Source organism: Polynucleobacter duraquae (assembly GCF_000973625.1).
Lineage (GTDB): Bacteria > Pseudomonadota > Gammaproteobacteria > Burkholderiales > Burkholderiaceae > Polynucleobacter > Polynucleobacter duraquae.
The window spans coordinates 1434448-1549790 of the sequence record NZ_CP007501.1 but is presented as its reverse complement, the minus strand read 5'-3'; the positions used below and the strand labels follow the sequence as shown (position 1 = coordinate 1549790).

The following is a 115343-nucleotide window of genomic DNA, read 5'->3' as shown; positions in this document are numbered from 1 at the left end:
TGGCGGTATTTTGGTGCGCACTCGTGTTTCAGAGATTCGTGAGATGGGGCGCGCAACACAAGGCGTTACTTTGATCAACGTGGATGAAGGTACCCGTTTGTCTGGCTTGCAGCGGATTGCTGAAAGCGATTCTGATGATGAGAGCGATCTTGAAGATGGTGAAGACGGCGATCCAGCGCTTGATTCCAATCCTGATGAAGCTGGTGATGCCTAATTGGCATTCATTAAAGGTTAATTAGCTCATCATGACGTTTGACCGCCGCATTTTCAATTTCGCTGCGGGGCCGGCTACCTTGCCTGAAGAGGTATTGAAGCAGGCTGCTGCAGAGATGTTGAATTGGCAAGGCTTGGGTGCAAGCGTCATGGAAGTGAGTCATCGAGGCAAAGAGTTCATGGCCTTGTATGAGGAAGTATTGCAAGACTTACGCACCCTCATGGAAATCCCGGATTCCTATGAAATATTGATGCTTCAAGGTGGTGGATTAGGTCAGAATGCTGCCATTCCCATGAACCTGATGCCCTTAGCCAAAAATGGCCCAAAGGCAGATTTTTTAGTAACTGGCGTTTGGTCGGAAAAGTCGTATAAAGAAGCGGAGAAGTATGGTGTTGCTCATTTAGCAGCCTCTTCTGCGGCTGAAAAATTCAATACGATTCCTGCGAGATCTACTTGGCAACTATCAGATGATGCTGCTTACGTTCATTACTGTGCGAACGAAACCATTGGTGGCGTAGAGTTTCCAGATGTACCTGATGTCAATGGCAAGCTTTTGGTTGCCGATATTTCTAGCAATATCCTTTCCAGAGAAATCGACATCACAAAATGTGGGGTTTGGTTTGGCGGCGCACAAAAAAACATTGGCCCATCTGGCGTAACGATTGTGATCGTTCGCAAAGACTTGATGGGACACAGTATGAAAATTACGCCATCGATTTGGGATTGGTCTAAACAAGCAGCAACTGACTCCATGTTAAATACGCCGCCCACTTTCTCGATTTATATGGCGGGACTAGGCTTTAAGTGGTTACTCAAGCAGGGCGGTGTAAAAGCGATTGAGAAACGCAATCTAGAAAAAGCAGATTTGCTATATAACTTCTTGGATCAGAGTAGTTTGTATGAGAATCGCGTTACCAAAGAATATCGCTCCAGAATGAACGTCACCTTTTTCCTAAAGAATGAAAATTTAAATGCCCAGTTTCTTGAGCAATCTAATGCAGCAGGCTTGGTTGCCTTGCGTGGCCATAAGGCGGCAGGCGGTATGCGCGCGAGTATTTACAACGCAATGCCATTAGAAGGCGTCAAGGCCTTAGTGGAATTTATGCGTGACTTTGAAAGGCGTGCTTAATGAGCTCCAAAGACCAAAGTACAGAAGAACAGCGCCTAGCGCCCATCCGCGACAAGATTGATGCACTAGATGCGCAGATTTTAGATTTGTTGTCACAGCGTGCAAAAGCTGCCCAAGAGGTTGGCCATATTAAAGGTGGATTTTCATCGCCAGTATTTAGGCCGGAGCGTGAGCGTCAAGTTGTTGCGCGCATACAGGAGCTTAGTAAGGGCCCGTTATTGCCTGATGGTATTGCTGCCATTTGGCGTGAGGTAATGTCGGCTTGCCGTGCCTTAGAGGCTCGTCAGACCATTGCCTATCTTGGACCAGTAGGAACATTTTCAGAGCAAGCAGCCCAAACCTATTTTGGCCACTCGATTGCGGGTCTTCCTTGTAATAGTTTGGATGAAGTATTTAAAGCGGTAGAGAAGGGCGCGGCGCAGTTTGGTGTTGTGCCTGTAGAAAATTCCAGTGAAGGTGCGATTTCAAGAACCTTAGATTTGCTTCTAGATTCTCCGATGCGAATTAGTGGTGAAGTGGTACTGCCTATTCGCCACCATCTTTTAACGAAGAGCGGTAGCTTAGATGGCGTAACTACGGTTTGTGCTCACGCCCAAGCGTTGGCGCAATGTCAGCAATGGTTGAGTTTGCATGCACCCCACTTAAAGCGTCAGGCAGTGAGTAGTAATGCAGAGGCTGCTCGTCTGGCTGCCAACGATCCTACTTTGGCGGCGATTGCTGGTGATCCTGCACAAGAAGCTTATGGATTGCAGGCGGTCGCTGCACAGATTCAAGATGATCCGCATAACCGTACACGTTTTGTCGTGGTCGGTACTTACGAATGTCAGCCTACCGGCAAAGATCAAACCTCTCTAGTGCTATCGGTGGATAACCAGCCAGGTGCTGTGCATCGTTTATTGGAGCCCTTGGCTAAACATGGTGTTTCCATGAATCGCTTTGAGTCTCGCCCTGCTCGCAAAGGAACTTGGGAGTACCACTTTTATATCGATGTATCGGGACACGCTGAAGATGCAAAAGTAGCTAAAGCTTTGGAAGAGTTAAAAACTACAGCTGCTTTTTATAAAAACCTTGGCTCATATCCTCATTCAGCATGACATCAAAATCTAATATTGGCTTAAAGCATATCCATGCGATAGCCCCCTATGTCGGCGGGCGACCTATCAGTGAGGTTGCACGTGAGTACGGCCTTGATGAAAATAAGATCGTGAAACTCGCATCCAATGAGAACCCATTGGGTATGCCAAAGTCCGCGCAAGATGCGATGCTCAAGGCTGCGAGTGACTTAGGTCGCTATCCAGATTCGAATGGCTTTGAATTAAAGAATGTTTTATCAGCGCGCTTAGGTGTCCCAGCGGATTGGATTACCTTGGGCAATGGCAGTAACGACATTTTGGAATTAGCTGCACGCGCAGTAGCTCAAGCTGGCGATGAGGTGATTTTCTCTAAACACGCCTTTGCGGTTTATCCATTAGCGACACAAGCTGTTGGTGCTAAGGCGATTGAAGTGGCTGCAACTGCAATGTATGGCCATGACCTGCCTGCCATGTTGCAAGCAGTTAAAGCCTCAGGTGATAAAGCGAAGTTAGTGTTTGTGGCCAACCCGAATAATCCGACCGGTAGCTACTTAACTGCTAAAGAGATCGAAGATTTCTTAATGGCTGTACCCACTCATGTGGTGGTCGTATTGGATGAGGCTTATAACGAGTACCTTAACCCAGAGCAGCGCTATGACGCTATTGCATGGGTGAAGCGTTTCCCCAATATGATTTTGTCTCGTAGCTTCTCAAAGGCTTACGGCTTAGCAGGTCTTCGTATTGGCTATGGGGTAGCGCAGCCTGCTTTGACTGATTTGCTCAACCGCATTCGTCAGCCATTTAATGTGAATAGTCTTGCACAAGCCGCGGCGATCGCAGCGTTCCAAGATTCTGCTTTCTTGCAGCAGGGCTTTGAATTGAATCGCGCGGGTTTAGTTCAGCTAACGCAAGCATTTGATGCGCTTGGCTTAACTTACCTTCCGTCGGCTGGCAACTTTGTATTGGTGAGAGTGGGTGAGGATGATGGCGCAGGCGCTCGCATTAATTTAGAGCTACTCAAGCGCGGCATTATTGTTCGTCCTGTTGGCAACTACGGCTTGCCACAATGGTTGCGTATTTCCATCGGCTTGCCCCAAGAGAATGCAGTCTTTATTGACGCCCTTAAAGATATCTTGGCGCAGCAGTAATTCAAGGTCTATTAGATAAATTTCATAAGACAATGGCCATCATTAATCCATCCAGTAATTACGGAACCGTCGCGATTGTTGGTGTTGGTTTAATTGGTGCCTCCTTGGGTCTAGCATTAAAAAAAGCGGGAGTGGTCAATGAGGTCTTGGGTGTTGGCCGTAGCGCTCCTAATCTAGATCAAGCTCTTAAGATCGGTGCTATAGATGCTGTAGTTGACCTAGCTAAGGCGGCTCAGCAAGCTGATGTGATTGTATTGTGCATGCCAGTGGCGCAGATGCGCGCAGCCTTTGAAGCCATCGAACCTCATCTTGAGCCCAGAACAATGATTACCGATGCGGGCAGCACTAAGGGTGACGTGATTTTGGCTGCTAAAGAAGTCTTGGGTAAAAAAGCTTGTCAGTTTGTGCCGGCGCATCCGATTGCAGGTGGTGCGCAACATGGTGCAAGTGCAGCAAAAGCGGATTTATTTGAAGGCAAGCAAACCATCCTGTGTCCGCTACAAGAAAACTCCCCGCAAGATATAGATTTAATCGAAGGCTTTTGGCAGTCAGCTGGCTCCGTTGTTAAAAAGATTTCCTGTGTCCAGCATGATGCGATTTATGCGGCAGTCTCTCATCTGCCACACCTCTTGTCTTACGCATTAATGGCCAGTGTTGTGAACTCAGAAGATGCCGACCAAAAGCTCAGTCATGTGGGCGCAGGCTTCAAAGATTTCACCCGCATCGCTGCCTCGAGTCCCGAGATGTGGCGAGATATTTGTTTGGGTAATCGAACGGCAGTTCTTAAAGAGCTTGATCAATATTTGCTCATCGTGAACCACATGCGTAAATTGATTGCTGAGAATGATGGTTCTGGCTTGGAGAAGTTGTTCAACAAGGCTAGCAAAGCACGCCAAGATTTGGATGGGCTTTGATGAGTGGCTTACCGAATATCAAAATTGGACCATTCAAGCGAGCACAAGGCTCAATTGTCTTGCCTGGATCAAAAAGTATTTCAAATCGCGCCTTGTTACTAGCCGCCCTATCTTCAGGCACAACAACCCTTAAAAATCTTCTAGATGCTGACGATACCCAGGTGATGCGTAATGCGCTTCGCCAGCTGGGTTTATCGGTGATTGATCTAGCTGACAATGTCTGCGTGGTTGAAGGTTGTGGTGGTAAGTTCCCAGTGCAAAACGCAGATCTCTTTATGGGTAATGCTGGTACGGCAATTCGTCCGCTAACAGCAGCTCTAGCAATGCAAGGTGGTAACTACCGTCTATCTGGTGTGCCCCGTATGCACGAAAGACCTATTCGAGATTTAGTAGATGGTCTGCGCCAAGTGGGCGCAAAGATTGATTACGAATTACAAGAAGGTTATCCGCCAATTAAAATTCTTGCTGCGGATATTGCAATTCAAGATGTGGTGAGGGTACGCGGCGATGTCTCTAGCCAATTCCTGACTGCCTTGTTGATGGCCCTGCCTTTAGTTGCAAAAGAGCCTGTCAAGATTGAAGTTATCGGCGAATTGATTTCTCGTCCTTATATCGATATCACGCTTAAGCTGATGGCGCGCTTTGGCGTCAAAGTAGCTTGCCCTGATGCGCAGTCGTTTGTGATTCCTGCTAAGACTTCTGATGCGGTATACCAAAGTCCTGGAGCGCTTTCTGTGGAGGGTGATGCATCTTCTGCTTCTTACTTCTTGGCGCTTGGCGCGATTGGTGGTGGACCAGTGCGTGTATTAGGTGTTGGAAGCGAAAGTATCCAGGGTGATGTGGCTTTTGCTGATGCGCTCGCTTTAATGGGTGCGAAGATTTCATCGGGCGAAGATTGGATTGAAGTTGCTGGCGTTCGGAATGCCAACGGCAAGCTCAATGGCATCACGATCGATTGCACGGAGATTCCGGATGCGGCGATGACTTTGGCTGCTGCGGCTTTATTTGCTGAGGGTCCCACTCGCTTAAACAATATTGCGAGCTGGCGCGTGAAGGAAACTGATCGTATTGCGGCCATGGCTAAGGAATTAAAGAAGGTGGGCGCTATTGTCGAGGAGGGCGCCGATTACATCGTGGTGCAAGCCCCCAAATCATTCGCCGACTGGAAATTTCCTGCTCAGGGTATCGATACTTATGACGACCATCGCATGGCAATGTGTTTCTCATTAGCTGCTTTTGGCCCCAATGCTCTCCAGATCAATGACCCTAATTGCGTTGCCAAAACCTTCCCTACTTACTTTGCTGAATTTGCAAAGATCGTTTCCTAAAAGTCCTTTTTAATGAATTTGCCGCCAGTCATCGCCATTGATGGACCTACAGCCTCTGGCAAAGGGACTGTCGCCTCCTTAGTGGCTAAAAAGTTAGGCTTTCATTATCTGGATAGTGGGGCGCTATATCGACTGGTTGCCTTGGGTAGTCAAAAAGCGTCCATTGAGCCTCAAAATGGCCCAGAACTGGGTATTTTGGCTAAAAAACTAGTGATTTCGTTCAAAAATGGCCAAATTTTGCTCAATTCGGAAGATGTGACAGATGCTATTCGTACCGAAAGCATTGGTTTGCGCGCGTCCGCAATAGCAGTACATCCAGAGGTTAGGCAGGCTTTAGTGGGTGTTCAGCATGGTTTTAGGGTGGCTCCAGGCTTGGTTGCTGATGGTCGCGATATGGCAAGCGTGATTTTCCCGGATGCTGTTCTGAAGATTTTCCTCACGGCAACAGCTGAGGCTAGAGCAGAACGTCGGTATAAGCAATTGATAGCTAAGGGAATTTCTGCTAAACTAGAGCACTTGCTGCATGATTTACAAGAGCGCGATGCCAGAGACAGTAGTCGAGGTACAGCCCCTTTGTTAGTCGCAGACGGCGCCGAAGTGCTAGAAACATCGGAATTATCGATAGATCAAGCAGTTAAGACGGTTTTAGATTGGTATCAATCAAAAGTTGCTTAATTTTTGGTGGGCAGTTAACAGAAGTGGAAGTAGAAGTAGAAGTTGTTTTGGCGTCTTAAGAAACTCTACAACGCGATTATCTAATTTAGCGTGTTTCTTGGGGCTTTTTTAACCTAACCCGTCAGGCCTTCTGGCGGCACAAAGTGAATATATAAATGTCTGAATCATTTGCAGAACTATTTGAAGAATCATTAACCCGATCGAATATGAAGACCGGCCAAGTTATTTCGGCTGAAGTACTTCGCATCGACCATAACTTCGTCGTTGTTAACGCTGGATTGAAATCCGAAGCGTTTATTCCTGTTGAAGAATTCCATAACGACGCTGGCGAGATTGAAGTAGCTCCTGGCGATTTCGTTTCTGTTGCTATTGACGCTCTTGAGAATGGCTATGGCGACACAATCCTCTCCCGTGACAAAGCAAAACGCTTGGCATCATGGATGAATTTGGAAAAAGCGCTTGAGCAAGCTGAGATCGTTACTGGTACTGTTACCGGTAAGGTTAAAGGCGGCTTGACTGTCATGGTTAACGGTATCCGCGCATTCTTGCCTGGATCACTCGTTGATACACGCCCAATCAAGGACACCAGCCCTTACGAAGGTAAGACGATGGAGTTTAAGGTTATCAAGCTTGACCGCAAGCGTAACAACGTAGTGTTGTCACGTCGCGCAGTTGTTGAAGCTAGTCAAGGTGAAGAGCGCGCGAAGTTGATGTCTAACCTCAAAGAAGGTAGCGTTGTTCAAGGTATCGTTAAAAATATTACTGACTACGGCGCGTTCGTGGACCTCGGTGGTATTGATGGCCTCTTGCACATTACCGATTTGGCATGGCGTCGTGTGCGTCACCCAAGCGAGATGTTGACTGTTGGTCAAGAAGTGACCGCGAAGATTTTGAAGTTCGATCAAGAGAAAAACCGTGTTTCACTCGGCGTGAAACAACTTGGCGATGATCCATGGGTTGGTATCGCTCGTCGTTACCCACCAAACACCCGTTTATTCGGTAAGGTAACCAACCTGACTGACTACGGCGCGTTCGTAGAAATCGAATCTGGTATCGAAGGTTTGGTACACGTTTCTGAAATGGACTGGACTAACAAGAACGTTGCTCCAAGCAAAGCTACTGCATTAGGAACCGAAGTGGAAGTGATGGTTCTGGATATTGATGAAGACAAGCGTCGTATTAGCTTGGGCATCAAGCAGTGCAAAGCAAATCCATGGGAAGAGTTCTCACGTGGCCAACAAAAAGGCGACAAGTTGACTGGCGCAATCAAGTCTATTACTGACTTTGGTGTATTCATTGGCTTGCCTGGCGGTATTGACGGTTTGGTTCACCTCTCAGACATTTCTTGGAATGAGCCAGGAGAAGAAACTGTTAAGAAATACAAAAAAGGCGATGAAGTTGAAGCTACTGTATTGGCTATTGATGTTGAGAAAGAGCGCATCTCTCTTGGTATTAAGCAGTTGTCTGGTGACCCATTCAACAACTACACATCCGTAAGCGACAAGGGTAGCCTTGTAACTGGTACTGTGAAGGCTGTTGATGCTAAGGGTGCAACTATTCACTTGGCTGATGAAGTTGAAGCTTACTTACGTGCCTCTGAGATCTCAACAGACCGCGTTGAAGATGCACGCAATGTATTGAAAGAAGGCGATAGCGTAACTGCAATGATCATCAATATTGATCGCAAGTCACGTGTAATCAATCTTTCAATCAAAGCAAAAGACAGCTCTGACCAACAAGATGCTATTAGCAAGCTCCAAGGTGATGCGCAGTCTGGCACAACCAATTTGGGCGCTTTGTTAAAAGCAAAAATGGACAATCAAGGCTAAATCAATATCGCCGCTTTCCGGTAGGAGAGCGGCGGTTTTTTATTGATAGATATGTCAGATCAAGAGCAACAAGCAATTACCCGTTCCGAGCTCGTGGAGAGTTTGGCGGAGCAGTTTCCCCAGCTACTACCAAGAGACGTAGAGTTGGCAGTAAAAACTTTGCTAGACACAATGACTCACGCTTTGGCTGAAGGTAAGCGGATTGAGTTGCGCGGTGTTGGTAGTTTCGTTTTGCATCACCGTCCTGCACGTACAGGTCGTAACCCAAAATCTGGTGAGAAGGTGTTGATCCCAGAAAAGCGTGTGCCCCATTTCAAGCCGGGTAAAGAATTACGTGAACGTGTTGATTACAATCCTCTGAAGCAGGTGAGCCCTAAAGAGGGTTCTGGTGCCTAGTCACATAGCGCATATCCAGTGGTCCATTCGGACCATTTTTTTATTTAAGTTCTGCATAGCATGATTCAGATTGCTACCTCCTGGCTACTGTTAATACCAGTCATGTTTGGGATTGGCTGGTTGGCTAGTCGCTGGGATTTGCGCCTTGAAAATCGCATGGATGAGCGTGAGCGTATGCGTCAGCAGCGTTCAACCTTTAAAGGCTTAAGCCTCTTATTAAATGAGCAGCCTGATCAGGCAATTGAAACCTTGGTGAAGATCGCTCAGCTTGATCCTGAAACAATCGATCTTCACTTTGCTTTAGGTAATTTATTCCGTCGCCGTGGCGAAACTGAGCGTGCAATTCGAGTGCATCAACACCTAGCTAATCGCGATGACTTAAAGCCACGCGATCGAGACCACGCTGCCTATGAATTAGGCCGTGATTTTTTACGTGCTGGTCTGTTAGATCGCGCTGAAGCATCATTAAATCGTGTGGGTGAAGGCAAGTTTGCTGCCCCTGCAAAAGAGAGTCTGCTCGAGATGTATCAAATTGAGCGGGACTGGAAAAAAGCCATCATTGCTGCTAGTGAGCTCGAGGCCTTACAAGGAAAATCACATCACACCGAGATTGCACAGTTTCATTGTGAGCTGGGTCAAGAAGCATTGCGTCGCAAAGATTTACCAGAGGTTGAGCAATCTATTCAATTGGCATTACAAGCGGTCCCGCATCATGCACGTGCACTCATTTTGCAAGGTGACTATTTGATAGCCATGGATCGCCCAGCTCAGGCAATCGATGTATGGGCTGTAATTGCGAAGACTCACCCTGCTTACATGCATTTGCTTGCGGATCGCTGGATGGCCGCGCATACAGCGCTTGATAAGGCTGATTTAGGTTTGGGCGCGCTTTGCGAGTTGCTGCAAACCCAAGCCTCTGGTGAGTTGCTCGACATTGTGCAAAAACATATGACCCAAATTCGTGGGGCACAAGCTACTGAGGTGATGCTAGTTGAGGTGATGCAGCATTCACCAAGTTTGAGCGCCCTTTCAAAATTGGCGCAAACACGTTTGGCATTAGCTGAGAGTAATGGCACCCCAGAGCGAGTTTCTGATTTACAGGCAACATTGAGTTTATTGAAGCAGCGTACGACCAGTTTGGCTCGCTATACCTGTGGTAACTGTGGTTTCCGTGCGCGTCGTTTTTACTGGCAGTGCCCAGGCTGTAATCATTGGGAGGCATACTCACCAAGACGCAGTGAGGGAGCTGTTCCTAGCGGCCCTTCGATGTAATCTGAGTGGCAATTACTAATTAAATATTGAATTATTTGGAGCTATCTTGAAAGTCACCATCATTGGCAGCGGTTACGTTGGTCTTGTTACTGGCGCTTGCTTAGCAGAGCAGGGTAATAACGTTTTTTGCGTAGACGTAGATTCCAAGAAGATTGAGATTCTCAATTCTGGCGGCGTCCCTATTTACGAGCCAGGCTTAAAAGAGATGATTGAGCGCAACCGCGCGGCGGGCCGCCTGCAATTCTCTACTGATATTGCCGCCTCGGTTGCCCATGGTGACATTCAATTTATTGCAGTTGGCACTCCGCCAGATGAAGATGGTTCTGCTGATTTGCAATACGTTGTAGCAGCCGCTCGCAACATTGGTCGTCATATGAGCACTCCTAAAGTGATCGTCGACAAGTCGACTGTGCCAGTAGGTACGGCAGATAAAGTTTTAGCAGCGATTACCGAGGAGCTCAATAACAGAGGGCTCTCACCAGAGCTTTGTTCAGTAGTTTCTAATCCAGAGTTCCTCAAAGAGGGCGCTGCAGTAGAGGACTTCATGCGCCCGGATCGCATTGTGATCGGTACGCAAAATACCCCAGCAGGTTTGCGTGCTAAAGAGCAAATGCGCAAACTCTATGCCCCATTTAATCGCCACCATGAGCGCACCTATTACATGGATGTAAAGAGTGCTGAGCTCACTAAATATGCAGCTAATGCGATGTTGGCAACTCGCATCTCTTTTATGAACGAGTTAGCCAATCTGGCTGACTTAGTTGGCGCCGATATTGAAGCAGTTCGCCAAGGCATTGGTTCAGACTCCCGCATTGGTTATGGCTTTTTATATTCCGGTACTGGCTATGGCGGCTCCTGCTTTCCAAAAGACGTTTCTGCCTTATCAAAGACTGCTATTGAGCATGGACGTGATCTAAAGATTCTAGATGCTGTTGAAGCAGTAAACGAAGCTCAAAAGTACATTCTCGTAGAGAAGATTGAAAAACGATTTGGTGCTGACCTTAAGGGTAAGAAGTTTGCGATGTGGGGTTTAGCATTTAAACCAAATACCGACGATATGCGCGAAGCCCCTAGTCGAGTCATCATCCAGGAGTTAGTTAAACGCGGCGCCCAAATAGTGGCCCATGACCCCGTAGCGATGCCGGAAACTCGGCATTGCCTTGAGGTGGACTTTAAAGGTAATCCAGAAGGTCTTAAACAGGTCACTTTGGTGGATGATCCGATGGTTGCTACCCAAGGGGCTGACGCTCTCGTGATCGTGACTGAGTGGAAAGCCTTCCGAAGCCCTGACTTTGACCTGCTCAAAGCCAAACTGAAGAACCCCATCATCTTTGATGGCCGTAATCTGTATGAGCCACAAGCTATGCAAGAATTAGGTATTGAGTACCAAGGTATTGGTCGTCATAATTAATAGTAAGTACAGAAATCCATAAGAGAGATTAGAGAGATTAGTTACATCGTGGAAAAAGCTAACCGAGAACAATTTTCTAAAGCCCGCTTATTGGTAGTGGGTGACGTCATGCTTGATCGCTATTGGTTTGGTGATACGAATCGGATCTCTCCTGAGGCGCCAGTACCCGTTGTTCAAGTAGGTAAGATTGATGAGCGTTTAGGTGGCGCTGCCAACGTGGCTCGTAACGTTGCAGCTCTTGGTGCTAAGACAACGATCTTGGGTGTAATTGGCGATGATGAGCCAGGACGACACGTTACAGATCTTTTGAAATCCAGTGGCGTTGATAGTCAATTAGAAGTTGACGGCAAAGTGCCAACAACTGTGAAGTTACGAGTTATCGCAAGACAGCAGCAGTTGATACGTTTGGACTTTGAAGAGGCTCCTAGTGAGTCAGCGCTCGCTCATAAGTTAGAGCGCTATGAAAAGCTTGTAGGCGATGCTGATGTGGTGATTTTGTCTGACTACGGTAAAGGCGCCTTAGGTCAGGTCGCCTTGATGATTGAACAGGCGCGCGCTCAAAAGAAAATGATTCTCGTTGACCCTAAAGGTGACGATTACGCTAAATATCGTGGCGCCACAGTACTTACTCCAAACCGTAGCGAGCTCCGCCAAGTCGTGGGTAAGTGGACTAGCGAAGAAGACTTGACCAAGAGAGCGCAAGATCTTAGAAAGTCATTGAACCTAGAAGCCTTATTGCTGACCCGCTCAGAAGAGGGTATGAGCTTATTCACTGAGACGGGCGTTAGCCACGTTAAGGCGCAAGCACGTGAAGTATTTGATGTATCGGGCGCTGGTGATACGGTCATTGGCACTCTCGCAGTGGCAATGGCGGCAGGTTGGCCACTCGAAAGAGCGATGGCTTTAGCTAATCGGGCTGGTGGTATTGTGGTTGGTAAGTTGGGTACAGCTACCGTTACTTCTGAGGAATTGCAATGACCATTATCGTGACCGGCGCGGCTGGCTTTATTGGCGCCAATATTGTTCAGGCGCTCAATACCCGTGGCGAGAAAAATATTATTGCGGTCGATGATTTACGTCCCGCTGATAAGTACCGCAATTTAGCGGATCTAGACATCATTGATTTCCTTGATAAAGACGAGTTTCTGCAGGCATTTAGAAGTGGTCGATTTGGCAAGGTAAGGGCGGTGTTCCATGAAGGAGCTTGTTCCGATACGATGGAAACCGATGGCATCTTCATGATGGCAAATAATTTCCGTTACACCATGGATTTGCTCGATATCTGTACAGAGCAAAAAGTGCAATTACTCTATGCCTCTTCAGCTGCAACCTATGGTGGCTCTGATGTATTTATAGAGAGTCGCGAGCATGAGAAGCCATTGAATATTTATGGCTACTCCAAGTTCCTATTTGATCAAGTAATGCGTAAGCGCTTTGCTGAAAAAGCCCATGCTGCACAAGTGGTTGGCTTCCGTTACTTCAATGTCTACGGTCCACGTGAATCGCACAAAGGTCGTATGGCTTCAGTGGCATTCCACCAATATCACCAATACAAGGCTAATGGCAAGGTAAAGCTTTTTGGTGAATATGGTGGTTATGCTGCTGGTGAACAAAGTCGTGACTTTGTATCAGTAGAAGATGTAGTGAAGGTAAATCTCTATTTCTTAGATCATCCAGAAATCAGTGGCATCTTTAATCTCGGTAGTGGCCGTGCACAACCATTTAATGATGTTGCTCATGCGGTAGCCAATGCGATGCGCAAAATCGATAACGCCAATCCTGCTAGCTTAGAAGAGTTGGTCAAAGAAAGGGCAATTGAGTACATCCCATTCCCAGATGCGCTCAAAGGTAAGTACCAGTGCTTTACGCAAGCGGATTTAACCAAACTGCGTGCTGCAGGATATTCAGAACCCTTCCTCAATGTGGAGCAGGGTGTCGGTCGCTATGTTGAGTGGCTTGAGGCCAACTCAGGCTTTTTGGCGAGCCCCCTTTAGGTCAAGCGCCAACCCTCTTGTGAGTTAGTAACTCTGAAGGCTTAAGAGAGCCTCTACTTGGGAGACTCTCACCTTATTTTAGGCTAATATATTGCTTATAAAAACTAGGAGTTTTCTATGCGTAAGCACTCGCTAATTCAATCACTATTGTTATGCTGCAGCATAACAGTGCTGTCTAATTTTTCATTTGCTGTCCCCAATAAAGATGAAGTAGATATTGAGAATGTGAAGGCTCCACCTAGAGATGTGAAGGATATTTTGCAGATATTGAGTCAGACTCGACAGGATCAGGCCCTAATAGAAAAGGCAAAAAAAGTACTTACTAAACCTCTGCCATCGACAAATGACCCTCGCGACCTAAATAATTACTACTATCAGCGCGCTGTTGCTGAAAATACGCTGGAAAACTCCAAAGAAGCTTTAGAGAATTTTAAAAAAGCTGCAATTGACCATCCCAGCTTCGATATTGCAATGCAGTTAGATGAAAGAATGCAGTATGCCCAGCAGGAGGCACTAAGGGGCCACCTAATTCTTGCTAAAAAAATAGCTGAAGAAACAAAAGCAATGATTCCTAATAATCTTGGCGGTTGGAAGATTAGTACTGGGCAAAATATTGTCAATATATGTTTGCGAATGGGAGATTTTGAATGTGCCAATAAAGCCTTGGCCACCCTTGAAAATGACTACTCTAATCTAATTAGCGTAGCTAGAAATCCAAACTTTATATATAAAACTAACTGGCAATTGGGTTATGAGCGGGCTCGTGGCAGAGTATTTATGTCGGAAGGTAAATTTATTGAAGCCGAGAGGAGCTTTAGAACTGCTCTGAGCTTAAATAAAACTATTCTTGACAACGTCAAAGATAGTAATAAAGATGCCTTGGATAATGAGGTCAGAGTATTGCAGGATATTTCAAGTACGCCCAGATATGCCTATGGGCAAAGAGTTGGTTTATATAACCAACTAGCAAATGCTTTTCTAGGTCAGCGACGTTTAATTGATGCTGAATATTGGGCGAGAGAGTCGGTTGTACTGGCGATTAATCGCGAGGGGGTGAATTCTGCTAGCACTTGTTTTGCATTATTAACCTTGTCAAAAATTATTAGCGAGCAAGGGCGTCAGGCTGAGGCAGTAATGTTATCTCAGGCAGCTCTCAAGGTTGCAATGCAATCAACAAATTATTCTGCATCTCCATTAATTGCGGCAGCAAGAAAAGCCTTAGGTACATCATTGGCTGCGGATGGTAAATATGTACAGGCAGATAAAATATTCAATGAAATGTTGGATGGTATTAAGAGCGATCCTGAGCTTGCCTCCAGTTATCAATCTGGCGATCTCGATTGGGCTATTGCTTTAGTTAAAACAGGTAAAGCATCCCAGGCTGTGGCCATGACTACAGATATGCTTTCTAGGGCGGGCGCTCGAATGGAAAAGAGCTCCCCACGTCTTGCCGCAATCAGAGCATTTAATGCATCTGCGCTTCAAGTGTCAGGACAAGGTTCTCAAGCACTATCTGAGTTCAAGCAATCTATTCCGATTCTGGTTGATCAGGCGCGAAATGATTCGGAAAACTCCACCGCAACAATACGGCAAACCCAAAGAATGATCTTTGTTTTAGAGGAGTATTTGGCCTCTTTAGCCCAGCAAGCAAAAACAGATTCATCTGGAGCGGCGGCGGCTGAAGCCTTCCAAATTGCCGATCTTGCTCGTGGGAGCGGTGTACAGCGTGCCCTTACTTCAAGTGCAGCTCGTGCGACTATTTCCGATCCGCAATTAGCATCTTTAGCGCGCCGTGAACAAGATTTGCAACAACGTATCAATACTTTGACGGAACTTTTGACTGGATTATTATCTGCCCCGACTGCGCAACAACTCCCTGCTGCTCAAGCCAAGATTCGTACTGACATCGCTACCTTTAAATCCCAGCGTGAGGATCTGAAAAAAGAGATTGAGAAAAAGTTTCCGGACTATGCTGAACTTGTTGAGCCAAAACCGGCCTCTGTAGAACGAACTCAAAAAGCGTTAAAGCCTGATGAAGTTTTGGTCTCATGGTATTTCACAGATAGCGTGGGTTATGTTTGGGCAATTAGCAAAGATAAACCTGTACAGTTTTTTCAGCTTGCTGTTGGTCGTGCCCAAATTGCAAAAGAGGTAGCGCAACTACGTAAGTCTTTAGATCCAGGCGTTGCTACGATCGACGAGATTCCGCCGTTCGATGTGGCGTTAGCAAATCAACTTTATCAACAAGTTCTTGCCCCAGTGCAGAGTGCATTTATTGGTAAAAAGGTGATGTTGACCGTACCGCATGCAGAGCTTGGCCAACTACCCTTATCCTTATTAGTTACCAAGCCAACATCTCAACCTGCCAAAGGTGGTGCCACACCATTTAGTGGATATAAAACTGTTCCTTGGCTAACACGGGACATTGCCGTTGCGCAGGTCCCCTCTGTTACTGCTTTAACAGCCTTACGTGCATTACCAGCCGGTAATCCAAATCGCAAAAACTTTATTGGTTTTGGTGATCCTTACTTTAGTAGTGAACAAGAAAAGTCTGCGCAAAAACAAGTAAAGGCTACTCAACTTGCGACTAGAGGTATTCCACTGTCATTGCGTAGTGCGCCTAAGACCTCTGGGGTAAGTTCTGCGGAGCTGGCCTTGCTTCCTCGCTTACCAGATACCAGTCTTGAGCTTGAAGAGATTGGTAAGGCGATTGGTGCTGGAGATGGCGATATCTTCTTGCATCGTCAAGCTTCTGTGAAGCAAGTCATGTCTACTGATCTCTCTGATCGCAAGGTAGTCATGTTTGCTACTCATGGTTTAGTTCCGGGAGAGCTCAATGGCCTTACTCAGCCCGCATTGGCACTATCTTCCCCGGATGTGACAGGCGATAAAGATGACGGACTTCTGACTATGGATAAGGTACTCACCTTAAAGCTCGATGCTGATTGGGTAGTGCTATCTGCATGTAACACTGCTGCTGGAGAGGGTGCTGGTTCTGAAGCAGTCTCAGGCTTGGGTAGAGCCTTCTTTTTTGCTGGTGCTAAAGCACTCTTAGTATCTAACTGGCCGGTTGATTCTGCGGCGTCTAGAACCATGATGACTGATCTATTTAAAAGCCAGCAAAAAGCTCAAGGTACCAGCAAGGCTGAGTTATTACGTCAGGCCATGCTAAATCAAGTAGATCAAGGCGGTATGAAAGAAGGTAATACGATGAAATACTCCTATGCGCACCCCTTGTTTTGGGCTCCTTTTGTAGTGGTTGGCGATTGATTTAATATCTATCAAATCACTTTTAACTAATTTTCTTATTTTGGAATGATGATGAAGCTTACTCAAATCTTATTTTTAACTAGTCTCATGACCGCAACTTCATGGGTCAGTGCGGCACCTTTAATTAGCGCCAAAGAAGCTGCTTTGCCAGCGGCATCTGGAGCATTAGCTACCCGTGGGATTTCACGGGGTCCATCGGTGAAGCTAGTTTCCCCAGAAGCTGACACTCCAGTCAGCTCTCCGCTTGACTTTAAGGTTAACTTTGAAGCTCGCGGAGAAGGAAAGATTGATCCATCTTCAATCAAGGTTGTTTATATGAAATCCCCCTTTGTGGATTTAACACCCAGATTAAAAAATTCTATTAGCGCATCTGGTATTGATTTTTCAAAAGCAGATGTACCTTCCGGCTCTCACACAATCCGCGTAACGGCAAAAGATACTGATGGTCGAGAAACAAATACCGTTTTCACTCTAGTCGTTAAATGATGAATTGCCCATACTGCCTCTCTGAAGTTTCTGAAGAGGCATCAGTCTGCAAGATTTGTACGCGGGATCTCTATTTATTCAAGCCCATGATGGCCAAGGTAGCAGAGCTCGAAAAGCGCCTTGAAGAGATTCCGAATCAAGATGCCTATGAGCATCGCATTGCAGAATTGCAATTATTGTTAGATGAACAAGTTCAAAAGCAGGTTGAGCCAAGAGGCCTTGCTTTATCCATGCTGGATATTGTTATATACATCGGCATTCCTCTTGCGCTCTTATTAGCTGCGCATGGCTTAATCTCGATTGTTTACGATACTAAGCCGCTCTACTTAAGGCTGATCTCTATGATCCTACCTTTACCTTTCGGGTACTTCCTATTTAAAAGTACTACTCGCAAATTATTTCCTTGGTTTATGGGCGTCGTTTTTTTAGCCATTGCTTCTGTTATTGGCATGAGCTGGATGACTTCCTTAGTGGATGGTTCTCCAATTTGGCCTCAAAATACATTTGAATGGCGGGAAGTTCTGGAATATTCCGCAAGTATCGCCTTTAGTTTCCTAACTGGGATGCTTCTCGGTGGGGTAGCCTATGCGAGCAAACAAAGGCATTTACGAAAAGCAGCGATCAACCCCTTTCTTAAGGCGGTTGTTGCCGGCTTGGGGGAGGGGCGAATCTCGCCAACAAGCCTTCATGGCCTCATGAAGAAGTTGCAAGAATACGGCGGTACTATTGTGGCACTTGGAACTACTGCGGTATCTATTTACACCGGTTTAAAAGGTATTATTGGCTGAGTAGGTTTCTCCTGATTTAGATGTCGTCTGCATAATTTCGTCAACATTCGTAATTTTCATTCGTTGTAATTGATCCACTTGCGCTTTGTGTGAGTGGATTTTTTATTAACTGATGGAGATTAGATGAATCAATTATTAAAGTCTTTAGTATTTTCAGTATTTATAGCTACCTTAGGTTTGGCTGCCGCCTCGCCCATCAATGTCAATACTGCTACTCAGTCTGAGCTCGAGAGTATTAAGGGGATTGGCCCCTCTAAAGCGAAGACAATTATTTCCGAGCGCTTGGACGGTGGACACTTTCAAGATGCCAATGACCTGCAAAAGCGTGTTCGTGGAATTGGTATTAAATCTGTGGAAAAGATGGTGGATAACGGCTTAACTATTGAGGCACCGAGTTCTTTTCGTGAACCGCATGGCCGTACCAATAAAGAGGGCTCCAAGACTGGCAGACGTGGCTCACGCGGTCAAAGTGGTGCGCGCAATCATTCGGATCGTTCGGAACCAAGTCGCCGAAATTAAACCGTTTTACGTCTAGCCTAGCTTATGGCTAAAATGGTTTCATGAACACACCTTCTTACTTAACTATTTCACAGACCGTGGGTAATACGCCCTTGGTTCGTTTGCAACGCATCCCCGGCGCTGAAAATGATTCCAAAAATAATCTGATCTTAGGAAAGTTAGAGGGCAATAATCCAGCGGGGTCGGTAAAAGACCGACCTGCGCTGTCGATGATTCTGCGCGCACAAGAGCGTGGAGAAATTAAACCTGGCGACACCCTGATTGAAGCTACTAGCGGTAATACTGGTATTGCTTTGGCAATGACTGCCGCAATGTTGGGTTACAAGATGGTTTTGGTGATGCCTGAAAATCAAAGTATTGAACGCCGTCAAAGTATGGCTGCTTACGGTGCAGAACTCATTTTGACAGCAGCTTCTGGCGGCATGGAATTTGCGCGTGATTATGCATTGCAGTTGCAGAAAGAGGGTCGCGGTAGATTGTTAGACCAATTTGCGAATCCGGATAATCCACGTGCTCATATCGAGACCACTGGCCCAGAAATCTGGCGCGATACCGATGGTCAAGTGACGCACTTTGTCTCATCAATGGGTACTACTGGAACCATTACCGGAGTCTCTACTTATTTAAAAACCATGAACCCCAATGTTCAGATTATTGGCGCGCAACCAGAGGAAGGTTCGCAGATTCCAGGTATTCGTAAATGGGCTCCTGAATATCTGCCTAAGATTTATCAGGGTGATAAGGTTGATCGTATTGAGTATGTGAGCCAAGCAGATGCGGAAGAAATGGCTCGCCGACTTGCGGCTGAAGAGGGTATCTTCTGTGGCATCTCAGCTGGTGGAGCTTTAGTAGTTGCCTTGCGAATTGCTCGCCAGGTAGAAAACGCTACGATTGTCTTTATCGTTTGCGACCGTGGTGATCGCTATCTATCTACTGGTGTCTTTCCGGCGTAAGGCATTCAAGCTTCAGCATTAAGTCTGCTTAGGCTTTTTCTTATTGGGACTCTTCTTGGATTTGGCTTTAGTGGATTCGTTTGCCTTTGTTTTAGGCTTGCTGACCGGCACTACGCTTTGATTCTTGTACCCTAGGGCCTCTGCAAATTCTGCAACACTTTGTGCATAAAAGTAACTGCGGTTGTATTGCACAATTGTCAGAAAGTTATTTAAGCCAACTACATAGCGCACTTGATCATTACCATCTTGATCGGGATAGGGAAGGTCAACAATGAGCGCTTTGCTTTGCGGCTCAACGCCACCCAGCTGAAGATCACCTTGCTCTTTATTTAGGATTCCTTTGGTGATGAGTTCTTCAATAGTGTATTTGAGCTGAGGCTCACCATCAGCTAGTGCTATTGCTTCGCTGATCGCCGCTTCTTGTATGGGGAAGTAAATCGGCATCCCTGGCTGCCAGCCATGCTTTCTCATAAAGTTGGCAACGCTGGCAATGGCATCTTTGGGGCTTTGCTTAAGGTCAATCCGACCGTCTCCATCACCATCCACTGCAAAGTTACGGATGCTGCCAGGCATAAATTGCGGTAAGCCAATAGCTCCTGCATAGGAACTATTTTGACTGAGACAGTTATTAAAGCGAGATGGGCTCAATCCTTGATTGCTATTGTTTGCTGGTAAGCTGCCGCCACCCTCAGTCCAGCACATGAGTATGAGTTCTTGAAGCTGATCTTTGAAGAGCTGCTCTCTACTCGCTTTATTGGGGGTATCTGGATAGCTGAAGGCTAGCGTAGAAAGTACATCCTTTACTCGAAAATTTCCAGTTTGACGACCATAAATGGTTTCAATGCCAATAATCGACACAATGACTTCTGCTGGGACACCAGACTCTTGTTCAACTTTACTGAGGAATGCTTGGTTTTGCTCCCAAAAAGCCTTGCCAGCCTTCAGGCGAACTGGCTCAATAAAGCGCTTGCGATAGGCCACCCAATTCTTTTTAAAGCTGCCCGATGGGGGTAGTACCAATTTGCGAATAGAGGGAATCGTTTTAGCATCTGAGAAGCCTGATTCAAGGCTTGATTGAGGGATTCCCTGAGTTTGAGCAATTTGAGTCAAGAGCTGGTTGAGACTTTGGCTAAAACGGACTTCTGTTGCAACATCTTCAGACTGGTTTACGATAGTCTCTGCAGGGCTAACTTGCTGAACACGGGTACTGGAGCAGGCGCCAAGTAGCAGTGCTACTAGTAGTGTTGAAGCAAGATGGGAGACGCGAAAATTCATGGATATGAGGATGGGTTTTTGAAAAGTTGGTGGGTTTAATTAGATTATAAAAAACTACAGTTTTGCTATTGAGGATTTCTAGTAATGACAACAGGATACATAACTCATCCAGATTTTCTAAAACATGAGATGGGTAGCCATCATCCTGAGTGCCCGGAGCGGATTCAGGCAATCAATGATCAGTTAATTCGTAGTGGCATCGATCGCTTTCTGCAGCATCTCGATGCCCCCTTAGCAACTGAAGAGCAGCTAGAGTTAGTTCATAGCCCAGACCACATTGCCTTTGTTAAAGAGCGCTCACCAGCGAGTGGTTACTTCATGCTCGATGGTGACACCATCATGAACCCCCACACTTGGAGCGCTGCGCTACGTGCAGCTGGTGCTGCCATTGCGGGTGTTGATGCGGTCATGAAGGGTGAGGTTGAAAATGTATTTTGTGCGGTTCGCCCGCCTGGGCATCATGCAGAGCCAACTCGCTCAATGGGATTTTGTGTTTTTGACAACGTTGCCGTAGCAGCGCGATATGCGATGGAAGCATACGGTATCGAACGGGTGGCCATCATTGATTTTGATGTTCATCATGGTAATGGGACCGAGGCGGCATTTTTTAATGATCCCAATGTGCTCATGTGTAGTTTCTTCCAGCATCCGTTTTATCCATATAGCGGCTTAGATAGAGCAAGTAATATGGTGAATGTACCGCTTCCAGCCTCTACGCGTGGTGATGTAGTGCGCTCAATAGTGGAAGAACAATGGCTACCACGCCTACGGGATTTTGAGCCTGAACTGATCATCATTTCTGCAGGTTTTGATGCTCATCGTGAAGATGACTTGGGTCAGATGGGTTTAGTGGAAGATGACTATGCTTGGATTACTAAGCAGTTGAAAGGCGTTGCTAACCAATATGCTCAGGGTCGTATCGTCAGCTGTCTGGAGGGTGGTTACAACCTTTCTGCTTTGGGTCGTAGCGTGGTGGCGCACGTCAAAGCACTTGCTGATATTTAATTGAAGTCAGATTCCAGAAATTTAGAAACGAGAAGATCAATATCTAAGGAGCGCATGGCTAATATTTTTGAGCAGGGCTTAGAGCGTAATCCTGCAAACTTTACTCCGATTACTCCTTTATTATTTCTGGAGCGATCCGCCCAAGTCTACCCTGATCGTTTGGCGGTGATTCATGGCAAGCTTCGTCAAACTTGGGCTCAAACTTATGAGCGTTGCTGTCGCTTAGCAAGCGCCTTGCAAAAGCAGGGCATTGGCTTAGGTGACACGGTAGCCGTAATGTTGCCCAATACGCCACCAATGGTTGAGGCACATTTTGGAATTCCGATGTCTGGTGCGGTATTGAATGCGTTAAATACACGCCTTGATCCCGAGTCAATCGCTTTTATGCTCAATCATGGCGAAGCAAAAGTCGTGATCGTAGATCCTGAGTTTTCGGGGGTGATGAAAAAAGCCCTTGAGATAGCCAGGAAAGAAAGTGGTCGTGAGTTTTTGGTGATTGATGTCGAGGAAACAGAGTTTGATGTTCCTGGTGAAAAGCTCGGGAAACTCACTTATGAAAAATTCCTGTCTGACGGCGACCCTCAATTCGACTGGCAAGTACCTGCAGATGAGTGGCAAGCCATTTGTTTAAATTACACCTCAGGCACTACCGGCAACCCAAAGGGGGTGGTGTATCACCATCGCGGCGCAGCGATCAATGCCATCTCGAATATTTTGGACTGGGATATCAGCAAGCACCCCACCTATCTGTGGACCCTCCCGATGTTCCATTGCAATGGCTGGTGCTTTCCATGGACGGTCGCTGCACGCGCTGGCATTAATGTTTGCCTCCGTCGCGTAGATGCACAGCATATTTTTGCCGCCATTAAAGATCATGGCGTCACCCATTACTGCGCCGCTCCGATTGTGCATAACCTTCTAGTCAACGCCCCTGACGAATTAAAACAAGGGGTGTCTGCAGGTGTAAAAGGCTTAATCGCAGGCGCCGCACCTCCTGCATCCATCATTGAAGGGATGGAAAAGCTAGGGTTTGATTTAACCCATGTCTATGGATTAACGGAGACCTACGGACCAGCAGCGGTATGCGTCAAACAAGATGAGTGGAATGATCTTGATATTGGAGAGAGGGCTCGCCTCAATGCTCGCCAAGGTGTTCGCTACCACCTGCAGCAGGCGATAGCTGTTCTTGATCCTGAAACTCTTGAGCCAGTCCCTCCCGATGGCGAAACGATGGGCGAGATTATGTTCAAGGGTAATATCGCCATGAAGGGGTATCTTAAAAATGAGAAGGCAAGCAAAGAGGCTTTTGAGGGCGGCTGGTTTCATTCTGGTGACTTAGCGGTGATGAACCCCGATGGCTATGTGAAGATGAAGGACCGTAGTAAAGACATCATCATCTCTGGTGGCGAAAATATTTCCTCTGTGGAGGTTGAAGATGTCCTTTATCGCCACCCAGCTGTCATGGCTGCTGCAGTAGTTGCGAAGCCAGACCCCAAGTGGGGGGAAACTCCTTGTGCCTTCCTAGAAATTAAGCCGGGAATGGAAGTTACGCCAGCTGACATCATTGCCCATTGCAAGCAGCATTTAGCTGGTTTTAAGGTGCCAAAAGCCATCGTGTTCTGCGAGTTGCCCAAGACCTCTACTGGCAAGATTCAGAAGTTTGAACTTCGCAAGCAGGCTGGCTCGGCTTCAGCCATTGATGTCTAACACCAGCCCCGGCCGGGCGGATAAAATAGAGCAGTTACTCAAAAATAGAGATCAAGCATGAAAATCTTAGTGGCAGTAAAGCGTGTTGTTGATTACAACGTCAAAATTCGGGTGAAATCAGATAACTCCGGTGTGGATCTGGCAAACGTCAAAATGAGTATGAATCCATTTGATGAGATTGCAGTAGAAGAAGCGGTTCGATTAAAAGAGGCTGGTGTTGCTACTGAGATAGTAGTGGTTTCTGCTGGCGCCACTCAATGTCAAGAAACTTTGCGTACTGCCTTAGCAATTGGCGCAGATCGCGCGATCTTGGTAGAGACCGATACTGAATTACAACCCCTAGCTGTGGCAAAAATTCTCAAAGCGCTTTCTGAGAAAGAGCAGGCTCAGATCATTATTTTGGGTAAGCAGGCAATCGATGACGACAGTAATCAGACGGGACAGATGCTAGCTAGCTTAATGGATATTCCTCAAGCAACTTTTGCTTCCAAAGTGGTAGTTACCGATGGTAAAGCGAACGTGACTCGTGAGGTGGATGGCGGCTTGGAAACCATTGCGATTACCTTGCCCGCAGTCATCACTACTGACTTGCGTTTGAATGAGCCGCGCTATGTGACTTTACCAAATATCATGAAAGCCAAAAAGAAGACCTTGGAAATCATGAAGCCGGAAGAACTGGGTGTTGATATTGCTCCACGCCTCAAAACCCTCAAAGTAGAAGAGCCACCAAAGCGCTCTGCCGGTGTAATGGTGGCTGATGTAGCGGCGTTAGTAGATAAACTTAAAAATGAAGCGAAGGTAATTTAAATGGCCGCACTCGTTATTGCTGAACACGATAATCAATCCTTAAAGGCTGCAACGCTCAACGCCGTTGCAGCTGCTTTGCTGTGTTCCCCTGAGGTGGATGTTTTGGTTGCCGGTAATCAGACGGATGTTGCTGCCGCCGCTGCAGCGAAAATTACTGGTGTACGTAAGGTGATTCAAATTGACGCACCTGCATTGGTAGATCAATTAGCTGAGCCTTTGGCTGCGCAAATTTTATCAATTGCAAGTACTTATAGCCACATCCTGGCACCAGCAACTGCCAACGGTAAGAATGTCTTGCCACGCGTTGCTGCCAAACTAGATGTAGCGCAATTATCTGATGTCACTAAGGTTGTCTCACCGGATACCTTTGAGCGTCCTATCTATGCGGGTAATGCGATTGCTACTGTGCAATCAGCTGATCCAGTAAAAGTGATTACCGTTCGTACAACCGGCTTTGATCCGGTCGCTGCCAGTGGTGGTTCTGCCGCCATTGAAAAAGCAACGTTAGCCGACAGTAAAGTTCAATCCTCTTTTGTGGGTCGTGAGCTGACTAAATCTGATCGTCCTGAGCTCACTGCTGCCAAGATTATTGTTTCTGGTGGTCGTGGTTTGGGTTCTGGTGAAAAGTATCAAGAGATTGTTGTGCCTTTGGCTGACAAGCTCGGTGCTGCACTTGGTGCATCACGAGCTGCAGTAGATGCAGGTTATGTTCCAAATGATTACCAGGTAGGTCAGACCGGCAAGATTGTTGCCCCGCAGCTATATGTTGCCGTTGGCATCTCTGGTGCTATCCAGCATTTAGCGGGTATGAAGGACTCTAAGGTGATCGTCGCGATTAATAAAGATCCTGAGGCGCCAATCTTTAGTGTTGCTGATTATGGTTTAGTTGCCGATCTGAATACTGCCGTTCCAGAATTAACTAACTTACTTGGTTAAGGCATTTAAGAGATCTCTTTAACTTTCTTTACCTCCGATCTATAGGAACATCTATGCCGTATGTAGCCCCAGTAAAAGACATGCTATTTGTGATGAACGAATTAGCAGGGCTAACTGAAGTTGTTTCTTATCCTTCTTATGCTGAGGCGGGTGCCGATGTAGATTTAGCCCCTGCGATTTTGGAAGAGTCTGCCAAATTTAATCAAGATGTTGTAGCACCTCTCAATTGGCCGAGCGATCAAAAACCTAGCTCACTAAAGGCTGGTGTCGTCACTACTTCTCCTGGCTTTAAAGAGGCTTTTGAGCAATTTGCTGCAGCAGGTTGGCAGGGTGTTGTGCACCCCGTAGAGTTTGGTGGTCAAGGTTTGCCAAAACTCATTGCTACAGCATGTTTTGAGATGGTCCACTCGGCAAGCCTGTCTTTTGCTTTATGCCCGATGCTGACGGATGGTGCGATTGAGGCTTTATTGACTGCAGCGAGTCCTGAGTTGCAAGAGCGCTATGTGCCTAAGATGATCTCTGGAGACTGGACTGGATCCATGTGCCTCACTGAGCCCCAAGCAGGCTCAGACCTATCCATGGTGCGTTCTCGCGCCGTTCCTGAGGCAGATGGCATATACAAAATTTTTGGCACCAAGATTTATATCACCTACGGTGAGCACGACATGGCGAAAAATATTGTCCATCTTGTACTAGCTAGAACTGCGGATGCACCAGAAGGTGTGAAGGGCATTTCCTTATTTGTAGTGCCGAAGTTTTTGGTAAACACCGATGGTTCGCTAGGTGAGCGTAATGATGTGCATTGCGTCTCAATTGAGCACAAGCTGGGCATTAAGGCCAGCCCAACTGCAGTCTTACAGTTTGGCGATCATGGTGGCGCTACCGGCTACTTGGTTGGCGAGGAAAATCGTGGCCTGGAATACATGTTCGTCATGATGAATGCAGCTCGCTTTGCGGTGGGTATGCAGGGTATTTCAGTTGCAGAGCGTGCATATCAAAAAGCAGTGCAATATGCCAAAGACCGAGTTCAGAGTCGTGATCTAGAGGGTTCTCTAGGTCCTGTAGCAATTATTCATCAGCCTGATGTGAAGCGGATGTTGATGACTATGCGCGGCTACATTGAAGCTTCTAGAGCCTTAGCGTATTACGCGGCAGCTGCTTACGATGCACAGCATGCCTCGCCTGATGAAGAAGCGCGTAAGCAGAATCAATCCGTATATGAATTCTTGGTACCGATTGTGAAAGGCTTTTCAACTGAAATGTCGATCGACGTTGCGAGTTTGGGTATTCAAGTACACGGTGGTATGGGCTTTATTGAGGAGACAGGCGCAGCGCAACACTATCGTGATGCTCGCATTCTGACCATCTATGAGGGCACTACGGCAATTCAGGCGAATGATTTGATTGGCAGAAAGACAGTGCGTGATGGTGGCGCAACTGCGAAGCTGTTCTCGACCAGAATCCAACAAACTGAAAAAGACTTAGCAAGTAGCGGCAGCGCAGATGCAAAAGCAGTATTGAAGCAGTTAACACCAGCGCGTGAAGCGTTTGAAGCTTCAGTAGCTTACATTGTGGCAAATGCAAAAACAGATATCAAGGCAGTGTATGCCGGGAGTTTTGCTTACTTGCGTTTATGTGGTCTAGTATTGGGCGCGTGGCAAATGGCACGTGCTTTACTGGCTGCACAAGAGTTGCGTGCAGGAGACCCAAATTTCTATGACGCCAAGATTGCTACGGCACGCTTCTTTGCGGAAAATCTATTGCCGCAATCTCAAGCTCTCGCAACTTCAATCTTAGAGAGCGGTCAATCTACTAATGCACTGACAACGGAGCAGTTTTAAGATTTAAATAACTGATGCTGTCTATCACAAGTTATCGACCAAAAAAGCTATCCGCATTACTGAGATAGCTTTCTTGCTTCTTGAAGTTGGGAGATGAAAAATTGTTCGAATGCAATTGCTAAGAAGGTCATCATTACACCAGCACCAAGGACCAAAGAAAAAATCACGGTCAGCACAACTGGCCATCCAGACTGAGTAGCTTTACTAGACTCAAGGCCTGGATTAAATTGGGCATCCCACTTTTCATCGGCACGTAAGCCATAAGTGATGGTGGTTAACCAACTAGCTTCAAGGGTGATGAAGCCGAAGGTGATGAGTACCCAACCCGGTGCAGAATGAAAGTGCGTATCTTTGAGAATCAACCAACCAGCGATTCCGCCGATAAAAGAAAATAATTGTGCCCAGCCCCAAAAGGATTTCAATCCTTGTAAATAAAAACAGTTCAAGCCAGTTCCGGGAAAAAATAATCCAAGTGAGCAGAATAGGAGTTTGTATTTTTTCATTCAGACTTTCAGTGATAGGCTAATGCAATAGTGAGCCATTTTTTATTTGGATGAATTGCTTTTTTGCATAAAACTTAAGACTTCTCGATCTGCACCAATCATGAGTAGTTGATCGCCATTGCGCACAATCGAGCGGTAATCATTTAATTCATAGAGGAAATCATTTTCTAATTCCATGCGTTGGGGTGCGCAGGCCATTTTTGTACTGGCGATTTGATCTAGCGTAAAGCCCCTGGCATCTTCGGTGATGCGTGCAGTAAAGCGATTGCACCCAGTTGATCCACTCACACGCTCACCATTGGCATCAAAAATGATTTGGATAGGGTTGCTATTGTCACCTTGGGGAATTTGTCGGGCACGCACCTCCCCTTTGCTGTTCGGTGCGAGATTCCATCGAACAAGCTCCCATTTGGTGTTGCGAAACTCACTGCTCGGAGGGCTAGTTTTGGCGGAGCAGGGTGGAATGACATTGGCGCAGGCCGTCAAAAAACCCAAACCACAGCAAGAAAGAATGAGAAAAAAGCGCTCTATAGGGCCTTTGGATGGTCTAAAAGTGGCTATTTTCATGACAAAATTTCTGTAAGCTATTGTTTTTTATAATAATTTTATGTTTCACCGGATACCATTCTACTGTTGAAGCCAAAGAGGCGTTCGCTTAAATAGGTGGATCAAGTAGGGGTTTTCGTCTAGAATATGAGGCTTTCCGCTATACCGTGCATTTGTTTCGATAATTTGCGCTTTAGTTGGAGCCCAAGATTTTGTAGTAATTTCATTGGGTTGTAATCAACCTGTTTTCATTTTAGATTTTAAGGAATAAGTATGGTCGTCATTCGACTGGCACGCGGCGGTTCAAAGAAGCGCCCTTTTTATAGCATCGTGGCTACAGACAAGCGCAATCGTCGCGACTCGAACTTTATCGAGCGTATTGGTTACTTCAATCCACAGGCAGCGGCGACAGAGCAAGCAATGCGTATTGCTCAAGATCGTCTGACCTATTGGACTGGTGTTGGCGCGCAGATTTCTCCAACTGTAGTTCGTTTAATCAAAAACAATCCTGCGGTTTAAAGCCTTCAAATCCAAAGACCTTCTCATCTCGATAAAGTCTTTGGTAGCAGAATTTACTAGTAGTGTCATTTGGGGAGTGGAGGTGATTTCAATATGAATACACCTTCCCTAAATGATTTGATCGAGCTCGGTGCAGTTCAAGACGCTCAAGGCTTACAGGGCCAGATTAAGGTTCGCCCTCATTCTTCCGATCCGGTAGCCCTCTTATCTAGCAAAGAACTTTGGTTATCTCTCATTCCTCGTCGGAGTGCTGGTGTTGCTGTTTCTCATGAGCAGGCTTCATTAAAGCTTTACAAGGTGAAGCAGGCCAAGATGCATAGCGGTACGGTAGTGATTGCCTTGGATGGTATTTCTGATCGCGATCATGCCGAAGCCTTAAAAGGTGCTCGCATCTTAGTTGCGCGTGAGGTGTTTCCCAAGACGGATGACGATAGTTACTACTGGGTTGACCTGATCGGTTGTAAGGCAATCAATCTCCAGGGAGAGAGTCTGGGTGAGGTGATTGAAGTTAACGATAACGGCGCTCATGGAATCATTTCTCTTGGCGATGCAAAAACCAAAACAGTAAAACAGTTAGTGCCTTTTGTAAAAGAAGCAGTGCAAAATGTTGACTTGCCTAATAGGCTGATTACCTTAGACTGGCAACCCGACTGGTAATCAGAAAAGTCATTGATCTCTAATATGCGCTTTGATGTAGTCACCTTATTCCCTGAAATGTTCTCTGCTTTAACGCAGTGGGGTATTACTGGGCGTGCCTACGAACAAGGTCTTGCCAATATCAATCTTTGGAATCCTCGGGATTACTGCTCTGATCCCCGTAAGACTGTGGATGATCGAGCATATGGTGGTGGCCCTGGCATGGTCATGATGGCAAAACCTTTGGAAGATACCTTATTTGCTATTAAGGCAGCTCATCAATCTCAAAATGTTGCTTCTGGTCCAATTTGCCTCCTCGCCCCTCAAGGAGAGATCTTTTCTCAGAAGATAGCGAAAGATATCCTCAATTACGGTAATTTAACCTTTATTTGTGGTCGTTATGAGGCTGTTGACCAGCGTTTTATTGATCGCAACGTTGATTTACAGCTTTCGATGGGTGATTTTGTGGTTTCTGGTGGTGAATTGCCTGCCATGACCATGATGGATGCGGTTATTCGCCTCATTCCAGGCGCCTTAGGCGATGGGGATTCTGCCATTCAGGATAGTTTCATGAATGGTCTTTTGGACTATCCGCACTACACCCGCCCTGAAATATATGAAAATTTATCCGTTCCGGACGTGCTTTTAGGCGGACATCACGCTAAAATAGCGGATTGGCGTCGGCAAAAGTCTTTAGAGCTGACGCTAAGGCTCAGACCTGATTTAATTAAGTCGGCAAGAGCTAATGGGTTGCTAAGTAAAGAAGATGAGCAATTTCTTCGAACGCTATAAGTAATTATGCTTTTGAATGAAGTGTTTGTGTTTTGATTTAGTGAAATGGTTTTAACTGCATCCTCTGTCTGGTCCGTTGATGAAAATCTCGGGATTAAACGCTGACAAGATGTTTAAGGATTAATAATGAATTTGATCGAAAAAATTGAGCAAGAAGAAATTGCTCGCTTAAGTGCTAACAAAGTGCTTCCTGCTTTCGCTCCTGGTGATACAGTAGTTGTTGGTGTAAACGTAGTTGAGGGTACACGTAAGCGTACCCAGGCCTTTGAAGGCGTTGTGATTGCTAAGCGCAATCGCGGACTGAATTCTAGCTTCATCGTTCGCAAGATTTCATCTGGCGAAGGTGTAGAGCGTACGTTCCAAACTTACTCACCGTTGATCGCTAGCATTGAAGTGAAGCGTCGAGGTGATGTACGTCGCGCGAAGTTGTACTACTTGCGTGATCGTTCAGGTAAGTCTGCACGTATTAAAGAAAAGCTTCCTGCTCGCAAAGTCAAGGCAGTTGCTGAGACAGCAGCGGAATAAGGTCTGCTTTAATCCAAAAGAAGGCGGCCTAGGCTGCCTTTTTTATTGCCCTAAAATAAAAGCAGATGCCAAAGAATTTCAAACCCCAAGAGCCAAAATTGAGTAATGCTACGCCATTGAATTTTGATGCGCGGGCGATTCCAGTTCATGAGGTTTGTTCGGATCAGCCCAAAGTGACTGCTCATCATTTGGACCCATCCAGCCTAAAGCAACGCTTTCTGAATCCTCCTGTTTGGCGGCCAGAGATTACTGATGAGAGCCGGCACATCATCGCCGCGGATATTATTTCCAAGCGGCAGGCTGCTGGAAAAGTGACCCGGGCGGCTGTATTAATACCCTTGCTCCTGAAGAGTGATGGACTGTCTGTGTTGCTAACCCAAAGAACCGACCATTTGCACGACCATGCCGGTCAGATCAGCTTCCCAGGTGGACGAATGGATCCGAGTGATTTCGATCCCAATCACACCGCTTTGCGAGAAAGTGAAGAGGAAATCGGTTTGAATCCGCAGGGGGTCGAGATCATTGGTCATTTACCTCAATATTTAACGGTTTCGGGATATAGTGTGACGCCGGTTGTAGGCTTGGTAAAACCTCAGGCAGAATATGCATTAGACGTATTTGAAGTGGCGGATGTTTTTGAAGTGCCTTTACATTTTTTAATGGATCCTGCAAATCATCAAGTGCGGGTCTGGGAGAGTGATCAGGGTAGTCGTCGGTTTTATTCAATGCCCTATGAAAATCGTTTTATCTGGGGCGCTACTGCTGGAATGTTGCGTAACCTTTATCATTTATTAAAAGTATGACTTTCTTTTCTATTCTCTTCGCACTCATTGCTGAGCAATATCGCCCAGTAACGTCAAATCATTGGATCGCGCGCATGAGTGCTCGCTGGCTTGATTGGGTTGCTGGAGAATTCGGCGGCAAGACTGAACAAGGTGCAAGTCCTGTAGGTGCGCGCATGGCCTGTTTGGTCGCGTTCATTCTGCCCACATTCCTAGTCTTCGTGCTGTATGTCGTCTTTATGGTGACCTTCCCAATTCTGGGATTCCTATGGAACGTATTGATCGCCTATCTATTTTTTGGTTTCCGCCAATTTAGCCACTCTTTCACACTAGTGCATGAGGCCATTGCAAACCATGATTTGCCTGCAGCTCGTTTGGCACTGGCGCAGTGGTATGGCCCTGAATTAGATGCTTCCAATCTCACTGAGACTGAAGTGATTTCACTTGCATTAGAGCGTGCCATCATCGGTTCTCACCATCATGTATTTGGTGTGCTGTTCTGGTTCTTAATGCCGATGGGTCCTGCAGGCGTAGTGTTGTATCGCTTGGCGGATACTGCTGCTCAGCGCTGGTCAGAAAAAGGCGACTTTAATTTAAGTGAATCAGCACGCCATTTCTTCTACGTATTAGATTGGGTGCCTGCACGCATCACTGCAATGGGCTTTGCGATTGTGGGTAACTTTGAAGGCGCTGTCTATGCATGGCGTCACCTAACTGGTAAATGGTCTGATTCTCTGTCAGCTGTGATCTTGGCATCCGGAAGTGGTGCCTTAGGTGTTCGCTTGGGCGAGCCTATGAGTGAGCCTGATAGCGATGAAGCTTTGCGTATGGCTGAAGCTGGAGAGCCTGTTTTTTACGAAGTGGGTCTGGAGCCAAACGAGCGCACCATGCGTTCCGCCGTAGGCTTAGTGTGGCGTTTAGTTATCGCTTGGATGGCTTTATTGCTAATGCTGACCATCGCTCTTTGGCTTGGCTGATTCCCTGAATCTGCGTATCGGCAGTTTTTGAGTCTGAACGCAATTGCCTAAAGAGCGCTAATCTTTCTGGCGCAATTTCATTTTTGTCGACAGCTTCTCGTATTGCGCAATCTGGCTCTGATTGGTGCGCACAGTTATGAAAGCGACACTTGCCTAGTAGCTCATGAAACTCCCTAAAAGCATGCTCTAGCTCGCTAACCGACATGTGTGCCAAGCCAAACTCCTGAAAGCCTGGGGAATCGATTAAAGCACCCAATTTGCCTTTAGCATCTCGCCCCCAAGCCTCTGGTAGCTCAAAGTAGCGGCAAGCGGTTGTGGTGTGTTTACCAGTATCTAGGCGTACTGAGTACTCTTGAGTAATCGCTGCTGCATTAGGAACCCAGGCATTGAGTAGGCTAGATTTGCCCATGCCAGATTGACCTACGAACACAGATACTTTGCCGCAAATGGCAGGGCGCAATGCTTCGATAGAGGCTTGATCAAATTTGGCTGATACCTCAGTAACGGGATAGCCCATACGAGCATAAGGTGCAATAATCTTGCGAGCATGCTCCAAGTTATCCTTGAGATCGCACTTGTTCAGCAAGATATGCAAACCAATTTGATTTGTCTCTGCGGCAACAACCGCTCTTCCCAAAAGATCGGGAGAGAAGGCTGGTTGCGTAGCTAGTACGACTAATATTTGATCGACATTGGAAGCAATGAGTTTGCTTTTAAAAGCATCAGATCGATAGAGTAAATTTTCTCGTGGTTCGATGCGAATAATTCGGGCTTGATCAACCGAAGTCATTTCCAACAACATACGGTCACCCACAGCGCCAATATGCTGCTTTGCTGGAGTGCTGACTTGAATTAAATCACCGGCAGGAGATTCATTTCCGTGCTCATCTTTCAGTAAACGCTGCGCTAAATAATGCCTTCCATAAGAGGCAGTCAGTAGCGCATGAAATTGTTCCATTAATTAAACAATTCCTAACTACTTAGTTAAAGCGCTTGAGATTGGCAATGCGTAATGGAGCTGGTGGATGCGAACTATAAAAAGCGGTATAGATCGGATCTGGCGTTAGGGTTGACGCATTGTCTTGATAGAGCTTCACTAAGGCAGAAATTAAGTCACTCGCAGAAGATTTATCTGCAGCAAAACCATCCGCCTCATATTCATGTTTGCGTGATGCCAAGCTAGACAGCGGCGTCAGGAAGAAGCTAAATACTGGTGCAACAAGCATGAAGAGTGCTAAAGCCAAACCACCGTTATAGCCATTCAGATTAGGCATTACACCCAGATCGGTATAGAACCACGGCTGGGTGCTAATCCACCCCAAGAGTGCAAATGTCAAAAAGCTGATAGCAAAGGAAACTAGCAAACGCTTGCGGATATGGTTGCACTTGTAGTGACCAAGCTCATGAGCCAAAACTGCCTCTACTTCGCCGGGGTTGAGCTTCTCAATCAAGGTATCAAAAAAGACAATACGCTTCGCTTTGCCCATGCCCGCAAAAAATGCATTACCGTGCGCACTGCGCTTGCTACCATCCATGACGAACAGACCTTGGCTAGCAAAATCACAGCGGCTTAATAGGGCTTCGATTTGCGTCTTCAGTGGCCCCTCTTCTAGCGCTTGAAACTTATTAAAGATCGGTGCGATGAAGGTCGGAAATATCCACTGCATTAATAGACTAAATACAGTGAGTACACCCCAAGCCCACAGCCACCAAAAGTCACCTGCTTGAGCCATCAGACTGAGAATGACCCAGAGAAGTGGAACGCCAATTGCGCCACCAACACCTAAGCCCTTGAACATATCGCTAAAAAAGAGTTTGCCGTTCATGCGATTAAAACCAAAGCGCTCTTCTAAGTAAAACTGTTTGTACCAAGAGAAAGGCAGATCCAGAATTCCGGAGATCAAGACAATGGATATTAGCAAGGCCATTTGCTGAGCAATGCCTTCGCCTAATAGCTGCAGAAGTGATAGATTTAAAATCTGCAATCCACCCAAGAGCGTGAAGCCGATCAAGATAATTGCACTGACGCCATTCTCTAAAATACCTAGGCGCAATTTGGCAATCGTATAGTCGGCAGCCTTTTGATGTTCGGCCAAAGAGATCTGAGATGCAAACTCAGCAGGCACCACATCGCGGTTGATAGCGACGTGCCGAATTTGGCGTTGGGATAACCAGTGGCGTAAACCAAAGCTGGCGATGAAGGCGATTAGAAAAACAATTGTGAATGTCATGAGATGATTATAGATATGAGTGAAAAAACAAGTACACCGCCGCCAAAGGCTGCGCCAGCCAATGAGCACCTAATTTGGGTGGATATGGAGATGTCTGGTCTAGATCCTGAAAAAGAGCGCATTTTGGAAATTGCTGTGATCGTGACCGATGCGCATCTGAATACCATTGCCACTGCTCCTGTTTGGGTGATCCGCCAGGAGGATGCCTTACTAGATGCGATGGATGCCTGGAATAAGGGCACTCACGGCCGCTCTGGCCTAATTGACAAGGTCAAGGCCTCAACAACGGATGAGGCTACTGCTGAAGCTGAATGTATTGCCTTTTTGAAAAAATATATTAAGCCCGGTATTGCGCCAATGTGTGGCAATACGATTGGTCAGGATAGACGCTTTATGGCGAAGTACATGCCAAAGCTAGAGACCTTCTTTCATTATCGAAATATTGACGTTTCAACACTCAAAGAGCTCTGCAAGCGTTGGCATCCTGAATTGGTGAAGGGTTTCACTAAAAAGCAGGCGCATACCGCCTTGGCTGATATTGAGGAGTCTATTGAAGAGCTTAAGTACTATCGGGAAAAGTTTATCGTGCCTTTGCCAGAGTAATTTTGCATTCAATATTGAGTGATGAAAAAAGGGTCTAGCGATAGACCCTTTTGTTTCCCCCAAAATGATTGGCAGCTTATTTCTTGATTGCGCTCTTGGGTCTAAAAGCTTTCACGATGGTTTCATCGGTCTCGATATAAGGGCCACCGATCAGGTCGATACAGTATGGGACGGCAGCAAAGATACCCGGAGCAACTGATTTACCCTCGGCATCCTTTAAACCTTCAAGGGTTTCTTTGATGGATTTGGGTTGACCCGGCAGGTTAATGACTAGGGCAGTGTGCCCCTCAATTTCTCGAAGAACGGCAGTTTGACGAGACAAAATAGCAGTCGGTACAAAGCGCAGGCTAATTTGGCGCATTTGCTCGCCAAATCCGGGCATTTCCCGGGTTCCAGCATCAATTGTGGCCTCAGGGGTGACGTCTCTTCGGGAGGGGCCTGTGCCGCCTGTAGTGAGGACTAAATCGCATCCAAGATCATCGGTCAGCTCTACGATCGTTTCGGTAATAACCTCCTGCTCATCCGCAATGAGGCGTTCATGAAAGACGCAGGGGGTAATGATGGCCGTTTGTAGCCACAATTGGAGGGCAGGGATGCCCTCATCGGTATAAATGCCCTTGCTCGCTCTATCGGATATCGAAATTAAGCCAATTTTAATTTCGTTAGGGGAGGATCTTTTCCAAGCTTCGGTATGCTTCATGTTTCTATTCTAGCTATTATTAGGGCATGTTTACACACTCATCAAATCAGTTTCAAGAAATCATCGATTTCATGCTCACAGAAGCCAAGAGACGGGGCGCCTCGGATGCTGTTTCCGAGGTTTCTGAAGGCCAAGGTCTCTCGGTTACCGTTCGCAAAGGCGAGGTCGAGACGATTGAGCAAAGCTTGGACAAGCAGGTTGGCGTAACAGTATTTTTAGGTCATCGTCGAGGCAATGCCAGTACTAGTGATTTCTCCAAGGATTCTTTAAAGGCGACCGTCGAGGCTGCGTACCATATTGCCCAACATACAGCCGAAGACCTGTGCGCTGGTCCCGCTGAAAAAGAGCTGCTCGAAAAACATCCACTGGATCTAGATTTATTTCATCCGTGGGATTTAGATTCGGCAACAGCAATCGATATTGCGCGTACTGCAGAAGGCGCCGCCTTTGCTGTTAGTAAGCAAATTCAAAATAGCGACGGCGCTTCGGTATCTGCGCATCATGCGCATTTTATGATGGGAACTAGTCATGGGTTTATGGGTGGCTACCCATTCTCACGCCACTATATTTCTTGTGCACCTATCGCAAATGAGGGCGGTAAAAAGTCACTAATGCAGCGAGATGATTGGTATTCCAGCTCGCGTATTCCAGGGGAGTTGGCCGATCCGGCTGCCATTGGTAAATACGCAGCAGAGCGTGCACTTTCACGTCTAAAGGCAAGATCGCTCAGTACTCGCCGTTGCCCAGTCATTTTCGAAGCCCCCTTGGCTGCTGGCCTATTGGGCGGATTAGTGCAAGCGGTATCTGGCGGTGCTCTCTATCGTCGGTCTAGTTTTCTATTGGATAGTTTAGGTAAACAAGTATTACCAAAGCATGTCAGCCTTTTTGAAAATCCTCACCTTAAGGCAATGACAGGAAGCGTCCCTTTTGATGAAGAAGGTGTGAAGACTTCGGCGAGAACCGTGGTTGATAAAGGGATTTTGCAAGGTTATTTCTTATCCACTTATTCCGCCAGAAAACTCGGAATGAAGACCACTGGTAATGCAGGAGGTTCTCATCATCTGACATTGCAGAGCCGCAAGACGCCAAAGGGAGGATTGCCAGCGCTCTTACAGGCGATGGGTACGGGTTTACTAGTTACCGAGCTTATGGGGCAGGGCGTGAACTACGTCACTGGTGATTATTCTCGTGGTGCCTTTGGTTACTGGGTAGAGAATGGCGAGATTCAATATCCGGTTGAGGGTATTACGATTGCCAGTAACCTGCGAGATATGTTGATGGATATTCAGATGATTGGTAGTGACACACTGATTCGGGGTACCAAAGAAACAGGTTCCATCTTAATTGGGTCAATGACTATTGGTGGTAAGTAAAGTAAATCAACATCATAAAAATACAGAGAACATCAATAAGAAAAAACTATTTTGGAGGAGAAGACAATGCAAAGACGTTCCTTTTTAAAGAAAGCCACTATCGGTGCGGGTGCAGCAGCATTAGCTGCGCCAACGATTGCGCAGAGTTTGCCAACGCTTAATTGGCGTTTGGTCTCTAGCTTTCCTAAATCTTTAGATACTTTATTTGGTACCCCAGAACTATTTGCCAGCGCTTTGCGCAAAGCAACAGATGGTAAGTTCAATGTCAAAGTATTTGCTGCTGGTGAAGTGGTTCCAGCGCTACAGGTATTGGATGCGGTTCAAAACGGTACGGTGGAGTGTGGCCATACCGCCAGCTATTACTACCTAGGCAAGAACAGCGCATTTATTTTTGATACGGCGGCACCTTTTGGTATGACGGCACGCCAGCAAACTGCTTGGATGTTGCATGGCAATGGCATGAAGCTGATGCGTGAGCTCTACGCCAGCTACAACATTGTTAATTTCTTAGGCGGACAAACTGGTACCCAGATGGGCGGTTGGTTTCGTAAAGAAATTAAATCTCCGGAAGATCTAAAAGGACTTAAATTTCGTATCGCTGGTTTTGCAGGGCAAGCGCTTGCAAAGTTAGGTGTAGTGCCACAACAGTTACCTGCTGGTGAAATTTACTCAGCACTAGAAAAAGGCACGATTGATGCCGCTGAATTTGTTGGCCCTTATGATGATGAGAAATTAGGTTTAGCTAAGGTTGCGAAAAATTATTACTACCCTGCATTTTGGGAGGGTGCGGCTGGACTCTCATTCTTGGTGAATAAGAAGCAGTGGGATTCATTGCCACCCTCATACCAAGCGGCATGGGAAGCCGCTTGCTTTGAGGCGCATGTGGATATGTGCGCTAAGTACGATGCCTTAAATCCACCAGCGCTACAGCGCTTAGTTCAAGGTGGTGCGGTATTGCGTAAGTTCAATACCTCTGTCATGGATGCCTGCTTTAAGGCAAGCCAAGAAACCTATGCAGAAGAGTCTGCTAAGAATCCCCAATTCAAGAAGATTTTCGAGGACTATCGCGTTTTCAGAAACATGGAAGCGCAGTGGTTTAACTTAGCAGAGCAAGCATTCTCTCAATATAGCTTTGCTAAGAAGCTGTAAGACCCAAGTTATAAGCGCAAAACTTTAGCTGTAGTTATAGAAAAACCACCCTCGGGTGGTTTTTCTTATAAGGTAAATGAAAGTATTTTTTACTACTTCTTAAATACCTGTTTTCCATTAACCCAGGTTTCATTCACTTCAATATCTCTAATTTTGTAGGCATCCGTTTTCATTGGATTCTGATTCACGATAGCGAAGTCAGCGTATTTGCCTTCCTGAATCGATCCAATTTTGTCATCCATCTTTAACTGATAGGCGGCATCAATCGTGATGGCTTTTAGCGAATTATTGATGGAAATCTTCTGACTTGGATTTAGCACTTTTTGGGGTGTGACTTGCCATAAGCGAGCAGCACCTTCGGAGGCGTACTTAAGCGGATGAATTGGTGAGACAGGAGAGTCACTATGGTATGCAAAATGCATACCCTTTTTAATCAAGCTCGCGCTAGGGTCAATTCGATCAGCTCTTTCTGGCCCAATGAGATGATTATGAAACGCTTCACCCCAATAGTCGGTGTGCCCAATAGTAAAGCCAGGAACAACTCCAAGCTTTGCCGCTTTAGCAATCTGCGTTTCAGTTGCTACAGTGAAGTGCTCAATTCTTAATCTTGTTTTAGCATCGCTTGGTTTTGTAACTAACCTCGCAAAAACATTCAAAGTTTGCTCAATTGATCTATCACCATTTGAGTGAACGGAAAGTTGCCAACCCTCATCAAATCTGGGTTTAGCAAGATCATAAAGTTCTTGCTCAGTGAAGTTGAGGGTGCCCGTATTGCTTGTACCTGCTGGATAGTCGTACGGCTTAATCATTGCACCAGTAAGGCCTTGATTGGAGCCATCAGCCACAATTTTGACGCCGATTAATTTAAAGGTGTCATCACCTTGCCCTGGTTTGTACTTATTGTTTGTAGTTGGATATGCATTTGAATACATATAACCTCTCACCCGAACTGGAAGCTTGCCACTTTGGGTCATGGCATTAAACAGGGCATATTCCTTATCAACCCCAAGGTACCCGCCAACCGTAATTTCTGCTGAAGTGGTGACGCCCTTGCTAACGAGCCTTTGGCCAACCTTGGCCACCGCCTGTTCGACCACCTCTTGTGTGGGCTGAGGCATCTTATCGAGGAATAAATAAAAAGCAGGTGATTCATAAACCACACCAGTTAAACGCCCCTTGCTATCTCTAAGTAACTTACCACCCTTGGGATCGGGGCTGGAATCAGTTAATCCTGCCATTTCTAGGGCCTTGTGATTTACGTAAGCAATATGCATACTTTGATTCATAACAAAGATAGGCTTAGTGGTGGATACCTTATCTAGTATGTCCGCGGTTAATTCAGACATAAATGGTTCTGTTCTGGATGGGTCAACGCCAAAGGCATTAATCCATTCACCATCTTTAAAGTTTTTACTATATGCAGTGAGCTTCGCCACCAAACTATCTAATGTGTCATGGGGCATTGTGAAGTTGGAGAGATTGAGGAAGATCTCTTCTGAAAATGCGGTGCCTATGATGTGTACATGTGGTTCAACTAAACCTGGCATCAAAGTTTGCCCATTCAAGTTAATCAACTTTGTACTTTGCCCTTGTAAGGCCTTAAGCTTAGTCAGAGAGCCAACCTTGATGATTTTTCCACCTTGAACCGCTACAGCCTCTGCAGTAGCTTGTGATTTATTCATCGTGACAATATCGCCACCATAAAAAATCATGTCTGCCTCGCTTTTTGCAAAAACAAACGCGCATTGGACTATCAATATGGCAGAAAGTAATTTTGATGAAAATTTCATGGACACTTCCTTTTAGAAACTGATTTAAAGACAGGTAACAGCTTGGGTGGTATCTTTATCTACGCTCAAGCGTAATAAAATTAAATGTAATTTCACCTTCAGATGCTGGAGTGCGTTCCACCTCTTTCCAATCGGATGGATTGGGAACTTCAAAGAAAGTATCGCCACCCTCTACATCGATATCAATTTCGGTTATGAAAAGGCGATCTGCTTTGGAAAAGGCTTGAGTAAAGAGCTGCTCTCCACCAATCACAAAGACCCGCGGGAATTCATTCAAGGTTGCAAGTGCTTCATCAAGTGAGTTGACTACTTCCGCACCAGCCAACTTGAGATCAGCATTACGACTGACCACGATATTGCGACGTCCCGGAAGAGGGCGACCAATAGACTCCCAAGTCTTGCGACCCATGATGACAGGGTGACCCATTGTTACTTTTTTGAAGAACTGCAGATCAGCAGAAATCTTCCAAGGCATTTGATTGTCTTTACCAATCACGTAATTACGTGAGCGGGCAACAATCATGGAAATGGCAGGGTTTTTAGCTACGGTCATGAGGATCTAATTTCTTAAACAGCTACAGGGGCCTTAATGGCAGGATGGGATTCATAGCCGGCGATTTCAAAATCTTCGAATTCGTAATCAAAGATAGAGTCAGGCTTACGCAAAATATTGAGCTTAGGGAGCGGGAAGAAGTCTCTCGAGAGTTGAAGATCAACTTGTTCCAAATGATTGCTATAAAGATGACAGTCACCACCAGTCCACACAAAGTCACCAACTTCTAAATTGCACTGCTGCGCCATCATGTGGGTCAGTAGGGCATAGCTAGCAATATTAAAGGGTACACCCAAGAAGATATCCGCACTACGTTGATAGAGTTGGCAAGATAGCTTGCCATCAGCAACGTAAAACTGAAAGAAAGCGTGGCAAGGTGCCAAAGCCATGCGAGGAATATCAGCCACGTTCCAAGCAGAAACAATCATGCGACGAGAGTCTGGATTCTTTTTCAGAGTTTCTACCACTTCAGCGATCTGGTCAATATGCCCACCATTCGGTGCTGGCCATGAGCGCCACTGATAGCCGTAAATCGGGCCAAGGTCACCATCTGGAGCTGCCCATTCATTCCAAATGGAAACACCACGCTCTTTAAGCCAGTTGTTATCCGTACTGCCTTTGAGAAACCAGAGTAATTCCAGAATAATGGACTTCAGATGCAACTTCTTCGTCGTCACCATCGGAAAGCCTTCAGCCAGATTAAAGCGCATCTGATGACCAAAGATGGAGATCGTGCCGGTACCGGTTCTATCGGATTTTTGGACGCCCTTTTCTAGGACTTCCTTCATGAGATTGTGATATTGACGCATAGGTTTATTCAGTCAAATAATTCAGTGATGTTAAGAGCTTACTCGAATGTCGATGGGCTTACCCCAAGCGCCTTATGAAGCCTTGGGGATGTGGTGGTGTATTGGAGTTGAATCTGCTTTTCTGGGGCCAGATAGGCGGCTGCTGCAAAGGCCGCCAATGCTGCTTCATGAAAGCCTGACAAAATCAGTTTTTTCTTGCCTGGGTAGATATTAATATCCCCAACAGCGTATATGCCGGGAGTGCTAGTCTGAAAGCAGGCAGTATCCACAGCAATTTGCTTACGGTCGATATCTAAGCCCCAGTCGGCGATAGGGCCTAATTTAGGGGAAAGACCATAAAACAGTAAGAGTGCATCTAATGCAATTATCTGAATCTCGCCATCAATATTAGTGACGGCAATTTCAGTAAGTTTGTCATTAGACGATTCAATGCCCGTAATTTGTCCAATGATGAGTTGCATCTTGCCGGCAGCACAAAGAGCTCGCATCTTAGCAACTGACTGAGGGGCTGCTTTAAATTCATCTCGGCGATGTATGAGTGTCACACTGGCAGCTTGATCGGCAAAATGCAATGCCCAATCCAGTGCGGAATCTCCGCCACCACAAATCACTATGCGCTTGCCTATAAATTGCTCAGGATTTCTGACGTGATAGAAAACTTGTTTATCGACAAAAGCTTCAATGCCATCTAGGTTGAGCGTGCGCGGTTGAAATGCACCAACACCTGCAGCTATAAAAATCGCTCTACTCAAAAATTGCTGATCTTGTGATGTGCAAATCAGAAAACGACCATCAGCCTGTTTCTCAAGGGTAGAGACCTCTTGATTTAAGTGAAACTGTGGTTTGAATGGCTCAATTTGTTTGAGTAGATTACTAACTAGCTCACGACCAGTGCAAACCGGAATTGCTGGGATGTCATAGATGGGTTTATCTGGGTAGAGCTCGATACATTGACCTCCCACTTCAGGTAGGGAGTCAATGACATGCGCTTTAATTTCTAAGAGACCAAGCTCAAAGACTTGGAAGAGTCCCACCGGACCGGCGCCAATAATGACTGCATCGGTTTCAATGGGAGGGTGCAATTTACTTTACCAGCTGATCAATTTTATTTTTAACTTCTTTCCACTCATCCGCGTCTGGAAGGGCTGCTTTGGATTTGGTGATAGATGTCCATCCTGGAGAAAGATCTGCATTTAATTTAATGAAAGATTGTTGATCTCCTGGTACATCATCTTCAGCATAAATCGCATTGACTGGACACTCTGGTACGCAGACAGCGCAATCGATACATTCATCTGGATCGATCACTAAAAAGTTAGGACCTTCGCGAAAACAATCGACTGGGCAGACATCAACGCAATCAGTGTATTTGCAGCGGATACAGGCTTCGGTAACAACGTAAGTCATGATGGTTTTTAGGTAAGAGTCCGGGTGAATGGACTGCCAAGTTATAAAAATTCATTTTAGCTGAAATGGCCTATATTTTAAGCAAACCTCATTTTTTCCATTAGGCTAACCCTCTTTAGTTAATTTTTGAGGGTTCGATATATTCTATGATTTCTATAAATCATAAAAAAAGCGTTTCTTCATGAAAATATTAATTGTTGGTGCTGGGGGTATTGGTGGCTTTTTTGGTGCCAAACTTCACCAGTCGGGCGCGGATGTTACCTATCTACTGCGAGAGCAGCGCCAACAGCTTATTCAGAAACAAGGTTTGACGGTAGAGACCCCGAGGGGGAGCTTTACTATCCGCCCAAAAACAGTTCTAGCTAAGCAATTAGAGCCTATTTATGATCTGATTATTTTGGCTTGCAAAGCCTTTGATTTAAAGGATGCAACTGATGCAATCAGCAAAGCAAGCTCTAAAGGGGTCATACTCCCTTTTTTAAATGGTTTTACCCATCTTGATACCTTAGATCGCCAATTTGGCAGGGAGCGGGTCATGGGCGGTGTTGCCCACATTGCCGCCACCATTTCCGAATCAGGCGCTATCAAACAATTAACGGAATTAAATTCACTAACGGTTGGCCCCAGAACACCGGGGCAAGAAGCATTGTGTCAGGCATTGTTTGCCTTATGCAAAAAGGCAGATTTTGATTCTTTTTATAAGGAAAATATTGAGCAAGCCCTATGGGACAAATGGACTTTCCTAGCAGCGCTCGCAGGCATGACAACAATCTGTCGTGGTTCGATTGGAGATATTGCAGCAACTCATTACGGTAAGGATCTCAGCGGGAAAATGTTTGCTGAATGCTGCGCCATCGCTGCAAGCCAAGGGCGACCAATTGATGGGTCTACGCAATCAAGCTCTAAAGATATTCTCGTTAAGGAGGGGTCGCCTTTCACGGCTTCAATGTTGAGGGACTTGCTTGCAGGCAAGAGGGATGAGCACGAGCATATCTTGGGCGATCTGATTAGTTTTGCTAATTTGAGCTCAATAGACTGCCCTCTATTAAAAATTGCTTATACCCATATGGCGGTGGAGGGCAAAGGAAGGATTTGAGCAGGGGATTTCCCTATGGCTTTACTTTTTCATAGAGAAGCCGAATTGATTACACTTCAAGAATCGTCATTAATTAAATCCACTAAGAAAGAACGGACCATGGAAGAGTATCGGCTGAAGATCGATAAAACAGAAAAACCATTATTGATCATTGATTACACCTTTGGGGGAGACCGCAATCTGGAATTAATGAAATCAACAAACTTACCTACTGCCTTGCAAAATGCCAAGGTAAAGACTGAGTTTGATTTGGCTTACGCGTGGAGCGATTTTGCACGCAAGTATCTGGAGAAAACAAAAGAGATTGCAGCAACCCCTATTTGCTGGCAAGGTCACTATGATCAGCTTGGTAGGGTGATGCTTGAAATGATGCGCTTAAGTAGGGATAGACAAGAAATGGTCAATCAAGAGGGCGTTTACGACATTATTCCCAATCTAGAGGAAATCCCTTTTGTGAGCAAGCCCTCTCGCCTAGAAGATAAGATGTTTTGCCGTATCTGGCTTTCTTTAATTCGTCATCCTGCCTTTATTGAAATGGAGTTAGATGAGGAGGAGTTGGCATCATTCAACTACTGGCAAGGTTTATTTACGGTTGCTTTGGGTAAGACGAATAGTGAGCTACTAAATCAGATGACTTGAAGCAGTTGTAGTGGGATAAAAAAAGCGCTCCGTTAAGAGCGCTTTTTCTTCTAGCAAAACTACCCAGTCTTATTAACCTCCGTAGAGGAACTTCGGTAGCCACAATGTCATGCCTGGCCAAACATACATAAAGGCCATGCATGCAATCACGATAAACATGTAAGGCATCATGCCTGCGAAAATCTGGTTGAGCGTGACGCCTGGTGGCGAAACTCCCTTGAGATAGAAGGCAGACATCGCAACGGGTGGTGACAAGAAGGCCGCTTGCAAATTCACAAAGACCAAGGTACCCCACAAGAGTGGATCGATGTTGAAGTGAGCCAACAAAGGCAAGAAGATCGGCACGAAAATCACAATAATTTCTGTCCACTCTAGAGGCCATCCTAGGAAGAAGATGATCGCTTGAGAGAGCAGCATAAATTGGATTGGCGTTAGATCAAGCATCAGCACCCATTTCTCAATGAGTGTTTGACCGCCCAAAATAGTAAATACAGCAGAGAAGAGCGCTGAGCCTACGAACAGCCAGCACACCATCGATGTTGTTTTAGCTGTCAAGAAAACTGCTTGCTTGGTGCGCTCAAAGTTTAAGGTGCCAGCTTGAAATGCCAGTACGAAAGCACCTAATGCACCTACTGCAGCAGATTCAGTGGCGGTAGTAATGCCTAATAGGATGACAGCCAGTACTAAGAGCGTCAGAACGCCTAATGGCATCACAGATTCAATCAGTAGCTTGAGAATCTCAAATTGCTCCTCATCTAACTTAATGTAGTAATAAATGAGTAATAGGCCGAAGAGGATACAGGTCAAGCCAAAATACAGCTCGAAGTTCTCTGGCGGCCCTACAGCTGCCTCTGGAGCGGCATCTGCCGATGGAGCATCTCCAGCAGCAGCATCTAAGGCAACCAATGGAGCATCTACTTCGGGCTCTTTAGATTTGATGTTATTGGAGGTGGCATCAAGAGATACTAGGCCTTCTTCAACCGGTTCCGCAACGCTTGTTGCAGCTTGAGCAAGCTCAGTCACCACTGGAACATTCAGCGCATCTCTTTCATTTTGCTGATGAATGATGACATACCACCATACTCCCCACATGGTGACTGCAACCAAGGCTAATGGGGTAAGCGCTGCGAGCACATTTTTGAAAATTTTTGCAAAAGAGAGTCTTGTGTCAGCCGGTGCATTCATCAATTTAGCTGGAGAGAACAGCGCCTTAAATGAGGCAACCAGCATATTGTGGGCATAGTTATCACGCAGAAAACGAATCGTCGGCGGAATTGGAACGACGAGTTGTTCTGGTGGTAGCTTAGGCGCAACTTTGGGATTGATTAAGGCCCAACCAATGATGTAAACCAAATACAAAAAGGCAAGGAAAAATCCTGGCACCATGGCAGCAGCATAGAGTTTGACAACAGATTGACCAGCAACTGCTGCATACACAATAATCATGACCGAAGGCGGAATCAAAATACCTAAGGTGCCACCAGCTGTAATAACACCAGCCGCTAGTCGCGTATCGTAACCAGCATTTAGCATCGGTTTCATGGCAATCACACCCATGAGAACAACAACAGCACCAACAAGGCCGCTTGCAATGCCCCAAAAGGTACAAACAATGAGAGTGGCTACAGCCAAAGAAGCTGGCAGTCGACGGAATGCTAGCTGGATGCTGTAGAACATCTTGTCTACCAGCGCCCCTCGTTCCATCACATATCCCATTAATACAAAGAGCGGAATAGATAAGAGGACATCATTCGTCATACCTCCGAAAGTTCTTTGTACCATCAGAGTAAATACTTTATTTGCAGTCCAGCTTTGCGCCGGATCGTAAAAAGCTGCAAAACCAAACATCATGCCCAGACCCATTAGGGTAAAGGCGGTTGGGAAGCCCAGCATGATTACAACAATAATCAAGCTGAGCATAACTAAGCCAAGAATCGGATCACTCATGATTTATCTCTTTAGTTTGACCAATGCGATGATGAGCTGCTTCATCGATGGATTTAGCATTTTTAATTGCTTGTTGACGGGCCTCTTCATCAACGTGAGTAGAAGCAGCCAATTGCTGTTCAACTACGTCGATTTCTGCGGCATCTTTTAAGCGTGCTGGCCATTCGCCGGATTTAATACAAATAATGCAACGCATAATCTCAACAAAACCTTGCAGCAGTACAAATGCTCCTGCAACTGGAATGATGGTCTTAAAAGGGTAGAGTGGGGGACCATTTGCAATTTGGGTGGTGTGCTCACCAATGCGCCAAGATTCTGCGGCATAGGTATAGCCGGCATAAACCAAAGCAGTAATTCCGGGTAGGAAAAAAGCGATGTACAAAATCAAATCTAGAGTTGCCTGTGTTCGGGGCTTCATCGATCCATAAAGGAAGTCACCACGAACGTGTCCATTTTGTGCCAATGTATAGGCGCCGCACAACATAAACATAGTCCCGTAGGCCATGACAGATAACTCGCCAATCCATGCTGATGGGGAATTAAATGCATAGCGTCTGACAACATCCGTAAAGACCATGAGCATCAAAAGGACGACTAGCCAAGCAGCAGCTTTGCCAACGAAGGTGCTGATCTCGTCGACTCTCAGCATGAATTTATCCATAAACTACTCTCCTAAAACAACAATCTATTTCTTTGGGCAGATGTAAAAAACCGGACGGGGGTACCGTCCGGTTGAGATACACGTAAAACAGGATTATAAAGGCAAATTTGCCTTATTAGCCCTTGAAGTAATGGTCGTAAGCAATCTTCATATCGACGTTGGTGAGCAAATCCCAGCGAACTGCGCGTTGGGCAAAGGCTTTTTGTGAATCCAGCACCTTTTTGAACATTGGGAGTTCAGAGGCTTTCTTCGCAATAATCTTATCCCAAGCGTTCAATTGGGCCACCAGAATAGACTTCGGTGTAGCGTAGAACTTAACCTTGTCTTTGGTTTGTAGTTCAACAAAGTCTTTGGAGTAGCGATCGATTGCTTTCCATGACATATCTGCAGAAGCTGCTTGGGTTCCGTATGACAGGATAGCCTGAAGATCTGCAGGTAAGGAGTTGAATTTCTTCTTATTGAAGATAATTTCAAATTGCTCTGAGCTCTGATGGAAGCTTTGAAGCATATTGACTTTAGATACGTCAGGGAATCCAAGGAGACGATCTGAAGAGGCATTATTAAATTCAGCAGCATCTAAAACACCGCGGTCCATTGCTGGAATGATTTCGCCGCCAGGTAGAGCCTGAACTGATGCGCCCATATCTGTAAAGATCTCAATAGAGAGACCAACGGTACGATATTTCAAGCCTTTTAAGTCATCTGCTTTTGCAATTGGCTTCTTAAACCAACCTAATGGCTGGGTTGGCATTGGGCCATATGGGAAGGAGACCACATCGAGTTTGAGGTCGTTGTAGATTTCATTCAAGAGTTGCTGACCACCACCATATTGGTTCCAAGATAGGAGTGTGTTGGCATCCATACCGAAGGCTGGGCCTGATCCCCACAGAGCTAAGGCTGGGCTTTTGCCGTACCAGTAAGCCAAAACGCCGTGGCCACCGTCTAAAGTACCGCTGGATACAGCGTCTAACATATCAAAAGCTTTAACTACTGAGCCAGCTGGCAACACCTCAATCTTCAGTCGACCACCTGACATGGCATTTACTTTGGTTGCGTAATCGTTGGCGTACTCGTGGAAAATATCTTTGGCGGGCCAAGTGGACTGAAAGCGCAGGTTCACAGTTTGCGCACTTGAAATCATTGGGAAACCCATTGCAGCTGCACCGGCAGTTCCTACAGCAGCGCTCTTAAGAAACTTACGGCGTGGGCTAGTGTTATTAGTTTCTGACATCTAAATCTCCTGTGGTCGTTATTATGAAAGCACTTCTTAACCGCACAATCTTAAACAAAGTTTCTTCAAATTGGTGCGAGTGAGATTGGGGGTTTCCCCTTAATATTGAGGAAATGAGTTAAAAATCTATAGATATTAGGACGATATTTATGTTGCATTGCATTAAATTTCGTCCTATGCCTCAATATTAAACTGACTAAATTTCATTAAACTGAATAAATATGCATGGGATTGCGTAAGTAGCCAGATAAAAGGATATCAATGAGCAATAAACCGAAGATTTTAGTAAGTAGAGCAATCTTTCCTGATCAACTGGCGCAGCTGGAGAAATCTTTTGAGGTTCGGTTCAATCAGGCTGATCAAGTTCTGACACCAGTAGAGTTACAAAAAGAGCTATCCAGTGTAGTTGGGGCCTTAGTTACTGGTAGCGAGCGCATAGATGCAAGCGCTTTACTCAACGTGAAGGATCTAAAAATAGTCGCCAATATTGCGGTTGGCTACAACAATTTTGATGTCCCTGCGATGAGTGCAGCAGCTGTGATGGCCACGAATACTCCGGATGTATTAACCGATACCACCGCTGATTTTGGTTTTGCTCTGTTAATGGCAACTGCAAGGCGTATTTCAGAATCTGAGCATTGGATCAGAAATGGTCAGTGGGATAAATGGTCTATTGTTCATAACCCGCTTGGTATGGATTTGCATCACAGCACCATTGGCATTATTGGCATGGGTCGTATTGGCCAAGGCATTGCAAAGCGCGCACTCGGTTTTGGCATGAAAGTGATTTATCACAATCGAAGCCGTTTATCTGAGGCGAATGAAAAAGCGTGTGGAGCGAGTTATGTCTCCAAAGAAGAGCTACTTCGAACCGCGGATCATGTTGTACTTGTTCTGCCTTACACGCCTCAAAATCATCATACGATTGGCGCATCAGAAATTGCCCTGATGAAACCCACCGCTACTCTAATCAATATTGCCCGTGGCGGTATTGTGGATGATGCGGCTTTAGCAAAAGCGTTACAAAGCGGCAAGATTTTTGCAGCGGGCTTAGATGTTTTTGAAGGCGAGCCTCAAGTGCATCCAGAGTTGCTCAAGTGCAACAATATTGTGTTGGCTCCGCACATTGCTAGTGCTACAGAAAAAACGCGTAGAGCGATGGTGGATCTCGCAGTGGAGAATTTGCGAGCTGCGCTTGATGGGAAGAAACCACCAAGCTTAATTAATACAGAGGTATTTAAAGCCTAGCTGAAAACTTAATCTGCTTCAATTTCTTCTGGGAGCTCGCGAAGAGCAAGTTCAATTCCACCAAATTTACCTGCGACCCAGTTGTAGACCTTGCAAGCAATCCACAGTAAAGCAAAACCAAGTAGGGCATTCAGAATCAATGCAGAGAGAACGGTAAACCCAGGAATGGCACCGTCACGAATGAAGGCTACAAACAAGGCTAACAACACAATCGGTACAGAGAAGCAGAGATAAACCAAAACCAGGGTTTTGGCGGTATGCATTGGATCTACGAAGGCAATTTCTTTTTTGGTGAGTTTCATGAGGTGCAATCTTAAAGCAGTCCGTCGAAAAGCGCCACATCTACCCAGTCACCAGCCGCTACATTTCCTTGGTTATGAGGCAGAATGACAAAACAATTTGCCTCGCTCATCGAGCGCAAAATTCCAGCACCTTGGCTACCGGTGAGTTTGACTGTTGGCTTTCCGTCTGGGTCGCGGCCCACAATGGCACGTTGAAATTCTGTCCTACCTGGTTTTTTCCGGATCGGTGCCTCGGCAATAGCTTGAGTCAATAGCTGCTCAGTCTGGCTTGCGCCATTCAGTTGCAACAAAGCCGAGCGAACAAATTGATAGAAGGTCACCATCACTGCAACGGGATTGCCGGGCAGACCAAAGAAGAGGGTTTTGCGGCTTGACCCATTCACTGGCTTGAGCATTCCAAAGGCCATAGGGCGACCTGGGCGCATAGCGATTTTCCAAAAGCCCACATCGCCTAACTCTTGCATGATTTGCTTAGTAAAGTCTGCTTCACCAACAGAGACTCCGCCAGATGAAATCAGGACATCTGCTTTTGAAGCGGCAGCCACAAAAGCGGCCTTAAGTGAGGCGGGATCATCGCGGACAATCCCACAATCAATGATCTCTATATTAAGTCGATTGAGTAGACCTGTCAGGCTGTAGCGGTTGCTGTCATAAATGCTACCCACATCAAGAGGTTGTCCAAGGGGACGCAACTCATCTCCAGAGGAAAGAATAGCTACCTTGAGCTTGCGATGCACCTTCAGACTAGCAATCCCTAAGGATGCAGCTAGACCAAGGTCCGACGGTCTCAGTAGGCGACCAGATGCAATCGCGGCCTTACCACTTTGTAAATCTTCGCCACGTAGGCGGCGATTCTCTCCACGCTTCACTTGGTTTTGTTTAAAACTGACGGTTGACTCACTTGCGGATTCTGTAAATTCTTGAGGAATGACGGTATCGCAGCCATTGGGCATGAGCGCGCCAGTCGTGATCTTGAGGCATTCACCTTGGCCAACAAGACCCCCATAAGGTTTGCCAGCAAAGGCCGTGCCAATAATCTTCAGGCTGACTATCGCTTCGTTGTTTCCTAGGCAATCGCCATGAAAGGCAAAGCCATCCATGGCGGAGTTATCAGCAGCAGGGACATTAATCGGGGAAAGCAAATCTTCCGCCAAAATGCGATTAATCGCTTGATCCAAATTGACTAATTCAATATCACTCACATTGTTCAGCTTGCGAGACTCTAAAAGTAATTCATTGACTAGGCCTGAGATAGCCTTGCGTGCTTCATCTACATGGAGTGAGGCAGTTAAAAGAATAGGGCTGTTTGGAGAGTGCTTGATTGAATCGGTCATGACGATACTTTTTCTAAGGCGGCTAATTCTTCTGGCGTGTTCACATTAGCAAATGCTTGAGGGTTTTCAAACACTACAGTGCGAGAACGTAACTCTTTAAACCAGCGGTCAATTTTTAAATCCCCTTTACTTAAAAAGCTATCTAAAGAATCTTGTAAATCACTTTTCATTAAACAGAAAACCGGTTGCGACCAAATCTTGCCGTCATCTTCTTTTGAGGAAGCGAAGACGAGCTCCAAATCATTGTCCTTAAGTTCGGCTGCCATTTTTTGAGCAAGGTCAGTTGGCAATAAAGGAGAGTCGCAAGGCGATGTCAGCAAGTAAGGTGTTTTGCAATGCTTCAGTCCAACTGAGAAGCCGGCCAATGGACCAGAAAAATCTGGAGTTTCATCCATGAGCACGGGATAGCCATAGTGGGAATACTTCGTAATGCTGCGGTTAGCATTAATCAAAATGGTGCTGACTTGAGGTTTGAGTCGGCTGATGGCAGATTCAATGAGAGGCTTGCCATGAAAAGGAATTAAGCCCTTATCAATGCCACCCATTCTTTGGGCGCGGCCCCCTGCCAAAATGAGTCCAGTGATGTGTTCTGAGGTAATCATTAGCCGCCGATGTAAGACATCTCTACTTTTCGAGTGTTTACTGCTGCTGTATTTGATCCTCGAATTTCTGAGTAATGATCATTGCGCCCAGACCACGTAGACATAATGGCGTTAGCAATTTCTAAATCACTTCTGCCAGAACGCAAGAGCGTTTTGAAATCAAAACCTTCATTTGCGAATAAGCAGAGATAGAGCTGACCATCTGTAGAGATGCGCGCACGCGTGCATTCGTGACAAAAAGTTTGTGTGACGCTCGAAATAAAACCAATTTCACCGGAGCCATCAAGGTAGCGCCAGCGCTGAGCCACTTCACCAGGGTAATTAGCCTCAATTGGTTCTATCGGAAAAACAGCATGAATGCGATTGGCAACTTCTTGTGAGGGAAGTACTTGAGACATATCCCAGCCGTTAGAGCTACCTACATCCATAAATTCAATAAAGCGCAGTGTTACACCGCTACCTTTGAAATGCTTGGCCATGCCAATAATTTCTTGGTCGTTCGTTCCCTTCTTCACCACCATATTGACTTTGAGATTGGTAAAGCCCGCCTCTTGAGCTGCTGCAATTCCATCAAGTACATCCGTGACTGGAAAGTCGACATCATTCATTTTTTTGAAGATGTCATCATTCAAACCATCAAGGCTAATAGTAAGGCGATGCAAGCCTACCGCTTTTAATGCAGCTGCTTTCTTGCGCAAAATACTGCCATTAGTAGTTAAGGTGAGATCAAGTGGTTGATCTGCTGCAGTGCGAATCTTGGCTAACATCTCAATTAGTACTTCGAGATTTTTGCGCAGTAAAGGTTCACCGCCAGTAAGGCGAATTTTTTCTACACCCAGTGATGCAAATATAGTTGTTAAACGAGTGATCTCTTCAAAGCTGAGCAATTCATTATGAGAGAGATAGGGATAGTCTTTGTCGAAGATTTCCTTAGGCATGCAATAAGTGCAGCGGAAATTACAGCGATCAGTGACCGAGATGCGTAAATCTCGTAGCGGGCGTCCGCGGGTATCTTTGGTTGAGGTACTCGCAGCCAAGAGCTGTCCTGGTATGGACGGCGTAAGGCCTTTACCTTCATCTAAACGTATGGGGATTACTTTTTCAACCATGCGTAATTATGGCTGTGAAACCGTGTTTCTGCCAAACTGCCAAATATCTTTGTGGGATAAATAGCAGTCTGGAGAAATTAGATTAAACCGTTTTTTCTTGGCCGCCGGTTTCAACTAAAACCATCGGACCATTTTGCAAACTAACAGGTGCTTTTGGAGTTCTACCAGTTGGCAAAATTTCTGGTTCGGCTTTGATTTGCGATTGCGCTTCTTGGTGCTTGCCAGAATCTGTTGCTACCCAGACCATTCCGGCAGACTGAACTACGCTATGCAATGGAGTCTCTTCAAGTGCCTGAAAGGCAACCTTAGGCAGTTCAGGCATTGGCTTTGCGATCACTTCAATTGCTGGTGCCGGCTTAGCTACCGCCTGTGGGACGAGTGTTGCAGCAGTGCTATCAGTGCGATTACTTTGACGTGGCGCACGTTGCTCTCTCGGCTCTCTTAGCGCGCGTGGTGCACGCTCCTTTACTTCGTTAGAGCTTACAGGTGCAATCGTATTTCCAAAGCTTTGGGCAATATTCTGAATCGGCATTGAAGCAGATGCTCCCGCCATTCCTACTGGTGGGCCTGAGAATGAAGTTGCTACTGCAACAACAGAGGCAATTGCTGCATCACCAGTGGACTCAGTGCGCTCGCCACGTTGACCACGACCACGACCACGACGGTTACGACCACGACCACGACGCTCTTCCCCATCTGCGCTAGGAGCCGTATCGGTTCCAGGAGCAGCTTCAGTAGCTGGAGTTACCGCAGCTTGATTTTCTGGTTTTGGATTGTTCTGGTTACGGTTATTGCCATTGCCATTACGGTTACGACCATCTTGACGACCTCTACCTGAACCTGCCTCGCGTGGTGCATTTGCACCTTCAGCACTTACTGCACCTTCAGCGGGACGCTCAGCACGATCGTTACGCTCGCCACGACGACCGCGATTGCGATTATTGCCATTGCGATTGTTTTGATTGCGACCACGAGGTGCACTAGGAGCAGGCTGTGCTTCTGGTTTAGGTGCTGAGGAGAATAGGTTCTTAATGAATCCGAAGAATCCACCAGTGCTAGCAGTTTCTGCAACTGCTTTTTCGGTACGTGCAGGACGTGGCTGGCTAACTGGCGCTGGTGCATTAGGCGTAATACCTTTGACAGCAGCTTCAGGACGAACTTTAAGGTCTGCATCTTTGCGACTGACAGCAGTATCCGTTTCGAGTTCACGCGCAGCTTCTTCAGCCATCACGTAGCTAGCCTTTTGATCGTCAAGACGTGGATCATCATGACGTAAACGCTCAAGCTTGTAATGAGGTGTTTCTAAATGCTTGTTTGGAACCATCAAGACGTTCACTTTAAAGCGTGACTCGATCTTGATGACTTCAGCGCGCTTCTCATTCAGCAAGAATGCAGCCACTTCGACTGGAACTTGCGTATGAATAGCGGCAGTATTTTCTTTCATTGCTTCTTCTTGGATGATGCGCAAGACTTGCAATGCAGAAGATTCAGTGTCGCGGATATGGCCTGTGCCGTTACAACGTGGGCAGGTTACATGGCTACCTTCAGAGAGAGCAGGGCGCAAACGCTGACGGGACATTTCCATTAAGCCAAACTTGGAGATCTTGCCCATCTGAACGCGAGCACGGTCATGACGCAGAGCGTCGCGTAAGCGATTCTCCACATCCTTCTGCGCCTTACTTGATTCCATATCAATGAAGTCGATCACGATCAAACCACCCAAGTCACGTAAACGTGCTTGACGAGCGATTTCATCGGCAGCCTCTAAATTGGTACGGGTTGCAGTCTCTTCAATATCAGAGCCGCGGGTTGCGCGTGCGGAGTTGACGTCCACTGAAACCAAGGCTTCAGTATGGTCAATCACAATTGCGCCGCCTGAAGGCAATGGCACGGTACGTGAGTACGCAGTTTCAATCTGATGCTCAATTTGGAAACGAGAGAACAATGGAACATCGTCCTGATAACGCTTTACTCTGGGCAAGTTATCCGGCATCACTACCGACATAAATGCCGCAGCTTGTTCGTAGATGTCATCGGTATCGATGAGAATCTCGCCAATATCGGGTTGGAAGTAATCGCGAATCGCACGAATCACTAAGCTCGATTCGAGGTAAATCAATAGTGGTGCTGAATTGCCTTTAGCGGCTTCATCAATTGCTGTCCACAACTGCATAAGGTAACTTAAATCCCATTGCAATTCAGTTGCGTCGCGGCCAATACCGGCTGTACGAGCAATGATACTCATGCCATCGGGTACTTCTAATTGAGACATCGCCTCACGGAGTTCTTGACGGTCTTCGCCTTCAATACGACGAGAAACACCGCCTCCACGTGGGTTGTTTGGCATTAATACTAAATAGCGACCTGCTAAGGAAACGAAAGAGGTCAGGGCGGCACCTTTTTGGCCACGCTCTTCTTTTTCTACCTGAACAATAATTTCTTGGCCTTCACGTAAGGCATCTTTAATAGAGGCATTACGGACATCAACACCCTCTTTAAAGTAGGTGCGCGCCACTTCTTTAAATGGCAAGAAGCCATGGCGTTCTTCACCGTAATTTACAAAGCAAGCTTCGAGCGAAGGCTCAATGCGAGTAATAACACCTTTGTAAATATTGCCTTTACGTTGTTCACGACCGGCAGCTTCGATATCGATATCGATGAGTTTTTGACCATCGACGATGGCAACCCGCAACTCTTCTTGTTGAGTTGCATTAAATAACATGCGTTTCATAACACTCTCCTATTGGGAGTGCGTCGCTGCGCGCTGCGTTAGGGACAAGTTAGATACCGCTTGGGGCAGAGCCCATTGGCGGCTTTGGAGTGTGGATCAAACTAATCCAGGCATTTACTGCCCGGTACACCAGGTTCAATGTTGTTAAACCGGTGCCACACTTGACGATCGCCGCAGAGACCTCCTTTAGGTCATCAATGCAGGCGCGCGCCTGAAAACTGTCTTCTAATCGCGGGTCGCGGCATACGGCACACCAACCCTGCGCCTCATTACAACGGGGGAGGGGCAACCCCGGGAGTCTATTAAGGGCGACTCCAAGCTCCACGATTCAAACCTAAACCAGGTCATTCTCGGGCCAATAAATTGGCTAGAGCGTTGATTATACGGCACAAGTTGAACGACAATGGGGTATTGTTAAGTCCCTTGTCGACCCTCGTCGGGGTGGCAAGAGAGATAAATCATGAAATCCGAACCCATTTCCAAGCCCTTGCAGGTCAAAACCAGTGCTCCAGCCGCCGTTCATTTTCAGACCATTGGTCCAGAAGAGGCTGGTCAGCGGCTGGATAACTACCTTCTACGTTGGGCAAAAGGGGTTCCTAAAAGCCACGTTTATCGGATTATTCGCTCTGGCGAGGTCCGGGTAAATAAGAAAAGGGCTGAACCAACTACGCGTCTGATCGAGGGGGATGTGGTTAGAGTCCCGCCTGTTCGTATTGCCGAACCTGCCCAAATGGCAGCAGTCAATACCGCCCAAACCAAGTCTCGGGCGCAGGGGTATTCCGACAAAATGCCGATTTTGTTTGAAGATGAGGCGCTATTAATTGTAAATAAACCCGCAGGTTTGGCAGTGCATGGGGGTTCAGGAATCGCGCTTGGCGTAATTGAAACCCTGCGTATTACCCGCCCTGAGCTCAAATTCTTAGAATTGGTTCACCGTTTGGATCGAGACACATCCGGCGTGTTGCTCTTAGCCAAAAAGCGCAGCGCTTTGGTAGAACTGCATCGCCAGATTCGCGAAGGGCAAACCGACAAACGCTACTATTTATTAGCCCATGGCGAAATTGCTCAGGGCGCAGGCACGATGCAACTGAAGTTTGCATTACACAAATACCTATTAGCCAATGGCGAGCGTCGCGTTCGTGTTGACCCAGATGGTCTGCCAAGTCATACCGCTTTGCGGGTCACGAAAGTGATGAAACGTGGGGAGGTGGCGATCACTCTGGCTGAGGCCCAACTCAAAACTGGGCGTACTCATCAAATCCGCGTACACCTTCAAAAATTAGGCCACTCGATTTTGGGTGACGATAAATACGGCTTTGAAGACCAAGACAAGATTCTGAAATCCAAACGCCTGTATTTGCATGCCCACTTAGCAGGCTTTACTCATCCCCGTACTGGCGAGAAAATGCGTATCGAGTCCCCATTACCCTCTGAATTTGCAGCAATGATGAAAACTTTTGAAGTGCCCACTCATGTCTGAAGAACAAAAAACCGATAGACGCTACGACCTCATCATCTGGGATTGGGATGGAACTATTATGGATTCCACGCCGACAATCGTGGACTGTATTCAGCAAGCTTGCCGTGATTTGGGTTTTAAAGAGCCTGACGATACTTTGGCTAGCTCGGTCATCGGTTTAGGTATTCAGGATTCACTGAGAAGAGCGGTGCCTTGGATTGAGCCGGCGCATTTCCCTAAGTTAACGGAGCGCTTTCGTTACCACTACCTGGCTAAAGATCACGAACTCGATTTATTCCCAGGTATTCGTGAATTGCTACACAGCTTACGTGAGGATGGTTATCTCTTAGGTGTTGCTACTGGCAAATCTCGCGTTGGATTAGATCGATCTTTAAAACATCATCAGCTAGAGCAGATGTTCCATGAAACTCGAACTGCGGATGAATCTTTCTCCAAGCCCCACCCTGGAATGCTCTTAGAGCTTTCAGACGTGATGCAAGTACCGATGCGCCGCATGCTGATGATTGGGGATACAACCCATGATTTAGATATGGCAGCTAATGCAGGAGTAGATGCAGTAGCGGTGACGTATGGCGCCCATCCTCCGAGCACTTTAAAAGAAGCACCCTCACTAACGCATGTAGACGATGTCTCGCAGTTGGCAACTTGGCTCAGTCAGAATCTCACTGTTAAAAACTAGTTAGTAAAAAGGATTAAAAAGATGGATCAAAATCAATCTGAGAACGCGAATCAAAATTGGGAGCGTCAAGCGCTTGAGCATTTACTTCTAGAGAATTTAAAAGAGACTCGCAAGGCACGTCGTTGGAGAGCCGTGTTTCGTATCCTCACCCTTCTTGTCTTTGTTGGCGTAATACTGGCGGTATTTGATTTTCATCTGCCAGGGCGTGGCATGGGAACGGAGAAGCACACGGCCTTAGTTACGCTAGAAGGAGAGATTTCCTCGAGCTCGATGGCCAATGCTTTGGATATTAATTCATCACTGACTGCCGCATTTGAAAATGAAAATAGTGCGGGCGTGGTCTTGCGCATCAATAGTCCCGGTGGTTCTCCGGTTCAGGCCGGCATGATCAATGATGAGATTCATCGCTTACGCAAACTCTATCCAAGCAAGCCGTTTTATGTCGTAGTGGAAGACATCTGCGCTTCAGGCGGTTACTACGTCGCGGTTGCTGGTGATCAAATTTTGGTGGATAAGGCCAGCTTAGTGGGGTCTATTGGCGTGATCATGGAAGGCTTTGGTTTTACTGGTCTGATGGATAAGTTAGGTGTGACTCGTCGCATGATTACCGCTGGCTCCAATAAGGGCATGATGGATCCGTTCTCCAAAGAAAATCCACAGCAAGTAGAAATGATTAAAACCATGATCGATGAGATTCATCAACAATTTATTGCGGTAGTGAAAGCAGGTCGTGGCGATCGCCTAAAAGAAACTTCAGATATGTTTTCTGGCCGAGTTTGGAATGGCGAGCAAGCAATCAAAAATGGCTTAGTTGATGGCTATGGAACAGTAGAAACTGTAGCGCGTGATACTTTTAAGGCGCCAGATATTCTGGACTACACCATGAAAGAGAATTTCGCAGAACGCGTTGCTAAACGTTTCGGTGCCGAAGTGGGTGCCGCAGCAGGTAAGGCCTTAGTCAAGACACCCGATCTAAAGTAAAAAACGATAGATCAATACAGTAACAAACAAAACACCTAGGCCAGCAATAGAAATACTGCTGGCCTATTTTGTAATAAGGCGCAGGCTGTTTCGTTTGGAAAGCGTTTACGCCAGTCAGTAATCGAGAGCGTAGTAATGGTTTCACTTGGCAGACTAAGATCCATTCCAATGCAAAGCATCGATTGCGGAGACAGCGTATTAAGACAAGCCATCAGCATTGCAGTATTGCGATACGGTGTTTCAATCCAAATTTGCGTCTGCTGTAATTTCCTAGATTCCACTTCCAGTTGTTTGAGTCGTGCGATACGGTCCTGAGCATCATGCGGAACATACCCCTGAAATGCAAAGCGTTGACCATTTAAACCGCTGGCCATCAGACCCAGCAAAATAGAGCTTGGACCAACCAAAGGCTTCACTTTGGCGCCCAGCTTATGCGCTGCCAGTACAAGCTCTGCACCAGGGTCTGCAACTCCGGGAACACCAGCCTCTGACATCAGACCCATGTCTTTTCCAGCAATGAGGGGCTTGAGTAAATCCATTGGTTTGACAGCATCAGCATACTTAGCATTGCGTGCAACACCACGCCATTCGCTCATCTGCATTTCTTGAATAGTGCAAGCTAAGGGTGAAACACTATCGACCGCTTTTAAAAAAGCACGGGCAGTTTTTGCATCCTCCACAATCCAGTGAACGAGCTTGGCAGTTTGGGTAATAGTTTCGTTTGGTAAAACCCAAGGTAATTGCTCTACACGTGCATCGTCACCCAAGGTATTGGGAATCAAAAAGAGAGTGCCTAGTGTTGAACTCATGATTTAATTCTGTTTCATTCAGTTAATTGATATTTTGTTTGGAATGAGAAAGCCAGCATCACGCAAGAGACCGCTCAACGTAATTAAAGGCAGACCTATCAATGCGGTGGGATCATCGCTCTTGATGGATTCCAGGAGTGAAATTCCTAAGCCTTCAGACTTGGCGCTTCCAGCGCAGTCGTAAGGTTCTTCGGCATGGAGATATGCCTCTAGAACGTCATCAGCAAGTTTGCGAAAGGTAACTTCCGTAGGAATATTGATGGTTGTTTCCTCACTGCCATGCATGAGGCATAGTGCTGTTTGAAAAGTTACCGTAGCTCCTCGCATGAGTTGTAGTTGTGCCATGGCGCGCTCAAAGTTTCCAGGCTTACCAATGGCAGCTCCACACAGGTCGGCCACTTGATCTGAACCAATGACCCAAGCCGCAGGGTGATCTTTCGCAACTGCAGAAGCTTTTGCTTTGGCTAAGCGCAAAGCTAAGGCCAGAGTGTTTTCACCCGGGAGAGGAGTTTCATCCACCTTTGGTGAGATCACATCAAAAGGGATACGCAGGCGCTCTAAGAGCTCACGACGATAGATTGAGGTGGATGCCAGAATTAGTTTTTTTGCAGAATTACTCATCACTACTTGTACTTTCGCTAAAGCCTTCATTTAGACTGATGTCATGAATCGTAATCAAGTTTTACCTCAAGTTGAGCTGTCAGCCGATCCCAAGGCTTTGAGCCGGATCGATTTTTGTGCCCCACAGTCCTATCAAGGCACTGGATTTCTGGAGATTTCAGCCCTGCCCAGGGTGGCTGAGGAAGCTTCTAGCATTGAGCCAGGGGATGCATTTGATTGGGAGGTCAAGACCCATTTTGCGAATTCTCCGGGCTCTGAGCCCCAGCAAATACTGGAATTGGCCGTAAAAGGCCGTATCCATCTGGTTTGTCAGAGCTGTTTGCAGGATTTCGGTCTAGATTTGACTCAAGATAGTCGGTTTGTTCTGGTAGCCACCGAGGAGGAGGCGGATGCCTTCCCAATGGAGGATGATCAGCTGGAGCCATTGGTAGCAAGTCAGCACTTTGATCTCCTAGGGCTAATTGAGGATGAGATCCTCCTGTCCATGCCCTTAATTCCAAAGCATCCAGAGGGCGCATGCCAGCCGCATGCCTCCTCATTTGGTGAGGTGGGTGAAGCGCAAGATGCCTCTGAAAAGCCCCAGAATCCCTTTAACATATTGAAAAATATGAAGAAAAACTAATTTAGTCCCACCCGCTTAGAGCAGTTTTTCAGATCTGCTTTATCAATTTATCAAGCATTTAGCTCAATTTACATGCTAGAATGTCGCCTTGCTTAGGAGTTCAATATGGCCGTCCAACAGAATAAAAAATCCCCATCCAAACGTGGCATGCACCGTGCGCACGACTTTTTGACCGCACCTGCTACGGCTGTTGAAGCCACAACTGGTGAGGCGCATTTACGCCACCACATTTCACCAAACGGTTACTACCGTGGTCGTAAAGTGGTTAAAACCAAAAACGACTAATTACTTAGTCTAAAAGATAGAAGCGGCTCCAATAAAAGCCGCTTTTTTCTTTGAAAAAAACCACTTGCAGCAATACTTGATTTTATGAGTGTCACACTTGCCATCGATGCCATGGGCGGAGATCATGGGCCAGTTGTTACCGTCCCCGCTTGTTGTGATTTTCTAGAAAAACATGCTGATGTGAAGATTGCCTTGGTTGGTAATCCGGAAGTCCTCAAGCAAGCCTTGAGTCAATTTCCAAATGCCCCAATGGAGCGCATTCAAATTATTTCCGCTAGTGAAGTCGTCTTGATGGATGACCCCATTGAGGTGGCGTTGCGTCGTAAAAAAGATTCTTCCATGCGAGTTGCCATCGAGCAAGTTAGAGAAGGCTTGGCTGACGCAATCATTTCCTCTGGCAATACTGGCGCTTTAATGGCCATCTCCCGCTACATTCTCAAAACCTTGGATGGTGTTGACCGTCCTGCGATTGCTACTGCGATTCCCAATGAAAAAGGGCGCGGCACCACCATGTTGGATCTTGGTGCAAATGCAGATTGTGAGCCTATGCATTTGGTGCAATTTGCTCAAATGGCTAACGTGATGGTTCAAGTGGTCGATGGCACACAAAATCCTTCCATCGGTCTCCTAAATATTGGTGAAGAAGTAATTAAAGGTAATGAGGTAGTGAAGCAGACCAGCGAGTTACTGCGTCAAACAAACCTCAACTTTTATGGCAATGTAGAAGGAAATGATATTTTCAAAGGTACTACGGATATCGTGGTGTGCGATGGTTTTGTTGGCAACGTTGTTCTCAAGGCAAGCGAAGGCTTGGCGAAGATGATGAGTGGCTTAATAAAAGAAGAATTTAATCGCTCATGGCTGACTAAGCTCATGGCGATCTGTGCCATGGTGCCTTTATTGCGTGTTCGTAAGCGTGTGGATCATCGTCGCTATAACGGGGCAGTATTATTAGGTTTACGCGGTTGTGTAATTAAGAGTCACGGTTCAGCCGATCGTTTTGCATTTGGTTTTGCGCTCGAGCGCGCATACGAGGCAGGAAAAAATCGCATGGTGGAACGTATCGCTCAAGCTTTTGCGGCGGAGACAAAATAATCATGAGCATTTATTCACGGATAGCCGGAACTGGAAGTTATCTTCCAGAGCAGCGTTTGAGCAATCAAGATCTCGTTGAGCGTTTAGCCAAGATTGGTCTTGAAACCAGCGATGAATGGATTGTGACTAGAAGTGGAATTTCTGCTCGTCACTTTGCTGCAGAAAATCAACTCACGAGTGACTTGGCAGTCAAGGCAGCCCAAGCGGCACTAGAGGCAGCCGGCTGCACCTCTGAAGATCTTGACTTGATCATTCTGGCTACCTCCACACCAGATCACTTGGGTGGCTTCCCAAGCACAGCCTGCGTAGTGCAAGACAAGCTTGGCGCTCATACCAATTGCGCGGCATTTGATGTTCAAGCGGTATGTGCTGGTTTTACTTATGCACTTGCCATTGCAGATGCATTTATTCGGACGGATACCTACAAAAAAGTATTAGTCCTCGGTGCAGAAACTTTCTCCCGCATTTTGGATTTTCAAGATCGCACGACTTCGGTTTTGTTTGGTGATGGTGCTGGCGCAGTTGTATTAGAAGCTTCTTCCGAGCCAGGCATTTTGGCAACAGCCTTACATGCGGACGGTAGTCAGCGCGATATTCTTTGTGTGCCAGGGCGCGCTAAGCAGGGTGGCGTTGAGGGAACTGCGTATTTAACAATGGATGGCCCTGCAGTGTTTAAGTTGGCTGTCAAAGTACTTGAGCAAGTTGCCCATGAGGCTTTAGAAAAAGCCAATCTCAAGCCAGAGCAAATCGATTGGTTGGTGCCACACCAAGCCAATATTCGCATCATGGAGAGTACGGCTCGCAAGATGGGTATGTCGATGGACAATGTCATTGTGACTGTTCATGAACATGGCAATACTTCTGCTGCATCTATACCGCTCGCCTTGGATGTTGGCGTTCGCTCGGGTCAAATTCAACGTGGCCAACATCTTTTGCTAGAGGGTGTTGGCGGTGGCTTTGCTTGGGGCGCAGCAGTCATTAAGTACTAAAGCAAAGTACTAAAGCTAAAAATATATTCACAACGATTATTCAGCGATTATTCCTATGACATTTGCATTTGTATTTCCTGGCCAAGGTTCCCAATCTGTTGGGATGCTCAACACTATTGCTGATCGCCCTGAAGTCCGTGCGACTCTGCAAGAAGCCTCAGAGGCCTTAGGTGAGGACGTTGCCAAACTCATTGCCGAAGGCCCCGCAGAAGCATTGTCTTTGACAACCAATACACAGCCCGTGATGCTGACTGCAGCGATTGCTTTTTACCGTGCCTGGTTAGCCTCTGGCGGTGCCGTTCCCAAGATGATGGCTGGCCATAGCCTGGGCGAATACTCCGCCTTAGTTGCTGCAGGCGTAATCGCTTTTAAGGATGCCGTGCCCTTGGTACGTTTTCGTGCTGAGGCGATGCAGACAGCAGTGCCAGTAGGTACTGGCGGTATGGCCGCAATCTTAGGTTTAGATGATGCAATAGTGAAGACGGTTTGTGCCCAAGCTGCTACAGCCTCTGGTGGTATTGTGGAGGCCGTGAACTTCAATGCACCAGGGCAAGTGGTCATTGCTGGTGGTAGTGATGCGGTCACCAAAGCCTGTGAATTGCTGAAAGCAGCTGGCGCAAAGCGCGCTCTGCCATTGCCAGTGTCAGCGCCATTTCATTCATCATTATTACAACCTGCTTCTGAAAAACTCAAAGACTACTTGGCTGATATTGAATTTAAAGTCCCGACTATCTCTGTAGTTAATAACGTGGATGTCAATGTACTGAATGATCCAGCAGCCATTAAGGATGCCTTAGTGCGTCAAGCTGCCAAGCCAGTGCGCTGGCAAGAGACTATTAATGCGATGGCGCAGCAGGGCATCACTCAAGTAGTGGAATGCGGCCCTGGCAAGGTATTGGCTGGGCTGACAAAGCGAATCAATGAAAACGTTGTTGGACTGCCTATTTTTGATGAGGTCAGTCTCAATGAAGCTTTGGCTGCCGTAAAGTAAAAATACGAACTAGCAGCAGAAGAAACACGAAATAAAGAACGGAAGACAATTATGAATCTCGACTTAAGCGGACAAATTGCATTAGTGACCGGCGCATCGCGCGGTATTGGCCAGGCCATTGCGGATGAGTTAGTGAAATGTGGTGCCAAGGTCATTGGCACTGCAACTTCTGAGGACGGCGCCAAAGCAATCAACGCCCGTTTACAAGCGAGCGGTGGCCGTGGCGAGGTACTGAATGTGACTGATCCAAAAGCTTGCGAGGTCATTATCGATTTGATCGTCAAAGATTTTGGCGGTATCAATATTTTGGTGAATAACGCTGGCATTACTCGCGATAACCTAGCAATGCGCATGAAAACAGATGAGTGGACCGATGTGATCGACACTAATCTAAGTGCCGTTTTCCGTTTATCTCAGGCGGTAATGCGCCCGATGATGAAAGCCCGCGCTGGCCGCATTATTAATATCACTTCGATTGTTGGTCATATGGGTAACCCTGGGCAGGCGAATTACGCTGCTGCTAAATCCGGTGTTTCAGGTATGACACGAGCTTTGGCTCGCGAAATTGGCAGCCGCAACATCACTGTGAATTGCGTAGCGCCTGGCTTTATCGATACAGATATGACCCGTGCTTTGAGTGAAGAGCAGCAAAATGCCCTAAAAGCGAACATTCCTTTGGCGCGTCTGGGTAGTCCAGAGGATGTAGCCCAGGCAGTGGCATTTTTAGCCTCTCCAGCGGCTGGATACATCACAGGAAACACGCTGCATGTGAATGGCGGCCTCTATTTAGCCTAATAAGAAAGCAGGAATTGGTCATTTTTTGGCGGATTTACTAATTTAGCCTGCCAAGCTGATAAAATCCTTTTCATCGTTTTTTTACAACCCTTGGGGGAATTAATGGATAACATCGAACAACGCGTTAAGAAGATCGTCGCTGAGCAATTGGGCGTCGCAGAAGCAGAGATCAAGAATGAATCTTCTTTTGTGAATGACTTAGGCGCAGACTCTCTTGACACTGTTGAATTGGTAATGGCTTTGGAAGATGAATTCGGGATTGAAATTCCTGATGAAGAAGCTGAAAAAATTACTACTGTTCAGCTCGCTATCGATTTTGCTCAGTCAAAAGCTCAGGGTTAATCCCCTAGCTAGTTAAAAGCTATTACTGTGTCAGCATCAAACGGCCGCCGCCGGGTTGTTATTACCGGCTTAGGCCTGATTTCACCAGTTGGTAACTCGGTTGATGTAGCTTGGTCTAATTTGCTCGCGGGCAGATCAGGCATTACTACCATCACCAAGTTTGACCACACTCCGCTGAGTGTGCATTTTGCTGGCGAGGTGAAAGACTTCAATGTCGAAGAATATGTTTCTGCCAAAGAGGCGCGCCATATGGATACCTTTATCCATTACGGCATCGCTGCTGGTACGCAAGCAATTCGCGATAGCGGTTTACAAATAACTGAAGAGAACGCGGAGCGCGTGGGCGTCATGGTCGGCTCAGGCATTGGTGGTTTGCCGATGATTGAAGAGACTGGCGCTGAATTGTTAGCTCGTGGTCCTCGTCGCATTTCCCCATTCTTCGTTCCAGGCTCAATCATCAATATGATTTCTGGTCATCTCAGCATCTTGTTTGGCCTTAAGGGTCCAAACGTGGCTGCGGTGACAGCTTGCACTACCGGCTTGCACAGCATTGGCTTGGCAGCACGCTTAATTCAGTACGGCGATGCCGATGTGATGGTTGCTGGTGGAGCTGAATCTACTATCTCTGCATTGGGTGTTGGCGGCTTTGCTTCAGCTCGTGCACTATCCACCCGCAACGATGATCCTGCAACCGCTTCACGCCCATGGGATAAAGACCGTGATGGTTTCGTATTGGGTGAGGGTGCAGGTGTTGTGGTGCTAGAAGAGTATGAGCACGCCAAAGCGCGTGGTGCAAAAATCTACTGTGAGCTCTTAGGTTTTGGTATGAGTGGTGATGCGTATCACATGACTGCCCCAAATATGGATGGCCCACGTCGCTGTATGGTCAATGCCATGCGCGATGCCGGTTTGAATCCAGATCAAATTCAATATATCAATGCACACGGCACTTCTACACCTTTAGGTGATAAGAATGAAACCGGCGCAATCAAGGCTGCCCTTGGCGATCACGCTAAGAAGACTTTGATTAACTCCACCAAATCAATGACTGGTCATCTTTTAGGCGGTGCTGGTGGCTTAGAGTCTGTCTTTACTATTCTGGCGCTACATAACCAGAAGTCTCCACCAACAATCAATATCTTCAATCAGGATCCAGAGTGTGATTTGGACTACTGCGCCAATACTGCTCGGGATGTGAAGATTGACCATGCCGTGAAAAACAACTTTGGCTTTGGGGGTACTAACGGTACCTTGATTTTTGGCAAACTGACCTAATATCCTTATTAGGTAGTTCCCTTCTCTTATTTCTTCAATTATTGGTTTTTACCAAGCAGGTCTATAGCACTATGAAAAAGTATTTAATTGCGCTCTTAGCTATCTTTAGCTTGGGGCAAATTGCGCTCATCCCCCAGGCCCACGCCCAAAGCCCGCGTGTTTCTATTCCTGACTTTGCCGACTTAGTCGAGCGAGCTAGTCCTGCTGTGGTGAATATCCGAACTACTGAAAAAGTAATGCAGCAGCAAGCTCAAGGCGGCATTCCCGGGATGCCTGAGGATCAGGCAGAGTTCTTCCGTCGTTTCTTTGGTGTGCCTATCCCGGGATTGCCTGGCGGACCCAAACAAGCGCAACCTAATTCTGGCAAGCCTCAAGAGGCCGATCGCGGTGTTGGCTCTGGCTTCATTATCGAATCCAATGGCTTAATTTTGACCAATGCCCACGTTGTCGAGGGTGCAAATACTATTTACGTCACCTTAACGGACAAGCGTGAGTACAAAGCCAAGTTATTGGGTATGGATAAGCGAACCGATATGGCGGTTGTCAAAATCGATGCGCGTGATTTACCTAAGTTGCCACTAGGCGACTCTTCTCGAGTCAGAGTGGGTGAGTGGGTATTGGCCATTGGCTCCCCGTTTGGTCTAGAGAACACCGTCACTGCTGGCATTGTGTCTGCTAAGAGTCGTGATACTGGTGACTACTTGCCATTCATTCAGACGGACGTAGCAGTGAATCCCGGTAACTCTGGCGGCCCTTTATTGAATACTGCCGGACAAGTGATTGGCATTAATTCGCAAATCTTTAGTCGCTCTGGCGGATATATGGGTATTTCTTTTGCCATTCCGATAGATGAGGCGATGCGTGTTGCAGAGCAACTACGTACCAATGGAAAAATGACTCGTGGCCGTATTGGTGTTGCTTTGGGTGAGATGACCAAAGAGATTGCAGAAAGTCTAGGTCTAGGTAAACCGCGTGGAGCCTATGTTCGCAATGTCGAGCCAGGTGGTCCAGCGGCAGCGGGCGGCATTGAGTCTGGAGACGTGATTCTGAGCTTTAATGGCCGTGATATTGGCAAATCTACTGATCTACCAAGGGCTGTCGGTGAAACTAAGCCAGGAACTAGCGCTAACGTACAGGTGTGGCGTAAGGGCTCCACTAAGGATTTGATGGTTTCTGTAGTGGACACCGAAGCAGGTCAAGCTGCTGTGAAGAAGTCGGATAACTCAGGTTCATCTGGTGCAAATGCCAATTCTCTTGGGGTGGCAGTTTCTGAACCCTCAGATAGTAAGAAAAAGGAGCTTAATATCCGCGGAGGTGTTGAGGTTACCGGTTTAGGGGATGGCCCCTTAGCGCGCTCAGGAGTGCGTCCTGGGGACGTTATCATCCGAATTGCTGATGCCGATGTCACTGGGGTGAAGCAGTTTGAGGGTCTTGTTAAGGGTTTGGACTCCAACAAGTCGGTTCCGGTTTTTGTTCGTCGGGCTGATAGCACTCTGATTATTCCTGTAAAGCCAAAATAAGCCAAAACCCTGTTTTTTGGGTGTAATAAGGGGGTTTGGCGCTAATTTGGCGCCACCCATTACAATTGCCTTAAGACGACTTTTTGCAGCGCATCATCGTGGTGCGTTCTGACAAGGCGTTTTTTGAAGACTACACAAGACGCTATGGATTTAATCCGAAATTTTTCTATCATCGCCCATATCGATCACGGCAAATCAACGCTGGCTGATCGCATTATTCAACTCTGTGGCGGTCTGTCTGATCGTGAAATGGAAGCCCAAGTTTTGGACTCGATGGATATCGAGCGTGAGCGTGGGATCACGATTAAAGCGCAAACAGCGGCGCTGTCTTATAAATCCAAAGACGGTAAAACTTACAACATCAATTTGATTGATACCCCAGGGCACGTCGACTTCTCCTATGAGGTTAGCCGCTCCTTGTCAGCATGCGAGGGTGCATTACTAGTGGTGGATGCCAGTCAAGGCGTTGAAGCCCAAACGGTTGCTAACTGCTACATGGCGCTGGAGTTGGGTGTGGAAGTTGTGCCAGTGCTTAATAAGATTGATTTGCCACAGGCGGATCCTGAGCGCGCTAAACAAGAGATTGAAGATGTCATTGGTATCGATGCATCGGAAGCGGTGACCTGCTCGGCTAAAACGGGATTAGGTGTACAGGATGTCATTGAAGAAATGATTGCTCGCGTACCTCCGCCAAAAGGCAACGCAGCAGATCCTTTGCAGGCCTTGATTATCGATTCTTGGTTTGATAACTATGTTGGTGTGGTGATGTTGGTGCGTGTCGTTAACGGTACCCTAAAGCCAAAAGAAAAAATTACCTTGATGTCCAACGGCTCTAGTCATTTAGTTGAGCATGTTGGCGTCTTTTGTCCAAAGTCTGTAGATCGCCCAGAGTTGTCTGCCGGTCAGGTGGGCTTTGTGATTGCTGGTATTAAAGAGTTAAAAGCTGCCAAGGTGGGTGATACGGTTACGCATACCCCAGGGCAGCAAGGCCGCATTCCTGCAACAGCACCACTTCCCGGTTTTAAAGAGGTGAAGCCTCAGGTTTTTGCTGGGCTTTACCCAGTAGAGTCAAGTGAATATGATCAACTGCGAGAGTCCTTAGAGAAGTTGCAGTTAAATGACGCCTCACTCTTGTATGAGCCAGAGGTATCGCAGGCTCTTGGTTTTGGATTTCGTTGCGGATTTTTGGGCTTGCTCCATATGGAGATCGTGCAAGAGCGCTTAGAGCGTCAGTACGGCATGAATCTCATTACTACCGCACCGACGGTGGTATATCAAGTAGAGCAATCCGATGGAAGCATCTTGTCGGTTGATAATCCATCAAAGATGCCCGAGGCTAGCAAGATCAATACGATTCTTGAGCCGATTGTGACAGTCAATCTGTATATGCCGCAAGAGTATGTGGGCGCGATTATTACTCTGTGCGTTGGTAAGCGCGGTATTCAGATGGATATGAATTATCTCGGTCGTCAAGTGAAGCTCACTTATGAGTTACCGATGGCGGAAATTGTTTTGGATTTCTTTGACAAAATGAAATCCATCTCTCGTGGCTATGCATCCATGGACTACGAGTTCAAGGAATATCGTCCAGCTGATGTGGTTAAGGTTGACATCCTCATTAACAGTGAGCGAGTTGATGCCCTATCGGTGATCGTCCACCGTAGTAACAGTCAACATCGTGGTCGCGAAGTGGTTGCTAAGATGCGCGGGATTATTCCGCGTCAAATGTTTGATGTGGCTATTCAGGCGGCAATTGGTAGCAACATCGTTGCCCGTGAAAACGTCAAGGCCTTACGCAAGAACGTATTGGCCAAATGCTATGGCGGTGATATCTCGCGTAAGCGGAAATTACTAGAGAAGCAAAAAGAAGGTAAGAAACGTATGAAGCAGGTGGGTAATGTGGAAATTCCACAAGAAGCCTTCTTGGCCATTTTGCAGGTGGACGACTAATGAACTTTGCCCTCATCCTTTTTATCTTGGTAGTAGTCTCCGGTATAGCTTGGATTGCCGATCGTTATTACTTTGCTCCACAAAGACGTAAGGCTGGTATCGATCGCATGCCATTGTGGTTGGAATATACGGCTGGTTTCTTCCCAGTAATTTGTGCAGTGTTTGTATTGCGCTCATTTATTGTGGAGCCATTCAAAATCCCATCAGGCTCCATGATCCCGACTTTGCAAATTGGCGACTTTATTCTAGTGAATAAATTTACTTACGGTATTCGTTTGCCAGTGATTAATCAGAAGGTCATCGATTTAGGCTCTCCAAAGCGTGGTGATGTTGTGGTGTTTCGCTATCCCCGAGATGAATCTATTGACTACATCAAGCGTGTCGTGGCTTTGCCAGGTGACACTATTACTTATCAAGACAAGCGTATAACGGTAAATGGTCAGCCATTGCAATACAGCGGCGGTGAGAATTACCTAGACCCAGAAAACATGCGTTACGCCAAGCGGTTTGCAGAATCTTTCCCTGCAGACCTAGGCGGTAATAAGCATGAGATTTTGAATGACCCTGATCGCCCTGCCGGCATGTTCCCTGCAGAGCGTTTTCCTGGATTTGAAAACTGCCAATATATCAATGCTGGTCTCACTTGCAAAGTGCCTGCGGGGCATTACTTTGCAATGGGCGATAACCGCGATAATAGTGCTGACTCTCGTTACTGGGGATTTGTGCCAGATAAGAATATTGTTGGTAGAGCATTCTTTGTTTGGTTGAATCTCGGAAATCTCGGTCGTATTGGCGGCTTCGAATAAGATCATGAACGCCCGCGCCGTCATCGAAACTGCTCCGCTGCAAGCGCAATTAGGTTATACGTTTAAAAAACTAGAGCTGCTCAATCAAGCCTTAACGCATCGTAGTCATAGCAAGAAAAATAATGAGCGCCTAGAGTTTTTAGGTGATTCGATTCTCAATTGCGTTGTCGCAGAAATGCTTTATGAGCGCTATTCAGATTTGGATGAGGGCGATCTTTCTCGCGTACGGGCTAACTTAGTCAAGCAACAAGCGCTCTATGAGATTGCTCAAACGCTATCGTTATCAGACTATCTGCGCTTAGGCGAGGGAGAGTTAAAGAGCGGTGGTTTCCGTCGCCCGTCTATTCTGGCTGATACTCTTGAAGCGGTGACTGGTGCCATATTTCTAGATGGTGGGTTTGATGCTGCTAAGACCTGTTTGCGTAAACTCTATTCCATCATTCTGGCCAACGTTGACCCTAAGACCCTAGGTAAAGACGATAAGACTTTATTGCAGGAATGTTTGCAAAGCTATCAGTTACCACTGCCTACCTATAACGTCACTGGTACTAGTGGTGCAGCCCACAATCAGCAGTTTGAAGTGGAATGTTTGATACCTAATCTCAAAGTTATCGTGAAGGGTGAGGGTGCCTCTCGACGTGCAGCAGAGCAAGCTGCAGCAAAGCTAGCTCTCATCTCAGCGCTAAAGGCTTTGCCACAAGTACTAGGGAAACCTAAAAAGACTCGGTCAGCTAAAAAGAAGGACGGCCAAAAAAGTGGTGACTGAAGAGCAGTTAAATCTTAAGCTGAAGGGCTAATCGTGTTCAGATGCGGCACTATCGCCATTGTTGGCCGTCCTAATATGGGCAAATCGACCCTCTTAAATGCTTTGGTAGGTCAGAAGATCAGTATTACCTCCCGTAAGGCGCAAACTACGCGTCACCGTATTTTAGGTATCCAAAATCGCGAAGAGGCGCAATTCATTTTTATTGATACACCGGGCTTTCAGACTCGTTTAATTAATACATTAAATAAGGCATTGAATCGCACGGTAACTACGGCTTTGCAGGATGTGAATGTGGCTTGCTTTGTAGTTGAGGCTGGTTACTTTGGCGAGGATGATAAAAAGGTTTTGAAATTACTACCAGATGATTTACCAGTTGTCTTGGTATTAAACAAATTGGATTTATTTAATAGCCGCTTCCAGACTCCCTCGGAGCGTGATCAGGCTCTACTGAATTTCATGAAAGAAATGAGCCAACCTTGGTGTGAATTAGGTGGTCATGAGGACCAGAAGTGTGAATTCGCTGAAATCGTACCGATGAGCGCTAAGAGTCCTGGGGATATTGAAAGATTATTAGACGTACTTGAAGGCTATTTACCTGAAGCGCCGGCAGTCTACGATGGCGATACTATTACCGATCGAAGTGAGCGGTTCTTGGCTGCTGAGATTCTGCGGGAGAAGGTTTTCCGCTTCACTGGTGAAGAGTTGCCTTACACCAGTACAGTAGTCATTGATCAGTTCAAGATGGACGGCAAGATGCGCCGTATTGCAGCAACGATTTTGGTTGATCGTGATAGCCACAAGGCAATGATTATTGGTGCCAAGGGTGAGCGATTGAAGAAGATCTCCACCGACGCTCGTATTGATATGGAAAAGCTCTTTGACGGCAAAGTTTTTTTAGAGACTTGGGTTAAGGTCAAGCGTGGTTGGGCAGATGATCGTGCTGAATTACGGGCGCAGGGACTAGAGTAATTATTCATGGCCTCCATTCGTGTTGCTGACGAACCTGCTTTTGTATTGCACAGCATTCCTTATAAGGAAACTAGCTTAATTCTGGATGTCTTTACACGGCAATATGGCCGTATGGCACTGATTGCTAAAGGCGCTAAGCGGCCACATTCGGTATTGCGTCCAGTCTTACAGCGTTTTCAACCCCTATTGGTTTCTTGGAGCGGCAAGTCTGAGCTGCGTACTTTAACGAAGTCAGAGTGGGTTGGTGGAACACCCTCTTTAGTGGGTGATGCATTACTCTGTGGCTTCTATCTCAATGAGTTGCTAGTCAAGTTTCTAGCTCGTGAAGACGACTATGAAAAACTCTACGACCATTACACCGATACGATCTCTGCCTTATCTAATCTTGAGTTTCAATCTAAGGGTTTAGAGGAAATTTTGCGCCCCTTTGAGTTAACACTCTTGCAAGAGACCGGATATGCAGCAGCATTGGATTACTGCGTTGAAACCCACAGCGCTCCAGTCTCACAAGAACAGTACGTCTATCAGCCGGAGCGTGGTGTCAGGCCTTTACAAGTGGATGATCCAGGCCATTGGCCAGTCTTGAGCGGTAAATCCCTTCTAGCCATCGCAGCAGGTGACTTTTCTGATCAAGAAACGCTTTCTGAGAGTAAGCAGTTAATGCGCTTCTTATTGGGCCTGCACCTTCAAGATCAAGTGCTCACTACCCGTCAGATTTTGATTGATCTCAAGAAAATCTAGTAATCTACAAGCATGAGCAATCCCAATATCCTTGAGCTTGGCATCAATATCGATCACGTCGCTACCCTGCGTAATGCGCGCGGCACGATCTATCCTGACCCATTAAAAGCTGCTCGCTTGGCTGAAGAAGCTGGCGCTGATTTAATTACCTTACATTTACGTGAGGATCGTCGCCATATTAAAGATGCAGATTTGATGGCGCTACGCCCTTTGATTCAGACCCGTATGAACCTAGAGTGCGCCGTTACTCCCGAGATGATTAACATCGCCTGTCGGGTTCAGCCGCATGATGTTTGCCTTGTTCCTGAAAAGCGTGAAGAGGTTACTACTGAAGGTGGCTTAGATGTCGTAGGTCATTTTGAAGCAGTCAAAGCTGCCACTACACAACTAAAAGCTGTTGGCATACGGGTTTCACTTTTTATTGATCCTGAAGAGCGGCAAATTCAAGCTGCTAAAGATGTAGGTGCCACAGTAGTTGAATTGCATACTGGTCGTTACGCAGATCTGGCTGGTGATCAACAGAAGCAAGAGCTCGAGCGCATCAGAAAAGCAGCTCAGTTTGGAAAAAGCATTGGCTTGCGCGTCAATGCAGGCCATGGTTTACATGAGGGCAACGTGATGCCGGTTGCCGCCATTACTGAGCTATCCGAGCTCAATATCGGGCATGCCATTGTTGCTGAAGCGCTCTTTAAGGGCTGGCAAAAAGCAATTACGGACATGAAGGCTCTGATGGTTCAGGGCAGGGCAATCGCTTAAATATTAATCATCAAATGATCATTGGCATAGGCACAGACATTTTGCAAATCGAGCGACTTCAAGCTGCTTACGATCGCACCAATGGCCGCCTTGCTGAAAAAATCTTGGGTCCAGATGAGATGATGGTTTTTAAACATCGCTTAGCCAGAAATCACAAGAGAGGTATTGCTTTCTTGGCAACGCGCTTTGCTGCAAAAGAGGCATTCTCCAAAGCTATTGGTTTAGGTATGAGAATGCCGATGACTTGGCGTTCCCTTCAAACGCTAAACGAGCCTAGCGGTAAACCAGTGACATCGTATTTGGGCGCATTGGCGCAATTTATGCAGGATAAAAACTGGGAAGCTCAGGTCACTGTTAGTGATGAACAAGACATGGCAATAGCCCATGTCATCGTAGTTCAAAAATAATATAACTCTCAAGAGTCTATCAAACAAAAAAATTTCGAGGAATACATGAATAAGTCGACCATGAAGCCAGGCCCAGTTACTTTAGATGTTGTTGGTCTCGAGTTAAGTGCTGAGGATTGTCGTCGCATCTTGCATCCCCTCACTGGCGGCGTGATTTTGTTTGGCAGAAACTTTGCCAATCGCCAGCAGCTCACAAAGCTCACTTCAGAAATTAAAAAACTCCGTTCCGATGTATTGATTTCGATTGATCATGAGGGTGGACGGGTGCAGCGTTGCAGAACGAATGGCTTCACCCATTTGCCTGCCATGCGCAAGCTTGGTGAACTTTGGGGATTAAAAAATAAATCAACTCAGAAACCAAAACATAGCGCTGAATCAGCTGCTGTCGCCATGGCAGCAGCAACTGCCTGTGGTTATATCTTAGCTGCCGAGTTAAGAGCTTGCGGTGTAGACTTTAGTTTTACTCCTGTTCTGGATTTGGACTTTGGTCGCAGCGGTGTAATCGGCGATCGTGCATTTAGTCGTGATCCACAAATCACGTTTGCGTTGGCTAAGAGTTTGAACGAAGGCTTACGACTTGCGGGTATGGCCAACTGCGGAAAGCATTTTCCAGGCCATGGCTGGGCAGAGGCCGATTCTCATGTGGCCATTCCAGTAGATGAGCGCCCATTACAGAAAATTCTGAATGACGATGCTAAGCCTTACGAGTGGTTGGATTTGAGTTTGACTGCGGTGATGCCGGCTCACGTGATTTACCCACAAGTAGATAAAAACCCAGCGGGATTTTCTAAGGTTTGGCTGCATTCTATTTTGCGTCAAGAGTTGGGATTTCAAGGTGTGATTTTTAGCGATGACCTTTCTATGGAGGGCGCCAGTGTTGCTGGCTCTGTCGTGAAGGGTGCTGATATGGCGCTGGAGGCAGGATGCGATGCAGTGTTGATTTGTAATCGCCCTGATCTTGCAGATCAATTGCTGAGTCAGCTAAAAGTTTCCAAAACAAAACAAGCTGAATCCGCAACTCGATTAAATCGCTTGATGCCGACTGTCACAGCTCCTGCTTGGGATGAATTACAAGGCGAAGCGCAATACCAACATGCCAAAGGCTTGCTTCAGCAGTTAAAGCTCATTGCCTAGACAATAAAAAAGCCCGGCGTACCGGGCTTTTCCTTATCGAGCGATCTAATTAGTTAGCGCGGCTACGATATTCACCGGTACGAGTGTCGATCTCGATCTTATCGCCAGTATTGCAGAACAGTGGTACTTGTAATTCATAGCCAGTGGCTAATTTTGCAGTCTTCAATACCTTGCCTGAACTAGTGTCGCCTTTAACCGCTGGCTCTGTGTAAATGATTTCACGAACCAAAGAGTTTGGCATGGCTACTGAGAGCGCTTTACCTTCGTAGAACACGACTTCGCAAGGCATGCTTTCTTCTAGGTAATGCAATGCATCACCCATGAATTCGGCTTCCACTTCATATTGGTTGTACTCGGTATCCATAAATACATACATTGGATCTGCGAAGTAAGAGTAGGTGCAATCTTTCTTGTCCAAAATCACCACATCAAACTTGTCATCTGCTTTGAATACGCCTTCGTTAGGCGCACCAGTTAACAAGTTCTTGAATTTCATTTTTACAACAGAGGAGTTGCGGCCTGAGCGGCTGTATTCTGCTTTTAAAACGACCATGGCATCAGTGCCAATCATGACTACGTTACCAACGCGGAGTTCTTGTGCTGTTTTCATCTTGCTATTCCTGGGTGCAGAGCTATTTTTCTGCGGTTTTTGTCAAAAACAAGATTGTAACCGCCCGCAGGCCTATTTTGCCCAAGATCAAGCTACAAAGCTCATTAGGCGGGCAGCTAGGCCACCATCGACTTGCTTTTTTAATAAATCTGCTCGCCAAGCCTTGGAATGGGTGTTCCAGTCATCAATGGAGTGATGCCACTTGCTAGGTATTGCCCAAGTCATTGCGGCAATGACGGCATGTTTAAGCTCTTGTGATGCATCTTCAAGGTAGAGATCTAAAAATGCAGCCAACTTGGTTTCATGCGCGCGATCTTCTTGTGGGTAAATATGCCAGATGAAAGGTTTGCCCGCCAATTGCGCTCTGACAAAAGAATCCTCACCTCGAACAATATTGAAGTTGCATTGAGAGAGCATCCAATCGTATTCATCCTGAGATACAAAAGGAATTGAGATGAGCTGAATCGAGTTGGGTAGTACAAGCGCTTTGGTAGGATGGCCAGAGCTGAACTGCAATTGCTCAAGCTGACCATGCGTCAGGACGATGTCAAAGTTCTCATCTAATGTTGCTAGATCCTCTAACCATTTCAGGAGTGGTACACCTGGGTAGCAAAAAACACTGATACGTTTTGCATGAGGTCGCAAGAGCTTCCAGCTTGCCCTGAGACTCTCAGGAACTAATTGCTCAGTTAATGATGACTCTTGAGGAATTGGATCTATCAAAATGCCACCGGCATTAGTCTGGAATCCAGGAAAGAAAAAATATTTCGGAATACCGTGCGCCTGCGGGGATGCTTTCTGATGAAAGTCCACAATCCAGGGCTCTGCAGTTAAGTACTCCAAATTGATGATGATGGGTTTTTTTGGGGCAATTAGCAGGCCTGCAAGGTAGCGATCGGGAAGCTCGCATCCAAATGCCTCAATCACGACATCGGGGGATTCAACTGGATGGCGGCTATTGTTGTGACTAGCTTCCCAGGGTTGGATGTCGATACGACGCTGGATTTCTGGGTCAACCCCAGAAGCGAGTAAATTAAGGGTTGGCAGATCATCACAGAAAATGCGCACGTCTTGGCCATGAAGACTTGTTAAGCTTCTTGCTAGGCGCCAGCAAACACCGGCATCACCATAGTTGTCTACGATTTGACAGAAAATATCCCAACGCATGAGCAATTCGCTTTTTGAAACCCTTCAGCAGGATGTTAAACGGCTACCCGGATTGCCGGGGGTATATCGCTTCTTTGATGAGGCGGGGCATATTCTGTATGTCGGAAAAGCGCGCAACCTCAAAAAGCGGGTATCTAGTTACTTCCAGCGAACTCTGCTTTCACCACGGATAGAGCTGATGGTGGGAAAAATTGCCCGCTATGAAACTACAGTAACACGCTCAGAAACAGAAGCTTTAATTCTAGAGAATAATTTAATTAAGGAGTTAGCTCCTCCATTCAATATTCTCTTCCGAGATGATAAGTCCTATCCTTATGTGATGTTGACGGGACACCAGTTTCCACGTCTAGCCTCTTATCGAGGAAAAACAGATAAGCGCAATCACTACTTTGGACCATTCCCGAATTCATGGGCAGTACGTAATAGCGTGCAGATTTTGCAAAAAGTTTTTCGTCTGCGGACTTGCGAAGACTCAGTGTTCAAAAACCGTAGCCGTCCTTGTTTGCTGCATCAAATTCATCGCTGTAGTGCACCTTGTGTTGGTCGTCTGAGCGCAGATCAATATGGTCAGGACGTAGCTCAGGCAACTCGTTTTTTGGAGGGTGATCATGGTCGCGTGCTTTCTGAGCTTGAAAAAAAGATGCATGCCTATAGCGATGCTATGGAATTTGAAATGGCTGCGGTACTAAGAGATCGTATTGCAGATCTTTCTAGCGTCTTACAGCAGCAGTCGATGGATACCGTTGCTGATGGTGAGGGTGATGTTGACGTCATCGCTGTAGCTCAAATGGAAGGCGTGGTTTGTGTCAATTTAGCAATGATTCGGGGCGGACGCCATTTAGGTGATCGAGCCTATTTCCCTAAAGGCTTGCGTTCAAGTTCTGGAGAGTTGCCACCACCCGCAGAAATTTTAGAAGCCTTTATTGCGCAGCATTACCTAGAGGAGAAGTCAGGTGATGGCGAGGCGACTACCAATTTAATTCCACCGGTGTTGATTCTGAATCATCCTTTAAGAAAGTTGGTTGATGATATTGCGGCGCCGGAAGAAAGTGCTGAGGATATTTCCGAGCAATCAGCCCCAGAAGGCTTGCATGACTTACTCAATGCGCAAGCCGGTAAGCGCATTACTTTCCTGCATCAGCCACAAGGCCAGAGACGACATTGGCTGGCGATGGCTGAAGGTAATGCCAAGATTGCAATTGCAAAGCGTTTGGTCGAGACTGGTGGACAACTAGCAAGAGCGCGAGCGCTAGCTGATGTTTTGGCTTTGGAATTGGAAAGTCTCGAGCAGTTACGTATTGAGTGTTTTGACATTAGCCATACTTCTGGTGAGGCTACACAAGCTTCTTGTGTGGTGTATTCCAAAAATGCGATGCAGTCTAGTGAATACCGTCGTTTTAATATCAATGACATTACACCGGGTGATGACTACGCTGCAATGCGTCAGGTCCTACAACGCCGTTATGCAAACTTCCAAGAGCTCCCGGTTGAGAAGATGCCACAAGTGATTTTGATTGACGGTGGCAAAGGTCAGGTTGAGATGGCAAGACAAGTTCTTTCTGAATTTGGTATGGACATCAGCTTGATTGTTGGGGTTGCTAAAGGGGAGGGGCGCAAGGTAGGTCTCGAGACGCTTATTTTTGCGGATGGACGTAAATCGCTTGAACTCGGTATTGATAGCGCAGCTTTGTTATTAGTTGCGCAAATCCGAGATGAGGCACATCGCTTTGCCATTACGGGCATGCGTGCTAAACGAGCAAAAGCCAGAACAGTTTCTCAACTAGAAGAGATTGAGGGGATTGGAGCAAAACGCCGTCAAAAATTACTAGCCCGTTTTGGAGGTTTGCGTGGCGTTTCTAATGCCACTATCGAAGAACTCTCCAGCGTAGAGGGGATATCCACTGCATTAGCAGAGCTAATTTATAGACAACTCCATTGATTACCCAGTAAGCCCACATTAGTTTATGCTTGAATAATGCCGTTTAATTTACCTATTGCCCTGACCTGGTTGCGTGTTGCCGCAATTCCGCTTGTCGTTGCAGTGTTCTATTTACCTAATAGCTGGCTTACTCCCTTTGATAAGAATCTCACAGCTACAGTGATTTTTATCTTTGCTGCTGTGACTGATTGGTTAGATGGCTTCTTAGCTCGCAAAATGAAACAAGAGTCAGCATTTGGTCAATTCTTAGACCCGGTAGCAGACAAGTTGATTGTTGCCGCTGCATTGTTGGTTCTCCTGAACATGGACCGCGTTCAGGTTTGGGTTGCCCTCATCATCATTGGACGTGAAATTACCATCTCCGCATTAAGGGAGTGGATGGCGCTCTTAGGCGCTGGGAAAAGCGTTGCTGTGCATATGGTCGGCAAGCTAAAGACTACGGCTCAACTTGTAGCAATTCCATTTTTATTGTTAAACGACACCATATTTGGTTGGCTTAATTGCGCACAAGTTGGTACTTGGTTGATTTGGATTGCATCCTTTTTGACGCTTTGGTCCATGTTTTATTACATGAAAAAGGCTTTGCCTCAGATAGTTGAGAAAGCTAAGTAATATCCACAAACCCATTGCTGATAAGGGTCTAGTCAAAACATCAGCCCCGCTAATGGACGACCTTCCTAATGAATAATGCGTTCTCTCAAATTGTTTGCTAAACTGTTGCCCTGTTATGCGGGAATAGCTCAGCTGGTAGAGCGATACCTTGCCAAGGTATAGGTCGGGAGTTCGAACCTCCTTTCCCGCTCCAAGTTCGATGGGAAGCCCTAAAAAAGCTTCCCATTTTTGATTCAAGCATATGGCGCGTTGGCCGAGTGGTTAGGCAGGAGCCTGCAAAGCTTCGTACGGGGGTTCGATTCCCTCACGCGCCTCCAGAATTTGAGTTGACGAATCAATCGTGTAGCCTAAGATACTTACAAATGTTGTAAGCTCTTATGCGTTAATCACTTTGGGCTATCAAGGTAAACAATGACATTTCAAACTCTAAAATTTAGTACGCTTTGCTTAGTCTTATCCACTCTGCTGGGTGGATGCGCATCTTCTGGCGACTCTCCAACAGGTACGCCTAGTGAAGTTCAAGAAATTCAGTCTCAGCTTTTGGGTGATATGCCATTGCCTGCAGCATCAAAAATTGTGGGCTCTGATTCACTGATTATTGGTCGCGGCGATAACTGGGTAGGACGCGTAGTTTTATCTGGTGTGCAAACCCCAACGGATATTTACGCATTCTTCCAAGCTGAATACCCTAGAGCAGGTTGGACTACTGTGAGTGCAGTGAAATCAAAAACCAGTATTTTGGTTTTTACCAAAGGTGATCGCACCTCAACAGTAGAGCTAAATGAAGGTCCATTTACTGGCCCAAAGACAATCATCACTATCACTGCATCACCAAAGAACGCAAACGTAGTTGCGCCAACTAAGAAATAAAAATAGTTATATCGCCTAGCAATAGAAAAAGGCCTCTAAACGAGGCCTTTTGCTTAACGGGGCGGGGCTTATAGTCCGCCAGCCCTAATGAGGCCAACAGCATGACCTTCAACCGCAAAGTTCGGTTGACGTCTATCTACTAAAATATTTTTGAAGTCTGGGTTTTCAGCTTGCAATTCAATTACCATGCCATCCGCAGTTTTCTTTTGGTTCCAACGTTTTACTGTGACTTCATCATCTAAACGCGCAACCACAATATCGCCGTTACGAACCTCTGAAGTTTTCCGTACTGCAAGATAGTCGCCATCCAGAATGCCAGCATCGCGCATACTCATACCAACCACCTTCAGTAAGTAATCAGCACCTTTGCTAAACAAGCTTGGATCAATTGGTATTTGTTTTTCAATGTGCTCAACAGCCATGATGGGAGAACCTGCGGCAACACGACCAATAAGTGGCAATGTGAGTTGCTGAAGAGCGCCAGAGGGCAACGACATCTGACGATATTTATTAGGATTGTGCGTTTGATTAAATCGTTGTGGAATACGAATGCCGCGGGATGTTCCCGGTGTCAGTTCGATATATCCTTTTTTTGCTAAGGCGCGTAAGTGCTCTTCAGCAGCGTTGGCAGAAGCAAAACCGAGTTGCATTGCAATTTCAGCGCGAGTAGGGGGAGAGCCGCTTTCATCAATGGCCTTGGTAATTAATTCCAAAATCTCACTTTGACGTGAGGTGAGTTTGGGGAGGGCAGTCAGCTCCTCTGGAAAATCAACTGTATTTATGTCCATACTGGGATTGTATACAGCACTTTTTGAATATTCAAGCAATTTGAGGGCGGATAATGGAGGAATGAGCTCAAAATCTAATATTTCTGCAAATACACCCCATATTCTGATTTTAGGTATGGGCGGCACCATTGCAGGTCTCGCCCCCAATCCTGAAGACAGTCCCCTTCAATATGAAGCTGGTTTAGTCGGGGTTGACGCCCTAGTGGCTCAGATTCAGTCGGTGGTCCCTGTGGGGGTCAATCTGGTTTCACGTCAGTTGGCGAATATTAATAGTCGCAATCTGACCGAGGCTCACCTGACTAATCTAGGACTTGCTGTAAAGGAGGCCCTATTAGATGCTGCTGTAAAGGGAATTGTGATTACCCACGGCACTGATACGATTGAAGAAACAGGCTTATTTTTGCAGGCAACGTGTGGCAAGTTAGCGCATACTCAGTCTAAGAGGGTTATTTTGACTGGAGCCATGCTCCCGAGTAATGTACCTGGAGCTGATGGACCCTCAAATCTATTGGATGCCTTGCGCTGGGCTTCCACACCTATTGATAACTGTCCTGGTGGCGTTTATGCGGTGATGGATGGGCGTGGATGTATGGCAATGGATTTAGCTAAGCGCCACGCTACGGCTTTGAATGCACCATTACAAAATGCCCCATCGAGTTCGGTAGGCCTGATTAATCCATCTTGGTTATCTGGCGTGAAGGCCGTGCAGGCAACCTGGAATGAAGATTTGCCTATTCCGCAGGAGGGCGAGTGGCCTTGGGTGGAGATTCTGACTAGTCATGCGGGTGCTCGTCCTGAAACCGTTGCGCATTGGCTTAGTAGTGCCGTCCAAGGCTTTGTTCTTGCTGGTTCGGGGCACGGTGGCTTTCATGATGGCTGGATCGAGCCTTTGGACCGGGCGATGCTTCAGGGCATTGCATTGGCGAGGACGACGAGAACAGGTGCCGGGGCTACTTTGCGAAACATTCCTGAGTTAGATAAGCTTGGATGCTGTGCCTCCGGGTCTCTGACTGCGCCTAGAGCCAGAATTGCACTTCAATTAGCGTTAAATGCTGCAAAGCAGGCAAATAAAGCCGGTAAACCCCTGACTTGGCAGGATTTTTTTGCTAGAATGGCGGACTTACCAGAAATTAAGTAAGTATTTAAAAGCTGTAAATATGTGTAGTTAGTTTTACCTACAATTTGTTACTACCTTGTCACACTGGCGCTAACTTTAAAACCATCGGAAGTTAGCAAGATGCTCAGGTGACTTTATCCTTAAGGAGTGTTAGATGCGTCATTATGAAATCGTCTTTATCGTCCATCCGGACCAAAGCGAGCAAGTGCCTGCGATGATTGATCGCTATAAAGCGACATTAGCTGCTGCTGGCGGCAAAATTCACCGCATGGAAGATTGGGGTCGTCGTCAGATGGCTTACATGATCGACAAACTTGCTAAAGCCCATTACGTTTGTATGAATATTGAGTGCGACCAGAAAACTCTGGACGAGCTCGAGCATGCATTCAAATTTAACGATGCTGTTTTGCGTCACCTCATCATCAAGACAAAGAAAGCTGAAACAGAGCCTTCCATCATGATGAAAGAAGTGCAACGTGAAGAAGCGCGCAAATCAGCTCAATCCGACGCTCCTGTAGCAGCGGTTTAAGTTAGAAATTTGAAGAGGAATACACAGACTAGAAAACGTATCAGAGTGACGGAGTGGCGTTGAATCATTTCACCCTAACTGCATTCTTGGTATCTAAAGACGCGATTCGATTTACACCAGCAGGAATACCGGTGATGCATTGCCAGCTAGAACATAGCGGCGAAGTAAACGAGGTAGGAGTGGCTAGGAAAATTCAGATGAGTGTTGAAGCCATAGCAATTGGTCCGATACAAAAGGGCTTAGAGCAAATGGATTTAGGGGCCAAGGCAGTGTTTGAAGGATTCTTAGCACCCAAGACTCTACGTAATCAAAGACTGGTTTTCCATATCACCAATATTCAATTGAAAAATTAAAAAGGAAATCATCATGGCGTTTGGAAAGAAACCCGATTTCAAAAAGAAACCAGCCCAGAACCCATTGTTCAAGCGTAAGCGTTATTGCCGTTTCACTGTTGCTGGCGTAGAGCAGATTGACTACAAAGATGTAGACACGTTGAAGGACTTCATTGGCGAGAACGCCAAGATCACTCCTGCACGTTTGACAGGCACAAAAGCTAAATATCAGCGTCAGTTAGACACTGCTATCAAGCGTGCTCGTTACTTGGCTTTGTTGCCATTCTCCGATCAACACAAGAAATAATTGGGAGCCCTCAATGCAAATCATTCTTTTAGAAAAAGTAATTAACCTGGGCAACCTCGGTGACATCGTTCGTGTTAAAGACGGTTACGCTCGCAATTTCCTAATCCCGCAACGCAAAGCTCGTCGTGCCACTGAAACAGCTATCGCTGACTTCGCAGTACGTCGCGCTGAGTTGGAAAAATTGGCTGCTGAGAAGTTGGCTGCTGCGCAAGCGGTTGGCACAAAGCTCAAGGACTTGGTTCTCGAAATCGGTCAAAAAGCGGGTGTTGACGGTCGTTTGTTTGGTTCTGTAACCAATCATGACATCGCTGATGCTTTGAAAGCCAAAGGCTTTGTAATTGAAAAAGCTTCTGTACGTATGCCTACTGGCCCGTTGAAGATGGTTGGTGATCACCCTGTAGCGGTAGCTGTTCATACCGATGTAGTGGCTGACATCACTATCCGTGTAGTTGGTGAGCAAGCGTAAGTTTTAGATCTGTAATCTAGCCTCATGGCTGAATCCCGCTCACGCTCCCTTATGTCAAATCCTGGCATGATGGGTTCTGGGGATCCAGCCCTGCAGGCTTTAAAAGTACCGCCGCATTCTGTAGAAGCCGAGCAATCTTTGCTCGGCGGTCTACTGATCGACAACACAGCCTGGGATCGCCTGGGCGGGGTGTTAACTGATAAAGATTTCTATCGTCCTGAACATGCTCTGATCTATAAGGTCATTCAGCGTTTAGTTGGCGACAATCATCCTGCTGATGTCATTACTGTTCATGAGGCTGTTAAGTCTGAGCAGGGTGGTGACTTAGTTGGTATTGATTACCTCAATTCATTAGCGCAGAGCACACCCAGTGCAGCGAACATCAAAGGCTATGCCGACATTGTTCGTGATCGCAGCATTTTGCGTCGCCTAATTGAGGTATCTGACAACATCGTTAACTCTGCATTTGTTCCCGAGGGTCGCTCTGTCAGAACGCTCTTAGATGAAGCAGAGTCACGCATTCTGCAAATTGGTGAAGAGGGTAGTCGTAAAGCCGATTACCTCGAGATTGAACCACTACTTAAAACCGTTGTTGCGCGTATTGATGAGTTATATAACCGTCAAGGTGGTAGCGACATCACTGGTATTGCAACTGGATTTATTGATTTAGATAAGCAAACTAGTGGTCTGCAAAAAGGCGACTTAGTGATTGTTGCTGGTAGACCGTCCATGGGTAAAGCGCAACCACTGGATGCCAAAGTAAAAACGGTTGATGGCTGGAAGTTGATGGGCGATTTACGTTTTGGCGATCGCCTTGCCTCTGTAGATGGTCAGCACTCCATGGTGACTGGCATCTATCCGCAAGGCATTAAACAGATTTACAGAGTCACTTTCTCAGATGGTCGTGAAGCTGAGTGCTGCGATGAGCATCTTTGGCGCGTCATGTATCGCGATTGGGATGCGCCCAAAGTCATTAATACTGCACGTTTAATAGAAATGCTTTCTTGCGTTCGATATAAGAACCGTCTGTGGATAGATCCCGTTTCAGGTGATTTTGGTCATTCAAATATATTACCAATCAACCCATGGGTTTTGGGTGCATTACTCGGTGATGGGACTTTGGCTTTATCTCACGGTTCTGTGATGTTCTCGACTAAGTCTCCCGAGCTTATTGAGCGCATGAATGCTCTTGCTGGCTATGAGATGGAACTGGTTCATGCCAACGCGTATGACTGGAGATTGGTTTCTAAAGCTAGAATTGCTGCTAATGGCCAACGTCAGTCTGTGCCAACAAATTATTTCCGCTCTGCTCTACAAGATCTCGGTGTTTTGGGTTGTAGAAGTTTTGATAAATACATTCCCGCCACCTATCTTGAAGCCAACAAGAATTCCCGTCTCGCGCTATTTCAGGGCTTGATGGACACCGATGGCTGGATTGAGAAGTGGGGCTCCATTCGTTTTTGTACTGCAAGTAAGCAATTGTCAGAAGATGTAGCTTCTTTGGCTAGATCATTAGGCGGCTTTTGCTCAATTGCACAAAAACAGTCAAGCTACACTTACAAAGGCGAGAAGAAGCAGGGTCGTTTAGCTTACGTTTTGAATATGAGCTTTGCTCCTGGCTTCCAGGCATTTACCTTGCCTGAAAAGAAGGAAAGACTCAGAACAAGCTGGGATCGCCAACGCAGAGTGTCATTTAAAAGTATTGAGCCATCTAGAGTGACTGAGGCTCAATGCATCTCAGTTAGCCATCCAGATAGAACCTATGTAACCAATGATTATGTGGTGACCCACAATACTGCATTTGCGCTCAATATCGCCGAGAACGTAGCTCTAGCCGAAGGCTTGCCCGTCGTCGTGTTCTCCATGGAGATGTCCGGTGAGCAATTGGCATCTCGTTTATTAGGTTCGGTAGGTCGCGTGGACCAAAGTCGTATGCGTACCGGTAAGCTGCAAGATGACGAGTGGCCGCGTGTTACTGATGCCATTGCCCGCTTGAGTAATACCCAAATTTTGATTGATGAGACTGGTGCTCTTTCCAGTCTAGAGTTGCGTGCACGCGCACGTCGTATCGCGCGTAACTTTGGCGGAACACTTGGCCTGGTTGTGATTGATTACTTGCAGTTGATGAGCGGCTCTGGTTCTGAGAACCGTGCAACAGAGATTTCTGAGATCTCGCGCTCCCTTAAATCACTTGCAAAAGAGTTGCAGTGCCCAGTAGTTGCCTTGTCACAGTTAAACCGTGGCCTTGAGCAGCGCCCTAACAAGCGCCCAATCATGTCTGATTTGCGTGAGTCGGGCGCGATCGAGCAAGACGCTGACTTAATTATGTTCATCTATCGTGATGAGGTATATCACCCAGATACAACCCAAGACAAAGGCATGGCGGAGATCATTATTGGTAAGCAACGTAACGGACCAATTGGTACTGTGCGTTTAAGCTGGCAAGGTCCGTATACCAAGTTTGATAACTTGGCGATGGGATCAGTTGGATACTCCTCTGGTGGGTATGAGCCGTTCTAATTCAAATAAAGAAGTAAAAGCTTTAATAGTTAAGGCGTCAATCTTCTAGCTTCAGTAAATCTGGCTGCCCAGTAGGGTGTAGTGATGTATTCCAAGCGCACAGTTCCACCAGCGCTTGGCGCGTGCACAAATCTGCCTTGCCCTACATAGATGCCTGCATGTGAATACTTTGCACCAGTAGTGTTGAAGAAAACAAGGTCACCAGGTGCAGGTGGGCCACTATCCACACTTTGGCCTCGACTACTCATCTCCTGAATAGTCCTGGGTAACTTGATATTTGCAGACTTGTTATAGACATAAGTAATTAAGCCACTGCAATCAAACCCCCCGTTGGGATTATTGCCACCATAGCGATAGGGCACGCCAACCAAACCTACTGCTGCAATGGAGATGTCTTCTGTACCTACACTCGTGTCTTGTTTGAACTGACTAACCTTGGCCGTACTATTTTTTGAGCCAAAGCTGCTGCAACCTGTCAGCAAGAGGAGGATGCAAATAAAAATGCCGCACCCCATCAGAGTGCGGCATGAAAAAGTTTGCTTAGAGTGCGTCAGCAGCATGATCTGCAAGACGGGAACGCTCACCACGAGCCAGGGTCACATGTCCACCATGACGCCAGCCTTTGAAGCGATCCACCACATAAGTTAGGCCTGAAGAGCCTTCGGTTAAGTAAGGTGTATCGATCTGCGCAATATTACCTAAACAAATAATCTTGGTTCCAGGACCCGCGCGAGTAACCAAGGTTTTCATTTGTTTTGGAGTTAAATTCTGCGCTTCATCAATAATCACAAACTTACTCACAAAAGTTCTGCCGCGCATGAAGTTCATGCTCTTCACCTTAATTCGTGAACGAATCAGCTCCTGTGTAGCAGCACGACCCCATTCACCAGCGCTGCCCTCTTCATTACGTTGTAGCACCTCAAGGTTGTCATCAAACGCACCCATCCAAGGTTGCATCTTTTCCTCTTCAGTGCCTGGCAAAAAGCCAATATCTTCACCTACAGGAACAGTAGCTCGAGTGATGATGATCTCGTTATAACGCTTACTATCCAACACTTGCTCAAGGCCGGCTGCTAATGCCAGCAAAGTTTTACCAGTACCGGCTTGCCCCAGCAATGTAATGAAATCCACATCCGGGTTCATGAGTAGATTCATGGCAAAATTCTGCTCGCGATTGCGTGCTGTCACGCTCCATACATTATTTTTCTGATGAGAGAAGTCTCTCAAGGTTTGGAGGAGAGCAGTCTTGCCGTTGATCTCTTTAACTTGAGCATAGAACGGGGTGGATCCATCAGGATTTTCTTGATAGACAAACTGATTCACCAGCATGCTTAGAACTGAAGGGCCAGTTACACGATAAAACATTGTTCCAGATTTACCGTCAGCCCAGCTCTCCATATCTTTGCCATGCTTTGGCCAAAAATCTGCGGGTAGTGACATAACTCCGGAATACATTAAGTCGCGATCTTCTAAGACCTGGTCGTTGAAGTAATCTTCAGCAGGCAAACCAAGAGCGCGCGCTTTAATGCGCATATTGATATCTTTGGATACCAGAACAACTTCTTGGCCCTTACGTGTCTTTTGTAGTTCACTCACCACTGCCAAGATGAGGTTATCGCCCTTACCTTCAGGCAAGCCCTCCGGTAGTGCTTGAGTAGTCAGCTTTGTCTGAAAAAAGAGTCGACCAGATACATCTTGATTGCCAAGCTTACTCAGGGGGATACCATCGTCCAATGTACCGCTAGTGCCAGCCACTAATTGATCTAAGGAACGACTGACTGTACGAGCGTTACGAGCAACCTCCGTCATGCCCTTCTTATGGTTGTCCAGCTCCTCAAGAGTAGTCATCGGCAAGAAGAGATCATGCTCGGAGAAACGAAACAGAGAGCTTGGGTCATGCATTAATACATTGGTATCGAGTACAAATAGACTCGGAGGACCTGTACGAATAATGCGTTTTGGTTTTTCTGGAACATTCACTACCTTGTTATCACTGCGCGTACTACGTATAACTACAGGGTTGTGATCACTTTTGATTTTCTCAAGCGCTATTTCAGCAGCAGAAAGATCTTCCTCTGCATCTGTTGTCCAGTCTGGAACATGGCTATCCATCACAACAGTTTTTGCTGGCGCAGGACGTTTCTTTAAATTCGGGGTGTCCTTGCTACTAATTTTTACTTGGCTAGCAATTTGAGTTGGGATTGGGGGCAATGGCATGCAGACTCTCCTAAAAGAAAAAACCGTCAAGCGGATTGCAATGACGGTTTAGAACGAAACTGGGTGTAGAACGATCTGCAAAACTGCGGGGGTTGTTTACCGAGCCTGCGCTTAAGTGTTCAGGCTGATATGTCAAACGGATTGTGAGACTTTCCCGTCGTTTACGGTGCATAAGAACTACTTTACCCCAAATTTTGGGCTTTGCAAGTGCTCTAGATTAAATTAATTTAAAAATTATTTAGTCTCTTGGGCTGCTTGTAATACCTCTGTCACATGTCCGGGAACCTTAAGACCACGCCACTGTTTTACTAGCTTACCCGAAGAGTCAAAGAGGAAGGTGCTGCGCTCGACGCCACGCACTTGTTTGCCATACATATTCTTCATTTTCATGACGCCAAAGATTTGACATAGGATTTCTTCAGTATCGGCAACGAGTTCGAATGGTAGCTCCAGTTTGCTTCGGAAGTTATCGTGAGACTTGAGGTTATCCCGAGATACACCAACGATCAAAGTATTGGCTTTAGTGAAGGCCTCAATGTTGTCTCGAAATTCACCGGACTCCGCCGTGCAGCCTGGAGTCATATCTTTTGGATAAAAGTAGACAACCAGTTTTTTGCCTTTGGCTGAGTCTGGTGTGAAGGTCAATCCTGATGTTGCCGGGATTGCACATTGGGGCATTGGTTTACCAATTTCTACTGTCATGATAGGACTCTCTTATTTAACTTGATGTACTACGTATTCTGAGCTTGCTTATACCGTTTGCAAAATGAGTTCACCGCTTCTATTGGGTATTTCTCCCCAGCTCACTGGCTGCACAGCTATTTTATCCAGTTGCTTAGTAGCTGCCCAAGATTGGTGAAGTTCACCCATGGTCACTAGATCATGTCCTTGATTTAACCAGCCTGCCAGTAGCTGCTCAAAGGCGGGTAGAAGCTTCTGACCTTCAAGCTCTGCATGCAGAGTGAACACCTGATCATTCGGATTACTTTGTGTGATCTCAAGCAGTTTTTTTACGGCTCCAAATTCATCGGCATCATCTATTCCAATCAACTCATCAAACGTTGGTAGGGTAGTTGGATATTGTACGTGCTTTGCTTTACCGGAAGGTAATTCAAAACGATATGGCATTAAGTTAGGTTCAGCTCGGCCATCAGAAGAATATTTGATACCCCATTGATCGAGTTGCTCAAAAGCGGCTTCATTCATTTGCCAGCCAGCAGCGCCATAAGTAACAGGTGGATGACCAAAGATCTCTACAAAGCGATCCCAGCTTTTTTGCATCTGTGCTTTAGTCCATTGAGCATCGCGATTACGTACGGCATCTTGCCAGGCAACGTGATCCCAAGTGTGGATGCCAGTCTCATGACCAGCTGCATCTATGGCGCGCATTTCAGTCGCAGCTTGTTTGCCAATATCGGGACCAGGAAGAAGGACGCCGTAGAGCAAAGTCTTAACTCCGTAGTGTTCAACAACGGAAGTACGACTCACTTTCTTTAGAAAGCCTGGCCTAAAGACTCGCTTGAGGGCCCAGCCAGTGTGGTCGGGGCCCAGACTAAATAGGAAGGTGGCTTTCAGGCCAAAGCGTTCTAGCGTCCGCGCTAGATTAGGGACACCTTCTTTGGTTCCGCGCAGAGTATCAACATCTACCTTAAGTGCAATCTTAGCCATGAAGCTTTAAATATACTTTCGCTTATTCTTTATCAACTAAATGACGTGCGTTTTCTACGTCATGGCGATAGGCTTCAAAAATATTCTTCAACGCATCGCTCATATTGATCGTCGGCTTCCAGCCCAATTCAGTCATCGTATTGTCAATTGCGGGAACGCGATTCTGAACATCCTGATAACCTTCACCGTAGTAAGCACCTGAGGTGGTTTCCACTATCTTCACTTCATTTGCCGTCTTCGCGTACTCAGGAATGCTACGAGCAATCTCTAACATTTGATTAGCGAGTTCACGAATAGAGTGATTGTTTTTTGGATTACCAATGTTATAGATCTTGCCATCAGCAACACAATCTTTGTTATCGATGATGCGCATTAAGGCGTCGATACCATCATCAACATAAGTAAAGGCACGTTTTTGCGCACCACCATCAACCACGTTGATGGGTTCACCGCGAACGATATGACCTAAGAACTGAGTAACGACACGGGAAGAGCCCTCTTTGGGTGTGTAAATGCTATCTAGTCCAGGACCAATCCAGTTAAATGGGCGAAAGAGAGTGAAGCGCAAACCTTCCATACCGTAGCCCCAGATTACACGATCCATTAATTGCTTAGAGCAGGCATAGATCCAGCGTGGCTTATTGATTGGGCCATAAACCATATTGGATTTAGCGGGATCAAACTCACTGTCTTCACACATGCCATAGACTTCAGATGTGGATGGGAAGACCAAATGTTTTTTGTATTTCACTGCTGAGCGCACGATTGGTAAATTGGCTTCGAAGTCGAGCTCAAATACTTTTAATGGTTGCTGTACATAAGTTGCAGGTGTTGCAATGGCTACTAAGGGCAGGATGACGTCGCATTTACGGATGTGATATTCAACCCATTCTTTATTGATGGTGATGTCACCCTCAAAAAAGTGCATACGACGATGGCTTACTAAATCACCAAGACGATCGTTTTGCATATCCATGCCATAGACATGCCAATCGGTTGTCTCTAGGATACGCTTTGAAAGGTGATGGCCAATAAAGCCATTTACGCCAAGAATGAGTACTTTTTTCATCTTTACTGCCTCGTTTTTAATCTAAAGAGTGCTGCTTGTAATTTGTTAGCTCTTTGCTGGAAACCAGTCCAATATCGCTACTGCTTTTTGGTCCCCACAAATGCCGAATACCTGATTATCAACCACTTGGATGCCGGGAACCTGAAGATCTAGCTGCCTCGGAAATGGACCTTCTAGGCTGGTGCGAGCCACGATCATGCGCTGACCTTGCCAGTCTGTAAAAGCACCGGGATAAGGGGGTGCCACGGCTCTCACGAGGTTGTGAACCTGCTGAGCCGTTTGATGCCACAGAATTTGCCCATCAGCAGGCTTGCGGCCCCCAAAATAGCTTCCCTGAGCCAGATTATTGGGTTTTTTGGGGATATGACCTTGAATAAGCTTGGGTAGGACCTGGTTTATTACCGTGACAGCTGCCTGGCTGACTTTGCCAAAGACATCGGTGGCGGTTTCATTGGGCCCAATGTGGACTGCTGACTGCCCCACAATGTCTCCCGCATCCGGTTTGACTTCCATCATGTGCAATGTGGCACCAGTTTCAGTTTCTCCGTGCAGGATGGCCCAATTGACTGGTGCCCGTCCACGGTACTTTGGTAGCAGTGAGCCGTGCATATTTAAGGCCCCAATCCTGGCGCAGGCCAAGAGTTCTGCAGGAATCATGTGGCGATAGTAGAAGGAGAAAAGGTAATCAGGAGTTAGCTTTTGGAGTTGCGGTACGAGATCTATCAACTGATTGGCGTCTGGTGTGATGTAAGGAATCTTTTGATCTTCACACAGTTTTGCAACGCTCCCAAACCAGACATTCTCATGAGGATCGTCTTGATGGGTAACTACTAAATCAATCTGAATACCAGCACCTAGCAAAGCCTTAAGGCAGTTAACGCCAACATCGTGATAGGCAAAGACGACTGCGTGCAATTATTTTTTCTCTAAAACAGTTTGCACAACATAGCGCGGACGCTCGCGAACTTGCTGGTAGATGCGGCCAATATATTCACCAAGTAGACCAAGACCAAAGAGCATCACGCCAATTAGGAAGAAGGTAAGGGCAAAGAGGGTGAACACCCCTTCAACCTCGGCACCGAGTACAAAGCGGCGAATAAGGAGGTAGATAAACAGGCTGCCCGCAGCCATTGCTAGCAACATGCCTAGGATCGAGAAAATCTGCAAAGGCATTACGGAGAAGCCGGTTACTAGATCAAAGTTCAAGCGAATGAGTTGATAGAGGCTGTATTTGGACTCACCGGCAAAACGCTCTTCATGTTTGACAATAATTTCAGTTGGGTTAGATGCGAAGGTATAAGCCAGTGCCGGAATAAAAGTATTGCTCTCATCACACTGACGAACGAGATCAACAATACGACGGCTATAGCCACGTAGCATGCACCCTTGGTCAGTCATTGTGATGCGAGTGATTTTCTGGCGCAAATGATTCATTGCGCGTGAAGCAAATTTTCTGAAGAAGCTATCTCGACGATCGGCACGAATAGTGCCAACATAGTCGTGATCTTGAAGTAATTCATTTACCAGGGCATCGATTTCTTCAGGAGGATTCTGCAAGTCAGCATCTAAGGTGATGATGTATTCGCCGCGGGAGTATTCAAAGCCAGCCATGATCGCCATGTGCTGACCAAAGTTGCTATGAAATAACACCGCACGTGTGACATCTGGGCGCAGCTCAACTTGCTTAGCCAGGATACCGGCGGAGCGATCTTTACTGCCATCATTCACAAACACCACTTCATAAGTAATGTTGCGCTTACTGGCCATGACATCAAGCGCAGGATATAGACGATCAAACAGGGCTTGAAGGCCATCTTCCTCGTTATAAACGGGGATAACAACGCTGAGTATGGGATTGCAGGCTTGGGTAGCTAAATTTGCAGTCATTGTGCAATTTTGCCTGATTCCGCTCTCGGCCCTAGTTTTTACGATGTTTCTTAAGGATTCCAGTCAAACCCTTGGCTATGCGGCCAACATCTTCATCAGCCATGCCTGGAAAAAGGGGGAGGGTCAAAATGCAGCGACCAATACGCTTTGCTACTGGAGTAGCCTCAGTCTTAAAGCCTAGCTTTTGGTAAAGCGTGAATCCAGTAATTAAAGGGTAGTGAACACCGGTACCAATACCCAGATCCTTGAGTTCAGACATCACCTGTGCGCGATCCACATTCAATTGCTCCAGCGGCAGTACAACTTGGAACATGTGCCAGTTGCTATCAGTGAAGTTTTCTACCGGTAACTCTAAATTGAGATTACCTAGGCCCGCTGATTCCATTTCATGGCGAATTGCATCGAAATACTGCTTAGCCAAAGAACTTCTACGCGCTTGAAATGCTGGCAACTGCTTTAGTTGATGAAGACCGATTACTGCATTCACATCAGTCAAATTATCTTTACCACCCAGTACATCAACATCCATGCCATCCATGCCTTGGCGTGTGAGACCTTGAAGACGAAACTTCTCTGCAAGTTTTGCTTCATCAGCATTGTTCAGAACAAGACAGCCGCCCTCAACAGTGGATAAGTTTTTATTTGCTTGAAAACTAAAGCTCACTAGATCACCAATGCTACCAATCTTTTGACCTCTCCACTGCGACCCAAACGCTTGTGCCGCATCTTCAATTACACGCAGCTTGTATTGCTTGGCCAAGTCATAAAGTTGATCCATGTTGACTGGTAATCCAGCCAAATAGACGGGCATGATGGCGCGTGTCTTTGGTGTAATGGCTGCAGCTATTTGGTTTAAATCAATGTTGCGTGTAACGGGGTCAATATCTACAAACACAGGCGTTGCACCCACACTCAGAATCACATTCGATGTAGCTACCCAAGAAATCGGAGTAGTGATGACTTCATCTCCAGACCCAATACCAGCAACCTGGAGAGCGATTTTCATAGTGGCAGTGCCGTTGGCAAAGCAACGTACAGGGCGACCACCGAAATAGTCACTTAAGGTGGACTCGAATTCAGCTAGCTTCGGACCTGATGTAACCCAACCAGAACGTAAAACCTCGGCAACCGCATCAATCGTTTCTTGATTAAAGTGAGGGCGCGTAAACGGAATGAAGGGAAGGGTGTTTTCAGTAGTTGACATGGCGAATTAAAAACTTATTTTGTGGAGTTGCTTTGTGAATCCGGGTGTTTAACAATAACGCGCCGAGAATCTCTGCCTACTTCTTGCATTGGTATATTGAGCTTCTGCAGTTCAATATACTGTTCTGGAACCATCAAGGCATAAGCGGTTTGATCTTCTTTCCAGCGTTCAATAAAAGCAGCAAAGGTAGAGATCCACAACTCAGGCTCTTGCTTCACGCCAAACTCAAGCTCATTTGGAGACTCCACCATGATCATGGTTCTACCAAGATAGAACGGTACTGTGTGATCTAGAATTCTGATGGAATAAAAATTTACTTTTTCTGGAATACTTGATTTGACTCTCTCAACTAAATCAATGCCTGATACAGCGCGACCCAGAGTTTCATGACCCGTTCCAGCGATGATCGCGCAGAGAAAAAATCCGCAAGCAAAACTGGTAATGCTGCCCAAACCATTACGCTTACTTTGCATGACTGTGAGGAGGCTAAATACAATTAAGGTAATTAGCGCAGCAACTATCCAGTAAATGTATTGCGCATAGGACTCAATTTCATCTGGCCTTGCTTGTTTGTCAACTTCGCCTAAAAAGAAAAATCCAATACCACCCAAGATTGCAAAGAAGAGTGCTTGCAATCTCCAAGATAATCCCAGTGCATTACCAAGGCCCAGATTACGATCTAGACTATGGCCAACAAGCATTGCCAGCGCTGGAAAGACTGGGATGATGTAGCCGGGTAATTTTGATTGAGAGACACTAAAGAATCCCATGATCACGGCAAACCAGCAAGTGAGCAACCAGCCGCTGGAAAATTCTCGATTACGCTCCCGCCAAGCCTGAACAAGCGCTTCAGGAGCTTGCGCAATCCATGGCAGAAAGCCGAGTAGTAGGAGTGGAATGAAGTAATAAATCGGACCCGTCCTACTATGGGCTTTTTGTGTAAAACGTTGCAGGTGTTCATGAATAAAAAAGAACTCCAGAAACTCTGGATTGCGTTGGGCCACCAGAACAAACCAAGGCGCGGTAATCGCTAAAAATAAAATGGTGCCTTTAATAATATGAAGTCGCTTCCAGATCTTCCAGTCCCAAGCGGTAATCGAATAAACAATAAACACCATGCCAGGGATGGCGATTCCAATAACACCTTTAGATAGGGTTGCTAATGCCATGAAGGCCCAGCACGCTAGCATCCAGTTTCTGGTGTCGCTCGAGTTCCGGGAGGTTTGCGCTAACAAAAGACTGCAAAGCGCAGTAACTAAAAATGCTGACAATCCCATATCAAGTGAATTGATGTGTCCACCAATCACCCACATTGGGCTTGAGGCTAAGGCGATTGCAGCTAACCAGCCTGCTCGTGCACTGTAGACGCGTGCGCCAGTAAATCCAATAAATACAATTGTCAGAAATCCAGTAAGCGCAGTCCATAAGCGCGCCTGCCAATCACCGATACCAAAAAGATTAAAGGCCGTAGCGGTAGCCCAAATTTGTAAAGGGGGTTTTTCAAAATACTTATAACCGTTATAGCGAGGAGTAACCCAATCTCCAGTGACAAGCATCTCACGAGCAATCTCGGCATAACGTCCTTCATCCGACGGAATGAGGTGACGGTAATTTAAGGTGCCAAACCACAGTAAGGCATAGATCAAAACCAGAATCAAAATAGTTACTGGGTTGAGGGTGCTTGACTGCCGAATTTGGCCAAACTGCATTAGACGGCTTCCACAATCAGGGCAAGAAGGACTTGGCGGCCTTCGCCGACAAGAATGTTGTAGGTGCGACAAGCGGCCTGAGAATCCATGACCTCAAAGCCCAGCCTAGCCTCAATGAGCGTTTTTAAAAGCTCAGGCCTTGGGAAGCGTTGGCGTTTGCCGGTGCCAATAATGATTAATTCAGGCTTAAGGGAAGCCATTTGAGCAAAATCTGCTGAACTGAGCTCTTCAAAGGACTGTACGGCCCATTCCAAGATTTCACCGTCAGAACTCAGTAAAACGGGATGAATGTAGGGGATCTTATTGATCTCGATGTAGCCATCGCCGTAACCAGTGATCGTATTGGCTCCGGAGTGGGGGTCAGATTGAAGCTTCACATGGACTCTCTGTCATAATTGTGTTGATTATAGCTAGCTGTTTTTTCCTAGATTTCAAGAACTTATCCTTTAATTTATTGTGAAACCGATCCTAAAGTCCGCAAAACTCAATCACGTCTGTTATGACATTCGTGGACCCGTGCTAGAACTCGCGCAGCGCATGGAGGAAGAGGGCCACAAAATCATCAAACTGAACATCGGCAATGTGGGTGTTTTTGGTTTTGATCCTCCAGAAGAGATTCAGTTGGACATGATCCGTAATTTGGGTAATGCCTCAGCGTACTCTGATTCCAAGGGAATTTTCGCGGCTCGTAAAGCGATCATGCAATATTGCCAGGAAAAAGGCATTCAAGGCGTTACTTTGGATGACATCTATACCGGTAATGGGGTTTCTGAATTAATTGTTCTCGCAATGAATGCATTGCTCAACAACGGTGATGAGGTATTGGTGCCAGCCCCAGATTACCCTTTATGGACGGCTGCGGTGAGTCTATCTGGCGGCACCCCAGTGCATTACTTGTGTGATGAGTCCAAAGAGTGGGCTCCTGACTTAGCAGATTTGCGCAAAAAGATTACCGCACGTACTAAGGCAATTGTGGTGATTAACCCCAACAATCCAACAGGTGCAATCTACTCAAAAGAAGTATTGACTGAGCTATGCTCAATCGCACGTGAACATGATTTGATTCTGTTTGCCGACGAGATCTACGACAAGATGCTGTACGACAAAGAGAAACATGTCTCACTAGCATCTTTATCCACGGATGTAGTCACGATCACCTTTAATGGTTTATCCAAAAACTATCGCTCTTGCGGCTACCGTGCTGGCTGGATGGTGGTTTCTGGAGATAAAGAGATGATCCGAGATTACATCGAGGGTCTCAATATGTTGTCTTCAATGCGCCTATGTGCCAATGTGCCAGGACAGTACGCTATTCAGACGGCTTTGGGTGGATATCAAAGCATTAATGACCTAGTGGCTGAGGGTGGTCGCTTGGCGAAACAGCGCGATCTCGCATGGAAGCTCATTACTGAAATTCCAGGTGTGACTTGCGTAAAACCAAAGTCTGCCTTGTATTTATTTCCAAAACTCGATGCTGAGATGTATCCAATTGAAGATGACCAGCAATTTGTAGCTGATTTTCTTAAAGAAGAAAAAGTATTACTGGTACAAGGCTCGGGTTTTAATTGGATTAAGTCAGACCACTTCCGCGTAGTGTTCTTACCTCATGAGGATGTGCTGAAAGAGGCTATTGGCCGTCTGGCACGTTTCCTAGAGCGTTATCGTCAAAAACATAGTCGCAAGGCAACTAGTTCGACTAATTCAACAGCAACAAAGGCATCATGAAACCGATTCAAGTAGGTCTATTAGGTATTGGCACTGTAGGTGGTGGTGTATTTACTGTTCTCGAGCGCAACCAGGATGAAATTACCCGTCGCGCCGGACGTGGCATTCGCATCAACACCGTTGCCGACCTCAATGTAGAGCGCGCTAAAGAGTTGGTAAAAGATCGCGCTCAAGTGGTGAGCGATGCGCGTGCTGTGATTAACAATCCTGAAATCGATATCGTTGTTGAACTGATTGGTGGTTATGGCATTGCTAAAGATTTAGTGCTTGAGGCCATTGCTGCTGGTAAGCATGTGGTCACGGCGAATAAGGCTTTGATCGCAGTGCACGGTAACGAGATTTTTAAAGCCGCCCACGAAAAGGGCGTGATGGTTGCGTTTGAAGCGGCTGTTGCTGGTGGTATTCCAATCATCAAAGCACTTCGTGAAGGTTTAACTGCGAATCGCATTGAGTGGATCGCCGGCATCATCAATGGCACAACCAATTTCATTCTTTCTGAGATGCGCGATAAAGGCTTAGACTTTGCGACCGTCTTGAAAGAGGCTCAGCGTTTGGGCTATGCAGAGGCAGATCCTACATTTGATATCGAGGGTGTAGATGCTGCTCATAAGGCCACCATCATGAGTGCAATTGCATTTGGCATTCCTATGCAATTTGAGAAAGCACACGTTGAGGGTATTACCAAGTTAGACGCCATCGACATTAAATACGCTGAGCAGTTAGGTTATCGCATCAAGTTACTCGGTATTGCGAAGAAGACAGCTACTGGTGTTGAGTTGCGCGTACACCCAACATTGATTCCAACTAAGCGTCTCATTGCAAACGTTGAGGGCGCCATGAATGCCGTTCAGGTATTTGGTGATGCTGTTGGCACAACGCTTTATTACGGTAAGGGTGCAGGCTCAGAGCCGACCGCTTCTGCTGTGATTGCCGACTTGGTAGATATCACTCGTTTGTTAGGTGCAAGTCCTGAGAGCCGTGTTCCTTATCTGGCCTTCCAGCCTGATGCAGTGCGTGATATCACCGTATTGCCCATGGGCGAAATTACTACTAGTTACTACTTGCGCTTGCGCGTAGCCGATCAAGCCGGTGTATTAGCTGACATTACCAAGATCTTGGCGGCTCATAGCATCTCCATTGATGCCCTCTTGCAAAAAGAGGCCGACGAAGGTGAAAGTCAAACCGACTTAGTTGCTCTCACCCATGAGACTAAAGAAAAGCATATGCTCGCAGCAATTCAGGAAATTCAGAATCTGAAAACTGTTGCCGGTGAGGTGGTGAAGATCCGCTTAGAAAATCTGTCCTGATACAAATACATGCGTTACCAATCAACCCGAGGCAATAGCCCACAACAATCCTTTTTAGAAATTCTGCTGGGCGGATTAGCGCCAGACGGTGGTTTATATCTGCCGACAGAGTATCCGCAAGTCACTAAAGCGCAGTTAGATGCTTGGCGCGGTATGCCCTATGCTGATCTTGCTTATGAAGTATTAAGTCTTTATTGCGATGACATTCCTGAAGTGGATCTGCGTACTCTATTGCGTAAGACCTATACAGAGCAGGTCTACTGTAATGGCCGCCCTGAAGACAATGCTAAAGATATTACGCCATTGCATTGGTTGGGCGAAGAGCAGAGTACACGTATTGGTTTGCTCAGCCTGTCTAACGGACCTACATTGGCATTTAAAGATATGGCGATGCAGTTACTCGGCAATCTCTTTGAATACGCCCTAAAGAAAAATGGTCAGAAGCTCAATATTTTGGGCGCGACATCTGGGGATACGGGAAGTGCTGCTGAATACGCAATGCGTGGCAAAGAGGGTGTAAAAGTATTTATGCTTTCACCACGCGGCAAGATGAGCTCATTTCAGTCTGCCCAAATGTATTCACTGCAAGACCCTAATATCTTTAACCTAGCAGTTTCTGGTGTATTTGACGATTGCCAGGATATTGTTAAAGCAGTGAGTAACGACCATAGTTTTAAAGCAAATCACCAAATTGGTACGGTCAACTCCATTAACTGGGGTCGTGTAGTTGCTCAGGTGGTGTATTACTTTCAGGGTTATTTATTGGCTACAAAATCGAGTGATGAAAAAGTGTCATTCACTGTGCCTTCAGGTAACTTTGGCAATATCTGTGCTGGTCACATTGCCCGCATGATGGGTTTGCCAATTGCGCATTTGATTGCCGCTACCAATGAGAATGATGTTCTCGATGAGTTTTTCCGTACTGGTGTCTATCGTGCACGTAAATCTGCTGAAACTTTACATACCTCTAGCCCCTCTATGGATATTTCTAAGGCGAGCAACTTTGAGCGCTTTGTATTTGATTTCATGGGTAAGGATGGCAAGGCAACTGCCGGCATGTTTAAGCAGGTGGACGAGGCAGGCGGCTTTGATATTTCCAAGGATGCTGTCTTTAAAGACCTTGCGCAGTATGGATTTCAATCTGGCCGCAGCACCCATGAAAATCGTCTAGAAACGATTCGTAATGTTGATGCGCAGTATGGTGTGATGATTGATACACACACAGCGGATGGCGTGAAGGTTGCTCGTGAACACCTGCAGGCAGGTATTCCAATGATTGTTTTAGAAACTGCTTTACCCATTAAGTTTGAAGAAACTATTGAAATAGCTTTGGGGCGTCCAGCAGAATGTCCGCCAGCATTCAAGGACATCAAGTCAAAGCCGCAGCGCGTTGAAAATATCGATGCCGATGTCAATCAAGTTAAAAACTTCATTACCGCCCACACCAACTAATTTAGAAATCAATTGCTATGACTAAGCCTCCGATGTTGACTGCTCAGCAGGCTTTAGATCACTTACTCTCTCACGCGAAGCCTGTGAGCGAAACTGAAATACTTGCAATGCAATCTGCTTTAGGTCGTGTGCTAGCAGAAAGTGTAAATAGTCTTGTAGATGTACCTCCACTCGATAACACCTCAATGGATGGTTATGCAGTGCGAACGGCGGATACTCACACGCCAGGACAAACACTCACGATTGCGCAACGTATTCCAGCAGGATCCATGGGAACTCAACTCGAGCCTGGCACTGCTGCCAGAATATTTACTGGTGCCCCTGTGCCACCTGGCGCTGATGCCGTTGTCATGCAAGAAGACTGCTCGACTCCAGAGGGGGCAAGCGACCAAGTCCAAGTCAATATCGCACCAACATCAGGTCAATGGATTCGTCGCAGAGGTGAAGATTTAACGGCAGGTAAAACAGCTCTTACTGCAGGCACTTTTCTGCGGCCGCAAGAGCTTGGAGTTGCTGCCTCTGCCGGTTTAACGCATTTAAATGTAAAACGTAAGGTGAGAGTCGCTGCATTTTTCACTGGTGACGAACTTTCCCTGCCAGGTGAACCACTTAAACCAGGCGGTATCTATAACTCCAATCGCGACACACTATTAGCGTGCATCAAATCTTTAGGTTGCGATGCCACTGATTTCGGAATTGTTCCTGATAGTCTTGAGGCCACGAAAGAAACTCTTCGTAAGGCTAGCAAAGACCATGACTTAATCATTACATCTGGCGGCGTCTCCGTTGGCGAAGAAGATCACATTAAGCCTGCAGTGAGCGCTGAAGGCAGGCTCGATCTCTGGCAGATTGCTATTAAGCCTGGCAAGCCTTTAGCTTTTGGTGCTGTCCGCAAATTAGATAGTTCAAAAAGTAATGCGGTCGACGCTGAAACTGCAGCCGAAACGTGGTTTATCGGTTTGCCTGGTAATCCGGTATCGAGTTTTGTGACCTTCCTATTATTTGTTCGCCCATTCATTCTCAAGTTACAGGGGCGTGATGCAGGCTTACCGCAGTCTTACCCCATGCGCGCTGACTTTGATTGGCTTAAGGCTGATCGACGTAACGAGTTCCTGAGGGTCAAGATCAATGCGCAGGGTGGTTTAGATCTGTTCTCCAATCAAAGCTCTGGGGTACTGACTAGTGCCTCTTGGGGGGATGGCTTGGTAGATTGTCCGCCGGGCCAAGCAGTCAAGTCTGGCGATATGGTGAAGTACATTCCATTTAGTGCACTTCTTTCCTAGTCGTATTACGATTCTGATATGAAACTCGAACTACGATTCTTTGCCTCCTTAAGAGAGGGTCTCGGACTCTCTGGTGAGAGTATTGATGCTCCACCAGAAGTAAAAACTATTGCCGACTTAAGAATCTACCTTGTTCAACGGGGGAATCCTTGGGCTGAAGTGTTAGCAAGTGGCAAAGTGATTCGTTGCGCATTAAATCAAGAGATGATGAGTGACTCGATGCCTTTGGTGGAGGGTGCCGAAGTCGCTTTCTTTCCTCCGGTTACTGGCGGCTAAGATGCAGAATGATTTCATCCGCATTCAAGAAGCTGACTTTGATCTAACAACCGAGGTGAAGGCCCTGCGTAAGGATGATCCCCGAGTGGGTGCAGTGGTGACTTTCTTGGGCACTGTCCGAGATATGAATGATGGCAGTCAAGTTCAGGGTATGACTCTAGAGCACTACCCTGGTATGACAGAAAAATCTCTAGAAGAAATCATCATGCAAGCTAGAAGTCGCTGGGATCTTTATAAGACACTAGTCATCCATCGAGTGGGACCGCTTTTGCCTGAAGATCAAATTGTTTTGGTAGTAGTCACTAGCGCTCACCGAGGTGAAGCATTTGCTGCATGTGAGTTCATCATGGACTACTTAAAGACAGCCGCACCATTTTGGAAAAAAGAAGAAACACCACAAGGTAGCAAATGGGTGGATGCCCGCGTGACTGACGATACTGCAATGGCACGCTGGAAATAGTTTAGTTTTATATCTGCTTGAGTGCTAAAGCTAGATTAAAGCCGCTGAGCCAGGCACCCTCGACTCTGCCACCATTGAGCCAGTCTCCACAAAGCCCTAGGCCAATAATAGGTAGCAATAAATATCCAATTCCATTTTTTAGGCCCCCACTGGCATAGCGCCAGCGGTGCATGCTGATATCGGCGTCCTCGCAATTAAAACCTAGTGACGTCAAGCACTGCACCATTTGGTATTGAGCATCCTCTTTACTTAACTCAACATGGTCTTGACTCCAGTCAGGGCTTCCATGGATGGTCCACGTGCTTCCCTGACGCATTGGCTTTGATCCGCTTTGACAAATCCAGCTAATAATTTCTTGATTAATAAATGCCGCATCAAAATCTCTATTGAGCTGATTCGGAAGGTGCGCCATCATGGTCCAGCAGGCCTTCATCTGTGCCGCGTCAGCGATATCAGTGGCTCTACTATCAAGACCCTTAAGTAGAGTGCTTGCCTGAGGTGCGGGTATGGCCAATACGACAAAATCGTATAGCGCTGTAATTTCATTAGCTTCACTGCACTGCAAATGCCATTGATGCTCCCTACGCTCTAACTGGGAAATGGTTGTCTCATATTGAATGGAGAGTCCTTCAGCAAGATACTTGCCTGTTGAATTCATATGAGGGGTACCGACATAGCGAATATCTTGTGAGTGACTATCACGCCATGTCTTGGCTTCGTATACCTTAAGTTTCGGTTCCCAAACAGCTACAGTGCCGGCCTGAAGCCAACTTTGCACTTCTTCGATAAAACGAGGATCTCTAGCAGTAAAGTACTGGGCGCCATGATCAGCAGACCAGTCTTGCGTGCGACGCGTACTCATACGCCCGCTAGGGCCACGACTCTTTTCAAAGACGTCTACTGATATACCGAGTGACTGTAGCTCCCTCGCACAAGCGAGGCCTGAAATTCCTGCGCCAATGACCGCTACCCGATGGATTGCTTTGCTGCCGTTCATATTCTGGGAAGTATTTTGCGAAAGGTGAGATTGATTCGTGGACTCATCACAGTCTTAGTTTTCAGAAGGCTGTGATGCCAGTGATCTTGAATAGGGGCATGCATGATGAGAAGGCTACCGTGATCAAGAAATACTGACACAGTCGTTTTATCCTGCTTGTGACGAAATGCAAATTTACGGCGAGCGCCCAAGCTGATTGATGCGATCGGGGTTGTGCTATCCAACTCTTTTTCATTATCACTGTGCCAACCCATGCCTTCATCGCCATTGTGATAGAGATTGAGTAGGCAAGAGTTATAGCTATAGCCGGTTTCTGATTCAAGTTGATGCTTGATTTGAAGTAACTCCGCCGTCCAGTCCTGCGGAATTTTTTCGATGCCCGAGTAGGTATAACGGCATTGGGGATCTCCTACCCAAGCAACTTTTCTCGCGGTTGTTACTAACTTACCAAACATCGTGATTTGGTCTGCTTGCCAGTTAAGAGAATGCAGCAAGCTTTCAAAAAAATGATCAGATTCATGCGTTTTGTAAAAATGACTGAAGTACTCAGCCCGACCATCCCTCTCCAATAAGCAGATTGGGTCGGATGATTCTGAGAGTTCGAATAAGGGACTTTGCATTTTTTGCTAATAAATCTAGGGTTGCACGTTATTTCAATAAAAACCCTAGAATAGACTGCATTATGAATTGTTCAGGACTAAGAGGTTGATTATGAAAGCGCCCGATAAACGTTGCTGCGGCTCAGGGGTTTGCATTATTAATGAGGCAGGGGAATGCTGGTGTGGTCAAGTTTGGGATGGCGAGAAAATGAGTGCGCCGCCCCTCATATCTGCAAAAAGCCAACCTTCTGATTCTGATTCTTCAAATCCTAAACCTGAATCTCAGGATCCTCTTATTTAGTTGATCCGTAAACTCTGCGGAGCGAGTGAGCAGCTACACCATCTTTTAGTGCTTCCCTCACAGGAATTGCCATCAGTCGAATAGAAGATTGCACGGCCAGTCGCTCTAGCCGACTTGGTTGGGGCCGCTGAATAATAGGATATGCCCAATCAGGTAAATTCAGAAAGCCTGCCCGACTGATCAGATTTACGAAAGGTTTGGCGCTGAGCGAACTAGGAAACTGATCGAGCATTCCAATAATACTTTTAGCCCTTTCCCCGTAGTGAAGTTGGGGGATGTACTGTCTGATAGCTTGTTCTGTACCGGCATAGGTGTCGGGTAGATCAATCGCCCCCAATCTCTCCCCGAGCATTTTCATTTCTGCGAAATACTGATCTTTTTGCTTTGGAATTAAAGTTTCACTTCGGTATGGCTCATATGAGCACATAAAACTCCGGGTTTCCGTCATGTGAACCCATGCGAGTAGTTCTGGATCATCCGCCCTATAGGGTTGATTGAATTCATCGAACCCAGTGACCTTTTGATGAATTTGATTAACGCGATTGATAGCCTTATCCGCCATCTCATGTGAACCGTAAGTAGTTGCGGCAATAAAGAATGCTGTTCTTCCTAGCCTGCCTTTAAGGTCTTGCCTGAAGCTGGAGTGATCCCATACGCCAGCGAGTGCTTTTGGGTGAAGGGCTTGCAGTACCAGCGAGCTAATACCGCCGATCATCATGGAAATAAAATCCGCATGCACCTTCCACGCGACAGACTCCGGGCCAAATAAACCTCTATCACCAGGGGGCTCCAGAAATGCTACAGGTGGACCGCCACCGCCCACCATTTCTCGAATTGACCGACGAATGAGTTCATCAATCATCTTACTAATGAATTACGATATTGCGTAAGCCATCATCCTCAATGATCTCTGAAATCAAATCGAGCCGGATTCTGGGATTGCTTTGAGCAAGCAAGTGATTCTTCTGAGCTGGGGCGAGTGGCAAGAGTTCAGCCAGTCGGTTAGATACCCAACCACAATCATCTAGGTTCGTTGGCATTTTGAATGCATCTTCACCCAGTAAATCCTCGCTTTTGATAACAGAAATAATCTCATTCAACAGCGAGGCTACCTTTTCATGCTCTTTTGCTAATGGCATTTCTGGGTCAGCATCCATGAGTTCAACTTGGCCCATCCATAAGCCATCAGCTTCTTGCTTGATATTGAGCACTTTAAAGCGTTGCGTTCCATAGGACTTGGTCATATACAGCGCGGGCTGAATCGGATCAAATTCTTCTAATTTCGCTAGGGTGCCAATGTTTGAAAAGTTGGCAATGGCATCAGCGTCTGATTCAATTGGCTTGTTATCGAGAATACTGATAACCCCAAAAGGAGTGTCTTCGCGCAGGCATCGCTTCATCATGTCTAAATAACGCGCTTCAAAGATTTTGAGGGCAATTACGCCGCCTGGAAAGAGGGTAGTCCCCAAAGGGAAAAGCGGAATCCAGCGGGCTGTCAAAGAAGGTGTTGTCATGCGTTTAATTTAAAGGATTTACGTTTAGTTTGCTGAGCGGTCGAAATGGCACCGTGCTCAGCAGTAATCCTGGATTTCAGCCAAAATATAGAGTACTCACAGGAGAATAAACATGATGCAAAAGTTACGGGTTAAGCTCGCACGCTGGATTTTGGGTAAACATTGCCCTTGCTACCAAATGGGCTACCACACCATGGTTGATTTTCAGCAGCGTAGCGCTGATCAGCTGGAAAAGGCTAAACAAGCTCAATCTGCCAAGCACTAGACTTCAAGCCTGACTGAGACTGACATTAAAGAATGAAAATCTGGAAGATGAGGCGCAATTGCGCATTGACTCCGAGTCAATTGCTCAAGTTTTATATCGCCTTGGTTTGTCTTTCCTTAACCGTAGCAACCGGTTTTTTGTTGGCTGGCGTAAAAATTATCCTGATCTTTACTGCAATAGAGTTAACTGCAGTCACTGTGGGCTTTTTGATCTACTGCAGGCATGCTTTGGATTATGAGGAGATAGAAATCAGCGGTACCCGCTTATTGGTCAGGAAATTTATTGCCTACAAAGAGTCGGTCACTGAATTTAATACTCGCTGGGTCAGGCTGTCGCATCCAGAAGAGCATCAAAAAGTATTTTTTGTTGAGCAGACCGGTCAGAGGGTCGAGGTTGGCCAGTTTCTTAGACGTGAGCAATTTAAAAATCTGATTGCTGAGCTCAAACCTTACTTGGGTTGACTACAACCATGAGTTCAAGAGGGTTATAACTTGGTGCTCTGCAGAAATATGGATCCAACCCGATACTTTATTTAATTCAACATATTTGCTAAATCCATCATGAACGTTAATACAGCAGTAAAAGCCGCCCTCAACACCCTGGTTGATATTGCATCTCATTCAAATGGTGTTCAGCCAGTCACTGGCTTGGAGCTCGCGCAGCGTCAAAAATTATCGGTGAGCAGAATAGAACTATTACTCAGCGCATTGCGTGCAGCTGGAATCGTGAAGGGTACAAAAGGTCGTAATGGGGGTTACACCCTGTTGCAGGATCCCCGCATGGTCACCATCAAAGATGTGGTCCTAGCAATGAATTACATCAAAAAGCGCAAAGTTGAGGCTTGCGATATCGCTAGTGAGCTCTATCAATCTTTGGAGACTTATATGCTCAGCTGTATGGCTAATGTGAAGCTCTCTGATGCTATTAAAGATTACGTACCGCGATTTAGCGAAGCGAAAACCGCTCCTGAGCGTCAGGCTTTTGTTTATTCCGAATTCAGAATTGAAAAGCCCTCTAAAGGTGAAGTGCAAAGAGTAATCAAGGCACCATTTAAGAAGGTGGAAGATGTACCTTTGGGACCCAATTCGATTTTTAGTTTTGGTGACTACTTACAAAAAGCAGGACAACAACAAAGACCTTCATGATGCAGATAATGAAATGGAATTTCGCTAGCAAACTTTTAGCATCTATTTTGCTGGCAACAGCACCATGGATGGTTTCCTTGGCTGCTGATAGCGCCCCAACTAAATCTGATCCAGCTTGGCTAACAGATGCCCGCGCCAGTATTAAATCCAATAATTACGATCAGGCATTAAAGCACTTGCAGTCTGCAAACGAAATCAATTCTGCAGACTGGAACAATCTGATGGGATATAGCTTGCGCAAAAAGCAACCGCCAGATTTAGCTTCATCTGAAAAGTATTACCAGGCAGCATTGAAGATTGATCCAAGTCATAGATCAGCTTTAGAGTACTACGGTGAGTTGCTTTTGATGAAGAAAGACTTGCCTGGAGCAGAGGCGATGTTGGCAAGACTCGATAAGGCTTGCCTCTTCGGTTGTGAAGAGTACAGCGACCTGAAAGCGAGTATCGCTAAGTATCAAGGTAAAAAGTAACCTTTCTGTTCTCATGTCATCAAATGACTATGAATATCCTCCATTAGCATTTGTTGATATTGAGACTACGGGCTCAAACTTCGAGCGCGATCGCATTACAGAAGTTGGTATTAAATCGCTGATTCATGATCAAGTGGAGACTTGGGAAAGCCTCATTAATCCCCAGACATTTATTCCGCAGAATATTCAAAGTTTGACGGGTATTCGCCCTGAGATGGTGAGGCAGCAGCCAGCCTTTGAGGGCTTGGCGACAGAGATTGCTCGCGAGCTCGAGGGGAAGATTTTTATAGCTCACAACGCCCGTTTTGATTATGGATTTTTGAAGGCATCCTTTAAGCGGGTGGGTATCGACTTCAAGCCCAAAGTACTGTGTACCGTAAAGCTCTCCCGCCTACTATTCCCCGATCAGCCTAGACATAATCTTGACACCATCATTAGTGCCCACCGCCTCAAAATTAGCGCGCGGCACCGTGCATTGGGTGACGCTGATTTGTTGCTTCAATTTTGGCGCGCTTGTGAAGAGAAGCTCGGCCGTGAAGCGCTTCTCAAGGCAGTCAATCAACTCATTGGTAATCCAAGCTTACCGCCCAATATTGATAAATCGCTAGTGGACTCGATTCCAGAAAAGCCGGGCTGCTACATTTTTTATGGTGAGAATCAAACTCCACTGTATATCGGTAAAAGCATTTCTCTGCGTAGCAGGGTGATGGGTCACTTTCAAGGGGCGCTCACCCAGCGTAAGGAAATGAAGCTTTCGATGCAAGTGAGAGATATTGATTGGATTGAGACTAGTGGAGAGTTGGGCGCATTGATTTTAGAGTCGCGCCTCATTAAAGAGCGCATGCCCAGCATGAACATCAAACTACGCCGCTCAAAGGATCTCTGCGCCTGGAAATTAGAGCTTGCTGAGGATGGTGTAGTCATCCCTTATCTTGTGGGTCATCGTGAATTGGATCCTGGTATTCAAGAAAACTTGTTTGGTTTGTTTTATAGCAAGCGGGAGGCCAACGCATACCTCAAAGCGATTGCAAAAAAATACCGCCTCTGTGAAGCGCTGCTTGGTTTAGAGAAGCGTATTGAAGGCAAGGCTTGCTTTGGTTATCAAGTTAAGCAATGTGGTGGCGCCTGTATTGGGGGCTCTCCTATCGATTTACATAATCTTCAACTCAAAACTGCTCTGGAGTTATTTCAGGTTCAAGTCTGGCCATATCCTGGGCCGGTGGCAGTAAAAGAGGCAGGCCACATGCACGTAGTGGACCGTTGGCGTTATTTAGGTACGGCGATCAACGAAGAAGAGCTCTATGAGTTGGCCGATTCAGGTGAGGCTGAGTTTGATCTGGATATTTATAAGATCTTGAAAAAAGCGCTGGCTGGAAGCTTCAAGAGTCAGGTGATTCCTCTAGCAATCAAAGATGCTGCGTAAGCATCCACTAAAAGCCTAGGCTTTAAAAAATCCCAGTTTTTCCGATCTAGGTAGTTTCTTCAATCTAGCCTCGGCTTTAGATGCCTCAGATCGATCTGGGTGCTCTTGGCTTGCTAAAAGGGTTACTGGTCTGCGAGCCCTCGTATAGCGAGCACCTTCCCCGGAATTGTGAGCAGCTAAACGATGTTCTAGACGGTTTGTAATACCAGCGTAATAGCTGCCATCAGAGCATTCCAAGAGGTAAACAAGCCAGGTCAAAATAGGGATTAATTCGCTTAAAAAGAGGTCTAACAGACTTGAAATTATGCAGAATGCCCCTATATTCTATAGATATAAACACACAAAAATAGATAGAGTAGATAGGACGTAAAAATGAGGATAGATAAATTAACCACGAAGTTTCAAGAGGCGCTCAGTGAGGCGCAAAGCCTTGCTTTAGCAAAAGACAATCAATATATCGAGCCAGCCCATTTGCTGCTAGCAATGCTGCGCGATTCAGATGGTGGTGCCAAGAGTTTATTGACACGCGCCGGCGTCAATGTCCCGGGCCTTGAGAAGGCAACCGAGAAACTCGTTGCTAATCTTCCAGAGGTGCAGGGCACTGGTGGGGAAGTTCAGCTTGGACGTGATTTAAATAACTGGCTGAACTTATGCGAAAAAGAAGCCAATAAGCGTAATGATCAATTTATTGCTGGCGAGTTATTTTTATTGGTGGTGGCCGATGACAAAGGTGAGCTCGGCAAGATTGCTCGTGAGAATGGTTTAAATCGTAAATCGTTAGAAGCGGCTATTGATTTAGTGCGCGGAGGAGACTCAGTGAATAGTGCGGATGCCGAAGGTCAGCGTGAAGCCTTAAAGAAATACACCATTGATTTAACCGAGCGTGCTCGCATGGGTAAGCTCGATCCTGTGATTGGTCGCGATGATGAGATTCGTCGCACCATTCAGATTCTGCAACGTCGCGGTAAGAACAACCCGGTCCTGATTGGTGAGCCAGGTGTTGGTAAAACTGCCATTGTGGAGGGTTTAGCTCAACGCATCGTTAATGGTGAAGTTCCTGAAACCCTCAAAAACAAACGTGTCCTCGTATTGGATATGGCTTTGTTGCTAGCAGGCGCTAAGTACCGTGGTGAATTCGAGGAGCGTCTCAAAGCTGTTCTAAGTGATGTTGCTAAGGACGAAGGTCAAACCATCATCTTTATTGATGAGATACATACGATGGTAGGCGCAGGTAAGGGTGATGGCGCAATGGACGCCGGTAATATGCTCAAGCCTGCTTTAGCGCGTGGTGAATTGCATTGCATCGGCGCAACCACTCTAGATGAGTACCGTAAGTACATTGAGAAAGATGCTGCACTTGAGCGCCGCTTCCAAAAAGTGATGGTGGAGGAGCCTAGCGTAGAAGCCACTATTGCGATCTTGCGTGGTTTGCAAGAACGTTACGAGCTTCATCATGGTATTGAGATTACTGACCCAGCTATCGTGGCTGCGGCAGAGCTGTCTCATCGCTACATTACCGATCGTTTCTTGCCAGATAAGGCGATTGACCTGATTGATGAGGCCGGCTCACGCATTCGCATGGAAATTGATTCCAAGCCAGAGGTTATGGATAAGCTGGAGCGTCGTCTGATTCAGCTCAAGATTGAGCGTGAAGCAGTTAAGAAGGAAAAAGATGAGGCATCACAAAAACGTCTTGGTTTGATTGAAGATGAGATCAAGCGCTTGGGTGCTGAGTATGCTGATCTAGAGGAAATCTGGAAAGCAGAAAAGGGGGCCGTACTAGGCGCCGCTCATCTCAAAGAGGAGATCGAAAAAGTCCGTGCTGATATTGCTAGATTGCAACGTGATGGCAAGTTAGAGCAAGTTGCAGAATTGCAATATGGAAAATTACCTGAGCTTGAAGCCAAACTCAAATCCGCTGCCGCTGCTGAAGCCAAGGGCGATAAAGATGGTGTAGTGAAGAATAAGCTCTTACGTACACAAGTCGGTGCAGAAGAAATTGCTGAGGTAGTTTCTCGTGCAACAGGCATCCCGGTATCGAAGATGATGCAGGGTGAGCGCGATAAGTTACTCAAGATGGAGGAGTTATTACATCAGCGCGTAGTTGGCCAAGAAGAGGCTATTCGTGCGGTATCTGATGCTATTCGTCGTTCCCGTGCAGGTCTCTCTGAAGAGAATCGCCCTTATGGCTCATTCTTATTCTTAGGACCTACAGGTGTTGGTAAGACTGAGCTTTGTAAAGCCCTGGCCGGTTTCTTATTTGATAGTGAAGAGCACCTCATTCGTATTGATATGAGTGAGTTTATGGAGAAGCATAGTGTTGCCCGTTTAATCGGTGCGCCTCCGGGCTATGTAGGCTACGAAGAAGGTGGTTACTTAACTGAACAAGTACGTCGCCATCCATACAGCGTCATCTTGTTTGATGAGATTGAAAAAGCCCACCCGGATGTCTTTAATGTGCTCTTGCAAGTATTGGACGATGGCCGCTTAACGGATGGTCAAGGTCGTACCGTAGACTTTAAGAACACGGTGATTGTGATGACCAGCAATATTGGCTCACATCTGATTCAGTCGATGGTTGGTAAGAAGCAGTTAGAAATTAAAGAGGCGGTATTTGAAGAATTAAAAGGCCATTTCCGTCCTGAGTTCTTAAACCGGATTGATGAGATCGTCGTCTTTCATGGTTTGGATAAAGGCAATATTGCTAATATCGCGAAGATCTTGCTCAAGAACTTGTCAGATCGTTTAGCCAAGATTGATATGCAGATGGATGTCAGTGATGCCGCTCTAGGTAAGATTGCAGAGGTCGGTTTTGATCCTGTATTTGGAGCAAGGCCACTTAAGCGTGCGATTCAGCAATATATTGAGAACCCAGTTTCCAAGATGATCTTGGAAGGTAAGTTTGGCCCTAAGGACACGGTTCCTGTGGGTGTTGATCAGAACGGGGATTTCAGCTTTAGTAAGTAATTCATCAAAAATTGGCAGAAATAGGCCTGCACCAGTAAACTCGGTACATGATTGATGCCCTCAAAATGAGGCGCGCCAGTGATGTCCGGGTTGTTGGTCTCATTAGCCTGGCTCACGGCAGCTCCCATTTCTTTCATTTAATTCTGCCGCCCATGTTCCCATGGCTAAAAGCAGAGTTCGGCTTTAACTACGCCGAATTGGGCCTGCTCATGACCATCTTCTTTGTGGTCTCTTGTATTGTTCAAGCTGCATCTGGATTTTTAGTAGACCGTATTGGATCTCGTCCTGTCTTGTTTGCTGGCGTAGCATTGCTAGCATTGGCTGCACTGATTTACTCACAAAGCAATGGTTATGCCATGTTGGTTCTAGGCGCAGTGATTGCGGGATGTGGCAATGGCGTTTTCCATCCAGTGGATTACACGCTGATTAATCACAAAATTTCACCACCAAATTTGCCTTACGCCTACTCGATTCATGGGGTAACGGGCTATATCGGCTGGGCTGCTGCTCCAGCATTTATGGTTGCTGTAACAACCATAGCAGACTGGCGTATTGCGTTTTTGTCGGCTGCAGTGCTCGAGGCGCTGATTTTGGTATTTCTCTGGGTGAGTCGGGCTCGTTTAGTAGATGACGTGCAAGCGAGGCGAGATGAATCAGAGGCTAAGCATATTGCGAATAATCCCGGTGGCGCACCCATGAGTACGTTTGGTTTTCTGAAGTTGCCGGTCGTTTGGCTCTGCTGGATTTTCTTTTTCTTTAGTATGGCTGCAACTACCGGCTTGCAATCATTTGCCCCAACTGCGCTTTTTAAAATCTACGACATTGCCGTGAGCTCTGGTAATTATTATTTAACACTCATGTCTTTGGGTGGTGCTGGAGGAATGTTATTGGGTGGCTATTTGGCCGCTAAATTAAAAGTGCCTGAGCGCATCATTACCATTTGCTTTACTGTGAACATCGTCATGGGTCTTTTAATGGCTACAGGTTTGGTGCCCGTAGAATTAATCATCATTGCTTTCATTGTGATCGGGCTTGGCTTGGGAATAGCCGCACCATCTCGTGACTTGATGATTCGCTCTGCAACACCCTCTGGCTCATCGGGCAGGATTTACGGTATTGTTTATTCAGGCATTGATTTGGGCGCCGCCCTAAGTCCATTGATCTTTGGAATCTTCTTAGATGTAGGCTTGCCAAAGTTCTTATTCATTGGTGTGGCTTTTCTCCAGATCATGATTATCTTGACTGGATTTAAAGTGGCGAGTATCAGTACCCCTAAGGCTAGCTAAAACCTCCAATTCTTTTCACAATGTGAAAAGTCATTCCTATACGCAAAATGCAGTGCAACATTTCAAGCTAGGCGTTATTTCGCCGATTGGATTTGTATTTCACATTATAAAAATATAATTTCAAGTAATTGAATTTATTGAACTAATTTATTTCAATTAATACTGAAATAGTTCTTGCATGCTTTTCTTAAGTACTTAAACTCTTATATAAGACATAAGACTTCATTGTCTATATTGAGTGTCTCAATATTGGATGTACTTGTTTAACTTAGGGAGAAAAACATGGCAGATCGCAAAGCAGAAATTGCAGCATTACAAAAAGACTGGGATACCAATCCACGCTGGAAAGGCATTAAACGTGGTTACACGGCTGAGGACGTTGTTCGTCTCCGTGGTTCATTAAAGATTGAGCACACACTAGCCAAACATGGCGCAGAGCGTCTTTGGGAATTGGTGAATAACGAAGCTTACGTGAACTGTTTAGGTGCTTTGACTGGTGGACAGGCAATGCAACAAGTTAAGGCTGGCGTTCAAGCCATCTACTTGTCAGGTTGGCAGGTTGCTGCTGATGGTAACTCTTACGCAGCAATGTATCCAGATCAATCTCTGTATCCAGTTGACTCAGTTCCAAAGATGGTTGAGCGTATTAATAACTCATTTCAACGTGCAGATGAGATCCAAACCGCTAAAGGTATCTATAAGGGCGATGCTGGCTATATCGAATATTTTGCTCCTATCGTTGCCGATGCTGAAGCTGGTTTCGGTGGCGTATTGAATGCATTTGAATTAAGTAAGGCACTAATCAAGCAGGGTGCTGCTGGTGTTCACTTCGAAGATCAGCTGTCTTCCGTTAAGAAGTGCGGTCACTTGGGTGGCAAAGTATTGTTACCTACGGCTGAGTCAGTGCAGAAATTGATTTCTGCACGTTTGGCTGCTGACGTAATGGGTGTTTCAACCATCATCTTGGCTCGTACTGATGCTGAAGCTGCTGACTTGTTGACATCTGATTACGATGCAAATGACAAGCCATTCTTGACTGGTGAGCGAACTCCAGAAGGCTTTTATAAAACACGTAAGGGCTTGG

117 protein-coding genes, 2 tRNA genes and 1 pseudogene (2 of these 120 only partly in view) are annotated in these 115343 nt (G+C 46.4%); 80 read left to right on the top strand and 40 right to left on the bottom strand.

The annotated features are described in order from the left end of the window. The 18 genes and pseudogenes from gyrA to cysM form a co-directional block, all read left to right on the top strand. Positions 1-214 carry the 3' portion of a DNA gyrase subunit A gene (gyrA, locus tag CL55_RS08020; protein ID WP_046330616.1) on the top strand. It extends 2489 nt beyond the left edge of the window, so only the last 214 of its 2703 coding nucleotides appear in the window; its start codon lies beyond the left edge, outside the window; it ends in the stop codon at positions 212-214. Between the two features lie 31 nt (positions 215-245). Next, positions 246-1343 (top strand): 3-phosphoserine/phosphohydroxythreonine transaminase, encoded by a 1098-nt coding sequence (gene serC / locus CL55_RS08015; RefSeq protein WP_046330615.1) that lies wholly within the window; start codon positions 246-248, stop codon positions 1341-1343. Then, the gene (gene pheA / locus CL55_RS08010; protein ID WP_046330614.1) at positions 1343-2437 is read left to right on the top strand and encodes a prephenate dehydratase; all 1095 of its coding nucleotides are present in this window, start codon (positions 1343-1345) and stop codon (positions 2435-2437) included. The genes serC and pheA overlap by 1 nt, the downstream gene beginning before the upstream one ends. Continuing rightward, the gene (gene hisC / locus CL55_RS08005; RefSeq protein WP_046330613.1) at positions 2434-3564 is read left to right on the top strand and encodes a histidinol-phosphate transaminase; all 1131 of its coding nucleotides are present in this window, start codon (positions 2434-2436) and stop codon (positions 3562-3564) included. The genes pheA and hisC overlap by 4 nt, the downstream gene beginning before the upstream one ends. Positions 3565-3596: 32 nt before the next feature. Beyond that, positions 3597-4478, top strand: a complete 882-nt coding sequence (locus CL55_RS08000; RefSeq protein WP_046330612.1) for a prephenate dehydrogenase — start codon at positions 3597-3599, stop codon at positions 4476-4478. Further along, complete coding sequence (gene aroA / locus CL55_RS07995) at positions 4478-5806, top strand: 3-phosphoshikimate 1-carboxyvinyltransferase (RefSeq protein WP_046330611.1); 1329 nt, start codon at positions 4478-4480, stop codon at positions 5804-5806. Before CL55_RS08000 ends, aroA begins: the two co-directional genes overlap by 1 nt. A gap of 12 nt (positions 5807-5818) precedes the next feature. Beyond that, a complete protein-coding gene (gene cmk, locus CL55_RS07990) occupies positions 5819-6481 on the top strand; it encodes a (d)CMP kinase (protein ID WP_046330610.1) in 663 nt (220 codons plus the stop codon). Positions 6482-6636: 155 nt separating this feature from the next. Then, entirely contained in the window at positions 6637-8310 is a 1674-nt protein-coding gene (gene rpsA, locus CL55_RS07985) for a 30S ribosomal protein S1 (protein ID WP_046330609.1), read from the top strand. A gap of 51 nt (positions 8311-8361) precedes the next feature. Further along, a pseudogene (locus tag CL55_RS07980) lies at positions 8362-8658 on the top strand (integration host factor subunit beta); the annotation flags it as partial. A gap of 108 nt (positions 8659-8766) precedes the next feature. Beyond that, a complete protein-coding gene (gene lapB / locus CL55_RS07975; protein WP_046330607.1) occupies positions 8767-9978 on the top strand; it encodes a lipopolysaccharide assembly protein LapB in 1212 nt (403 codons plus the stop codon). 46 nt (positions 9979-10024) lie between these two features. Further along, on the top strand, positions 10025-11389 hold the full coding sequence (locus CL55_RS07970; protein ID WP_046330606.1) for a UDP-glucose dehydrogenase family protein: 1365 nt from the start codon (positions 10025-10027) through the stop codon (positions 11387-11389). 48 nt (positions 11390-11437) lie between these two features. Next, positions 11438-12367 carry a D-glycero-beta-D-manno-heptose-7-phosphate kinase gene (rfaE1, locus tag CL55_RS07965; RefSeq protein ID WP_052728806.1) on the top strand — a complete coding sequence of 310 codons (930 nt, stop codon included), beginning with the start codon at positions 11438-11440 and terminating at the stop codon, positions 12365-12367. Beyond that, entirely contained in the window at positions 12364-13383 is a 1020-nt protein-coding gene (rfaD, locus tag CL55_RS07960; RefSeq protein ID WP_046330605.1) for an ADP-glyceromanno-heptose 6-epimerase, read from the top strand. Before rfaE1 ends, rfaD begins: the two co-directional genes overlap by 4 nt. A gap of 117 nt (positions 13384-13500) precedes the next feature. Further along, positions 13501-16653 carry a CHAT domain-containing protein gene (locus CL55_RS10485; protein ID WP_052728805.1) on the top strand — a complete coding sequence of 1051 codons (3153 nt, stop codon included), beginning with the start codon at positions 13501-13503 and terminating at the stop codon, positions 16651-16653. 87 nt (positions 16654-16740) lie between these two features. Next, complete coding sequence (locus CL55_RS07950; RefSeq protein WP_156156291.1) at positions 16741-17139, top strand: hypothetical protein; 399 nt, start codon at positions 16741-16743, stop codon at positions 17137-17139. Further along, a complete protein-coding gene (locus CL55_RS07945; protein ID WP_156156290.1) occupies positions 17136-17927 on the top strand; it encodes a hypothetical protein in 792 nt (263 codons plus the stop codon). Before CL55_RS07950 ends, CL55_RS07945 begins: the two co-directional genes overlap by 4 nt. Positions 17928-18050: 123 nt before the next feature. Then, positions 18051-18446 carry a ComEA family DNA-binding protein gene (locus CL55_RS07940; RefSeq protein WP_046330602.1) on the top strand — a complete coding sequence of 132 codons (396 nt, stop codon included), beginning with the start codon at positions 18051-18053 and terminating at the stop codon, positions 18444-18446. Between the two features lie 41 nt (positions 18447-18487). Beyond that, entirely contained in the window at positions 18488-19399 is a 912-nt protein-coding gene (gene cysM, locus CL55_RS07935) for a cysteine synthase CysM (protein WP_046330601.1), read from the top strand. A gap of 18 nt (positions 19400-19417) precedes the next feature. Here cysM and CL55_RS07930 read toward each other — a convergent pair whose 3' ends face one another. After that, positions 19418-20674, bottom strand: a complete 1257-nt coding sequence (locus CL55_RS07930; RefSeq protein ID WP_046330600.1) for a lytic murein transglycosylase — start codon at positions 20672-20674, stop codon at positions 19418-19420. An 84-nt stretch (positions 20675-20758) separates the two neighbouring features. Between CL55_RS07930 and CL55_RS07925 the strand changes: the two genes are divergently transcribed. The 5 genes from CL55_RS07925 to CL55_RS07905 are packed head-to-tail and all read left to right on the top strand — an operon-like array spanning position 20759 to position 26970. Further along, complete coding sequence (locus tag CL55_RS07925) at positions 20759-21679, top strand: histone deacetylase family protein (protein WP_046330599.1); 921 nt, start codon at positions 20759-20761, stop codon at positions 21677-21679. Positions 21680-21733: 54 nt separating this feature from the next. Next, entirely contained in the window at positions 21734-23386 is a 1653-nt protein-coding gene (locus CL55_RS07920; protein WP_046330598.1) for an acyl-CoA synthetase, read from the top strand. 57 nt (positions 23387-23443) lie between these two features. After that, on the top strand, positions 23444-24193 hold the full coding sequence (locus CL55_RS07915; RefSeq protein ID WP_046330597.1) for an electron transfer flavoprotein subunit beta/FixA family protein: 750 nt from the start codon (positions 23444-23446) through the stop codon (positions 24191-24193). Further along, the gene (locus tag CL55_RS07910; protein ID WP_046330596.1) at positions 24194-25129 is read left to right on the top strand and encodes an electron transfer flavoprotein subunit alpha/FixB family protein; all 936 of its coding nucleotides are present in this window, start codon (positions 24194-24196) and stop codon (positions 25127-25129) included. Between the two features lie 53 nt (positions 25130-25182). After that, positions 25183-26970, top strand: a complete 1788-nt coding sequence (locus tag CL55_RS07905; RefSeq protein WP_046330595.1) for an acyl-CoA dehydrogenase — start codon at positions 25183-25185, stop codon at positions 26968-26970. Positions 26971-27026: 56 nt separating this feature from the next. Here the strand turns inward: CL55_RS07905 and CL55_RS07900 are convergent, their stop codons facing one another. Together CL55_RS07900 and CL55_RS07895 are read right to left on the bottom strand one after the other, a co-directional pair. After that, a complete protein-coding gene (locus CL55_RS07900) occupies positions 27027-27473 on the bottom strand; it encodes a hypothetical protein (protein WP_046330594.1) in 447 nt (148 codons plus the stop codon). A 42-nt stretch (positions 27474-27515) separates the two neighbouring features. Then, positions 27516-28040, bottom strand: a complete 525-nt coding sequence (locus CL55_RS07895; RefSeq protein ID WP_237150487.1) for an META domain-containing protein — start codon at positions 28038-28040, stop codon at positions 27516-27518. A 252-nt stretch (positions 28041-28292) separates the two neighbouring features. Between CL55_RS07895 and rpsP the strand changes: the two genes are divergently transcribed. The 6 genes from rpsP to CL55_RS07865 all read left to right on the top strand — a co-directional run bounded on the left by rpsP (position 28293) and on the right by CL55_RS07865 (position 32250). Beyond that, a complete protein-coding gene (gene rpsP, locus CL55_RS07890) occupies positions 28293-28538 on the top strand; it encodes a 30S ribosomal protein S16 (protein WP_011902362.1) in 246 nt (81 codons plus the stop codon). Positions 28539-28631: 93 nt separating this feature from the next. Next, positions 28632-29195: a ribosome maturation factor RimM gene (rimM, locus tag CL55_RS07885; protein ID WP_046330593.1), complete on the top strand. Its 564-nt coding sequence runs from the start codon at positions 28632-28634 to the stop codon at positions 29193-29195. Between the two features lie 24 nt (positions 29196-29219). Next, the gene (gene trmD, locus CL55_RS07880) at positions 29220-29966 is read left to right on the top strand and encodes a tRNA (guanosine(37)-N1)-methyltransferase TrmD (RefSeq protein ID WP_046330592.1); all 747 of its coding nucleotides are present in this window, start codon (positions 29220-29222) and stop codon (positions 29964-29966) included. Between the two features lie 126 nt (positions 29967-30092). Then, positions 30093-30491: a 50S ribosomal protein L19 gene (gene rplS / locus CL55_RS07875; RefSeq protein WP_046330591.1), complete on the top strand. Its 399-nt coding sequence runs from the start codon at positions 30093-30095 to the stop codon at positions 30489-30491. 65 nt (positions 30492-30556) lie between these two features. After that, positions 30557-31294, top strand: coding sequence for a CoA pyrophosphatase (locus CL55_RS07870; protein ID WP_082091915.1), 738 nt, complete (start codon positions 30557-30559; stop codon positions 31292-31294). Then, positions 31291-32250 (top strand): CobD/CbiB family protein, encoded by a 960-nt coding sequence (locus tag CL55_RS07865; protein ID WP_046330590.1) that lies wholly within the window; start codon positions 31291-31293, stop codon positions 32248-32250. The genes CL55_RS07870 and CL55_RS07865 overlap by 4 nt, the downstream gene beginning before the upstream one ends. Here the strand turns inward: CL55_RS07865 and rsgA are convergent. Next, a complete protein-coding gene (rsgA, locus tag CL55_RS07860) occupies positions 32195-33208 on the bottom strand; it encodes a ribosome small subunit-dependent GTPase A (protein WP_046330589.1) in 1014 nt (337 codons plus the stop codon). The two genes, CL55_RS07865 and rsgA, sit on opposite strands and share 56 nt — an antisense overlap. Before the next feature lie 22 nt (positions 33209-33230). Then, positions 33231-34481: a M48 family metallopeptidase gene (locus CL55_RS07855; protein WP_046330588.1), complete on the bottom strand. Its 1251-nt coding sequence runs from the start codon at positions 34479-34481 to the stop codon at positions 33231-33233. Between the two features lie 15 nt (positions 34482-34496). On the opposite strand from CL55_RS07855, the gene orn reads away from it, so the two are divergent. Then, positions 34497-35084 (top strand): oligoribonuclease, encoded by a 588-nt coding sequence (orn, locus tag CL55_RS07850; protein ID WP_046331256.1) that lies wholly within the window; start codon positions 34497-34499, stop codon positions 35082-35084. 76 nt (positions 35085-35160) lie between these two features. Here the strand turns inward: orn and mog are convergent, their stop codons facing one another. Beyond that, complete coding sequence (gene mog, locus CL55_RS07845; RefSeq protein WP_046330587.1) at positions 35161-35784, bottom strand: molybdopterin adenylyltransferase; 624 nt, start codon at positions 35782-35784, stop codon at positions 35161-35163. Positions 35785-35810: 26 nt separating this feature from the next. Here mog and pmbA point away from each other — a divergent pair, with 26 nt between their 5' ends. Together pmbA and CL55_RS07835 are read left to right on the top strand one after the other, a co-directional pair. Continuing rightward, the gene (gene pmbA / locus CL55_RS07840; RefSeq protein ID WP_046330586.1) at positions 35811-37157 is read left to right on the top strand and encodes a metalloprotease PmbA; all 1347 of its coding nucleotides are present in this window, start codon (positions 35811-35813) and stop codon (positions 37155-37157) included. A 66-nt stretch (positions 37158-37223) separates the two neighbouring features. Beyond that, on the top strand, positions 37224-38306 hold the full coding sequence (locus tag CL55_RS07835) for a TRAP transporter substrate-binding protein (RefSeq protein ID WP_046330585.1): 1083 nt from the start codon (positions 37224-37226) through the stop codon (positions 38304-38306). 92 nt (positions 38307-38398) lie between these two features. On the opposite strand, the gene CL55_RS07830 is transcribed toward CL55_RS07835, so the two are convergent. Genes CL55_RS07830 through fdxA form a run of 5 tightly spaced genes read right to left on the bottom strand, consistent with a single transcriptional unit; the run spans position 38399 to position 42865 of the window. Further along, positions 38399-40096 carry an amidohydrolase gene (locus tag CL55_RS07830; protein ID WP_046330584.1) on the bottom strand — a complete coding sequence of 566 codons (1698 nt, stop codon included), beginning with the start codon at positions 40094-40096 and terminating at the stop codon, positions 38399-38401. A 55-nt stretch (positions 40097-40151) separates the two neighbouring features. Then, positions 40152-40649 carry a dihydrofolate reductase gene (locus CL55_RS07825; protein ID WP_046330583.1) on the bottom strand — a complete coding sequence of 166 codons (498 nt, stop codon included), beginning with the start codon at positions 40647-40649 and terminating at the stop codon, positions 40152-40154. 14 nt (positions 40650-40663) lie between these two features. Beyond that, complete coding sequence (locus CL55_RS07820; RefSeq protein WP_046330582.1) at positions 40664-41458, bottom strand: thymidylate synthase; 795 nt, start codon at positions 41456-41458, stop codon at positions 40664-40666. A 38-nt stretch (positions 41459-41496) separates the two neighbouring features. After that, positions 41497-42540: an NAD(P)/FAD-dependent oxidoreductase gene (locus CL55_RS07815; protein ID WP_046330581.1), complete on the bottom strand. Its 1044-nt coding sequence runs from the start codon at positions 42538-42540 to the stop codon at positions 41497-41499. Between the two features lies 1 nt (position 42541). Continuing rightward, positions 42542-42865: a ferredoxin FdxA gene (fdxA, locus tag CL55_RS07810; RefSeq protein ID WP_046330580.1), complete on the bottom strand. Its 324-nt coding sequence runs from the start codon at positions 42863-42865 to the stop codon at positions 42542-42544. Positions 42866-43046: 181 nt separating this feature from the next. Here fdxA and CL55_RS07805 point away from each other — a divergent pair, with 181 nt between their 5' ends. Continuing rightward, complete coding sequence (locus CL55_RS07805) at positions 43047-43961, top strand: 2-dehydropantoate 2-reductase (protein ID WP_046330579.1); 915 nt, start codon at positions 43047-43049, stop codon at positions 43959-43961. 15 nt (positions 43962-43976) lie between these two features. Beyond that, on the top strand, positions 43977-44600 hold the full coding sequence (locus CL55_RS07800; protein WP_046330578.1) for a hypothetical protein: 624 nt from the start codon (positions 43977-43979) through the stop codon (positions 44598-44600). 72 nt (positions 44601-44672) lie between these two features. Here CL55_RS07800 and CL55_RS07795 read toward each other — a convergent pair whose 3' ends face one another. The 3 genes from CL55_RS07795 to CL55_RS07785 form a co-directional block, all read right to left on the bottom strand. Then, positions 44673-46547, bottom strand: coding sequence for a TRAP transporter large permease (locus CL55_RS07795; RefSeq protein ID WP_046330577.1), 1875 nt, complete (start codon positions 46545-46547; stop codon positions 44673-44675). Beyond that, on the bottom strand, positions 46540-47208 hold the full coding sequence (locus tag CL55_RS07790) for a TRAP transporter small permease subunit (RefSeq protein ID WP_046330576.1): 669 nt from the start codon (positions 47206-47208) through the stop codon (positions 46540-46542). The genes CL55_RS07795 and CL55_RS07790 overlap by 8 nt, the downstream gene beginning before the upstream one ends. Before the next feature lie 115 nt (positions 47209-47323). Beyond that, positions 47324-48439, bottom strand: coding sequence for a TRAP transporter substrate-binding protein (locus tag CL55_RS07785; protein WP_046330575.1), 1116 nt, complete (start codon positions 48437-48439; stop codon positions 47324-47326). Between the two features lie 261 nt (positions 48440-48700). Here CL55_RS07785 and CL55_RS07780 point away from each other — a divergent pair, with 261 nt between their 5' ends. Then, positions 48701-49687 (top strand): 2-hydroxyacid dehydrogenase, encoded by a 987-nt coding sequence (locus CL55_RS07780; protein WP_046330574.1) that lies wholly within the window; start codon positions 48701-48703, stop codon positions 49685-49687. 8 nt (positions 49688-49695) lie between these two features. Here CL55_RS07780 and CL55_RS07775 read toward each other — a convergent pair whose 3' ends face one another. The 6 genes from CL55_RS07775 to CL55_RS10670 all read right to left on the bottom strand — a co-directional run bounded on the left by CL55_RS07775 (position 49696) and on the right by CL55_RS10670 (position 56054). Continuing rightward, on the bottom strand, positions 49696-49989 hold the full coding sequence (locus CL55_RS07775; RefSeq protein WP_015421612.1) for a hypothetical protein: 294 nt from the start codon (positions 49987-49989) through the stop codon (positions 49696-49698). An 11-nt stretch (positions 49990-50000) separates the two neighbouring features. Further along, positions 50001-51323: a molybdopterin molybdotransferase MoeA gene (gene moeA / locus CL55_RS07770; RefSeq protein WP_052728804.1), complete on the bottom strand. Its 1323-nt coding sequence runs from the start codon at positions 51321-51323 to the stop codon at positions 50001-50003. Next, entirely contained in the window at positions 51320-51925 is a 606-nt protein-coding gene (gene mobA, locus CL55_RS07765) for a molybdenum cofactor guanylyltransferase MobA (protein ID WP_046330573.1), read from the bottom strand. Before mobA ends, moeA begins: the two co-directional genes overlap by 4 nt. After that, positions 51925-53034: a GTP 3',8-cyclase MoaA gene (gene moaA / locus CL55_RS07760; RefSeq protein WP_046330572.1), complete on the bottom strand. Its 1110-nt coding sequence runs from the start codon at positions 53032-53034 to the stop codon at positions 51925-51927. The genes mobA and moaA overlap by 1 nt, the downstream gene beginning before the upstream one ends. Before the next feature lie 82 nt (positions 53035-53116). After that, entirely contained in the window at positions 53117-55765 is a 2649-nt protein-coding gene (locus CL55_RS07755) for an Rne/Rng family ribonuclease (RefSeq protein ID WP_046330571.1), read from the bottom strand. A gap of 49 nt (positions 55766-55814) precedes the next feature. Continuing rightward, positions 55815-56054: a hypothetical protein gene (locus CL55_RS10670; protein WP_156156289.1), complete on the bottom strand. Its 240-nt coding sequence runs from the start codon at positions 56052-56054 to the stop codon at positions 55815-55817. A 171-nt stretch (positions 56055-56225) separates the two neighbouring features. Between CL55_RS10670 and CL55_RS07750 the strand changes: the two genes are divergently transcribed. The 3 genes from CL55_RS07750 to sppA are packed head-to-tail and all read left to right on the top strand — an operon-like array spanning position 56226 to position 58905. Further along, positions 56226-57245, top strand: a complete 1020-nt coding sequence (locus CL55_RS07750) for an RluA family pseudouridine synthase (protein WP_046330570.1) — start codon at positions 56226-56228, stop codon at positions 57243-57245. Continuing rightward, a complete protein-coding gene (locus CL55_RS07745; protein ID WP_046330569.1) occupies positions 57238-57924 on the top strand; it encodes an HAD-IIIA family hydrolase in 687 nt (228 codons plus the stop codon). The genes CL55_RS07750 and CL55_RS07745 overlap by 8 nt, the downstream gene beginning before the upstream one ends. 21 nt (positions 57925-57945) lie before the next feature. Further along, on the top strand, positions 57946-58905 hold the full coding sequence (gene sppA / locus CL55_RS07740) for a signal peptide peptidase SppA (RefSeq protein ID WP_046330568.1): 960 nt from the start codon (positions 57946-57948) through the stop codon (positions 58903-58905). A gap of 35 nt (positions 58906-58940) precedes the next feature. On the opposite strand, the gene CL55_RS07735 is transcribed toward sppA, so the two are convergent. After that, positions 58941-59714 (bottom strand): SAM-dependent methyltransferase, encoded by a 774-nt coding sequence (locus CL55_RS07735; protein WP_046330567.1) that lies wholly within the window; start codon positions 59712-59714, stop codon positions 58941-58943. Between the two features lie 18 nt (positions 59715-59732). Continuing rightward, positions 59733-60365 carry a Maf family nucleotide pyrophosphatase gene (locus CL55_RS07730; RefSeq protein WP_418054927.1) on the bottom strand — a complete coding sequence of 211 codons (633 nt, stop codon included), beginning with the start codon at positions 60363-60365 and terminating at the stop codon, positions 59733-59735. A gap of 13 nt (positions 60366-60378) precedes the next feature. On the opposite strand from CL55_RS07730, the gene CL55_RS07725 reads away from it, so the two are divergent. The 17 genes from CL55_RS07725 to nagZ all read left to right on the top strand — a co-directional run bounded on the left by CL55_RS07725 (position 60379) and on the right by nagZ (position 75778). Further along, positions 60379-60957 carry a YceD family protein gene (locus tag CL55_RS07725; RefSeq protein ID WP_046330566.1) on the top strand — a complete coding sequence of 193 codons (579 nt, stop codon included), beginning with the start codon at positions 60379-60381 and terminating at the stop codon, positions 60955-60957. A 105-nt stretch (positions 60958-61062) separates the two neighbouring features. Continuing rightward, complete coding sequence (rpmF, locus tag CL55_RS07720; RefSeq protein ID WP_011902241.1) at positions 61063-61242, top strand: 50S ribosomal protein L32; 180 nt, start codon at positions 61063-61065, stop codon at positions 61240-61242. An 84-nt stretch (positions 61243-61326) separates the two neighbouring features. Continuing rightward, complete coding sequence (plsX, locus tag CL55_RS07715) at positions 61327-62337, top strand: phosphate acyltransferase PlsX (protein ID WP_046330565.1); 1011 nt, start codon at positions 61327-61329, stop codon at positions 62335-62337. A gap of 2 nt (positions 62338-62339) precedes the next feature. Next, positions 62340-63326, top strand: a complete 987-nt coding sequence (locus tag CL55_RS07710) for a beta-ketoacyl-ACP synthase III (RefSeq protein WP_046330564.1) — start codon at positions 62340-62342, stop codon at positions 63324-63326. Positions 63327-63381: 55 nt separating this feature from the next. Next, entirely contained in the window at positions 63382-64317 is a 936-nt protein-coding gene (gene fabD / locus CL55_RS07705; protein ID WP_046330563.1) for an ACP S-malonyltransferase, read from the top strand. A 51-nt stretch (positions 64318-64368) separates the two neighbouring features. Beyond that, the gene (gene fabG / locus CL55_RS07700; protein ID WP_046330562.1) at positions 64369-65112 is read left to right on the top strand and encodes a 3-oxoacyl-ACP reductase FabG; all 744 of its coding nucleotides are present in this window, start codon (positions 64369-64371) and stop codon (positions 65110-65112) included. Between the two features lie 102 nt (positions 65113-65214). After that, positions 65215-65454 (top strand): acyl carrier protein, encoded by a 240-nt coding sequence (gene acpP, locus CL55_RS07695; protein WP_046330561.1) that lies wholly within the window; start codon positions 65215-65217, stop codon positions 65452-65454. Positions 65455-65481: 27 nt separating this feature from the next. Then, positions 65482-66729 carry a beta-ketoacyl-ACP synthase II gene (gene fabF / locus CL55_RS07690; protein ID WP_046330560.1) on the top strand — a complete coding sequence of 416 codons (1248 nt, stop codon included), beginning with the start codon at positions 65482-65484 and terminating at the stop codon, positions 66727-66729. 71 nt (positions 66730-66800) lie between these two features. Then, entirely contained in the window at positions 66801-68249 is a 1449-nt protein-coding gene (locus CL55_RS07685; RefSeq protein ID WP_046330559.1) for a DegQ family serine endoprotease, read from the top strand. 144 nt (positions 68250-68393) lie between these two features. Beyond that, complete coding sequence (gene lepA, locus CL55_RS07680; RefSeq protein WP_046330558.1) at positions 68394-70199, top strand: translation elongation factor 4; 1806 nt, start codon at positions 68394-68396, stop codon at positions 70197-70199. Next, entirely contained in the window at positions 70199-71005 is an 807-nt protein-coding gene (gene lepB / locus CL55_RS07675) for a signal peptidase I (protein ID WP_046330557.1), read from the top strand. The genes lepA and lepB overlap by 1 nt, the downstream gene beginning before the upstream one ends. Before the next feature lie 4 nt (positions 71006-71009). Beyond that, positions 71010-71771 (top strand): ribonuclease III, encoded by a 762-nt coding sequence (rnc, locus tag CL55_RS07670; RefSeq protein WP_046330556.1) that lies wholly within the window; start codon positions 71010-71012, stop codon positions 71769-71771. A gap of 75 nt (positions 71772-71846) precedes the next feature. Further along, positions 71847-72740, top strand: coding sequence for a GTPase Era (gene era / locus CL55_RS07665; protein ID WP_237150562.1), 894 nt, complete (start codon positions 71847-71849; stop codon positions 72738-72740). Positions 72741-72746: 6 nt separating this feature from the next. Next, complete coding sequence (recO, locus tag CL55_RS07660) at positions 72747-73481, top strand: DNA repair protein RecO (protein ID WP_046330554.1); 735 nt, start codon at positions 72747-72749, stop codon at positions 73479-73481. Between the two features lie 12 nt (positions 73482-73493). Continuing rightward, entirely contained in the window at positions 73494-74237 is a 744-nt protein-coding gene (gene pdxJ / locus CL55_RS07655; RefSeq protein WP_046330553.1) for a pyridoxine 5'-phosphate synthase, read from the top strand. A 14-nt stretch (positions 74238-74251) separates the two neighbouring features. Further along, complete coding sequence (acpS, locus tag CL55_RS07650) at positions 74252-74644, top strand: holo-ACP synthase (protein ID WP_046330552.1); 393 nt, start codon at positions 74252-74254, stop codon at positions 74642-74644. A gap of 45 nt (positions 74645-74689) precedes the next feature. Then, a complete protein-coding gene (gene nagZ / locus CL55_RS07645; protein WP_046330551.1) occupies positions 74690-75778 on the top strand; it encodes a beta-N-acetylhexosaminidase in 1089 nt (362 codons plus the stop codon). 49 nt (positions 75779-75827) lie between these two features. Here nagZ and efp read toward each other — a convergent pair whose 3' ends face one another. Both efp and earP read right to left on the bottom strand, forming a co-directional pair. Beyond that, entirely contained in the window at positions 75828-76388 is a 561-nt protein-coding gene (gene efp / locus CL55_RS07640) for an elongation factor P (RefSeq protein WP_046330550.1), read from the bottom strand. Positions 76389-76475: 87 nt separating this feature from the next. Further along, positions 76476-77555 (bottom strand): elongation factor P maturation arginine rhamnosyltransferase EarP, encoded by a 1080-nt coding sequence (gene earP / locus CL55_RS07635; RefSeq protein ID WP_046330549.1) that lies wholly within the window; start codon positions 77553-77555, stop codon positions 76476-76478. On the opposite strand from earP, the gene uvrC reads away from it, so the two are divergent. The 5 genes from uvrC to CL55_RS07610 all read left to right on the top strand — a co-directional run bounded on the left by uvrC (position 77554) and on the right by CL55_RS07610 (position 80976). Next, positions 77554-79494, top strand: coding sequence for an excinuclease ABC subunit UvrC (gene uvrC / locus CL55_RS07630; protein WP_046330548.1), 1941 nt, complete (start codon positions 77554-77556; stop codon positions 79492-79494). The two genes, earP and uvrC, sit on opposite strands and share 2 nt — an antisense overlap. Before the next feature lie 36 nt (positions 79495-79530). Then, positions 79531-80106, top strand: coding sequence for a CDP-diacylglycerol--glycerol-3-phosphate 3-phosphatidyltransferase (gene pgsA, locus CL55_RS07625; RefSeq protein ID WP_046330547.1), 576 nt, complete (start codon positions 79531-79533; stop codon positions 80104-80106). A 117-nt stretch (positions 80107-80223) separates the two neighbouring features. Next, positions 80224-80299, top strand: a tRNA-Gly gene (locus CL55_RS07620). A 50-nt stretch (positions 80300-80349) separates the two neighbouring features. Further along, positions 80350-80423, top strand: a tRNA-Cys gene (locus CL55_RS07615). A 94-nt stretch (positions 80424-80517) separates the two neighbouring features. Beyond that, complete coding sequence (locus CL55_RS07610; protein ID WP_046330546.1) at positions 80518-80976, top strand: hypothetical protein; 459 nt, start codon at positions 80518-80520, stop codon at positions 80974-80976. A 68-nt stretch (positions 80977-81044) separates the two neighbouring features. Here the strand turns inward: CL55_RS07610 and lexA are convergent, their stop codons facing one another. Next, on the bottom strand, positions 81045-81764 hold the full coding sequence (gene lexA / locus CL55_RS07605) for a transcriptional repressor LexA (RefSeq protein WP_046330545.1): 720 nt from the start codon (positions 81762-81764) through the stop codon (positions 81045-81047). Positions 81765-81825: 61 nt separating this feature from the next. Here lexA and CL55_RS07600 point away from each other — a divergent pair, with 61 nt between their 5' ends. The 6 genes from CL55_RS07600 to dnaB all read left to right on the top strand — a co-directional run bounded on the left by CL55_RS07600 (position 81826) and on the right by dnaB (position 87035). Next, a complete protein-coding gene (locus CL55_RS07600) occupies positions 81826-82902 on the top strand; it encodes an asparaginase (protein WP_046330544.1) in 1077 nt (358 codons plus the stop codon). 133 nt (positions 82903-83035) lie between these two features. Further along, positions 83036-83410, top strand: coding sequence for a 30S ribosomal protein S6 (gene rpsF / locus CL55_RS07595; protein WP_046330543.1), 375 nt, complete (start codon positions 83036-83038; stop codon positions 83408-83410). A gap of 59 nt (positions 83411-83469) precedes the next feature. Continuing rightward, the gene (priB, locus tag CL55_RS07590) at positions 83470-83763 is read left to right on the top strand and encodes a primosomal replication protein N (RefSeq protein WP_046331253.1); all 294 of its coding nucleotides are present in this window, start codon (positions 83470-83472) and stop codon (positions 83761-83763) included. 13 nt (positions 83764-83776) lie between these two features. Continuing rightward, positions 83777-84049: a 30S ribosomal protein S18 gene (gene rpsR, locus CL55_RS07585; RefSeq protein ID WP_011902267.1), complete on the top strand. Its 273-nt coding sequence runs from the start codon at positions 83777-83779 to the stop codon at positions 84047-84049. Positions 84050-84062: 13 nt separating this feature from the next. Then, positions 84063-84515 (top strand): 50S ribosomal protein L9, encoded by a 453-nt coding sequence (gene rplI, locus CL55_RS07580; RefSeq protein WP_046330542.1) that lies wholly within the window; start codon positions 84063-84065, stop codon positions 84513-84515. 24 nt (positions 84516-84539) lie between these two features. Beyond that, the gene (dnaB, locus tag CL55_RS07575; RefSeq protein WP_046330541.1) at positions 84540-87035 is read left to right on the top strand and encodes a replicative DNA helicase; all 2496 of its coding nucleotides are present in this window, start codon (positions 84540-84542) and stop codon (positions 87033-87035) included. Positions 87036-87064: 29 nt separating this feature from the next. Here dnaB and CL55_RS07570 read toward each other — a convergent pair whose 3' ends face one another. From CL55_RS07570 to CL55_RS07525, 10 genes are all read right to left on the bottom strand, one after another. Next, entirely contained in the window at positions 87065-87619 is a 555-nt protein-coding gene (locus tag CL55_RS07570) for a C40 family peptidase (protein WP_418054926.1), read from the bottom strand. Beyond that, positions 87576-89252: a PhoH family protein gene (locus tag CL55_RS07565; protein ID WP_046330539.1), complete on the bottom strand. Its 1677-nt coding sequence runs from the start codon at positions 89250-89252 to the stop codon at positions 87576-87578. Before CL55_RS07565 ends, CL55_RS07570 begins: the two co-directional genes overlap by 44 nt. Before the next feature lie 234 nt (positions 89253-89486). After that, a complete protein-coding gene (locus CL55_RS07560) occupies positions 89487-89954 on the bottom strand; it encodes a peroxiredoxin (protein ID WP_046330538.1) in 468 nt (155 codons plus the stop codon). A 48-nt stretch (positions 89955-90002) separates the two neighbouring features. Further along, on the bottom strand, positions 90003-90920 hold the full coding sequence (locus CL55_RS07555; RefSeq protein WP_046330537.1) for a polysaccharide deacetylase family protein: 918 nt from the start codon (positions 90918-90920) through the stop codon (positions 90003-90005). Between the two features lie 22 nt (positions 90921-90942). Beyond that, entirely contained in the window at positions 90943-91989 is a 1047-nt protein-coding gene (locus tag CL55_RS07550; RefSeq protein ID WP_046330536.1) for a bifunctional UDP-4-keto-pentose/UDP-xylose synthase, read from the bottom strand. A gap of 45 nt (positions 91990-92034) precedes the next feature. After that, positions 92035-92904 (bottom strand): formyltransferase, encoded by an 870-nt coding sequence (locus tag CL55_RS07545; RefSeq protein WP_046330535.1) that lies wholly within the window; start codon positions 92902-92904, stop codon positions 92035-92037. Continuing rightward, complete coding sequence (locus CL55_RS07540) at positions 92905-93876, bottom strand: glycosyltransferase (protein WP_046330534.1); 972 nt, start codon at positions 93874-93876, stop codon at positions 92905-92907. It lies immediately after the preceding gene. Between the two features lie 31 nt (positions 93877-93907). Next, positions 93908-95080 (bottom strand): DegT/DnrJ/EryC1/StrS family aminotransferase, encoded by a 1173-nt coding sequence (locus CL55_RS07535; RefSeq protein ID WP_046330533.1) that lies wholly within the window; start codon positions 95078-95080, stop codon positions 93908-93910. A 14-nt stretch (positions 95081-95094) separates the two neighbouring features. After that, positions 95095-96789: a glycosyltransferase family 39 protein gene (locus CL55_RS07530; protein WP_046330532.1), complete on the bottom strand. Its 1695-nt coding sequence runs from the start codon at positions 96787-96789 to the stop codon at positions 95095-95097. Next, positions 96789-97166: an Mth938-like domain-containing protein gene (locus tag CL55_RS07525; protein WP_046330531.1), complete on the bottom strand. Its 378-nt coding sequence runs from the start codon at positions 97164-97166 to the stop codon at positions 96789-96791. The genes CL55_RS07530 and CL55_RS07525 overlap by 1 nt, the downstream gene beginning before the upstream one ends. Before the next feature lie 79 nt (positions 97167-97245). Here CL55_RS07525 and CL55_RS07520 point away from each other — a divergent pair, with 79 nt between their 5' ends. From CL55_RS07520 to moaE, 6 genes are read left to right on the top strand one after another with little or no spacing between them, the layout of a single operon-like run. Then, entirely contained in the window at positions 97246-98514 is a 1269-nt protein-coding gene (locus tag CL55_RS07520) for a pyridoxal phosphate-dependent aminotransferase (protein ID WP_046330530.1), read from the top strand. Continuing rightward, positions 98511-99821: a homoserine dehydrogenase gene (locus CL55_RS07515; RefSeq protein WP_046330529.1), complete on the top strand. Its 1311-nt coding sequence runs from the start codon at positions 98511-98513 to the stop codon at positions 99819-99821. Before CL55_RS07520 ends, CL55_RS07515 begins: the two co-directional genes overlap by 4 nt. 9 nt (positions 99822-99830) lie before the next feature. Next, positions 99831-101273, top strand: a complete 1443-nt coding sequence (gene thrC / locus CL55_RS07510; protein ID WP_046330528.1) for a threonine synthase — start codon at positions 99831-99833, stop codon at positions 101271-101273. 32 nt (positions 101274-101305) lie between these two features. Continuing rightward, positions 101306-102556: a molybdopterin molybdotransferase MoeA gene (locus CL55_RS07505; RefSeq protein ID WP_046331252.1), complete on the top strand. Its 1251-nt coding sequence runs from the start codon at positions 101306-101308 to the stop codon at positions 102554-102556. An 18-nt stretch (positions 102557-102574) separates the two neighbouring features. Then, complete coding sequence (gene moaD / locus CL55_RS07500) at positions 102575-102832, top strand: molybdopterin converting factor subunit 1 (RefSeq protein ID WP_046330527.1); 258 nt, start codon at positions 102575-102577, stop codon at positions 102830-102832. 1 nt (position 102833) lies between these two features. Next, positions 102834-103292: a molybdopterin synthase catalytic subunit MoaE gene (gene moaE / locus CL55_RS07495; protein ID WP_046330526.1), complete on the top strand. Its 459-nt coding sequence runs from the start codon at positions 102834-102836 to the stop codon at positions 103290-103292. 7 nt (positions 103293-103299) lie between these two features. On the opposite strand, the gene CL55_RS07490 is transcribed toward moaE, so the two are convergent. The 4 genes from CL55_RS07490 to CL55_RS07470 form a co-directional block, all read right to left on the bottom strand. Next, on the bottom strand, positions 103300-104289 hold the full coding sequence (locus CL55_RS07490) for an NAD(P)/FAD-dependent oxidoreductase (RefSeq protein WP_046330525.1): 990 nt from the start codon (positions 104287-104289) through the stop codon (positions 103300-103302). After that, entirely contained in the window at positions 104286-104909 is a 624-nt protein-coding gene (locus CL55_RS07485; protein WP_046330524.1) for an alpha-ketoglutarate-dependent dioxygenase AlkB family protein, read from the bottom strand. The genes CL55_RS07490 and CL55_RS07485 overlap by 4 nt, the downstream gene beginning before the upstream one ends. 272 nt (positions 104910-105181) lie before the next feature. Beyond that, positions 105182-106051 (bottom strand): oxygenase MpaB family protein, encoded by an 870-nt coding sequence (locus CL55_RS07475; RefSeq protein ID WP_046330522.1) that lies wholly within the window; start codon positions 106049-106051, stop codon positions 105182-105184. A 4-nt stretch (positions 106052-106055) separates the two neighbouring features. Then, on the bottom strand, positions 106056-106703 hold the full coding sequence (locus tag CL55_RS07470; RefSeq protein ID WP_046330521.1) for an LON peptidase substrate-binding domain-containing protein: 648 nt from the start codon (positions 106701-106703) through the stop codon (positions 106056-106058). A gap of 112 nt (positions 106704-106815) precedes the next feature. On the opposite strand from CL55_RS07470, the gene CL55_RS10665 reads away from it, so the two are divergent. From CL55_RS10665 to CL55_RS07450, 5 genes are all read left to right on the top strand, one after another. Further along, positions 106816-106968, top strand: a complete 153-nt coding sequence (locus tag CL55_RS10665) for a hypothetical protein (protein ID WP_156156288.1) — start codon at positions 106816-106818, stop codon at positions 106966-106968. A 32-nt stretch (positions 106969-107000) separates the two neighbouring features. Beyond that, entirely contained in the window at positions 107001-107429 is a 429-nt protein-coding gene (locus CL55_RS07465) for a DUF2244 domain-containing protein (RefSeq protein WP_046330520.1), read from the top strand. 99 nt (positions 107430-107528) lie between these two features. Continuing rightward, positions 107529-108113 carry an RrF2 family transcriptional regulator gene (locus CL55_RS07460; protein WP_046330519.1) on the top strand — a complete coding sequence of 195 codons (585 nt, stop codon included), beginning with the start codon at positions 107529-107531 and terminating at the stop codon, positions 108111-108113. Positions 108114-108121: 8 nt separating this feature from the next. Continuing rightward, positions 108122-108583: a tetratricopeptide repeat protein gene (locus CL55_RS07455; RefSeq protein WP_066024304.1), complete on the top strand. Its 462-nt coding sequence runs from the start codon at positions 108122-108124 to the stop codon at positions 108581-108583. A gap of 13 nt (positions 108584-108596) precedes the next feature. Further along, positions 108597-110006 carry a 3'-5' exonuclease family protein gene (locus CL55_RS07450; RefSeq protein WP_046330518.1) on the top strand — a complete coding sequence of 470 codons (1410 nt, stop codon included), beginning with the start codon at positions 108597-108599 and terminating at the stop codon, positions 110004-110006. Between the two features lie 15 nt (positions 110007-110021). On the opposite strand, the gene CL55_RS07445 is transcribed toward CL55_RS07450, so the two are convergent. Then, the gene (locus CL55_RS07445) at positions 110022-110264 is read right to left on the bottom strand and encodes a GIY-YIG nuclease family protein (RefSeq protein ID WP_082091914.1); all 243 of its coding nucleotides are present in this window, start codon (positions 110262-110264) and stop codon (positions 110022-110024) included. 114 nt (positions 110265-110378) lie between these two features. Here CL55_RS07445 and clpB point away from each other — a divergent pair, with 114 nt between their 5' ends. The 3 genes from clpB to aceA all read left to right on the top strand — a co-directional run. Further along, entirely contained in the window at positions 110379-112973 is a 2595-nt protein-coding gene (gene clpB, locus CL55_RS07440) for an ATP-dependent chaperone ClpB (RefSeq protein WP_046330516.1), read from the top strand. A gap of 47 nt (positions 112974-113020) precedes the next feature. Beyond that, a complete protein-coding gene (locus CL55_RS07435) occupies positions 113021-114259 on the top strand; it encodes an MFS transporter (RefSeq protein WP_046330515.1) in 1239 nt (412 codons plus the stop codon). Between the two features lie 282 nt (positions 114260-114541). Next, positions 114542-115343 carry the 5' portion of an isocitrate lyase gene (gene aceA, locus CL55_RS07430; protein ID WP_046330514.1) on the top strand. It continues 497 nt past the right edge of the window, so the window shows 802 of its 1299 coding nt (coding positions 1-802); the start codon lies at positions 114542-114544; its stop codon lies beyond the right edge, outside the window.

Bases quoted from the DNA above. Each gene is read 5' to 3' on its own strand.
- CL55_RS07870 (WP_082091915.1), top strand. From the start codon at position 30,557: ATGCCAAAGAATTTCAAACCCCAAGAGCCAAAATTGAGTAATGCTACG.
- rpmF (WP_011902241.1), top strand. From the start codon at position 61,063: ATGGCCGTCCAACAGAATAAAAAATCCCCATCCAAACGTGGCATGCAC.
- CL55_RS07945 (WP_156156290.1), top strand. From the start codon at position 17,136: ATGATGAATTGCCCATACTGCCTCTCTGAAGTTTCTGAAGAGGCATCA.
- orn (WP_046331256.1), top strand. From the start codon at position 34,497: ATGAGTGAAAAAACAAGTACACCGCCGCCAAAGGCTGCGCCAGCCAAT.
- CL55_RS07460 (WP_046330519.1), top strand. From the start codon at position 107,529: ATGAACGTTAATACAGCAGTAAAAGCCGCCCTCAACACCCTGGTTGAT.
- moeA (WP_052728804.1), bottom strand. From the start codon at position 51,323: ATGACCGATTCAATCAAGCACTCTCCAAACAGCCCTATTCTTTTAACT.
- lepB (WP_046330557.1), top strand. From the start codon at position 70,199: ATGAACTTTGCCCTCATCCTTTTTATCTTGGTAGTAGTCTCCGGTATA.
- moaD (WP_046330527.1), top strand. From the start codon at position 102,575: ATGAAACTCGAACTACGATTCTTTGCCTCCTTAAGAGAGGGTCTCGGA.
- CL55_RS07930 (WP_046330600.1), bottom strand. From the start codon at position 20,674: ATGAATTTTCGCGTCTCCCATCTTGCTTCAACACTACTAGTAGCACTG.
- CL55_RS07905 (WP_046330595.1), top strand. From the start codon at position 25,183: ATGCCGTATGTAGCCCCAGTAAAAGACATGCTATTTGTGATGAACGAA.
- lexA (WP_046330545.1), bottom strand. From the start codon at position 81,764: ATGGACATAAATACAGTTGATTTTCCAGAGGAGCTGACTGCCCTCCCC.
- hisC (WP_046330613.1), top strand. From the start codon at position 2,434: ATGACATCAAAATCTAATATTGGCTTAAAGCATATCCATGCGATAGCC.
- CL55_RS07530 (WP_046330532.1), bottom strand. From the start codon at position 96,789: ATGCAGTTTGGCCAAATTCGGCAGTCAAGCACCCTCAACCCAGTAACT.
- rpsA (WP_046330609.1), top strand. From the start codon at position 6,637: ATGTCTGAATCATTTGCAGAACTATTTGAAGAATCATTAACCCGATCG.
- fabD (WP_046330563.1), top strand. From the start codon at position 63,382: ATGACATTTGCATTTGTATTTCCTGGCCAAGGTTCCCAATCTGTTGGG.
- CL55_RS07910 (WP_046330596.1), top strand. From the start codon at position 24,194: ATGGCCGCACTCGTTATTGCTGAACACGATAATCAATCCTTAAAGGCT.
- CL55_RS07455 (WP_066024304.1), top strand. From the start codon at position 108,122: ATGAAATGGAATTTCGCTAGCAAACTTTTAGCATCTATTTTGCTGGCA.
- rsgA (WP_046330589.1), bottom strand. From the start codon at position 33,208: ATGGAACAATTTCATGCGCTACTGACTGCCTCTTATGGAAGGCATTAT.
- moaE (WP_046330526.1), top strand. From the start codon at position 102,834: ATGCAGAATGATTTCATCCGCATTCAAGAAGCTGACTTTGATCTAACA.
- sppA (WP_046330568.1), top strand. From the start codon at position 57,946: ATGGATCAAAATCAATCTGAGAACGCGAATCAAAATTGGGAGCGTCAA.
- CL55_RS07735 (WP_046330567.1), bottom strand. From the start codon at position 59,714: ATGAGTTCAACACTAGGCACTCTCTTTTTGATTCCCAATACCTTGGGT.
- CL55_RS07775 (WP_015421612.1), bottom strand. From the start codon at position 49,989: ATGAAACTCACCAAAAAAGAAATTGCCTTCGTAGATCCAATGCATACC.
- thrC (WP_046330528.1), top strand. From the start codon at position 99,831: ATGCGTTACCAATCAACCCGAGGCAATAGCCCACAACAATCCTTTTTA.
- CL55_RS07485 (WP_046330524.1), bottom strand. From the start codon at position 104,909: ATGCAAAGTCCCTTATTCGAACTCTCAGAATCATCCGACCCAATCTGC.
- lapB (WP_046330607.1), top strand. From the start codon at position 8,767: ATGATTCAGATTGCTACCTCCTGGCTACTGTTAATACCAGTCATGTTT.
- fdxA (WP_046330580.1), bottom strand. From the start codon at position 42,865: ATGACTTACGTTGTTACCGAAGCCTGTATCCGCTGCAAATACACTGAT.
- mobA (WP_046330573.1), bottom strand. From the start codon at position 51,925: ATGATTACCTCAGAACACATCACTGGACTCATTTTGGCAGGGGGCCGC.
- pheA (WP_046330614.1), top strand. From the start codon at position 1,343: ATGAGCTCCAAAGACCAAAGTACAGAAGAACAGCGCCTAGCGCCCATC.
- CL55_RS07755 (WP_046330571.1), bottom strand. From the start codon at position 55,765: ATGAAACGCATGTTATTTAATGCAACTCAACAAGAAGAGTTGCGGGTT.
- CL55_RS07920 (WP_046330598.1), top strand. From the start codon at position 21,734: ATGGCTAATATTTTTGAGCAGGGCTTAGAGCGTAATCCTGCAAACTTT.
- CL55_RS07555 (WP_046330537.1), bottom strand. From the start codon at position 90,920: ATGGCTAAGATTGCACTTAAGGTAGATGTTGATACTCTGCGCGGAACC.
- CL55_RS07560 (WP_046330538.1), bottom strand. From the start codon at position 89,954: ATGACAGTAGAAATTGGTAAACCAATGCCCCAATGTGCAATCCCGGCA.
- efp (WP_046330550.1), bottom strand. From the start codon at position 76,388: ATGAAAACAGCACAAGAACTCCGCGTTGGTAACGTAGTCATGATTGGC.
- CL55_RS07550 (WP_046330536.1), bottom strand. From the start codon at position 91,989: ATGAAAAAAGTACTCATTCTTGGCGTAAATGGCTTTATTGGCCATCAC.
- CL55_RS07800 (WP_046330578.1), top strand. From the start codon at position 43,977: ATGGCTTTACTTTTTCATAGAGAAGCCGAATTGATTACACTTCAAGAA.
- CL55_RS07725 (WP_046330566.1), top strand. From the start codon at position 60,379: ATGAATCGTAATCAAGTTTTACCTCAAGTTGAGCTGTCAGCCGATCCC.
- CL55_RS07745 (WP_046330569.1), top strand. From the start codon at position 57,238: ATGTCTGAAGAACAAAAAACCGATAGACGCTACGACCTCATCATCTGG.
- nagZ (WP_046330551.1), top strand. From the start codon at position 74,690: ATGAATAAGTCGACCATGAAGCCAGGCCCAGTTACTTTAGATGTTGTT.
- CL55_RS07825 (WP_046330583.1), bottom strand. From the start codon at position 40,649: ATGACCGTAGCTAAAAACCCTGCCATTTCCATGATTGTTGCCCGCTCA.
- CL55_RS07820 (WP_046330582.1), bottom strand. From the start codon at position 41,458: ATGCGTCAATATCACAATCTCATGAAGGAAGTCCTAGAAAAGGGCGTC.
- fabG (WP_046330562.1), top strand. From the start codon at position 64,369: ATGAATCTCGACTTAAGCGGACAAATTGCATTAGTGACCGGCGCATCG.
- acpS (WP_046330552.1), top strand. From the start codon at position 74,252: ATGATCATTGGCATAGGCACAGACATTTTGCAAATCGAGCGACTTCAA.
- dnaB (WP_046330541.1), top strand. From the start codon at position 84,540: ATGGCTGAATCCCGCTCACGCTCCCTTATGTCAAATCCTGGCATGATG.
- CL55_RS07535 (WP_046330533.1), bottom strand. From the start codon at position 95,080: ATGTCAACTACTGAAAACACCCTTCCCTTCATTCCGTTTACGCGCCCT.
- CL55_RS07610 (WP_046330546.1), top strand. From the start codon at position 80,518: ATGACATTTCAAACTCTAAAATTTAGTACGCTTTGCTTAGTCTTATCC.
- recO (WP_046330554.1), top strand. From the start codon at position 72,747: ATGGCCTCCATTCGTGTTGCTGACGAACCTGCTTTTGTATTGCACAGC.
- rimM (WP_046330593.1), top strand. From the start codon at position 28,632: ATGAATACACCTTCCCTAAATGATTTGATCGAGCTCGGTGCAGTTCAA.
- CL55_RS07950 (WP_156156291.1), top strand. From the start codon at position 16,741: ATGACCGCAACTTCATGGGTCAGTGCGGCACCTTTAATTAGCGCCAAA.
- CL55_RS07940 (WP_046330602.1), top strand. From the start codon at position 18,051: ATGAATCAATTATTAAAGTCTTTAGTATTTTCAGTATTTATAGCTACC.
- CL55_RS10665 (WP_156156288.1), top strand. From the start codon at position 106,816: ATGATGCAAAAGTTACGGGTTAAGCTCGCACGCTGGATTTTGGGTAAA.
- CL55_RS07855 (WP_046330588.1), bottom strand. From the start codon at position 34,481: ATGACATTCACAATTGTTTTTCTAATCGCCTTCATCGCCAGCTTTGGT.
- CL55_RS07805 (WP_046330579.1), top strand. From the start codon at position 43,047: ATGAAAATATTAATTGTTGGTGCTGGGGGTATTGGTGGCTTTTTTGGT.
- CL55_RS07505 (WP_046331252.1), top strand. From the start codon at position 101,306: ATGTTGACTGCTCAGCAGGCTTTAGATCACTTACTCTCTCACGCGAAG.
- serC (WP_046330615.1), top strand. From the start codon at position 246: ATGACGTTTGACCGCCGCATTTTCAATTTCGCTGCGGGGCCGGCTACC.
- CL55_RS07795 (WP_046330577.1), bottom strand. From the start codon at position 46,547: ATGAGTGATCCGATTCTTGGCTTAGTTATGCTCAGCTTGATTATTGTT.
- plsX (WP_046330565.1), top strand. From the start codon at position 61,327: ATGAGTGTCACACTTGCCATCGATGCCATGGGCGGAGATCATGGGCCA.
- CL55_RS07490 (WP_046330525.1), bottom strand. From the start codon at position 104,289: ATGAACGGCAGCAAAGCAATCCATCGGGTAGCGGTCATTGGCGCAGGA.
- moaA (WP_046330572.1), bottom strand. From the start codon at position 53,034: ATGGTTGAAAAAGTAATCCCCATACGTTTAGATGAAGGTAAAGGCCTT.
- uvrC (WP_046330548.1), top strand. From the start codon at position 77,554: ATGAGCAATTCGCTTTTTGAAACCCTTCAGCAGGATGTTAAACGGCTA.
- rplI (WP_046330542.1), top strand. From the start codon at position 84,063: ATGCAAATCATTCTTTTAGAAAAAGTAATTAACCTGGGCAACCTCGGT.
- CL55_RS07895 (WP_237150487.1), bottom strand. From the start codon at position 28,040: ATGAAAATAGCCACTTTTAGACCATCCAAAGGCCCTATAGAGCGCTTT.
- era (WP_237150562.1), top strand. From the start codon at position 71,847: ATGGGCAAATCGACCCTCTTAAATGCTTTGGTAGGTCAGAAGATCAGT.
- earP (WP_046330549.1), bottom strand. From the start codon at position 77,555: ATGCGTTGGGATATTTTCTGTCAAATCGTAGACAACTATGGTGATGCC.
- CL55_RS07600 (WP_046330544.1), top strand. From the start codon at position 81,826: ATGAGCTCAAAATCTAATATTTCTGCAAATACACCCCATATTCTGATT.
- pgsA (WP_046330547.1), top strand. From the start codon at position 79,531: ATGCCGTTTAATTTACCTATTGCCCTGACCTGGTTGCGTGTTGCCGCA.
- CL55_RS10485 (WP_052728805.1), top strand. From the start codon at position 13,501: ATGCGTAAGCACTCGCTAATTCAATCACTATTGTTATGCTGCAGCATA.
- CL55_RS07685 (WP_046330559.1), top strand. From the start codon at position 66,801: ATGAAAAAGTATTTAATTGCGCTCTTAGCTATCTTTAGCTTGGGGCAA.
- cmk (WP_046330610.1), top strand. From the start codon at position 5,819: ATGAATTTGCCGCCAGTCATCGCCATTGATGGACCTACAGCCTCTGGC.
- cysM (WP_046330601.1), top strand. From the start codon at position 18,488: ATGAACACACCTTCTTACTTAACTATTTCACAGACCGTGGGTAATACG.
- CL55_RS07450 (WP_046330518.1), top strand. From the start codon at position 108,597: ATGTCATCAAATGACTATGAATATCCTCCATTAGCATTTGTTGATATT.
- CL55_RS07865 (WP_046330590.1), top strand. From the start codon at position 31,291: ATGACTTTCTTTTCTATTCTCTTCGCACTCATTGCTGAGCAATATCGC.
- rpsR (WP_011902267.1), top strand. From the start codon at position 83,777: ATGGCGTTTGGAAAGAAACCCGATTTCAAAAAGAAACCAGCCCAGAAC.
- rpsP (WP_011902362.1), top strand. From the start codon at position 28,293: ATGGTCGTCATTCGACTGGCACGCGGCGGTTCAAAGAAGCGCCCTTTT.
- CL55_RS07475 (WP_046330522.1), bottom strand. From the start codon at position 106,051: ATGATTGATGAACTCATTCGTCGGTCAATTCGAGAAATGGTGGGCGGT.
- lepA (WP_046330558.1), top strand. From the start codon at position 68,394: ATGGATTTAATCCGAAATTTTTCTATCATCGCCCATATCGATCACGGC.
- pdxJ (WP_046330553.1), top strand. From the start codon at position 73,494: ATGAGCAATCCCAATATCCTTGAGCTTGGCATCAATATCGATCACGTC.
- mog (WP_046330587.1), bottom strand. From the start codon at position 35,784: ATGAAGCATACCGAAGCTTGGAAAAGATCCTCCCCTAACGAAATTAAA.
- CL55_RS07835 (WP_046330585.1), top strand. From the start codon at position 37,224: ATGCAAAGACGTTCCTTTTTAAAGAAAGCCACTATCGGTGCGGGTGCA.
- rfaD (WP_046330605.1), top strand. From the start codon at position 12,364: ATGACCATTATCGTGACCGGCGCGGCTGGCTTTATTGGCGCCAATATT.
- CL55_RS07465 (WP_046330520.1), top strand. From the start codon at position 107,001: ATGAAAATCTGGAAGATGAGGCGCAATTGCGCATTGACTCCGAGTCAA.
- acpP (WP_046330561.1), top strand. From the start codon at position 65,215: ATGGATAACATCGAACAACGCGTTAAGAAGATCGTCGCTGAGCAATTG.
- CL55_RS07925 (WP_046330599.1), top strand. From the start codon at position 20,759: ATGACAACAGGATACATAACTCATCCAGATTTTCTAAAACATGAGATG.
- CL55_RS07710 (WP_046330564.1), top strand. From the start codon at position 62,340: ATGAGCATTTATTCACGGATAGCCGGAACTGGAAGTTATCTTCCAGAG.
- clpB (WP_046330516.1), top strand. From the start codon at position 110,379: ATGAGGATAGATAAATTAACCACGAAGTTTCAAGAGGCGCTCAGTGAG.
- CL55_RS07540 (WP_046330534.1), bottom strand. From the start codon at position 93,876: ATGACTGCAAATTTAGCTACCCAAGCCTGCAATCCCATACTCAGCGTT.
- CL55_RS07435 (WP_046330515.1), top strand. From the start codon at position 113,021: ATGATTGATGCCCTCAAAATGAGGCGCGCCAGTGATGTCCGGGTTGTT.
- aroA (WP_046330611.1), top strand. From the start codon at position 4,478: ATGAGTGGCTTACCGAATATCAAAATTGGACCATTCAAGCGAGCACAA.
- CL55_RS07830 (WP_046330584.1), bottom strand. From the start codon at position 40,096: ATGAAATTTTCATCAAAATTACTTTCTGCCATATTGATAGTCCAATGC.
- rplS (WP_046330591.1), top strand. From the start codon at position 30,093: ATGAATTTGATCGAAAAAATTGAGCAAGAAGAAATTGCTCGCTTAAGT.
- CL55_RS07790 (WP_046330576.1), bottom strand. From the start codon at position 47,208: ATGGATAAATTCATGCTGAGAGTCGACGAGATCAGCACCTTCGTTGGC.
- CL55_RS07750 (WP_046330570.1), top strand. From the start codon at position 56,226: ATGAAATCCGAACCCATTTCCAAGCCCTTGCAGGTCAAAACCAGTGCT.
- CL55_RS07785 (WP_046330575.1), bottom strand. From the start codon at position 48,439: ATGTCAGAAACTAATAACACTAGCCCACGCCGTAAGTTTCTTAAGAGC.
- rpsF (WP_046330543.1), top strand. From the start codon at position 83,036: ATGCGTCATTATGAAATCGTCTTTATCGTCCATCCGGACCAAAGCGAG.
- CL55_RS07565 (WP_046330539.1), bottom strand. From the start codon at position 89,252: ATGCCATTGCCCCCAATCCCAACTCAAATTGCTAGCCAAGTAAAAATT.
- CL55_RS07900 (WP_046330594.1), bottom strand. From the start codon at position 27,473: ATGAAAAAATACAAACTCCTATTCTGCTCACTTGGATTATTTTTTCCC.
- CL55_RS07470 (WP_046330521.1), bottom strand. From the start codon at position 106,703: ATGACAACACCTTCTTTGACAGCCCGCTGGATTCCGCTTTTCCCTTTG.
- CL55_RS08000 (WP_046330612.1), top strand. From the start codon at position 3,597: ATGGCCATCATTAATCCATCCAGTAATTACGGAACCGTCGCGATTGTT.
- CL55_RS07915 (WP_046330597.1), top strand. From the start codon at position 23,444: ATGAAAATCTTAGTGGCAGTAAAGCGTGTTGTTGATTACAACGTCAAA.
- rnc (WP_046330556.1), top strand. From the start codon at position 71,010: ATGAACGCCCGCGCCGTCATCGAAACTGCTCCGCTGCAAGCGCAATTA.
- CL55_RS07780 (WP_046330574.1), top strand. From the start codon at position 48,701: ATGAGCAATAAACCGAAGATTTTAGTAAGTAGAGCAATCTTTCCTGAT.
- CL55_RS07515 (WP_046330529.1), top strand. From the start codon at position 98,511: ATGAAACCGATTCAAGTAGGTCTATTAGGTATTGGCACTGTAGGTGGT.
- CL55_RS07730 (WP_418054927.1), bottom strand. From the start codon at position 60,365: ATGAAGGCTTTAGCGAAAGTACAAGTAGTGATGAGTAATTCTGCAAAA.
- trmD (WP_046330592.1), top strand. From the start codon at position 29,220: ATGCGCTTTGATGTAGTCACCTTATTCCCTGAAATGTTCTCTGCTTTA.
- pmbA (WP_046330586.1), top strand. From the start codon at position 35,811: ATGTTTACACACTCATCAAATCAGTTTCAAGAAATCATCGATTTCATG.